104 protein-coding genes, 3 tRNA genes and 1 pseudogene (2 of these 108 cut by a window edge) are annotated in these 112717 nt (G+C 63.5%); 59 read left to right on the top strand and 49 right to left on the bottom strand.

Annotated features, from left to right (window positions below):
- Positions 1 to 1536: the 5' portion of a type I secretion system permease/ATPase gene (locus GHT07_RS14075; RefSeq protein ID WP_153585721.1), read on the bottom strand. Its footprint begins 660 nt before the window's first position; only the first 1536 of its 2196 coding nucleotides appear in the window; it begins with the start codon at positions 1534 to 1536; its stop codon lies beyond the left edge, outside the window.
- A gap of 236 nt (positions 1537 to 1772) precedes the next feature.
- Between GHT07_RS14075 and GHT07_RS14070 the strand changes: the two genes are divergently transcribed.
- Both GHT07_RS14070 and GHT07_RS14065 read left to right on the top strand, forming a co-directional pair.
- Complete coding sequence (locus tag GHT07_RS14070) at positions 1773 to 2747, top strand: tripartite tricarboxylate transporter substrate-binding protein (protein ID WP_153585720.1); 975 nt, start codon at positions 1773 to 1775, stop codon at positions 2745 to 2747.
- A gap of 19 nt (positions 2748 to 2766) precedes the next feature.
- Positions 2767 to 3684, top strand: a complete 918-nt coding sequence (locus GHT07_RS14065) for an NAD(P)-dependent oxidoreductase (RefSeq protein WP_228488346.1) — start codon at positions 2767 to 2769, stop codon at positions 3682 to 3684.
- Here the strand turns inward: GHT07_RS14065 and GHT07_RS14060 are convergent, their stop codons facing one another.
- Entirely contained in the window at positions 3685 to 4602 is a 918-nt protein-coding gene (locus GHT07_RS14060; RefSeq protein ID WP_153585719.1) for a LysR substrate-binding domain-containing protein, read from the bottom strand.
- A gap of 115 nt (positions 4603 to 4717) precedes the next feature.
- Here GHT07_RS14060 and GHT07_RS14055 point away from each other — a divergent pair, with 115 nt between their 5' ends.
- From GHT07_RS14055 to GHT07_RS14020, 8 genes are all read left to right on the top strand, one after another.
- Positions 4718 to 5407, top strand: coding sequence for a substrate-binding domain-containing protein (locus GHT07_RS14055; RefSeq protein WP_194792941.1), 690 nt, complete (start codon positions 4718 to 4720; stop codon positions 5405 to 5407).
- Between the two features lie 40 nt (positions 5408 to 5447).
- Positions 5448 to 6476 carry an amidohydrolase family protein gene (locus tag GHT07_RS14050; protein ID WP_153585718.1) on the top strand — a complete coding sequence of 343 codons (1029 nt, stop codon included), beginning with the start codon at positions 5448 to 5450 and terminating at the stop codon, positions 6474 to 6476.
- A 10-nt stretch (positions 6477 to 6486) separates the two neighbouring features.
- Positions 6487 to 7170 carry a 4-carboxy-4-hydroxy-2-oxoadipate aldolase/oxaloacetate decarboxylase gene (gene ligK, locus GHT07_RS14045; protein WP_153585717.1) on the top strand — a complete coding sequence of 228 codons (684 nt, stop codon included), beginning with the start codon at positions 6487 to 6489 and terminating at the stop codon, positions 7168 to 7170.
- 8 nt (positions 7171 to 7178) lie between these two features.
- Positions 7179 to 8084 carry an amidohydrolase family protein gene (locus tag GHT07_RS14040; protein WP_153585716.1) on the top strand — a complete coding sequence of 302 codons (906 nt, stop codon included), beginning with the start codon at positions 7179 to 7181 and terminating at the stop codon, positions 8082 to 8084.
- Positions 8085 to 8089: 5 nt separating this feature from the next.
- Complete coding sequence (gene ligA / locus GHT07_RS14035) at positions 8090 to 8530, top strand: protocatechuate 4,5-dioxygenase subunit alpha (protein ID WP_153585715.1); 441 nt, start codon at positions 8090 to 8092, stop codon at positions 8528 to 8530.
- Between the two features lie 81 nt (positions 8531 to 8611).
- A complete protein-coding gene (locus tag GHT07_RS14030) occupies positions 8612 to 9469 on the top strand; it encodes a class III extradiol dioxygenase subunit beta (protein WP_153585714.1) in 858 nt (285 codons plus the stop codon).
- Positions 9466 to 10413: a Gfo/Idh/MocA family oxidoreductase gene (locus GHT07_RS14025; RefSeq protein WP_153585713.1), complete on the top strand. Its 948-nt coding sequence runs from the start codon at positions 9466 to 9468 to the stop codon at positions 10411 to 10413. The genes GHT07_RS14030 and GHT07_RS14025 overlap by 4 nt, the downstream gene beginning before the upstream one ends.
- Before the next feature lie 5 nt (positions 10414 to 10418).
- Positions 10419 to 11432 carry an aldo/keto reductase gene (locus tag GHT07_RS14020; protein ID WP_153585712.1) on the top strand — a complete coding sequence of 338 codons (1014 nt, stop codon included), beginning with the start codon at positions 10419 to 10421 and terminating at the stop codon, positions 11430 to 11432.
- A gap of 28 nt (positions 11433 to 11460) precedes the next feature.
- Here GHT07_RS14020 and GHT07_RS14015 read toward each other — a convergent pair whose 3' ends face one another.
- On the bottom strand, positions 11461 to 12714 hold the full coding sequence (locus GHT07_RS14015) for a D-amino acid dehydrogenase (protein ID WP_153585711.1): 1254 nt from the start codon (positions 12712 to 12714) through the stop codon (positions 11461 to 11463).
- A gap of 244 nt (positions 12715 to 12958) precedes the next feature.
- Here GHT07_RS14015 and GHT07_RS14010 point away from each other — a divergent pair, with 244 nt between their 5' ends.
- Positions 12959 to 13459: a hypothetical protein gene (locus tag GHT07_RS14010; RefSeq protein WP_153585710.1), complete on the top strand. Its 501-nt coding sequence runs from the start codon at positions 12959 to 12961 to the stop codon at positions 13457 to 13459.
- Positions 13460 to 13562: 103 nt separating this feature from the next.
- Positions 13563 to 14387 (top strand): oxygen-binding di-iron domain-containing protein, encoded by an 825-nt coding sequence (locus tag GHT07_RS14005; protein WP_194792940.1) that lies wholly within the window; start codon positions 13563 to 13565, stop codon positions 14385 to 14387.
- 35 nt (positions 14388 to 14422) lie between these two features.
- Here GHT07_RS14005 and GHT07_RS14000 read toward each other — a convergent pair.
- Together GHT07_RS14000 and hrcA are read right to left on the bottom strand one after the other, a co-directional pair.
- Positions 14423 to 14499, bottom strand: a tRNA-Ile gene (locus GHT07_RS14000).
- A 24-nt stretch (positions 14500 to 14523) separates the two neighbouring features.
- Positions 14524 to 15525, bottom strand: coding sequence for a heat-inducible transcriptional repressor HrcA (gene hrcA / locus GHT07_RS13995; protein ID WP_153585709.1), 1002 nt, complete (start codon positions 15523 to 15525; stop codon positions 14524 to 14526).
- Positions 15526 to 15609: 84 nt separating this feature from the next.
- Here hrcA and GHT07_RS13990 point away from each other — a divergent pair, with 84 nt between their 5' ends.
- From GHT07_RS13990 to rapZ, 3 genes are read left to right on the top strand one after another with little or no spacing between them, the layout of a single operon-like run.
- Entirely contained in the window at positions 15610 to 16503 is an 894-nt protein-coding gene (locus GHT07_RS13990; RefSeq protein WP_153585708.1) for an NAD kinase, read from the top strand.
- Positions 16504 to 16506: 3 nt separating this feature from the next.
- Positions 16507 to 18156 (top strand): DNA repair protein RecN, encoded by a 1650-nt coding sequence (recN, locus tag GHT07_RS13985; RefSeq protein WP_153585707.1) that lies wholly within the window; start codon positions 16507 to 16509, stop codon positions 18154 to 18156.
- Between the two features lie 2 nt (positions 18157 to 18158).
- Complete coding sequence (gene rapZ, locus GHT07_RS13980) at positions 18159 to 19040, top strand: RNase adapter RapZ (RefSeq protein WP_194792939.1); 882 nt, start codon at positions 18159 to 18161, stop codon at positions 19038 to 19040.
- 5 nt (positions 19041 to 19045) lie between these two features.
- Here rapZ and mutY read toward each other — a convergent pair whose 3' ends face one another.
- The 3 genes from mutY to mutM form a co-directional block, all read right to left on the bottom strand.
- Positions 19046 to 20089 carry an A/G-specific adenine glycosylase gene (gene mutY, locus GHT07_RS13975; protein ID WP_153585706.1) on the bottom strand — a complete coding sequence of 348 codons (1044 nt, stop codon included), beginning with the start codon at positions 20087 to 20089 and terminating at the stop codon, positions 19046 to 19048.
- Positions 20086 to 22008, bottom strand: coding sequence for a dynamin family protein (locus GHT07_RS13970; RefSeq protein ID WP_153585705.1), 1923 nt, complete (start codon positions 22006 to 22008; stop codon positions 20086 to 20088). The genes mutY and GHT07_RS13970 overlap by 4 nt, the downstream gene beginning before the upstream one ends.
- Positions 22009 to 22100: 92 nt before the next feature.
- Entirely contained in the window at positions 22101 to 22916 is an 816-nt protein-coding gene (gene mutM / locus GHT07_RS13965; RefSeq protein WP_153585704.1) for a bifunctional DNA-formamidopyrimidine glycosylase/DNA-(apurinic or apyrimidinic site) lyase, read from the bottom strand.
- 57 nt (positions 22917 to 22973) lie between these two features.
- Between mutM and GHT07_RS13960 the strand changes: the two genes are divergently transcribed.
- The 8 genes from GHT07_RS13960 to GHT07_RS13925 all read left to right on the top strand — a co-directional run bounded on the left by GHT07_RS13960 (position 22974) and on the right by GHT07_RS13925 (position 29281).
- Complete coding sequence (locus GHT07_RS13960) at positions 22974 to 24704, top strand: tetratricopeptide repeat protein (protein ID WP_153585703.1); 1731 nt, start codon at positions 22974 to 22976, stop codon at positions 24702 to 24704.
- Positions 24701 to 25198 carry an outer membrane lipoprotein LolB gene (locus GHT07_RS13955; protein WP_323740939.1) on the top strand — a complete coding sequence of 166 codons (498 nt, stop codon included), beginning with the start codon at positions 24701 to 24703 and terminating at the stop codon, positions 25196 to 25198. Before GHT07_RS13960 ends, GHT07_RS13955 begins: the two co-directional genes overlap by 4 nt.
- A 7-nt stretch (positions 25199 to 25205) precedes the next feature.
- Positions 25206 to 26072: a 4-(cytidine 5'-diphospho)-2-C-methyl-D-erythritol kinase gene (gene ispE, locus GHT07_RS13950; RefSeq protein ID WP_153585702.1), complete on the top strand. Its 867-nt coding sequence runs from the start codon at positions 25206 to 25208 to the stop codon at positions 26070 to 26072.
- A 45-nt stretch (positions 26073 to 26117) separates the two neighbouring features.
- Positions 26118 to 26194 (top strand) — tRNA-Gln (locus GHT07_RS13945).
- Between the two features lie 93 nt (positions 26195 to 26287).
- The gene (locus GHT07_RS13940; protein WP_153585701.1) at positions 26288 to 27265 is read left to right on the top strand and encodes a ribose-phosphate pyrophosphokinase; all 978 of its coding nucleotides are present in this window, start codon (positions 26288 to 26290) and stop codon (positions 27263 to 27265) included.
- Positions 27266 to 27438: 173 nt separating this feature from the next.
- On the top strand, positions 27439 to 28140 hold the full coding sequence (locus tag GHT07_RS13935; protein WP_153585700.1) for a 50S ribosomal protein L25/general stress protein Ctc: 702 nt from the start codon (positions 27439 to 27441) through the stop codon (positions 28138 to 28140).
- An 80-nt stretch (positions 28141 to 28220) separates the two neighbouring features.
- Positions 28221 to 28880, top strand: coding sequence for an aminoacyl-tRNA hydrolase (gene pth / locus GHT07_RS13930; protein WP_153585699.1), 660 nt, complete (start codon positions 28221 to 28223; stop codon positions 28878 to 28880).
- Positions 28877 to 29281: a hypothetical protein gene (locus GHT07_RS13925; RefSeq protein ID WP_153585698.1), complete on the top strand. Its 405-nt coding sequence runs from the start codon at positions 28877 to 28879 to the stop codon at positions 29279 to 29281. Before pth ends, GHT07_RS13925 begins: the two co-directional genes overlap by 4 nt.
- A gap of 50 nt (positions 29282 to 29331) precedes the next feature.
- Here the strand turns inward: GHT07_RS13925 and GHT07_RS13920 are convergent, their stop codons facing one another.
- The gene (locus GHT07_RS13920) at positions 29332 to 29586 is read right to left on the bottom strand and encodes a YfhL family 4Fe-4S dicluster ferredoxin (protein ID WP_323740938.1); all 255 of its coding nucleotides are present in this window, start codon (positions 29584 to 29586) and stop codon (positions 29332 to 29334) included.
- A 60-nt stretch (positions 29587 to 29646) separates the two neighbouring features.
- Here GHT07_RS13920 and GHT07_RS13915 point away from each other — a divergent pair, with 60 nt between their 5' ends.
- The 9 genes and pseudogenes from GHT07_RS13915 to GHT07_RS21640 all read left to right on the top strand — a co-directional run bounded on the left by GHT07_RS13915 (position 29647) and on the right by GHT07_RS21640 (position 38219).
- Positions 29647 to 30597: an ABC transporter permease gene (locus GHT07_RS13915; RefSeq protein ID WP_153585697.1), complete on the top strand. Its 951-nt coding sequence runs from the start codon at positions 29647 to 29649 to the stop codon at positions 30595 to 30597.
- Positions 30594 to 31439, top strand: coding sequence for an ABC transporter permease (locus GHT07_RS13910; protein WP_153585696.1), 846 nt, complete (start codon positions 30594 to 30596; stop codon positions 31437 to 31439). The genes GHT07_RS13915 and GHT07_RS13910 overlap by 4 nt, the downstream gene beginning before the upstream one ends.
- Positions 31440 to 32435 (top strand): ABC transporter ATP-binding protein, encoded by a 996-nt coding sequence (locus GHT07_RS13905; protein ID WP_153585695.1) that lies wholly within the window; start codon positions 31440 to 31442, stop codon positions 32433 to 32435.
- On the top strand, positions 32432 to 33226 hold the full coding sequence (locus GHT07_RS13900; RefSeq protein WP_153585694.1) for an ATP-binding cassette domain-containing protein: 795 nt from the start codon (positions 32432 to 32434) through the stop codon (positions 33224 to 33226). The genes GHT07_RS13905 and GHT07_RS13900 overlap by 4 nt, the downstream gene beginning before the upstream one ends.
- 77 nt (positions 33227 to 33303) lie before the next feature.
- Positions 33304 to 34797, top strand: coding sequence for an ABC transporter substrate-binding protein (locus GHT07_RS13895; protein WP_153585693.1), 1494 nt, complete (start codon positions 33304 to 33306; stop codon positions 34795 to 34797).
- 7 nt (positions 34798 to 34804) lie between these two features.
- Positions 34805 to 36241 carry an amidase gene (locus tag GHT07_RS13890; RefSeq protein ID WP_153585692.1) on the top strand — a complete coding sequence of 479 codons (1437 nt, stop codon included), beginning with the start codon at positions 34805 to 34807 and terminating at the stop codon, positions 36239 to 36241.
- Complete coding sequence (locus tag GHT07_RS13885; protein ID WP_228488345.1) at positions 36231 to 37556, top strand: tetratricopeptide repeat protein; 1326 nt, start codon at positions 36231 to 36233, stop codon at positions 37554 to 37556. The genes GHT07_RS13890 and GHT07_RS13885 overlap by 11 nt, the downstream gene beginning before the upstream one ends.
- A pseudogene (locus GHT07_RS21750) lies at positions 37553 to 37789 on the top strand (alpha/beta fold hydrolase); the annotation flags it as partial. The gene GHT07_RS13885 and the pseudogene GHT07_RS21750, both read left to right, overlap by 4 nt.
- Positions 37790 to 37907: 118 nt before the next feature.
- Entirely contained in the window at positions 37908 to 38219 is a 312-nt protein-coding gene (locus GHT07_RS21640) for an alpha/beta fold hydrolase (RefSeq protein WP_323740937.1), read from the top strand.
- A gap of 16 nt (positions 38220 to 38235) precedes the next feature.
- Here the strand turns inward: GHT07_RS21640 and coaD are convergent, their stop codons facing one another.
- The 4 genes from coaD to GHT07_RS13860 all read right to left on the bottom strand — a co-directional run bounded on the left by coaD (position 38236) and on the right by GHT07_RS13860 (position 42395).
- Entirely contained in the window at positions 38236 to 38736 is a 501-nt protein-coding gene (coaD, locus tag GHT07_RS13875; protein ID WP_153585690.1) for a pantetheine-phosphate adenylyltransferase, read from the bottom strand.
- A 40-nt stretch (positions 38737 to 38776) separates the two neighbouring features.
- Complete coding sequence (gene rsmD / locus GHT07_RS13870) at positions 38777 to 39349, bottom strand: 16S rRNA (guanine(966)-N(2))-methyltransferase RsmD (protein WP_153585689.1); 573 nt, start codon at positions 39347 to 39349, stop codon at positions 38777 to 38779.
- A gap of 265 nt (positions 39350 to 39614) precedes the next feature.
- The gene (locus GHT07_RS13865; protein WP_153585688.1) at positions 39615 to 40952 is read right to left on the bottom strand and encodes a M16 family metallopeptidase; all 1338 of its coding nucleotides are present in this window, start codon (positions 40950 to 40952) and stop codon (positions 39615 to 39617) included.
- Positions 40953 to 40970: 18 nt separating this feature from the next.
- The gene (locus GHT07_RS13860) at positions 40971 to 42395 is read right to left on the bottom strand and encodes a M16 family metallopeptidase (protein ID WP_228488344.1); all 1425 of its coding nucleotides are present in this window, start codon (positions 42393 to 42395) and stop codon (positions 40971 to 40973) included.
- Between the two features lie 29 nt (positions 42396 to 42424).
- Between GHT07_RS13860 and ftsY the strand changes: the two genes are divergently transcribed.
- The 4 genes from ftsY to GHT07_RS13840 all read left to right on the top strand — a co-directional run bounded on the left by ftsY (position 42425) and on the right by GHT07_RS13840 (position 47511).
- Positions 42425 to 43471, top strand: a complete 1047-nt coding sequence (gene ftsY / locus GHT07_RS13855) for a signal recognition particle-docking protein FtsY (protein ID WP_153585687.1) — start codon at positions 42425 to 42427, stop codon at positions 43469 to 43471.
- 182 nt (positions 43472 to 43653) lie between these two features.
- Positions 43654 to 44586, top strand: coding sequence for an RNA polymerase sigma factor RpoH (rpoH, locus tag GHT07_RS13850; RefSeq protein ID WP_153585686.1), 933 nt, complete (start codon positions 43654 to 43656; stop codon positions 44584 to 44586).
- Between the two features lie 90 nt (positions 44587 to 44676).
- Positions 44677 to 46428 (top strand): sensor domain-containing diguanylate cyclase, encoded by a 1752-nt coding sequence (locus tag GHT07_RS13845; protein ID WP_153585685.1) that lies wholly within the window; start codon positions 44677 to 44679, stop codon positions 46426 to 46428.
- Between the two features lie 84 nt (positions 46429 to 46512).
- Entirely contained in the window at positions 46513 to 47511 is a 999-nt protein-coding gene (locus GHT07_RS13840; RefSeq protein WP_153585684.1) for a Bug family tripartite tricarboxylate transporter substrate binding protein, read from the top strand.
- Between the two features lie 6 nt (positions 47512 to 47517).
- Here GHT07_RS13840 and GHT07_RS13835 read toward each other — a convergent pair whose 3' ends face one another.
- Genes GHT07_RS13835 through GHT07_RS13815 form a run of 5 tightly spaced genes read right to left on the bottom strand, consistent with a single transcriptional unit; the run spans position 47518 to position 51609 of the window.
- Positions 47518 to 48111, bottom strand: a complete 594-nt coding sequence (locus tag GHT07_RS13835) for an SCO family protein (RefSeq protein ID WP_153585683.1) — start codon at positions 48109 to 48111, stop codon at positions 47518 to 47520.
- A gap of 4 nt (positions 48112 to 48115) precedes the next feature.
- On the bottom strand, positions 48116 to 49024 hold the full coding sequence (cyoE, locus tag GHT07_RS13830) for a heme o synthase (RefSeq protein WP_153585682.1): 909 nt from the start codon (positions 49022 to 49024) through the stop codon (positions 48116 to 48118).
- The gene (locus GHT07_RS13825; protein ID WP_153585681.1) at positions 49021 to 50178 is read right to left on the bottom strand and encodes a COX15/CtaA family protein; all 1158 of its coding nucleotides are present in this window, start codon (positions 50176 to 50178) and stop codon (positions 49021 to 49023) included. Before GHT07_RS13825 ends, cyoE begins: the two co-directional genes overlap by 4 nt.
- A 2-nt stretch (positions 50179 to 50180) precedes the next feature.
- A complete protein-coding gene (locus GHT07_RS13820; RefSeq protein WP_407646637.1) occupies positions 50181 to 50930 on the bottom strand; it encodes a hypothetical protein in 750 nt (249 codons plus the stop codon).
- Positions 50866 to 51609, bottom strand: coding sequence for an SURF1 family protein (locus GHT07_RS13815; RefSeq protein ID WP_323740936.1), 744 nt, complete (start codon positions 51607 to 51609; stop codon positions 50866 to 50868). Before GHT07_RS13815 ends, GHT07_RS13820 begins: the two co-directional genes overlap by 65 nt.
- 15 nt (positions 51610 to 51624) lie before the next feature.
- Between GHT07_RS13815 and GHT07_RS13810 the strand changes: the two genes are divergently transcribed.
- On the top strand, positions 51625 to 51846 hold the full coding sequence (locus tag GHT07_RS13810; RefSeq protein ID WP_153585679.1) for a twin transmembrane helix small protein: 222 nt from the start codon (positions 51625 to 51627) through the stop codon (positions 51844 to 51846).
- Positions 51847 to 51953: 107 nt separating this feature from the next.
- Here the strand turns inward: GHT07_RS13810 and GHT07_RS13805 are convergent, their stop codons facing one another.
- The 8 genes from GHT07_RS13805 to GHT07_RS13775 all read right to left on the bottom strand — a co-directional run bounded on the left by GHT07_RS13805 (position 51954) and on the right by GHT07_RS13775 (position 58178).
- On the bottom strand, positions 51954 to 52835 hold the full coding sequence (locus tag GHT07_RS13805) for a cytochrome c oxidase subunit 3 (protein WP_153585678.1): 882 nt from the start codon (positions 52833 to 52835) through the stop codon (positions 51954 to 51956).
- Positions 52836 to 52875: 40 nt separating this feature from the next.
- On the bottom strand, positions 52876 to 53055 hold the full coding sequence (locus GHT07_RS13800; protein WP_153585677.1) for a DUF2970 domain-containing protein: 180 nt from the start codon (positions 53053 to 53055) through the stop codon (positions 52876 to 52878).
- Positions 53056 to 53063: 8 nt separating this feature from the next.
- The gene (locus tag GHT07_RS13795; RefSeq protein ID WP_153585676.1) at positions 53064 to 53636 is read right to left on the bottom strand and encodes a cytochrome c oxidase assembly protein; all 573 of its coding nucleotides are present in this window, start codon (positions 53634 to 53636) and stop codon (positions 53064 to 53066) included.
- Positions 53637 to 53643: 7 nt separating this feature from the next.
- A complete protein-coding gene (locus tag GHT07_RS21515) occupies positions 53644 to 53757 on the bottom strand; it encodes a cytochrome oxidase small assembly protein (RefSeq protein WP_228488343.1) in 114 nt (37 codons plus the stop codon).
- Positions 53758 to 53778: 21 nt separating this feature from the next.
- Positions 53779 to 55473 (bottom strand): cytochrome c oxidase subunit I, encoded by a 1695-nt coding sequence (gene ctaD / locus GHT07_RS13790; RefSeq protein WP_153585675.1) that lies wholly within the window; start codon positions 55471 to 55473, stop codon positions 53779 to 53781.
- A gap of 39 nt (positions 55474 to 55512) precedes the next feature.
- Positions 55513 to 56673, bottom strand: a complete 1161-nt coding sequence (gene coxB, locus GHT07_RS13785; protein ID WP_153585674.1) for a cytochrome c oxidase subunit II — start codon at positions 56671 to 56673, stop codon at positions 55513 to 55515.
- 77 nt (positions 56674 to 56750) lie between these two features.
- Positions 56751 to 57227 carry a DUF2244 domain-containing protein gene (locus GHT07_RS13780; protein ID WP_323740935.1) on the bottom strand — a complete coding sequence of 159 codons (477 nt, stop codon included), beginning with the start codon at positions 57225 to 57227 and terminating at the stop codon, positions 56751 to 56753.
- Positions 57228 to 57266: 39 nt separating this feature from the next.
- The gene (locus GHT07_RS13775; RefSeq protein WP_153585673.1) at positions 57267 to 58178 is read right to left on the bottom strand and encodes a methyltransferase domain-containing protein; all 912 of its coding nucleotides are present in this window, start codon (positions 58176 to 58178) and stop codon (positions 57267 to 57269) included.
- A gap of 189 nt (positions 58179 to 58367) precedes the next feature.
- Here GHT07_RS13775 and GHT07_RS13770 point away from each other — a divergent pair, with 189 nt between their 5' ends.
- Together GHT07_RS13770 and GHT07_RS13765 are read left to right on the top strand one after the other, a co-directional pair.
- The gene (locus GHT07_RS13770; protein WP_323740934.1) at positions 58368 to 58907 is read left to right on the top strand and encodes a ComF family protein; all 540 of its coding nucleotides are present in this window, start codon (positions 58368 to 58370) and stop codon (positions 58905 to 58907) included.
- On the top strand, positions 58907 to 59383 hold the full coding sequence (locus GHT07_RS13765) for a tRNA (cytidine(34)-2'-O)-methyltransferase (RefSeq protein ID WP_153585671.1): 477 nt from the start codon (positions 58907 to 58909) through the stop codon (positions 59381 to 59383). The genes GHT07_RS13770 and GHT07_RS13765 overlap by 1 nt, the downstream gene beginning before the upstream one ends.
- Here the strand turns inward: GHT07_RS13765 and GHT07_RS13760 are convergent.
- Both GHT07_RS13760 and GHT07_RS13755 read right to left on the bottom strand, forming a co-directional pair.
- A complete protein-coding gene (locus GHT07_RS13760; RefSeq protein ID WP_153585670.1) occupies positions 59364 to 59819 on the bottom strand; it encodes a MaoC family dehydratase in 456 nt (151 codons plus the stop codon). The two genes, GHT07_RS13765 and GHT07_RS13760, sit on opposite strands and share 20 nt — an antisense overlap.
- Before the next feature lie 28 nt (positions 59820 to 59847).
- On the bottom strand, positions 59848 to 60465 hold the full coding sequence (locus GHT07_RS13755; RefSeq protein ID WP_153585669.1) for a ParA family protein: 618 nt from the start codon (positions 60463 to 60465) through the stop codon (positions 59848 to 59850).
- 18 nt (positions 60466 to 60483) lie between these two features.
- Here GHT07_RS13755 and kefF point away from each other — a divergent pair, with 18 nt between their 5' ends.
- From kefF to GHT07_RS13740, 3 genes are all read left to right on the top strand, one after another.
- Positions 60484 to 61140, top strand: a complete 657-nt coding sequence (gene kefF / locus GHT07_RS13750) for a glutathione-regulated potassium-efflux system oxidoreductase KefF (protein WP_228488342.1) — start codon at positions 60484 to 60486, stop codon at positions 61138 to 61140.
- Complete coding sequence (kefC, locus tag GHT07_RS13745; protein WP_153585668.1) at positions 61140 to 62978, top strand: glutathione-regulated potassium-efflux system protein KefC; 1839 nt, start codon at positions 61140 to 61142, stop codon at positions 62976 to 62978. Before kefF ends, kefC begins: the two co-directional genes overlap by 1 nt.
- Before the next feature lie 102 nt (positions 62979 to 63080).
- A complete protein-coding gene (locus GHT07_RS13740) occupies positions 63081 to 66296 on the top strand; it encodes a PAS domain-containing hybrid sensor histidine kinase/response regulator (RefSeq protein WP_153585667.1) in 3216 nt (1071 codons plus the stop codon).
- 12 nt (positions 66297 to 66308) lie between these two features.
- Here GHT07_RS13740 and pcaF read toward each other — a convergent pair whose 3' ends face one another.
- On the bottom strand, positions 66309 to 67514 hold the full coding sequence (pcaF, locus tag GHT07_RS13735; protein WP_153585666.1) for a 3-oxoadipyl-CoA thiolase: 1206 nt from the start codon (positions 67512 to 67514) through the stop codon (positions 66309 to 66311).
- Positions 67515 to 67566: 52 nt separating this feature from the next.
- Between pcaF and GHT07_RS13730 the strand changes: the two genes are divergently transcribed.
- Positions 67567 to 68001 carry a DUF1841 family protein gene (locus GHT07_RS13730; RefSeq protein ID WP_153585665.1) on the top strand — a complete coding sequence of 145 codons (435 nt, stop codon included), beginning with the start codon at positions 67567 to 67569 and terminating at the stop codon, positions 67999 to 68001.
- Positions 68002 to 68063: 62 nt separating this feature from the next.
- On the opposite strand, the gene GHT07_RS13725 is transcribed toward GHT07_RS13730, so the two are convergent.
- The gene (locus tag GHT07_RS13725; protein ID WP_153585664.1) at positions 68064 to 68774 is read right to left on the bottom strand and encodes a c-type cytochrome; all 711 of its coding nucleotides are present in this window, start codon (positions 68772 to 68774) and stop codon (positions 68064 to 68066) included.
- Between the two features lie 96 nt (positions 68775 to 68870).
- Here GHT07_RS13725 and GHT07_RS13720 point away from each other — a divergent pair, with 96 nt between their 5' ends.
- The 4 genes from GHT07_RS13720 to GHT07_RS13705 are packed head-to-tail and all read left to right on the top strand — an operon-like array spanning position 68871 to position 72462.
- On the top strand, positions 68871 to 69725 hold the full coding sequence (locus tag GHT07_RS13720; protein WP_153585663.1) for an AAA family ATPase: 855 nt from the start codon (positions 68871 to 68873) through the stop codon (positions 69723 to 69725).
- A gap of 24 nt (positions 69726 to 69749) precedes the next feature.
- On the top strand, positions 69750 to 70343 hold the full coding sequence (locus GHT07_RS13715) for a GNAT family N-acetyltransferase (RefSeq protein WP_153585662.1): 594 nt from the start codon (positions 69750 to 69752) through the stop codon (positions 70341 to 70343).
- On the top strand, positions 70340 to 71260 hold the full coding sequence (locus GHT07_RS13710) for a CPBP family intramembrane glutamic endopeptidase (protein ID WP_153585661.1): 921 nt from the start codon (positions 70340 to 70342) through the stop codon (positions 71258 to 71260). Before GHT07_RS13715 ends, GHT07_RS13710 begins: the two co-directional genes overlap by 4 nt.
- 11 nt (positions 71261 to 71271) lie before the next feature.
- Positions 71272 to 72462: a vWA domain-containing protein gene (locus GHT07_RS13705; RefSeq protein WP_153585660.1), complete on the top strand. Its 1191-nt coding sequence runs from the start codon at positions 71272 to 71274 to the stop codon at positions 72460 to 72462.
- 25 nt (positions 72463 to 72487) lie between these two features.
- On the opposite strand, the gene GHT07_RS13700 is transcribed toward GHT07_RS13705, so the two are convergent.
- Positions 72488 to 72562: transfer RNA gene (locus GHT07_RS13700), tRNA-Arg, on the bottom strand.
- Between the two features lie 129 nt (positions 72563 to 72691).
- On the opposite strand from GHT07_RS13700, the gene GHT07_RS13695 reads away from it, so the two are divergent.
- Positions 72692 to 72925 carry a hypothetical protein gene (locus GHT07_RS13695; RefSeq protein ID WP_153585659.1) on the top strand — a complete coding sequence of 78 codons (234 nt, stop codon included), beginning with the start codon at positions 72692 to 72694 and terminating at the stop codon, positions 72923 to 72925.
- Positions 72926 to 73000: 75 nt separating this feature from the next.
- Here GHT07_RS13695 and GHT07_RS13690 read toward each other — a convergent pair whose 3' ends face one another.
- The 6 genes from GHT07_RS13690 to GHT07_RS13665 all read right to left on the bottom strand — a co-directional run bounded on the left by GHT07_RS13690 (position 73001) and on the right by GHT07_RS13665 (position 77704).
- The gene (locus GHT07_RS13690; RefSeq protein WP_153585658.1) at positions 73001 to 73738 is read right to left on the bottom strand and encodes a lysophospholipid acyltransferase family protein; all 738 of its coding nucleotides are present in this window, start codon (positions 73736 to 73738) and stop codon (positions 73001 to 73003) included.
- Entirely contained in the window at positions 73735 to 75039 is a 1305-nt protein-coding gene (locus tag GHT07_RS13685) for a dihydroorotase (protein WP_153585657.1), read from the bottom strand. The genes GHT07_RS13690 and GHT07_RS13685 overlap by 4 nt, the downstream gene beginning before the upstream one ends.
- Entirely contained in the window at positions 75036 to 75998 is a 963-nt protein-coding gene (locus GHT07_RS13680; protein WP_153585656.1) for an aspartate carbamoyltransferase catalytic subunit, read from the bottom strand. Before GHT07_RS13680 ends, GHT07_RS13685 begins: the two co-directional genes overlap by 4 nt.
- Positions 75999 to 76001: 3 nt before the next feature.
- Complete coding sequence (gene pyrR / locus GHT07_RS13675; RefSeq protein ID WP_153585731.1) at positions 76002 to 76490, bottom strand: bifunctional pyr operon transcriptional regulator/uracil phosphoribosyltransferase PyrR; 489 nt, start codon at positions 76488 to 76490, stop codon at positions 76002 to 76004.
- Between the two features lie 22 nt (positions 76491 to 76512).
- Positions 76513 to 76926 (bottom strand): Holliday junction resolvase RuvX, encoded by a 414-nt coding sequence (gene ruvX, locus GHT07_RS13670; RefSeq protein ID WP_153585655.1) that lies wholly within the window; start codon positions 76924 to 76926, stop codon positions 76513 to 76515.
- A 175-nt stretch (positions 76927 to 77101) separates the two neighbouring features.
- On the bottom strand, positions 77102 to 77704 hold the full coding sequence (locus tag GHT07_RS13665) for a YqgE/AlgH family protein (RefSeq protein ID WP_153585654.1): 603 nt from the start codon (positions 77702 to 77704) through the stop codon (positions 77102 to 77104).
- Positions 77705 to 77755: 51 nt separating this feature from the next.
- Between GHT07_RS13665 and GHT07_RS13660 the strand changes: the two genes are divergently transcribed.
- Positions 77756 to 79180 (top strand): cryptochrome/photolyase family protein, encoded by a 1425-nt coding sequence (locus tag GHT07_RS13660; RefSeq protein WP_153585653.1) that lies wholly within the window; start codon positions 77756 to 77758, stop codon positions 79178 to 79180.
- Positions 79181 to 79216: 36 nt separating this feature from the next.
- Here the strand turns inward: GHT07_RS13660 and GHT07_RS13655 are convergent, their stop codons facing one another.
- The 6 genes from GHT07_RS13655 to GHT07_RS13630 form a co-directional block, all read right to left on the bottom strand.
- A complete protein-coding gene (locus GHT07_RS13655) occupies positions 79217 to 85561 on the bottom strand; it encodes a hybrid sensor histidine kinase/response regulator (protein ID WP_153585652.1) in 6345 nt (2114 codons plus the stop codon).
- 110 nt (positions 85562 to 85671) lie between these two features.
- Positions 85672 to 87960, bottom strand: coding sequence for a methyl-accepting chemotaxis protein (locus tag GHT07_RS13650; protein WP_153585651.1), 2289 nt, complete (start codon positions 87958 to 87960; stop codon positions 85672 to 85674).
- 30 nt (positions 87961 to 87990) lie between these two features.
- Positions 87991 to 88521 (bottom strand): chemotaxis protein CheW, encoded by a 531-nt coding sequence (locus GHT07_RS13645; RefSeq protein ID WP_153585650.1) that lies wholly within the window; start codon positions 88519 to 88521, stop codon positions 87991 to 87993.
- Between the two features lie 28 nt (positions 88522 to 88549).
- Entirely contained in the window at positions 88550 to 88915 is a 366-nt protein-coding gene (locus GHT07_RS13640; protein WP_153585649.1) for a response regulator transcription factor, read from the bottom strand.
- Position 88916: 1 nt separating this feature from the next.
- Entirely contained in the window at positions 88917 to 89309 is a 393-nt protein-coding gene (locus GHT07_RS13635) for a response regulator (protein ID WP_323740933.1), read from the bottom strand.
- A gap of 73 nt (positions 89310 to 89382) precedes the next feature.
- Entirely contained in the window at positions 89383 to 89535 is a 153-nt protein-coding gene (locus GHT07_RS13630; RefSeq protein ID WP_153585729.1) for a rubredoxin, read from the bottom strand.
- Between the two features lie 115 nt (positions 89536 to 89650).
- Here GHT07_RS13630 and thiD point away from each other — a divergent pair, with 115 nt between their 5' ends.
- The gene (gene thiD / locus GHT07_RS13625) at positions 89651 to 90580 is read left to right on the top strand and encodes a bifunctional hydroxymethylpyrimidine kinase/phosphomethylpyrimidine kinase (protein WP_153585648.1); all 930 of its coding nucleotides are present in this window, start codon (positions 89651 to 89653) and stop codon (positions 90578 to 90580) included.
- Positions 90564 to 91892 carry a glutamate-1-semialdehyde 2,1-aminomutase gene (gene hemL / locus GHT07_RS13620; protein WP_153585647.1) on the top strand — a complete coding sequence of 443 codons (1329 nt, stop codon included), beginning with the start codon at positions 90564 to 90566 and terminating at the stop codon, positions 91890 to 91892. Before thiD ends, hemL begins: the two co-directional genes overlap by 17 nt.
- Before the next feature lie 65 nt (positions 91893 to 91957).
- Here hemL and GHT07_RS21635 read toward each other — a convergent pair whose 3' ends face one another.
- Positions 91958 to 102433: a cadherin domain-containing protein gene (locus GHT07_RS21635; protein WP_194792938.1), complete on the bottom strand. Its 10476-nt coding sequence runs from the start codon at positions 102431 to 102433 to the stop codon at positions 91958 to 91960.
- 251 nt (positions 102434 to 102684) lie between these two features.
- Here GHT07_RS21635 and GHT07_RS13610 point away from each other — a divergent pair, with 251 nt between their 5' ends.
- Genes GHT07_RS13610 through GHT07_RS13595 form a run of 4 tightly spaced genes read left to right on the top strand, consistent with a single transcriptional unit; the run spans position 102685 to position 104914 of the window.
- Entirely contained in the window at positions 102685 to 103206 is a 522-nt protein-coding gene (locus tag GHT07_RS13610; RefSeq protein WP_153585645.1) for a phage tail protein, read from the top strand.
- A 38-nt stretch (positions 103207 to 103244) separates the two neighbouring features.
- Positions 103245 to 103790: a phage tail protein gene (locus tag GHT07_RS13605; protein ID WP_153585644.1), complete on the top strand. Its 546-nt coding sequence runs from the start codon at positions 103245 to 103247 to the stop codon at positions 103788 to 103790.
- Between the two features lie 20 nt (positions 103791 to 103810).
- Positions 103811 to 104353 carry a phage tail protein gene (locus GHT07_RS13600; RefSeq protein ID WP_153585643.1) on the top strand — a complete coding sequence of 181 codons (543 nt, stop codon included), beginning with the start codon at positions 103811 to 103813 and terminating at the stop codon, positions 104351 to 104353.
- Positions 104354 to 104356: 3 nt separating this feature from the next.
- On the top strand, positions 104357 to 104914 hold the full coding sequence (locus GHT07_RS13595; RefSeq protein WP_153585642.1) for a GNAT family N-acetyltransferase: 558 nt from the start codon (positions 104357 to 104359) through the stop codon (positions 104912 to 104914).
- Here GHT07_RS13595 and GHT07_RS13590 read toward each other — a convergent pair.
- Positions 104907 to 105197 carry a DUF6916 family protein gene (locus tag GHT07_RS13590; protein ID WP_153585641.1) on the bottom strand — a complete coding sequence of 97 codons (291 nt, stop codon included), beginning with the start codon at positions 105195 to 105197 and terminating at the stop codon, positions 104907 to 104909. The genes GHT07_RS13595 and GHT07_RS13590 overlap by 8 nt on opposite strands.
- A gap of 77 nt (positions 105198 to 105274) precedes the next feature.
- Here GHT07_RS13590 and GHT07_RS13585 point away from each other — a divergent pair, with 77 nt between their 5' ends.
- The gene (locus GHT07_RS13585) at positions 105275 to 106063 is read left to right on the top strand and encodes an NHL repeat-containing protein (RefSeq protein WP_153585640.1); all 789 of its coding nucleotides are present in this window, start codon (positions 105275 to 105277) and stop codon (positions 106061 to 106063) included.
- Positions 106064 to 106118: 55 nt separating this feature from the next.
- Here the strand turns inward: GHT07_RS13585 and purH are convergent, their stop codons facing one another.
- Genes purH through dusB form a run of 3 tightly spaced genes read right to left on the bottom strand, consistent with a single transcriptional unit; the run spans position 106119 to position 108972 of the window.
- On the bottom strand, positions 106119 to 107696 hold the full coding sequence (purH, locus tag GHT07_RS13580) for a bifunctional phosphoribosylaminoimidazolecarboxamide formyltransferase/IMP cyclohydrolase (RefSeq protein ID WP_194792937.1): 1578 nt from the start codon (positions 107694 to 107696) through the stop codon (positions 106119 to 106121).
- Positions 107693 to 107929: a Fis family transcriptional regulator gene (locus GHT07_RS13575; protein WP_153585638.1), complete on the bottom strand. Its 237-nt coding sequence runs from the start codon at positions 107927 to 107929 to the stop codon at positions 107693 to 107695. Before GHT07_RS13575 ends, purH begins: the two co-directional genes overlap by 4 nt.
- The gene (gene dusB / locus GHT07_RS13570; protein WP_153585637.1) at positions 107926 to 108972 is read right to left on the bottom strand and encodes a tRNA dihydrouridine synthase DusB; all 1047 of its coding nucleotides are present in this window, start codon (positions 108970 to 108972) and stop codon (positions 107926 to 107928) included. Before dusB ends, GHT07_RS13575 begins: the two co-directional genes overlap by 4 nt.
- 145 nt (positions 108973 to 109117) lie before the next feature.
- Between dusB and GHT07_RS13565 the strand changes: the two genes are divergently transcribed.
- Both GHT07_RS13565 and GHT07_RS13560 read left to right on the top strand, forming a co-directional pair.
- Positions 109118 to 109588, top strand: coding sequence for a YqaA family protein (locus tag GHT07_RS13565; protein WP_153585636.1), 471 nt, complete (start codon positions 109118 to 109120; stop codon positions 109586 to 109588).
- 52 nt (positions 109589 to 109640) lie between these two features.
- Positions 109641 to 109901 carry a hypothetical protein gene (locus GHT07_RS13560; protein WP_153585635.1) on the top strand — a complete coding sequence of 87 codons (261 nt, stop codon included), beginning with the start codon at positions 109641 to 109643 and terminating at the stop codon, positions 109899 to 109901.
- Here the strand turns inward: GHT07_RS13560 and ychF are convergent.
- On the bottom strand, positions 109898 to 110992 hold the full coding sequence (ychF, locus tag GHT07_RS13555) for a redox-regulated ATPase YchF (protein ID WP_153585634.1): 1095 nt from the start codon (positions 110990 to 110992) through the stop codon (positions 109898 to 109900). The two genes, GHT07_RS13560 and ychF, sit on opposite strands and share 4 nt — an antisense overlap.
- A 31-nt stretch (positions 110993 to 111023) precedes the next feature.
- Here ychF and GHT07_RS13550 point away from each other — a divergent pair, with 31 nt between their 5' ends.
- On the top strand, positions 111024 to 112717 hold the 5' portion of the coding sequence (locus tag GHT07_RS13550) for a sensor domain-containing diguanylate cyclase (protein WP_194792936.1). 223 nt of this gene lie beyond the right edge of the window; only the first 1694 of its 1917 coding nucleotides appear in the window; it begins with the start codon at positions 111024 to 111026; its stop codon lies beyond the right edge, outside the window.

Below are 112717 nucleotides of genomic sequence, written 5' to 3'. Positions count from 1 at the left end.
TGCGGATTCCTTGCGACCCGGATAGCTGAAGTGCACGTCGTCGAAAGTGATGTCGCCCTTCAGGTCGGGGCGATGCAGGTACGTCGCGGTGGCCGGGCGCTCGCTTTCCTTGCTCATGGTCGCTTCGAGCGACACCATCGCCATGCTGGCGTTCTCGTACTGCATCATCAACGCCACGACCTGGCTCAATGGCTGCAACGCACGGCCCGCCAGCATCGTGATGGCGATCATGCCGCCCATCGTCAGCCAGCCGTCGTGAATCAGGTAAACGCCGGCGACGATGAGGATCAGGTTCATCGCCTGCTGCAGCGTGGCCGCACCATTGGTCACCGACGAAGAAAGCAGCCTGAGCTTTGACGTCACGCTCGACAGGAAGGCGGCCGTTGACTCCAGCTTGGTCTGCATGACGCGCTCGGAGCCGTGGGCCTTGATGGTTTCCAGGGCCGTCAGCGCTTCGACGATGGTGGCGTTGCGCATGGCTCCCGCGCGAAACGTCGTCTCGGAGAGTTCACGCATGCGGCCGGCAACTGACTTGGCGTAGAACACCATCACCGTCAGGCCGATGATCGGCACAAAAACGAGCGGCCAGCAGATCCACGCGATGACGATCAGGAACAGCAGCGCGAACGGCAGGTCGATGATGGCCGTGACAGTCGCAGATGCGACGAAGTCGCGCAGCGATTCAAACGAGCGCAGCGTGGCCGCGTAGGCGCCGACGGAAGCGGGCCGGTGCTCCAGCTTCATGCCGAGCACGCGCTCCATGATGAGGGCGGACAGCCGCAGGTCGATGCGCGCGCCGGCCATGTCCACGAAGTGGCCGCGCATCAGCCGCAGCGTGTAATCCGCGCCGAGCATCAGGGCCAGGCCCACAGCGAGCATCCACAGCGTTTCCGTCGCGAAGTTCGGCACCACGCGGTCGTAGATGTTCATCGAGAACAACGGGAATGCGAGCGCGAAGATATTGATCAGCAGCGCGGCAATGAGCACGTCGCGATAGAGCGGCAGCTGGTCGCGAAAGGCGCCCCAGAACCAATGGCGGTTGCGCGTGAGCAACTCGGGCGTGCGGCGGTCGAAGCGGAATTGCGGGTGGGCAAAGATGGCGATGCCGGCGTAACGCGCCTCCAAGTCGGCACGTGGCATGGTGATCACGCCCTGGCCGGTTTCGGGAAACAGCAAGCGGGCCGTGGCACCGTCGTCTTCCCAGCCAATCAGCAGGCAGGCTGAGTCGCCGTTGAGCAGCAGCACCACCGGCAGCAGTGCCACGTCGATGCCATCGATCGTGCGGCGGACGACCTTGGCCGACAGGCCTGCACGCCCGGCAGCGCGAACAAACAGGCTGGGCGTGAGGCCTTCCTTGTTCAGTGGCAAGCCAGCCGAAAGTCCCGCCCGGGTTTCCGAGCGGCCATGGATACGGGCCAGCTCAACCAGGCAGTCCAGCAGGGGATCGCTTTGCAGGTTGGCGTCGCTCAGGCCGATCTTGCGGCGATCCCAACCCGTGTGAGCCTTGATATCGAAAGGAACTTTTACATCACCCATTCTGGTCCGCAGGCCTGCTCGGCCATCGGCTCGCTCCTACTTCTGTATGTGACAAAAATGATACCCACGCGCTTGCAAAACCAAAGATTCACAGGCACCCCATTTTGCCGTGTAGGACAAATTGCACAGGCAAATCGTTCCTGCCTAGCCGCAAAAGCGGTACGGTGTGTCTTATTCACGCATGAAATTGCACAATTTTTGCGTGATCTGTAACCAGTTCCCCAGGAGTACGCAGCATGCCCAGCCGCAGATTCGCCTTGTCGATGCTTGCCGGGGCAGCCTTGTGGCCGGGTGCCAGCCAGGCTGCCGTTTTCGGCACCAGGGCCGTGCGAATCGTGGTGCCGAACGGTGCCGGTGGCGCCGCCGACCTCACCGCCCGGCTGGTCGCCGAACGGCTCGCGGGCCCGCTGGGCCAGGCCGTCATCATCGACAACAAGCCCAGCGCTGGCGGCGTTGTCGCGGCCGAGCAGGTGGCGCGCGCGGAGCCGGACGGCCACACGCTGCTGCTGGTTTCCAGCGGCACAGCCGTGAGCGCAGCCCTGTTCAAGACGCTTGCGTTCGACACGCTGAAGGATTTCGCGCCGATCTCGCTGCTTGCGACCTTTGACCTGGCCATCGTCGTGAAGGCGGCAGGCCGCTTCGACACCCTGGGCGCCCTGCTCGCCTATGCACACGCCAACCCGGGCAAGCTGAACATCGGCACACCCCAAATCGGGACGACGCAGAACCTGGCCGCTGAATTGCTGAAGGTCACTGCGGGCATAGACGCCCAGGTCATCCCCTTCAACGGAACACCGGCCATGGTCTCGGCGCTGCGCGGCGGCGAGATCGACGCAGGGATCGACATCCTCGGGCCGCTCATGCCGCAAGTTGCAGCCCGCGCGCTGGTGCCGCTGGCCGTGCTGGGCGAGCAGCGCGCCGCTCAGTTGCCGGATGTGCCGACCGTGCGCAGTTCAGGCGGCGCATTGGCACGTTTCGCCGTGTCGTCGTGGAACGGCCTGGCAGCGCCCGCGCGCACGCCCGCGGCGGTAATCGCCCGGCTGAACAGCGAAGTGCAGGCCGTGCTGGCGCAGCCTGACGTCATCCGGCGACTGGCCGAATTGAACCTCGTCGCGCAGGGCAGCACGCCGGCCCAACTGGGCCAGCGTATGGAAAGCGACATCCGCCGATGGAGCGACGTGATCGCGCGTGCAAAAATCCCGCGGCAATGACGCGCCAGGAGCACCTTGAATGAACGCAACCCCCTCTATGGGCAGCATCGGCCTGATCGGCTACGGAGAAGTCGGCAAGATCTTCAGCGCGGGCCTCAGAACGAAAGCAGGCGTGCAGGGTGTGGCCGCCTGGGACCTGAAGTTTGCCGACCCGGCCCAGCGCACGAAGGAACTGGCCCACGCACACGATGCAGGCGTGACAGCCCAGCCGTCGATGCAAGCGCTGTGCGAAGGCTGCAACCTCGTGATCTCTGCAGTGACCGCCTCCAACACGCTCGCCGTCGCGCGCGAGGCCGCGCCTTTCATGCAGCCGGGCGCCACTTTTCTCGACCTCAACTCCGCCTCACCTGGCACCAAGCAGCAAGCCGCAGCGCTGATCGATGCGAGCGGCGCGCACTATGTCGAAGCTGGCGTGATGACGTCCGTGCCGCCCTACGGCATCAAGGTGCCGATGCTGCTTGGCGGCGCGAAGGCGCATGAGCTCGCGGCGTTGCTCGCGCAATGGGGCCTGGACGCCAAGGCCGTCTCCAGCGAACTGGGCGTGGCCTCGGCCATCAAGATGTGCCGCAGCATCATGATCAAAGGGCTGGAGGCGCTGGTGATCGAGAGCTACACCACGGCGCGCGAGTACGGCGTTGAAGACCACGTGCTGCCAACGCTTGCCGAAACGTTTCCGTCCATCGACTGGCACAAGCAAGGCGCGTACTTTTTCAGCCGCGTCGTGCAGCACGGCAAGCGGCGGGCTGAGGAAATGCGCGAAGCGGCCAACACGGTGAACGAAGCAGGGTTCGAGCCGTTCATGGGTCGCGCGATTGCCGACAAGCAGCAATGGGTGGCCGACCAGACCGCTGGCGGCGTGTTCAAGGATTTGCCCAAGGACGCGCGCTGGCAGGACTACGCCGACCGGCTGATCGCCACACGCAGCCCGCGCGGGTAGCTACCGCGCCGCGAGCATCTGCGGCGCCATCTGCTGGATCAGCTGCAGCATCGCCTTTTGCGTGAGCGTGGCGGGCCGCTGCGAGCTCATGGCAATCATGAGGCGGCTGCGAATGGCCGGGCCCTTGATGGGCCGGCAGGTGAATGCATCAGGCCGCGCCGACGTCGCCACGGCGTTGCGCGACAGGATGGCACTGCCCGCGCCATCTTCGACAAGATCGAGGATTGCAGCGACGCCATCGATCTCAAGAACAACATCAGGCTTGCAGCCCACCGCCGCCATCTCCGACTCGACCTGCATGCGGATCGCATTTGGGCGGCTGGGGATGATCAGCGGCACGCTGGCCAGGTCGCGCAACTGCACAGCGCTCGTCGCGGCCTTGGCTGATGCAGGCGACTTCGCGTTGCGCCGCTCCACGAGAAACAGCGCCTCTTCCAGCAAGGGCGTGAGTTCCACCCCCGGCGATGCCGTCGCGTTGTAGAGCAACGCGATGTCGAGGCGGCCTGTTGTCAGCGACTCGTGCATTGCTGTTGAAAGCCCCTCAGTGATCGAGATCGAAGCCTCGGGCATCGCCTTGCGGAACTCACGAATGAGCGGCACCGCCATCATCTTCGCGACGCTCGGTGGCAGGCCGACTGCCACACGCCCTGCCAGCGCACCACGCACGCGCCCAAGCTCCTCCTTCGCGCGCGAGACCTGGTGCAGGATGCCGCGCCCGTGCTCCAGCAGGAGCTTGCCTGCCTCGGTGGGCGAGGCACCGCGGCCATTGCGCGTGAGCAGGTTCTGGCGCAGCTCCACTTCGAGCAGCCGCACCTGGCGGCTGAGCGCGGGCTGCGCAATGTCGAGCGCAATGGCAGCGCGGGTGAAACTGCCCAGCTCCGCAACGCGGACGAAGTATTCAAGCTGTTTCAGGTCCATGTCTGGCTCCAAGTCTAGAGACATAGCACAGGGGCGGATATAAGGGCTTGTTCTAGCTGCTAGCGGATGCCCGCGCTTTCCGTATTGGTATCGCCCTCGCAGAATCCGCTCATTCATGACAGCAGCTCTCAAGGGAATCTCATCTATGGCCACGCGTCAGCTGCTGGCTGACCTGGCTGCGGGCTGGCAAAGCGAAGCGGGCATGGCCGTCGAGGTTGAGTCCGTCGGCGGTGTGGACGCGGCCAAGCGCGTGCAGGCCGGCGAGGCCTTCGACTTCGTCGTGCTCGCAGCAGACGCCATCGACAAACTCATCGCCGCCGGCAAGGTGGTGGCCGGCACGCGCTGCGATCTCGTTCGCTCCGGCGTTGCAGTGGCCGTGAAAGCGGGCGACGCGCATCCTGATATTTCGAGCGAAGCCGCCGTCAAGGCGGCCGTTCAATCGGCGCGATCCATCGGCTATTCCACCGGCCCGAGCGGCGTGGCGCTGACCAAGCTCTTCGAGCGCTGGGGCATCGCCGACGAGATCAAGGACCGCATCGTGCAGGCATCGCCCGGTGTGCCGGTGGGCACGCTGGTCGCGCGAGGCGATGTCGCACTTGGCTTCCAGCAGCTGAGCGAGCTGATGCATCTTGAAGGCATCGACGTCGTTGGCCCGCTGCCCGATGACATCCAGATCACGACCACTTTCTCTGCCGGCATCTGCACGGCGTCAGAACACGCAGACGCGGTGCGTGCGATGTTTGCCTTCATGACGTCACAGCGTGCCGACGCGGCCAAGCGCCGACAGGGTATGGACCCGGCCTGAACCCAGTCCCCCAGGCGGCAACATTCAAAACGAGGAAAACATGATCATCGACTGCCACGGCCACTACACCACCGCGCCCAAGGCGCTGGAAGACTGGCGCAACAAGCAGATCGCCGGCATCAAGGACCCGTCGGTGATGCCCAAGGCATCCGAGCTGAAGATCAGCGATGACGAACTGCGCGAATCCATTGCCGCCAACCAGCTGCGGCTGATGAAAGAGCGCGGCAGCGACCTCACCCTCTTCTCGCCACGCGCGAGCTTCATGGCGCATCACATCGGCGACTTCAATGTGTCGTCCACATGGGCCGCCATCTGCAACGAGCTTTGCTATCGCGTGGGCCAGCTCTTTCCCGACAACTTTGTGCCGGTGGCGATGCTGCCGCAGTCACCCGGCGTCGATCCGAAGACATGCATTCCCGAACTCGAAAAATGCGTGAAGGAATACGGCAACGTCGGCATCAACCTCAACCCCGATCCATCGGGCGGCCACTGGACCTCGCCGCCGCTCACCGACCGCATGTGGTACCCCATCTACGAGAAGATGGTGGAGTACGAACTGCCCGCGATGATCCACGTGAGCACGAGCTGCAATCCGGCTTTCCACACGACGGGCGCGCACTACCTGAACGCTGACACCACTGCGTTCATGCAGCTGATCCAGGGCGACCTGTTCAAGGATTTCCCGACGCTGAAATTCATCATTCCGCACGGCGGCGGCGCAGTGCCCTACCACTGGGGGCGCTTCCGTGGCCTGGCGCAAGAGATGAAAAAGCCGCTGCTCAAAGACCACCTGCTCAACAACATCTTCTTCGACACCTGCGTGTATCACCAACCGGGCATCGACCTGCTCAACACCGTGATCCCGGTGAAGAACGTGCTGTTTGCCTCCGAGATGATTGGCGCCGTGCGCGGCATCGACCCCGAGACGGGCAACTACTACGACGACACCAAGCGCTACATCGAAGCATCGAAGCTTTTGTCGGCGGAGGAAAAGCAGCAGATTTATGAAGGCAACGCGCGCCGCGTGTTCCCGCGCCTGGATGCGCAACTGAAGGCCAAGGGCCACTGAGGAGAAGACGATGTACGAACTCGGCGTTGTGTACCGGAATATCAAGCGTGCCGACCGCGCTGCTGCTGATGGCCTCGCAAAATTCGGCTCGGCCACTGTGCACGAAGCGATGGGGCGCGTGGGCCTGCTCAAGCCTTACATGCGGCCGATTTATGCGGGCGCGCAAGTCTCGGGCACGGCAGTCACCGTGCTGCTGCAGCCCGGCGACAACTGGATGCTGCACGTCGTGGCAGAGCAGATCCAGCCCGGCGACATCGTGATCGCCGCGTGCACCGCCGACAACACCGACGGCTTCTTCGGCGACTTGCTCGCCACGAGCTTCCAGGCACGCGGCGCACGCGCGCTCGTCATCGACGCAGGTGTTCGCGACGTGAAGACGCTGGGCGAAATGCGCTTTCCGGTGTGGAGCAAGGCGATCAGTTCCAAGGGCACGATCAAGGCCACGCTCGGCTCGGTGAACATTCCGCTGGTATGTGCGGGTGCGCTGGTTCATCCGGGTGACGTTGTGGTGGCGGACGACGACGGCGTCGTCATCGTGCCCGCCGCGCTCGCACAAAAGACGCTGGACGCTGCGGCAGCGCGCGAAGCGCTTGAAGGCGAAAAGCGCGCCAAGCTTGCCTCCGGTGTGCTGGGCCTGGACATGTACAAGATGCGCGAGCCGCTGGAGAAGGCGGGCTTGAAGTACATCGACTGAACGCGAGAATGAAATACGACAAAACCCCCGGCTGGCTCGACTGGTACGACGGCCCCTCCAAGCCGCGATTCAAGTTGCCGCCCGGCAGCGTGGACGCGCACTGCCACGTGTTCGGCCCTGGCGAGCAATTCCCGTTTGCGCCCGAGCGCAAATACACACCGTGCGATGCAAGCCGTGACCAGCTCTTTGCGCTGCGCGACCACCTGGGTTTCGACAAGAACGTGATCGTGCAGGCCACCTGCCACGGCGCGGACAACAGCGCGCTGCTCGATGCGCTCGCTCACTCGAATAGCCGCGCTCGCGGCGTCGTCACGGTCAAGCGGAATGTCACCGACGAACAACTTCACGCGATGAATGCTGCGGGTGTGCGGGGCGTGCGCTTCAACTTCGTCAAGCGGCTGGTGGACTTCACGCCCAAAGACGAGTTGATGGAAATTGCAGCGCGCATTGCGCCGCTGGGCTGGCATGTGGTGATCTATTTCGAGGCTGTCGACCTGCCCGAGCTGTGGGACTTCTTCACGGCCTTGCCGACTACCGTCGTCGTCGATCACATGGGGCGGCCTGACGTGACCAAGCCTGTCGATGGCCCCGAGTTCGCCCTGTTCATGCGCTTCATGCGCGAATACCCCAACGTGTGGTCGAAGGTGAGCTGCCCCGAGCGCTTGAGCGTGGGCGGCCCGCCCGCCTTGAACGGCGAGCAGAATGCTTATCGCGACGTGATTCCCTTCGCGCGGCAGATCGTCGAGACCTTTCCCGATCGCGTGCTGTGGGGCACCGACTGGCCACACCCGAACCTCAAGAACCACATGCCCGACGATGGCCTGCTCGTGGATTTCATTCCGCACATCGCAACAACGAGCGAGCTGCAACGCAAGCTGCTCGTGGACAACCCGACCCGCCTCTATTGGGGATAAGCGCCATGCCACTCGACAAGCCCTATCTCGACGTGCCCGGCACGACGATCTTCGATGCGGAGCAGTCGCGCCGCGGCTATCACCTCAACCAGTTCTGCATGTCGCTGATGAAGGCGGAAAACCGCGAGCGCTTCAAGGCGAACGAACGCGCCTATCTTGATGAATGGCCGATGACTGAAGCGCAGAAAGAGGCCGTGCTCGCGCGCGACCTCAATGCGTGCATTGGCCTGGGCGGCAACATTTACTTCCTCGCGAAACTGGGTGCCACGCACGGCAAGAGCTTCCAGCAGATGGCCGGCAGCATGACGGGCATGACCGAAGAGGAATACCGCGACATGATGATCGCCGGTGGCCGCTCGCCTGAAGGCAATCGCCGTACGGGTGAAGACGGCACGGCCCAGCCACATCGCCAGCCGCAAGGTACGTCAACAAAGCGGGGACTCTAGTCCATGAGCCCCCACGTTCACTTCATTCACTGCCCCCCGAGGGGGCCCAAGCCTCGTCGAGGCGGCTCTTCGGAGGCTTGAATGGCACGCATCACCGCCAGCGTTTACACATCGCACGTCCCCGCCATCGGCGCGGCGCTCGACCTGGGCAAGTCGAGCGAGCCGTACTGGCAGAAGGTTTTCAGCGGCTACCACTTCTCCAAGCAGTGGGCCAAGGAGCACAAGCCGGACGTGATCTTCCTGGTCTACAACGACCATGCGACGGCCTTCAGCCTCGACATGATTCCCACCTTCGCCATTGGCACGGCCGCTGAGTACCAGCCGGCCGATGAGGGCTGGGGACCAAGGCCGGTGCCGAAAGTCGTCGGCCACCCGCAGCTGTCTGCACACATCGCGCAGTCGGTGATCCAGCAGGACTTCGACCTGACCATCATCAACAAGATGGATGTGGACCACGGCCTGACGGTGCCGCTCTCGCTGATGTACGGGCAGGTCGATCAATGGCCCTGCCCCGTCATCCCGTTTGCCGTGAACGTGGTGCAGTACCCCGTGCCTTCGGGCCGCCGGTGCCTGAACCTGGGCAAGGCCATCCGCAAGGCGATCGAGAGCTACGACGAAGACATCAACGTGCACATCTGGGGCACGGGCGGCATGAGCCACCAGTTGCAAGGCCCGCGCGCAGGGCTCATCAACAAGGAATTCGACAACGCGTTTCTCGACCGGCTGATCGCCGACCCGGACGGCCTGGCGGGCATGCCGCACATCGACTATGTTCGCGAGGCGGGCAGCGAAGGCATCGAGCTGGTGATGTGGCTGATTGCGCGCGGCGCGATGGGCGACCTTGCCGGTGGCCCTGCGCCGCGCGTCGCGCATCGCTTCTATCACGTGCCCGCGTCGAACACGGCAGTGGGCCACCTCATCCTGGAAGAATCCAAATGACGATCAGAGTTGCACTGGCAGGCGCCGGCGCTTTCGGCATCAAGCACATCGACGGCATCAAGAACATCGACGGCGTTGAAGTCGTGTCCGTCATCGGGCGCGAGCTCGACAAGACGAAGGAAGTTGCAGCCAAGTACGGCATTGGCCACGTGACGACGGATCTTGCAGAAAGCCTCGCGCTGCCTGAAGTTGATGCCGTCATTCTTTGCACGCCCACACAGATGCATGCATCGCAGGCGCTGCAATGCATGCGCGCGGGCAAGCATGTGCAGGTGGAGATTCCGCTGGCCGACAGCCTGAAGGACGCGCAAGAAGTCGTTGCCATGCAGAAGGCAACCGGACTGGTCGCCATGTGCGGCCACACGCGCCGCTTCAACCCCAGCCACCAGTTTGTGCACCAGCGCATCAAGGCGGGCGAATTCAACATCCAGCAGATGGATGTGCAGACGTATTTCTTCAGGCGCACCAACATGAATGCGCTGGGCCAGCCGCGCAGCTGGACGGACCATCTGCTGTGGCACCACGCTGCGCACACGGTGGACTTGTTCGCCTATCAATGCGGCAGCCCCATCGTGAAAGCGAACGCGGTGCAAGGCCCGATCCATCCGCAGCTGGGCATTGCGATGGACATGAGCATCCAGCTGAAGGCGGCCAACGGCGCGATCTGCACCTTGTCGCTGAGCTTCAACAACGAAGGCCCGCTCGGCACGTTCTTCCGCTACATCGGCGACACGGCAACGTACATCGCGCGCTATGACGACCTGTTCAATGGCAAGGAAGAGAAGATCGACGTGTCGAAGGTCGATGTGTCGATGAACGGCATCGAGCTGCAAGACCGTGAGTTCTTCGCTGCGATCAAGGCGGGTCGTGAGCCGAACTCCAGCGTCGCGCAAGTGCTGCCCTGCTACGAAGTGCTGCACGCGCTTGAGCAGCAGCTCGCCTGACCGACATGCAAACCCGCGCGCTCGGCCCGTTCGAAGTCACCGCCATCGGCCTCGGGTGCATGAACCTGAGCCACGCCTATGGCAAGCCGCCGCCGCCCGAGCAGGGCGAGCGCGTGTTGCTGGCGGCGCTCGATGCTGGCGTGACGCTTTTCGACACTGCAGCCCTCTACGGGTTCGGCGCGAATGAAACGCTGGTTGGCAAAGTGATGAAGCCGCATCGCCGCCAGTTCACGCTCGCCAGCAAAGGCGGCATGGCGGGTGTGCCCGGTGACGACGGCATGCTGCGCCGCGTGATCGACGGCCGGCCGGACACCGTTCGCAAGAATTGCGAGGACAGCCTGCGCCGTCTGCAGACGGACGTGATCGACCTGTATTACCTGCACCGCTGGGACAAGCAGGTGCCCATTGAAGACAGCGTGGGCGCGATGAGTGACCTGGTGCGCGCAGGCAAGGTGCGCAGCATTGGCTTGTCTGAAGTTTCAGCCGCGACGCTGCGCAAAGCGCATGCCGTTCACCCGATCAGCGCGGTGCAGACGGAATACTCGCTGTGGACGCGCAACCCCGAGATCGCTGTGCTCGATGCATGCCGCGAAATTGGCGCGGCATTCGTGGCGTTCAGCCCCGTGGCGCGTGGCTTCCTGGCCGATGCATTGCACGATGTTTCGACACTCGACGCGAAAGACATCCGACGCTCGATGCCGCGCTTCACGCCGGAGAACTACGCGGCGAACCTGAAATTGCTGCCGGGCTTCAAGTCGCTCGCACAAGAGGCGGGCTGCACGCCTGCGCAACTCGCGATTGCATGGCTGCTGCACAAAGCGCCGCACATCATAGTGATCCCCGGCACGACCAGCGTCGAGCACTTGCAAGACGACGTAGGCGCTGCCAGCGTCAAGCTCGACGCAACGCTGATCGCGCGCCTTGACGCACTGATCAACGAGAAGACGGTCAAGGGCCAGCGCTACAGCGCGCAGTCCGCGAGCGAAGTCGATACCGAGGAATTCGCGTCGGTGGCTTGACGGCTCGTTGAGCTGCGCGTTGGGCAGCTCACGCGTAGCGGGCCATCGACAGGCCCTCGGTATCAATTGCCGGCGCCTTGCCGCCGATCCAGTCGGCCAGCAACTGGCCGCTGCCCGCCGCCATCGTCCAGCCCAGCGTGCCATGGCCGGTGGACAGCCACAGGTCCTGCAGCGGCGTCGGCCCAATCACAGGTGTGCCATCCGGCGTCATGGGCCGCAGCCCTGCCCAGAACGTCGCCTTGCCCACATTGCCTGCACGCGGGAACAAATCAGTCACCACATGGTTGAGCGTGTCGCGCCGCGCTTCGCGCAGCTTCACGCTGTAGCCAGCAAGTTCGGCCGTGCCGCCCACGCGGATGCGGTCGCCCAAGCGAGTGACCGCGACTTTGTGCGTCTCGTCCATGATCGTGGACTCGGGCGCGTGCGCTGCGTCGTCGATGGGCAGCGTGATGGAGTAACCCTTGACCGGATACACCGGGATGTGCAGGCCCAGCGGCTTGAGCATCAACGGTGAATAGCTGCCCAGCGCGAGCACATAGCGGTCGGCCTGCAGCAGCCCCTTGTCGGTCTGCACGCCGGTGATGCGATTGCCCTGGCGCACCAGGGACTGCACATTCACGCCCCACTGGAACTTCACGCCCAGCGCCTGGGCCATCTGCGCGAGCTTTTGCGTGAAGATGAAGCAGTCGCCCGTCTCGTCGCCGGGCAGGCGCAGTGCGCCTACGAACTTCTCTTTCACAAGCGCCAGTGCAGGTTCGTATTGCAGGTAGCCCGGCGTGTCGAGCAGCTGGTAGGGCACACCGTATTGCTGCAGGATTTCAATATCCTTGGCCGTGCCGTCCAGCTGCTTTTGCGTGCGGAACAGCTGCAGCGTGCCCTGCGTGCGTTCGTCATACGCAATGCCGGTTTCTGCACGCAGCGCAACGAGGCAGTCGCGGCTGTATTCGGCCAGCCGCACCATGCGCGCCTTGTTGACCTTGTAGCGCGCCTCGGTGCAGTTGCGCAGCATCGACAAGCCCCAGCGCCACATCGCCATGTCGAGCATCGGCCAGATCACAAGCGGGCTGTGGTGCATCAGCATCCACTTCACCGCCTTGGCCGGCACACCCGGCCCGGCCCACGGCGCGGAGTAGCCCGGTGAGACTTCGCCCGCATTTGCAAAGCTGGTCTCCAAAGCCGGGCCGCTCTGGCGGTCAACGACGGTCACGTCGTGCCCGTCGCGCGCCAGGTAGTAGGCCGCTGTAGTGCCGATGACGCCGCTGCCAAGAATGATGATCTTCATGATTGCCGAATCTAGCAGCGAACTGCCTTGCCTGGCCATGGATGAGCAGCAGGGGCGCCGGCTTGTAGGACGCACGCACATGGCTCACCTGACCCATGGCGACAGAGCCTGTAGGAACTCGTCGGCAAGGCGATTGACGGGCCCGGTGCCGCCGCAGAATCAAACCATCGGGTTCGCGATCGCTGTTCGGGTCACCAGGCAATGACCCAGTTCATACACAGCGATGCGCACGAAAGCAACCCAGATGTCATTGTTCCGATCGATCTTTACAGCACGCAGGGCAGACCCCGCCAGCGATGCGGGCCAGACCCTTCCGCAGAAGATGAACCTCGAAGAGCGCATGGCCTTCCGCCGCGAGATGCTGTTCGAGGCCATTGCGCTCGCGATGAAGAAGTGCGGCATGGTCGAAAAGTCGTATCGCCTGCGCGTCTCGCGCATGGACAAGCGCGGCCATGTGTACGCCGTGATGATCGAGCTTTCCGGTGAATTCATGGATGACCCGCGCTACAGCCATGCGGCGCTTTGCACGATTGGCAAGACGATCGTGGCGACGGCTGGCGCGTCCGGGTTGCTGCAGGTCCATGGTGTGTACTGGAATGTGTCGGACCTCTCCAGCGGCTTCGAGTCATCGCGTGCCGAAGCGCCTGCCGCCGGGCTGGCGAGCACGCTGCAGGACAACTGGCCCGAGCCGTTCGAGGTGGAGCAACGCCTTTACGCATCGGACATTGCGCCGCTTTCATCCTGAAGTCTCGGTAGGTGCGGTGCGAGCGCTCGACAGGAGCGCTATTGATCTATCTCAAGGGCAAGGCTGGGCTCTACTACTAGAGTGCTAACAGGAGACCCAACGAATGACACCCGTCGAACTTTTCCGCAATAAAGATCACGTCTGCCTGATGTTCACCGACATGGTCGAAGAAGCTGGCGTTGCAGTTCAGTCCAACCAGTTCCTTGTCGTCGACCATGACCAGGCCGCCGTGCTGGACCCGGGCGGCAACCTTGGCTTCAACGAGTTGCTGCTGGGCATCGGGCGCCACTATCCACCACAGGACCTGACGTACCTGATCGCCTCGCACGCGGACCCGGACATCATCGCCTCGCTCGACAGGTGGATGACCGCCACCAAGGCACAGCTTGTGATCTCAAAGGTGTGGGAGCGCTTTGCGCCGCACTTCACCAAGAACGGCAAGACCGATGGCCGCGTGATCGGCGTGCCTGATGCAGGCGGGCGCCTGCCCCTGGGCGATACCGAGTTGTGGCTGCTGCCCGCGCACTTTCTTCACTCGGAAGGCAACTTCCATTTCTACGACCCTGTGAGCAAGATCCTGTTCACGGGCGACCTGGGCGTCTCGATCGTGAGCGGCGAAATGGCGCGCACACCTGTGCGCGACATTGCAAAACACATACCGCGCATGGTGGGCTTTCACGAGCGCTACATGGTGTCGAACAAGATCCTGCGGCTGTGGGTGAACATGGCGCGACAACTCGAAATCTCGATGCTCGTGCCGCAGCACGGCGCGCCGATCGTCGGCACTGCGGCAATCAACGGCTTCTTCGACTGGATTGAAAAGCTGATGTGCGGCGTCGACCTGTTCGACCAGCGCGGCTACATGATTCCGACGTCGCAAGTCGCCGGGCTGACCGGACGGGTGCTGGCTTCGAGGAAGACTGTCTAGCAGGTGGGCGATCACGCCCGCCTCGATGCGGAATCTGGTAGGCCGTGTTGGACTTGAACCAACGACCAAAGGATTATGAGTCCTCTGCTCTAACCAACTGAGCTAACGGCCCGCCAGCCGTGGATTGTAGGCACCCTCACTTGTTGTGACTGAGCGCATTGCTGACAAGCTTGCTCGTGATGTCCACGATCTGGATCATCCGCTCGTATGGCATGCGCGTCGGCCCGATCACGCCAAGCGTGCCGACCACCTTGCCATCTACCTCGTAGGGTGCTGTCACGATCGACAGTTCCTCGAACGGGACAACCTGGCTTTCGCCCCCGATAAAGATGCGCACGCCTTCGGCCTGGCTCGATATGTCGAGCAGGCGCATAAGCTGCGTCTTCTGCTCGAACAGCTCGAAGGCGCGGCGCAAGTGCGTCATGTCGCTTGAAAAATCGCTCACGGCCAGCAGGTTGCGCTCGCCGGAGATCACGACTTCATCCTGCTCCTGCATCGCCTCGGAGCTGGCTTGCACGGCCGTCTGCATCAGCTGGCCGATCTCGCCGCGCAGGGTGTCCACTTCCACCTTCAGCCGCTCGCGCACCTGCTCGATGGCCATGCCGGCGTAGTGGCTGTTGAGGAAGTTCGCCGCTTCAATCAGCTGCGTCTGGGTGTAGTCGGTCTCGGTGTGTACCACGCGGTTTTGCACGTCGCCGTCGGGCGAGACGATGATCACCAGGAAGCGCCGCTCGGACAACCGCAGGAATTCGATGTGGCGAAAGACTGACGTGCGGCGCGGCGCCATCACCACCCCCACAAACTGCGACAGGTTCGACAGCAGGTTCGCCGCGTTGGTGATCACTTTTTGCGGCTGGTCGCCCGCCAGCGTGGGTGTTGCAAACTGTTCGCGCTGCGCGGTGAGCATCGTGTCCACGAACAGGCGGTAGCCGCGCGCCGTGGGGATGCGGCCCGCAGAGGTGTGGGGGCTGGCGATGAGCCCCAGCGCCTCCAGGTCTGACATGACGTTGCGGATCGTCGCTGGCGACAGCTCCAGCCCCGACGCGCGCGACAGGGTGCGCGAGCCCACAGGCTGGCCGTCGGCGATGTATCGCTCGACCAGCGACTTCAACAACAACTTGGCACGATCGTCGAGCATGATGGGTGTCTTTTGAGGGATTCTAGCTAGAGCACTGTGCGCGTTATCTGCGATGGTGTGTGCTTTTAATGATGTAATTTCCACATGAAATCCCGTTTCCACCACGTTGCGCTGATCGGCAAATACAACGCCTCAGTTGCGGGTGCGCAAGCGGGCTCGTCGCGCGCGGCGCTCGAAGAGATCGCGCACTTCCTGCACGACGAAGGCTGCGACGTCTCGTTCGAGCGCGACACGGCGCAAGGTGCAGGCATCACCGGCTACAGCACGCTCGATGTACCCGGTATCGGCGCGCAGTGCGACCTGGTCGTGGTGGTGGGCGGCGACGGCACGATGCTCGGCATGGGCCGCCAGCTTGCAAGCTTTGGCGTGCCACTCGTGGGCATCAACCAGGGCCGGCTCGGCTTCATCACCGACATTCCGCTCGATGAATACCACGCCACGCTGTCGCCCATGCTGCGCGGCGACTACGAAGAAGACCACCGCAGCCTGATGCACGCGAGCGTCATGCGCGATGGCCGTTGTGTGTTCGATGCGCTGGCCATGAACGATGTCGTGGTCAATCGCGGGGCAACGGCGGGCATGGTCGAGTTGCGGGTTGAGGTGGACGGGCACTTCGTGGCGAACCAGCGGGCAGACGGCCTGATCGTCGCCACGCCCACCGGATCGACGGCTTATGCGCTGTCGGCCGGCGGGCCGCTGCTGCACCCGTCCGTTCCTGGCTGGGTGCTGGTGCCGATTGCGCCGCACACGCTGTCCAACCGGCCTATCGTGCTGCCCGATGCTTCTGAGATCGCGATCGAGCTGGTGTCAGGGCGGGACGCGAGCGCGAATTTCGACATGCAATCGCTGGCGTCGCTGCTCAAGGGCGACCGCATCATGGTGAAGCGGTCGCAGCACCGGGTGCGATTCCTGCATCCACGCGGCTGGTCGTACTTCGATACGCTGCGCAAGAAGATGCACTGGAATGAGGGAGTCTGATCAATGGCTTTGAAACGGATCGCACTGCGCGACTTCGTCATCGTGCGCGAGCTCGAGCTGGACTTGTCCGGCGGCTTCTCCGTGCTCACGGGTGAGACAGGCGCAGGCAAGTCGATCCTTATTGATGCGCTGCAACTCGCGCTGGGCTCGCGCGCTGAAAGCTCGGTGGTGCGCGAAGGCGCGGCTCGCGCGGAGATCACGGCGGAGTTCGACCGGCCCGCAGCCCTTGCCGCATGGCTGGAGGAAGCGGGCTTCGAAGATGGCGACACCTTGCTGGTTCGCCGCAGCATCGACGCACAGGGCAAGAGCCGTGCGTGGATCAATGGCAGCGCCGCCACCGCAACGCAGCTGCGCGAACTGGCTGACCAGCTGGTGGACATCCACGGCCAGCATGCCTGGCAAAGCCTGACGCGGCCCGATGCCGTGCGCGGCCTGCTTGATGGCTATGCGGGCATTACCACTCGCGCGCTGCAAGAGGCATGGCAAAGCTGGCGCGCAGCGCAGAAGTCGCTCGCTGATGCGCGCGCCGCGCAGGATTCGCTGCAGCGCGAACGTGAGCGCCTGGCCTGGCAGATCGGCGAGGTCGACAAGCTGGCGCCGGGCGCGGACGAGTGGGACGAGCTCAATGCCTCCCACACGCGGCTTTCCAACGCGCAGGCGCTGCTCGATGCAGCTGAAGGCACGCTGCAGGCGCTGGAAGGCGATGAGGGCGGCGCGACGCGCAACCTGTCGCAGGCGGTGTCTTTGCTGCAGGCGCAGCAGCACGTCGAGCCCGCTTTCAACGAGCTGGCGCAAGTGCTTGCGTCCAGCCTCGCGCAAGCCGAAGACGCTGCGCATTCGCTGCACGCTTACCTGCGCAAGACCGAACTCGATCCGCAGCGGCTGGCACAGCTCGATGAGCGCATGGCCATGTGGCTCTCGCTGGCGCGCCGCTACAAACGCGCACCCGCAGAGCTTGCTGCCCTGCACGCCTCGTGGAAAGACGAGCTGCTCAAGCTCGACGCTGCGGCTGATCTCGCCGCCCTGGAGGCCGCGGAGAAAAAAGAAGCCGCCCAGTACATGGAGCAGGCGCGCCTGCTCACCCAGGCGCGCACCAAAGCAGCGCCGCAACTCGCCAAAGCCGTGTCGCTGGCGATGCAAGGGCTGGGCATGCAGGGCGGGCGGTTCGAAGTGGCGCTCACCAAGTCGGCAGAGCCGTCGATGAGCGGCATGGAAGACATTGCGTTTCTTGTGGCGGGCCATGCAGGCAGCACGCCGCGGCCGGTGGGCAAGGTGGCGTCGGGCGGTGAGCTGTCGCGCATTGCGCTGGCCATCGCCGTCACCACGAGCCAGCTGGGCACGGCGCAGACACTGATCTTCGACGAGGTGGATTCCGGTGTCGGCGGCGCTGTGGCAGAGACGGTCGGGCGGCTGATGAAGCAGCTCGGCCGTGACAGGCAGGTGCTGGCCGTCACGCACTTGCCGCAAGTGGCGGCGTGTGCCGACCATCACCTGGTCGTGTCGAAAGCATCCGGCAAGGATGGCCCCGCGAGCAGCGTGGCCAGCGTGCACGGCGAGCAGCGCGTGGCCGAGGTCGCGCGCATGCTGGGTGGCGAGCGCCTGTCGGGCACGACGCTCGCGCACGCCAAGGAAATGCTCTCGGGCGAATCCTGACCATGGAAATCATCCTCATCACCGGCATGTCGGGCTCGGGCAAATCCGTGGCCCTGCGCGCGCTGGAAGATGCGGGCTACTACTGCGTCGACAACCTGCCGCCTGAACTGCTGCTGTCTTTCATCGAGCTGGAGCAGCAAAACCACGCTGAGCGGGTTGCGATTGCCATGGATGTGCGCAGCGCGACGTCGCTGCCGCTTGTGCCGGCGCAACTGCGCGAATTGAACAATCGCGGTGTGCAGGTGCGCCCGCTGTTTCTTGACGCGACGACCGAAACGCTAGTCAGGCGCTTCTCGGAAACTCGCCGGCGACATCCGCTTTCGAGCAATCGCCCCGGTGCGCGCGGCGGTGAAGCCGCACACGACCAGCAGCGCGCCCTCGTCGATGCCATCGAGCTCGAACGCGAGCTGCTGGCAGATTTGCGCGAGCAGGCGCATGTGATCGATACAAGCGTGATCCGCTCGTCGCAGTTGCAGGTGCACGTGAAGTCGTTGCTGTCTGCGCCGATGAGCCAGTTGACGCTGGTATTCGAGTCGTTCGCATTCAAGCGCGGCGTGCCGGTGGACGCGGACTACGTGTTCGACGTGCGCATGCTTCCCAACCCGCATTACGACCCGGCGCTTCGCGACCTGACAGGCCGCGACGAGGCGGTCGTCGCGTTCCTGAAGCAACACGCCGATGTGGAGCTGATGTTCAGTCAGATCCATCGATTCATCGACCACTGGCTGGCGCCGCTCGCGCGCGACCATCGCAGCTATGTCACGGTGGCAATCGGCTGCACGGGCGGGCAGCACCGTTCGGTGTATCTCGTCGAGCGGCTCGCCGCCGCCTTCAGCGACCGATGGGTGACGCTCAAGCGCCACCGCGAGCTCGACGCGGTGTAGTGCGTTTAGCCGGCGCTGGCTTCGAGCAATTTGCGGATGGGTGCCGGCAGGCCCAGCGCCGGCCACTGGCCCTCGGCGAACCATTCACCCGGCAGGCCCGCCATGCTGGCCTTTGGCACAGTCACCACCACGGGGTGCAAGTGCAGGTCTTTGTGTGTCAAGACGTGCAGCAGCGGCGCAGCGTCCTGGAGCTTGCTGTGCTGCGCTGGCGGCAGCGCTGAAAGCAATGCCTCGCGCGAGTCGAAGACCGGCAGGCAATACAGTCCCGCCCACACGCCTGTGGGCCGGCGCTTGTCGAGCCACACGTGCCCGGCCTTCGTGCGCAACTGCAGCAACCAGAGCGACTGCGCACTTCGCTTGAGCTTGCGCGTTTTTACCGGATAGTTTTCCTGCTTGCCGGCGGCCGCTGCGCCGCACTGCGAATGCAACGGGCACAGCAGGCAGCTCGGACTGCGGGCAAGGCAGACCGTGGCGCCCAAGTCCATCAGGCCCTGCGTGTAGGCGGGCATGTCGTCCTTGCGCGCAGGCACCAGGGCTTGCGCCTGCGACCACAGCAGCTTTTCATTGGTAGCCGTCGCAAGATCAGCATCGAAGGCCAGCACGCGCGCCAGCACGCGCTTGACGTTGCCATCAAGAATGGCGATGCGCTCGTCAAAGCAGAACGCGGCAATCGCCGCGGCCGTCGAGCGGCCAATACCCGGCAAGGTTTGCAGCTCCTGCGCGCTGCGTGGAAAGGCACCGCCGTGCTTGAGCATGACCTCCTGCGCGCAGCGATGCAGGTTGCGGGCCCGGCTGTAGTAGCCCAGGCCGCTCCACAAGGAAAACACATCGTCGATATCGGCCGCCGAGAGCGCTGTCACATCCGGAAAGCGCTCCAGGAATTTCGCGTAGTAGCCAAGCACCGTGGTGACCTGCGTTTGCTGCAGCATCACTTCGGAGAGCCAGACCCGATACGGGTCGCGCGTTTGCTGCCAGGGCAGGCTGTGGCGGCCATGAGCTCGCTGCCAGCGAACCACACGGCTGGCAAACCCCGGCACCGGCTGCGTCATGCCGTGAGTGCTGCCGTCTCCGTCGGCATTGCGTCGCCACCGGGCGCGCTTACAAGGTGGCTGGTGAGCTCCAGCAACTTCGCATCGAGCTCGTCAACCGCCGCAATTTGCGATTCGATTTCAATGATGCGGTCGTCCAGGCCCGTGGCGGCTTGCTGGATGCGCTCGATCGCCTCGATGCGGCGGCCAAAATTGCGGCGGCGCTCACGCAGTTGTGCGTCGAGTTGCGCAGCGGCGGATTTGTTCCACAGCTCCACTTCCCCCAGCGCCGACTCGTAAACCACGCGCAGCCGGGTAGCCAGCGCGCGCACGAGCCGGTCAGCGAATTCGGGTTGAGCGAGGCGAAACGTGTTGCTCACGCCAAGGTACTGTGTGTGGCTGCGCTCGACCAGGTCAAGGTCACGCTCATAGCGTGCGAGCTCGGGCTCGCGCGGCGCCTGCAGCGAAAAGCCGTACTCGGCGTTGAGCTGGCGGAACGTGCCCGTGAGCATCGACTGGATTTCGGAGCTGGTCTTCTGCGACTTGCGCAGGCCCTCGCGCAAGCGCTCGAACGTTGCCGAATACGCCTTGCGCACGCCGAGCTTGATGCCCGGCTGGCGCAGCGCCGACGTGAGCTCCGCCATCTCGGCTTTCAGCGTGCTGGTACCCAGCATGGTGAACACGTCACGCAGCAGTTTCAGGTGGACGGACCGCACCGCATGGATGCGCGCGCCGCTCACGTCGAAATCGACCTGCTCCTGCTCGATGCGCGAGCGCATATGCTTGATGACTGATGTGTTCTTGCCGCGCAGGCCCTTGAGTTCGAGCATTTGCTCGGCAAGGTCGCGGCGGCGGATGTTGATCGCGCGCCCGGCTTCGGCTCGCAGGTCAGTGATGCCGGACGACACAGCCGTGCGCAGGATCTTGCGGCGCTGGCCCATCACGCCCTGGCTGAGTGCGCGTTCGAGCTGCGGCAGCTGGCTGGCTTCGAGCAGTTCTGCGTCGTCGTTCACTTTGGCGACGAGGCCCTTTTGTGCCGATACCGGAATGACCTGCTCGCGCGGCAGACCGAGGATTTCTGCGGAGACGGCACGCTGCCTGTCGATCTGCGCCTGGATCTGCACGGGCGTGGAAAGCGAGTCCCACATCGTGTCGATCTTGTTGAGCACCACCAGCCGCGACTCGGTGTTGTCGGTTTCGGTGATCAGGTGCTCGCGCCAGATGGCGAGATCGGATTTGGTGACGCCGGTGTCCGCAGCGAGGATGAATACAACGGCATGCGCCTGCGGTATCAGGTTGACGGTGAGCTCAGGCTCGGCGCCGATCGCATTCAGGCCCGGCGTGTCGAGGATGACCAGGCCCTGCTTGAGCAGCGGATGCGCAATGTTGATGAGCGCGTGGCGCCAGCGCGGCACTTCGACGCGGCCATCCGCGTCAGTCATCGGGTTGTCATTGGGAGTGTCTTCATGCCAGAAGCCGAGCGCACGGGCTTCTTCCTTGGACACATGGCGCACTTCGGCGACTTTCTCGAATGCTTTCGCAAGCTGCGCCGGATCGTTCACGTCAAGATCGACGCGCGTCCATTTCTCGGGCACTGCACGCCACTCCATCAGGGCCTGCGGCTGCAGTCGCGTTTCAATAGGCAGCAGGCGCAGGCATGGCGGCACGTCGCTGTCGTAACCGAGTTCGGTCGGGCACATCGTGGTGCGCCCGGCGCTTGCCGGCATGATGCGGCGCTTGTAACCCGCAAAGAAGATCGCGTTGATGAGCTCGGACTTGCCACGCGAGAACTCTGCGACGAAGGCGACCATGACCTTGTCGGAGCGCATCTGCGTCTCCAGCCGGCGCAGCCGTTCTTCGACGGCGGCGTCGAGCAGGTCGTGGTCCTTGAGCCATTCGGCCAGCAGTTTCAGGCGCAGCGCGAACTCCCGGCGCCACATGCCATGCTGGTCAAATTGATCGTTGAAGGAAGTGCCCACTATTGCCCCGAAGCTTGATTTTGAAATATAGCACCCTGCCTTTGGCGCGCCACTCAGGATTTCTGGCAGTGCGGACAGAAAAAGGTAGCGCGCTGGCCTTGGCGGATGGCCCTGATTGTCGTGCCACAAACCCTGCAGGGCTGGCCCTCTCGACCATAGACCATGGCCTCAAGCTGGAAGTAACCCGTCTGGCCGTCGGCATTTGAAAAATCGCGCAGCGTGCTGCCGCCTTTGGCGACGGCACGTGCGAGCACCTCGCGAATCGCGATGCGCAGCTTCTCGGCGCGGGGCCGGCTGACTTTTGCCGCGCGAAGCGTTGGCCGGATCCCCGCGAGGAACAGCGCCTCTGACGCATAGATGTTGCCCACGCCGACCACCACATCGCCTGCAAGCAGGACTTGCTTGATCGGCGCGGAGCGGCGCTTCAAGCCTGCGTGGAAAGCTTCGAGCGTGAACTCATCCGTGAGGGGCTCGACGCCTAGGCCGCCCAGCAGCTTCAAGGCCGGCTCGTGCCGCTCGGACGAAGAATGCACCACGGCACCAAAGCGCCGCGGGTCATTCAGGCGCAGCACGCCACGCGTCGTGAACAGCTCGAAGTGATCATGGGCCCCCGCTTCGGGATGCGATGCCGCGAAGCTCAGGCTGCCGGACATGCCCAGGTGCAGCAGCAGCACGCTCTGGTCGAGGTCGAAGAGCAGGTACTTGCCTCGCCGGCGCACGCGCTGTACGACCTGGCCGACCAGGCGCTGGCTGTCGATGCCCAGAGGCCAGCGCAGGGGCTTGCCCATCCGAACCGACTCGATGCGCGCACCCGCGATCCGGTCTGCCAGGCTCAGGCGGGTGACTTCAACTTCTGGCAGCTCTGGCATCAGGGGCAGTGAGGAGGGTGGAGGCGCTGCAACAGCACCTTGGATTATTATGAGTCGATGAAGCGATTCACTCTTGCCGGCTTGTTGTTGCTGGCCCTTGCCGGGGGCGCGCTGGCCCAGGCAATCGACGACGATGAGCGGCCAGGTCCCGTCGTTCCCACAGCCCTTGATGCCGAGCTTTTCTACCAGCTGATCCTGGGCGAGCTCACCGCGCGCGGGGACGAGCCTGCAGCCGGTTATTCACTGATTCTCGACGCAGCGCGCAAGACCAATGATCCCGCGCTGTATCAACGTGCCGTTGATGTCGCATTCCAGGCGCGCTCCGGCGATGGCGCGCTGCAGGCTGCACGCGCATGGAAGCACGCGATCCCGGATTCGCGCGATGCCAATCGCTACGTGTTGCAAATACTGGTGGCGCTCAATCGCGTTGCCGAAAGCGCGGAACCATTGAAGGTCGAGATTGGCCTGGTGGACGCCAAAGACCGCAGCGCCGTGATCTCGCAGGTGCCACGCGTTTACGCGCGCGTGACCGACAAGAAGCTCGCCGCGGCGACGGTTGAACAGGCGCTGGGCGCTTACCTGAACGAGCCCGCAACCGGCGCTGCCGCCTGGACAGCCGTCGGACGCGCCCGCCTGGCAGCTGGTGATGCAACAGGCGCTGTCGAGGCTGCGCGGCGCGCGCAAGCGATCAATGCCAACGCGGAGGGTCCGGCGTTGCTGGCGCTGGACCTGATCGACCCGAAACTGCCGCAGGCCGAACAGGTCGTCAAGCGCTACCTCGAAGGCAAACCGCTGCCGGAATTGCGAATGGGCTACGCCCGCGCGCTACTCGATGCGCAGCGCTACCCGGAGGCATCGAAGCAGCTGCAAGTGATTACCACCGAGAAGCCCGACTATCCGGAAGCGTGGCTGGTTCTGGGCACGCTCGCGCTGCAGGACAACCACGACGCTGACGCAGAAAAGTCGATCAAGCGGTACGTCGAGCTGGCCCAGGCGCAACGCTCGGGCGAAGAGCGCAGCAGAGGTCTGGCTCAGGCGTACCTGTCGCTGTCGCGCATCGCCGAAAAGCGCAAGGATTTTGCGCTGGCTGGCGCATGGCTCGACAAGATCGAGAACCCACAAGACCTGGTGGCTGCGCAGCATCGCCGGGCCTCGATCCTGGCTCGCCAGGGGCGCATGGACGAAGCGCGCAAGCTGCTACGGTCGCTGCCCGAACGCTCGCCCGAGGACGCGCGCGCAAAGATGATGGCTGAAGTGCAGCTGTTGCGCGATGCCAAGCAATACAAGGCCGCGTACGACGTGCTGGCGCAAGCCAGTGCAAAGCCGCCCTTCGATCCGGACCTCGCCTATGACCAGGCCATGCTGGCCGAAAAGATCGGCAACATGCCCGAGATGGAACGGCTGCTGCGGCAAGTGATCGCGGCCAAACCGGACTACCACCACGCCTACAACGCGCTCGGCTATTCGCTGGCAGAGCGCAACCTGCGCCTGCCGGAAGCCAGAGAGCTGATCCAGAAGGCCTTGAGCTACGCCCCGGATGATCCGTTCATCACCGACAGCCTGGCCTGGGTTGAATTCCGCATGGGCAACAAGGCCGAGGCGCTGCGCTTGCTCGATGCCGCGTACAAGGCGCGGCCCGACCCGGACATCGCCGCTCATCTGGGCGAAGTGCTCTGGAGCTCTGGGCAGCGCGAGCGTGCCATCCAGATCTGGAAAGAAGGCCTGCTGCAAGGCAGCGACAACGAAACCCTGCAGGAAACTCTCAAGCGCCTGCGGGTCAAGCCGTGACGACCTGGGCCCAGGCGCCCGCCGCCTGGCTGGTGGCGGCTTGCATGCTGGTCGCAGGGTGCGCGTCCGCGCCCAAACCTGCCACTACCGGTGGCGCTGCCAATGTGTGGGCTGGCCGCATGGCATTGCAGGTGCAGGACAAACCCGCCGAGTCGTTTTCTGCCGGGTTCGAGCTGCGCGGCACAGCGCGGGCCGGCGAGCTCACGCTATACACACCATTGGGCGGCTCACTCGCCGTGCTCTCATGGCAGCCGGGCCAGGCCACGATGCGTTCGGGCGGCCAGGTCAGACAGTTCGACTCGGCAGATGCCCTGATAGCACAGGCCACCGGCTCACCTGTTCCGCTTGCTGCACTGTTCGATTGGCTGAGCGGCCGGGACACGAACGTGCCGGGCTGGCGTGCCGACCTGTCGAGATTGAATGATGGGCGAGTGGCGGCGCAACGGTTCAATCCGCTGCCGCAAGCCGACCTGCGCATCGTGCTGGAGCGTTAGGCCACCGATGAAGGCGCTGTACGACGTACCCGCACCGGCCAAGCTGAACCTGTTCCTGCATGTGACGGGCCGGCGTGCCGACGGCATGCATCTGCTGCAGTCTGCGTTCATGCTGATCGACTGGGCGGACACGCTGCATTTCGAGCTGCGTGCAGGTGGCGCCATCAGCCGTGAAGACATCGGCGCTGCGCTGCCGGCAGACGACCTGGTTCTGCGAGCCGCGCGCGCCTTGCAGGCGGCGGCGGGCACCGGCCACGGCGCTCACATCACCATCGACAAGCGTGTGCCTGCCCAGGCTGGCATGGGGGGCGGATCGTCCGACGCCGCAAGTTGCCTGCTGGCACTCAACCGGCTGTGGCAGCTGAACCTGCCAGTACAAACACTCGCCAGAATCGGCCTGCAGCTGGGCGCCGATGTGCCTTTCTTCCTGTTCGGCAGAAACGCCTGGGCTGAGGGCGTTGGCGAAAAACTGGCTCCGCTGGCCCTGCCGCCCGCCCGGTTTGCCGTCGTCAAACCCGACGTGGGCCTGGCCACCGCCCAAATCTTCAATGACCCGAAGCTCAAGCGTGACACGCCCACTGCTATAATCTCAGGCTTTGCTGCAAACCCGTATGGTTTTGGAACCAACGACTTGCAGGCCGTGGCACAAGGGCTTTGCCCCGCTGTCGGCGATGCGCTGGAATGGCTGGCATCGCAAGGTCTGCAAGGGCGAATGACTGGTTCTGGCAGCGCGGTTTTCGCGCAAATGCCAGTTCAACCGTCAGGTGGGCCAGCAGGCAAGCCGCTCAAGGCGGCGCCTGAAGGCTGGCAAGTGCGGGAATGCAGTAATTTGGTCGCCCATCCTCTGGCTGGATGGGCTCCCAGCGACGATTGATGGATAGTTATTGGTAGGCGGCTGGTTGCAGCCGTCGACCGGTGTAGGGGAGTCGCCAAGTTGGTTAAGGCACCGGATTTTGATTCCGGCATTCGAAGGTTCGAATCCTTCCTCCCCTGCCAGATATGGCGGCGCCCACAGGACAAGGCCCTGGCGCGTTTTTTGCGCGATGTTTCGCTTTTTTTTCGCTGGCTCTCTCTTCGCTGGACTAGCACATGCAGGTCGTTCCGCATCCCGATTTCATGGTGTTCACCGGCAACGCCAATCCCGCACTTGCTGCGGAGATAGCCGGCCATCTGGGCATCGGCCTGGGCGCTGCGACTGTCGGGCGCTTCTCCGATGGCGAAGTCACCGTTGAGATCAACACCAACGTTCGCGCCCGCGACGTGTTCGTCGTCCAGTCCACCTGCGCGCCCACCAACGAAAACCTGATGGAACTGCTGATCATGGTCGATGCGCTCAAGCGTGCGTCGGCCGAGCGGATCAGCGCTGTCATCCCCTATTTCGGCTATGCCCGGCAAGACCGCCGCCCGCGTTCGTCGCGTGTGCCGATTTCTGCCAAGGTCGTGGCCAACCTGCTGCAGACAGTGGGCGTCTCCCGTGTCCTGACGATGGACTTGCACGCCGACCAGATCCAGGGCTTTTTCGATATCCCGGTGGACAACATTTATGCATCACCGGTGCTGCTGGCCGATGTGCGCAAGCAGAACTACGAAAACCTGATCGTCGTCTCACCAGACGTCGGCGGCGTCGTCCGTGCCCGGGCGCTGGCCAAGCAGCTGGACACCGACCTGGCGATCATCGACAAGCGCCGGCCGAAGGCCAACGTGAGTGAAGTGATGCACGTCATCGGCGAGATCGATGGCCGCAACTGCGTGATCATGGACGACATGATCGACACGGCTGGCACGCTGGTCAAAGCCGCCGAGGTGCTCAAGGAGCGCGGCGCCAAAAACGTTTACGCCTATTGCACGCACCCGATCTTCTCGGGCCCGGCCATCGAGCGTATTGCCAAGGGCGGCGCCCTCGACGAGGTGGTGGTGACCAACACCATTCCCCTGTCGCAGGAAGCCATTGCCTGCAAGAAAATCCGCCAACTCACCGTAGCACCGCTGGTCGCAGAGACGATCCAGCGCATTGCCAAGGGCGAGTCGGTGATGAGTCTGTTCTCGGATCAAGTCAACTTGTTCTGAGCTTAGTAGGACCCCCAGGTCTGGGCGAATGCCCAGCCCGCCCCCCCGAGGGGGATCAAGCAAACCGGCAAAGCCGGATTCGCTTGAAGTGGGCAGCGTCAATTCGGGCGCGGCCCTTTTTTGAAACCCGAATCACACTGGTCGCGGTGGATTCGGCTGACTGGAGTTGAACTATGAAATTCGTCGCTTTTGAGCGCGCAAAGCAGGGTACGGGTGCGAGCCGCCGTCTCCGCAATACGGGTCGCACCCCGGGCATCGTCTATGGCGGCAGCGGCGAGCCGCTGTTGATCGAACTCGATCACAACGCCTTGTGGCATGCCCTGAAGAAGGAAGCCTTCCACTCGACGATTCTCGACATGGAAATCGGCGGCAAGGAAGGCAAGGTCCTGCTGCGCGACGTGCAGATGCACCCGTACAAGCAGCAAGTCACGCACATCGACTTCCAGCGCGTGGACGCCACCACCAAGCTGCACATGAAGGTGCCGCTGCACTACACGAAGTCCGAAGAATCGCAGGCCGTGAAGTTCGACAACTGCGTCGTCAACCACGTCATGTCTGAACTCGACATCTCGTGCCTGCCGGCCGACCTGCCCGAATTCATCGAAGTGGACCTGTCGGGCCTGAAGAAGGGCATGTCGCTCCACCTGAACGACGTGACGCTGCCCAAGGGCGTGACCGCCGTGACGCGCGGCAAGCCGAACCCGGTGATCGTCTCCGTGGTGATGATTGGCGGCGAAGAGCCGGCTGCCGCTGGTGCAGCTGACGCCGCTGCAGCACCCGCTGCCGATGCGAAGCCCGCTGGCAAGGATGCCAAGGCTGCTGCAGGCAAAGACGCCAAGGCACCTGCTGCCAAGGCGCCCGCCGCGAAGAAGTAACTTCTTCACAGCTTCCAAGCAAAAACGGCCCGCCTTCGCGGGCCGTTTTTCTTTTGGGGGCCCACTGATAATCCCACCCCATGATCAAGCTGTTTGTTGGATTGGGAAACCCCGGCACCGAATACGAAGCCACGCGGCACAACGCGGGTTTCTGGTGGGTGGATGCGCTCTCGCGCGAGTTGAAAGCGCCGCTTGTCACTGACAAGTCGTACCACGGTGTCGTCGCCCGCACGACCGTGCAAGGCCAGACCATCTGGCTGCTCGAGCCGCGCACCTTCATGAACCTCTCGGGCAAGTCCGTCGCGGCACTGGCGCGCTTCTACAAGATCAAGCCGGAAGAAATCCTCGTCGTTCACGACGAGCTCGACGTCGTGCCCGGCGAGGCCAAGCTCAAGTTCGGCGGCAGCCACGCGGGCCACAACGGCCTGCGCGACATCCATGCGCAACTGGGTACGGGTGACTACTGGCGCTTGCGGCTGGGCATCGGCCACCCCGGCGTGAAATCCGAAGTGGTGAACTGGGTCCTGCAAAAGCCTTCTGCCGACCAGCGCAAGGCAATTGAAGAGTCGATAGACCGCACGCTCAAGGCCGTGCCGGCACTCATCGCCGGCGAAATGGAAAAGGCAACGCTGGTTGTGCACACCAGCAAGCCACCTCGACCCAAGCCGCCACGACCGCAGCCGACACCTGCACCTACACCCACACAAGAACCAGGCAACCAGGGAGATAAAAGACCATGAACAGGAAACTCGTCGCACTTGCATGCTGCGCAGCGCTGGCTACGTCGCTTTCGACCACCGCCGCGGCGCAGGCGATCTACAAATGCGGCAGCAGCTACAGCCAGTCACCCTGCGAAGGCGGCACGACACTGCATACAGATGCGTCGCGGCGTGAAACGGCAAGAGCGCCAGACGACATGGCGAAGCGCCAGGCCAGGCTTGCCGACGCGATGGAAAAGGCCCGCCTGCAGGAAGAGGCCAAGCCCGCCTCCGTGTACATACCGGCGCCCAAGCCTGTGAGCACGGAAGAGACGAAGAAGATTCAAATGACCCAGCCCGGCAAGGTCAAGTACTTCACGGCCATTGCACCGGGCGAGCCGGGTGACTCGAAGAAGAAAAAGAAGGGGAAGAAGAAAGCCTGAGAAGGCCTTCGCCAGAGCGGGCCAACGCCGCATCGGCCACGCTTGACGCCCTACTGCACCTGCGACGTCAGGCGTCGGTACTTCTGCCACAGCGTCTCGTTGCTCTCGACGTGCTGCGGGTTGATCGGGATACAGGCCACCGGGCACACCTGCACGCATTGCGGCTCATCGAAATGGCCCACGCATTCAGTGCACTTGGCAGGGTCGATCTGGTAGATCTCAGGCCCCAGGAAGATCGCTTCATTGGGGCACTCGGGTTCGCACACATCGCAGTTGATGCACTCGTCGGTAATCATCAATGCCACGGGACGCTTTCCTCCACACGAGGCAACACGCCCCGCACTTCTGGCATTATCGGTTCACTCATGAGTGTGTTCCTGTTCAAGCGCCTGATCACCCTGATAGCGACGCTGGCAGGAGCGTCGATTGTCGTGTTCCTCGTGCTGGAAATCCTGCCGGGCAACGCGGCCCAGATCCTCATGGGGCCGGATGCTTCACCCGAAGCGGTGCAAGCCCTCGCCGTCAAGCTCGGCATTGACCAGCCACCTTTGCAGCGCTACTGGCACTGGATCACCGGCATGATGCACGGCGACCTGGGCATCAGCTACGCCTACAGCACGCCGGTGTCGGAGCTGGTCGTGGAACGCCTGGCGCTCACGGTCCCTCTCGCGCTGATGGCCATGACGCTCACCACCGTGATCGCACTGGCAGCCGGCCTGTATGCAGCTTCGCGCCATAACAAGCTGGGCGATGTCGGCGTGATGGGCCTGTCGCAGATCGGCATTGCCATTCCGAACTTCTGGTTCGCGATCCTGCTGATCCTGCTTTTCTCGGTGCACTTGAAATGGTTCTCAGCCGGCGGGTTCTCGGGCTGGGACGAAGGCATCCTGCAAGGAATCAAATCACTGATGCTCCCGGCGATTTCCCTGGCTGTTGTGCAGGCGGCGATTCTCGCGCGCATCACGCGGTCTTCCGTGCTCGAAGTCATGCGCGAAGACTTCGTTCGCACAGCGCGGGCCAAGGGTGTGTCGCGCCGCGGCACCTTGTGGGGCCACGTGCTGCGCAACGCAATGATTCCAGTCATCACCATCATGGGCCTGCAGTTTGCCGAACTGCTTGCGGGCACGATCGTGGTGGAGAGCGTGTTCTACCTGCCCGGGCTCGGCCGGCTGATTTTCCAGTCGATCTCCAATCGCGATCTCATCGTCGTGCGCAATTGCGTGATGCTGCTGGCGGCGATGGTGGTCATCGTGAACTTCGTCGTCGATGTGCTGTACGCAGTGATCGACCCTCGCGTGAAGGCCAGCGACATATGAGCGCGGGGCCACGCCTGTGGCAGCGTGCGCTGCAGCACCGCAGCTTCACGTTCGGCGCAATCCTGAGCGTGCTGCTGGTCATCGCTGCTGGCGTGTCGTTCGTGTGGACGCCGTTCAACCCCTACGAAATCGACATGGCCAAACGCCTGCTTCCGGCGGGCCAAGGGCATCTGCTGGGCACGGACCCCTACGGCCGCGACATCGTCTCGCTGCTGCTGGTCGGCGCGCGCGCATCGATCGCGGTCGGCGTCATCGCGGTGGGCATTGGCCTCGTCGTGGGCACGGCGTTCGGCCTGCTCGCTGCCGCCAAACGCGGCTGGGTCGAAGAGCTGATCATGCGGCTGGCCGACTTCGGCTTTGCCTTCCCCGCCATCCTGTCGGCGATCATGCTCACGGCCGTGTTCGGCCCCGGCATGGTCAACGCGATCATCGCCATCGGCATCTACAACATACCGACATTCGCACGCATCACGCGCGCTTCGGCCAATGCGGTGTGGTCGCGCGAATTCGTGATGGCCGCGCGCGCCTGCGGCAAGGGGCCGCTGAGCATCACCATCGAGCACGTCCTGCCGAACATCATGTCGGTGCTGATCGTGCAGGCGACGATTCGATTCGCCATTGCCATCCTGGCTGAAGCAGCGCTGTCGTACCTCGGCCTGGGCACGCAGCCGCCGCAGCCCTCGTGGGGCCGCATGCTCAGTGAAGCGCAAACACTGATGTTCCAGGCGCCGATGCTCGCGGTGTATCCGGGCGTCGCGATCGCGCTCGCCGTGCTCGGCCTCAACCTGCTCGGCGACGGCCTGCGCGACATCTTCGATCCGCGCCTGGCCAGAAAAAGATAAATGCCGCTGCTCGAAGTCACCAACCTCCACGTCAAGCTGCAAACGCATCGCGGCCCGGCCTATGCCGTGCGCGACGTGAGCTTCACGCTCGACCGCGGTGAAACTCTAGGGCTCGTCGGCGAATCGGGGTGCGGCAAGTCCATGACAGTGATGGCGTTGATGGGCCTGCTGCCTGAGAACGCCGAGGTCACCGGCAGCATCAAGTTCGACGGCCAGGAGCTCACGACCCAATCCGATGCGCAGATGTGCGAGATCCGCGGCGATCGCATCGGCATGATCTTCCAGGAGCCGATGACGGCGCTGAACCCGGTTCACAGCGTCGGGCGGCAAGTGGCCGAGCCGCTGCGGCTGCATCGCGGCATGTCGCCGCGTGATGCGCACAAGGAGGCAATCGCCCTGCTCGACCGTGTCGGCATCCCCGACGCAGCGCGGCGCATCGATGCGTACCCGCACCAGTTCTCCGGCGGCCAGCGGCAGCGCATCACGATTGCCATGGCGCTCGCGTGCGGCCCGCAACTGCTGATCGCCGACGAGCCGACCACCGCGCTCGACGTGACGATCCAACGGCAGATCCTCGACCTGATTCGCGATCTGGTGGCTGAGCGCGGCATGGGCCTGATGCTGATTTCCCACGACCTTGGCGTGATCGCGCAGAACGTCTCGCGCATGCTCGTGATGTATGGCGGCAGCGTCGTTGAAAGCGGCGCGACGCGCGATGTGTTCGCACGCAAGACCCATCCGTACACGCTGGGCCTGTTCTCGGCGCGGCCCGGTTTGCGCTCACAGGAAAAAGGCCAGCGTTTGATGACGATCGCAGGCAGCGTGCCCGAACTGGTGGACCTGCCAGCAGGCTGCCCGTTCGCAGGGCGATGCACATTCACCGCGCCCGAGTGCCAGACCACCGTGCCGCCTGCTATCGAAATCACCCCGGGGCACATGGCCAGGTGCTTGCGCCTGGATGCCGTGTGCGAATCCATCGCGAAGGCGGCAACATGAGCGAGCCGCTGCTGCAGGTCGACAACCTGGTGCGCGAGTATTCGATGCCGCGCGAATCGCTGTTCGCCGCGCCGCCCAAGGTGCACGCGCTCAATGGAGTGAGCTTCACGATTGAAGCGGGGCGCAGCCTGGGCATCGTCGGTGAATCGGGCTCGGGCAAATCCACGCTGGCGCGGCTGGTGATGGCGCTGGACAAACCCACGTCGGGCTCGGTGCGAATGATAGGCCGCGACTTGAACGCCCTCTCACGCAAGGATTTGCGCGAGGCGCGGCGTGACTTCCAGATGGTCTTCCAGGACCCCTACGGCTCGCTCGATCCGCGCCAGACCATCGAGCGAATCGTGGCCGAGCCGCTGGCCGCGCAAGGCGCCTCGCGCAGCGAGCAGCACAAGCGCGCTGCCGAAGCGATCACCGCTGTCGGCCTTCGCGCCAACGACCTTGCCAAGTACCCGCACGAATTCTCAGGCGGCCAGCGCCAGCGCATCGCCATTGCACGCGCCCTGATCACGCGGCCCCGCCTGATCGTCGCCGACGAACCGGTGAGCGCGCTCGATGTGTCCGTGCAAGCGCAAGTGCTCAACCTCATGCAGGACTTGCAGGCCGAGTTCGGCATCACCTACATGTTGATCAGCCACGACCTGGCCGTGGTGCACCATCTGTGCGATGACGTGGCCGTGCTCTGGCAGGGCCGCATCGTCGAACAGGGCCCGCCCGAGAAGCTGTTTCACGCAGCAGAACACCCGTACACACAAGCCCTGCTCGACGCCGTGCCACGAGCCGAGCCGTTATAAACAAATGCCTATTGCCATTCGCGCGCAAACTCGTGGATGATGACAATCCAGTTTCTTTCACGTTGGAGCTTCCCACCATGTTGAACCGCCGCACCGTGCTCACTACCGCAGCGCTCGCCACCGTGCCGCTGGCCGTGCCGTCCGCCTTTGCACAAAGCAAGAAGGATTCGATCGTGCTCGCCATGGCGCTCGAGCCGAGCCCCGGGCTTGACCCCACGGGCGGCGCCGCGTCGTCGATCTCGGAGGTCACGCTCTACAACATCTACGAGACGCTCACGAAGGTGAATTCCGACGGCAGCGTGACGCCCCTGCTGGCCGAAAGCTGGGAGGTCTCGCCTGACCTGAAGACGTACACGTTCCGCCTGCGCAAGGGCGTGAAGTTCCAGAACGGCGAGCCGTTCAACGCCCAAGCCGTGAAGTTCTCGTTCGACCGCGCGGGCGGCGAGAAGAGCACCAACAAGGACAAGCGCACATTCGCCGCCATCACCACGCAAGTCGTGGACGACCTGACGGTCGTGCTGCTCACCAAGGAAATCGACCCCGACTTCCCGTTCCTGATGGGTCAGGGCACGGCAATCATCGTGGAGCCCAAGAGCGCCGACACCAACATGACCAAGCCTGTGGGCACGGGCCCGTACAAGCTCGAAGCGTGGGTCAAAGGCTCGTCGATCACGCTCACCAAGTGGGACGGCTATCGCAATGCCAACGCCGCGAAGATCAAGAAGGCCACCTTCCGCTTCATCCCCGACCCGGCAGCGCAAGTCGCCTCATTGCTGGCCGGTGACGTGGACGCCTTCCCGCGTGTCACGGCGCGTGGCGTTCCGCAGTTCAAGGACAACGCCAAGTTCCAGGTGGTGGTGAGCGGCTCGCGCGCCAAGACCATCCTGGCCATCAACAACAAGAAGAAGCCACTCGATGACGTGCGCGTGCGCCGCGCCATCGCCATGGCGATTGATCGCAAGGCGGTGATCCAGGGCGCAGCCGACGGCTATGGCGCGCCTATCGGCAGCCACTATGTGCCAGGGGGTTTCGGCTACGTCGATACAACAGGCGTGAATGCCTACAACCCCGACAAGGCCAAGGCACTGCTGAAAGAAGCAGGCATCACCGGCCCGCTCGAGCTCACCATGACGCTGCCACCGCCGCCGTATGCGCGCCAGGGCGGTGAAGTGATTGCTGCGCAGCTCGCCAAGGTCGGTATCACGGCCAAGCTGCAGAACGTTGAATGGGCGCAGTGGTTGTCGAACACCTACGGTGGCGGCCACAACTACGACCTGACGATCATTTCGCACGTCGAGCCGTTCGACCTCGGCAACTTCGCCAAGCCCGACTACTACTGGGGCTACCAGTCCGCGAAGTTCAACGACATCTACAACCGCATCAAGACGTCGCCCCGCGCCGCTGACCGCGCCAAGCTTCTTGGCGACGCCCAGCGCCTGCTGGCCGAAGACAGTGTGCATGCGTTCCTGTACCAGCCGCAATGGGTGACCATCGCGAACAAGAACGTCAAGGGCCTGTGGAAAGACATGCCGATTTTCGTCAACGACCTGTCTGCCCTTTCGTGGTCCTGAGCGCCTGATGCAAGCGCAGTCCCCCAGCGCCTTGCACGAGCTGGGCGCAGCGCAGCTCGTGCAAGGCTTTCGCGAGCGCACGTTCTCGCCAGTTGAAGTCATGCAGGCAGTGCTCGGCCATGTCGAGCGCTGGGAACAACACCTGAATGCGCTGTACCTCCTGCGGCCCGACGTCGCGCTGGAGGAGGCGCGCCGCAGTGAAGCGCGCTGGATGAAGGGCGCGCCACTCGGGGTGCTCGACGGCGTGCCCGTCACGATCAAGGACAACATCGCAACCCGCGGCGACCCCACGCCGCTGGGCACGCGCGCCGTCGATCTGGTGTCTGCAGCGGCTGACGCACCGCCATCTGCCCGCGTGCGCGAAGCAGGTGGCGTGATGTTCGCCAAGACGACCATGCCCGACTACGGAATGCTCTCGTCGGGCCTGTCGAGCTTTCACAAGCTCGCGCGCAATCCGTGGGACTTCACGCGCACACCCGGTGGGTCGAGCTCTGGCGCCGGCGCAGCTGCGGCGGCGGGTTATGGTCCGCTGCACATCGGCACTGACATAGGAGGGTCGCTGCGCTTGCCTGCAGGCTGGTGCGGCATCTTCACGCTCAAGCCCAGCCTGGGCCGTGTGCCGATCGATCCTCCGTACATGGGCCGCGCCGCCGGGCCCATGACTCGCACCGTTGCTGACGCAGCGTGGTTCATGCAAGTGCTGTCGCGCCCCGACGCTCGCGACAGCATGAACTTGCCACCGCAAGACATTGACTGGCTCTCGTTCGACCAGGGCGCCGACAAGCTCAAGGGCCTGCGCATCGGCTTGCTGATGGAAGCGGGCTGCGGCCTGCCGGTCGAGCCCGAAGTGCATGCAGCCATCGAGAAGGCGGCACGCTTGTTCGAGCAGGCCGGTGCGACCGTCACGCCGATGAAGCCCTTCATGACGCAGGCGATGCTCGAAGGCATGGATCACTTCTGGCGCATGCGCTCGTACATCGACATGAAGGCGCTGCCTGCGCAAAAGAAGGCGGCCGTGCTGCCGTACATCCAGCAGTGGGGCGACAGCGCGGCAGGCATGGACGGGGAAGCCGTTTTCCGCGCCTTCAGCCAGTTCCACGCGACGCGTGTCGCGGCCGTGGCCGCGTGCAGCCAGTTCGACTACGTCATCTCGCCTGTATCGCCCATGCCGGCATTTCCGGCCGAGTTGCCGTCACCCACCAACGACCCGCTGCACGGGCTCGAACACATCGGCTTCACGGTGCCGTTCAACATGTCGGAACAGCCGGCTGCCTCGATCAACTGCGGCTACACGAGCGGCGGATTGCCCATTGGCCTGCAGATCGCGGGCCAGCGATTCGACGATTTGGGCGTGCTGCAAGTCTCGCGCGCTTTCGAGCTGATCCGCGAAGGCCAGCGCGCGTGGCCGCAGCCGCCCTCGCATGCCGTGCGCGATGTTGACTGACGCGTTCGGCAACGCCGTCACGCTGCACGACGAGTCGGCGCTGGGCGGGCTGAACGACTTCGCCCTGGGCTTTCTCGCGAGCGAAGCACGCGCCGTCAACATCATTGCCACTGCTGCGAATGACTCGAGCCCGCTCGTGCAGGCGTACGCAGCGGCGGTGTACATGTTTGCCGAGTCACCCGACGGGCCGAAGAACGCACAACCATTTCTTGACCGTGCGCTTGCGGCTGCCCACAGCGCCAACGACCGCGAACAACGATTCATCCACGCCGTCAAGGCATGGGTTGAGGGCGACATCCCGCGCGCCATCCAGCTGCATGAAGAACAGGCGCGCCTGTATCCCCGCGACCTGGTCTCGCTCAAGCTTGGGGACTATCACCTCTTCAACATTGGCGATGCGCCGGGCATGCTCAGGTTGCTGCTCGGCACCACCACCGCAGCAGGCGACATCTGCTACCTGCACGGCATGCTGGCATTCGCGCTCGAACAATGCCTCATGCTCGAACCCGCCGAGGCAGCTGCGCGCAAAGCGATCGCCATGCAACGGCGCGAGCCGTGGGCGCACCACGCACTGGCGCACGTGATGCTCACGCAAGGCCGCATTCATGAAGGTCATGCTTTCATGCAGGACGTGAGCGACACCTGGACCGGCCTGAACTCGTTCATGGTCACGCACAACTGGTGGCACCAGGCGTTGTTTGCGCTGGAACTTGATCGCCACGCTGAAGTGCTCGATCTCTACGACTCACAGGTGTGGGGCGTAGCCAAGGATTACTCGCAAGACCAGGTCAATGCGGTCTCGCTTCTCGCACGTCTGGAGATGGCGGGTGTCGATGTGGGTGACCGCTGGCACGATGTCGCCAACTACCTGGAAGCGCGCGTGAACGATCACGTGCTGCCCTTCCTCGATATGCAGTACCTCTACGCGCTGGCACGCGCGGATCGTCCGCAGGCCGATGTGCTGATGCGCAATATCGAGGCCTACGCCCGCACAGCCCCTGCCCACATGCAGGCGGCGTGGCAACGCGTGTGCGTGCCCGCCAGCCGCGGGCTGCTCGCACATGCGCGCGGCGACTTCACACAGGCCATTGAGGCGATGGGCGCTGCCACGCCCCGCCTGGCCGAGATTGGCGGCAGCCACGCGCAGCGCGACCTCTTCATGCAGGTCTATGTCGATTCGCTCGTGCGTGGCGGCCAGCTCGCCGGCGCGCAGCACATGCTGCAGCAACAGGCGCGCCTGTCTCCGGAGTCGGCGCGGCTTGCTCGCCAGGCTGCATCCATCAATACAGCGCTCGGTATTGCGCAGGCCGCATGACGCAACTCATCTTCCTGCCGGGGCTGGCAGGCGACAGCCAGATGTGGCACGCGCAACTCACAGGGCTCGCGTCGTGGCGGCCAGTGGTGACCGATGTGCATGCCCGTCACGCCACTGTCGAATCCATGGCGGCTGCGCTGCTTGCGCAGCATGAGGGCGATCTCATCCTGTGTGGCGCGTCGATGGGCGGCATGATCGCGATGGAAGTCGCGCGGCAGGCACATGAGCGCGTGAAGGGCCTCGCGCTGCTGGGCACCAGCGCGCACCCTGAAACCGAAGACATGCGCGTGCTGCGCGAAGCCGCGATCGTGCAGTTCGAGATGGGCCAGCTCGCGCGTGTCATCGAGCCGAATGTGGCGCTGGCCTTTCATCCGGCAAATGCGCGCGATGGGCGGCTCACACGCGCGTATCTTGAATTTGTGTATCGCGCAGGTGCAGCGCAACTGGTCAACCAGAATCGCGCAGTCATCGCGCGGCCCGATGCTGGTGATGTGCGGCGAGGACGACCTGCTGGCACCGCCGGCCAAGTCACGTGAGATTGCATCGCTCGTGCCGCATGCGCAGCTGGTGATGGTGCCGCAATGCGGCCATATGCTCACGATGGAGCAGCCAGACTTCGTGAACGAAACGCTGGCCGCGTGGCTGGCAGGCCTGCCGCTGTAGCCCGCCAGAGCAGGCGCTATTCGCGCCCGAGGCTTCGCACCTTTTCGGCAAGCCGCTGCTGCACGCTGGCAGACACGAACTTGTCAACTTCACCGCCGAGCACCGCGATCTCGCGCACGAACGTGCTGCTGATGAACTGGAACTTGTCGCTGGGCGTGAGGAACACCGTCTCCACATCCGGCATCAGGCTGCGGTTCATGCCTGCCAGCTGGAATTCGTAGTCGAAGTCGGTGACGGCGCGCAGGCCGCGCACCATTGCCTTGCCGCCGCGTGCCACGACGAAATCGCGCAGCAGGCCCGAGAAGCTTGCGACCTCGACCTGCGGGTAGGGCTTGGCGATGTCCTTGGCCATCTCGATGCGCTCTTGCAGCGTGAACATCGCCTTCTTGTGGTGACCGGCCGCGACTGCAACGATGACCCGGTCGAACAGTTGCACGGCACGCTTGATCACGTCCTCATGGCCGAGCGTCATCGGGTCGAACGTCCCCGGGTAAACGGCGATCACGTTGTTGGCCATGGATCAGTCTCCTCGCGGACGTCAGCTTGTGTGCGGTGGATTATGCAGCCCGACGCAGCAAGTGAGCATGCACGGCGCCAGCCTTCATGTGCCGCTCCACCGCAAGGCCAAAGGGCGCAAGCTGTTCGTCGCTCCAGGCCACCGGCGCCTCCAGGTAAATGCGCCCTTGCGCCTGCAGCAGTGCTGCCGCAGATGCGAGCGCCTTGTTCCACAGGTTCGCGTCGAATGGTGGATCGAGAAAGACCAGGTCGCAGGTGCCGGGCAACGTGCGTGCCAGTACCGTGAGGCCATTGGCGCGCTCGACCTTGACGGCCGTGGCCTGCAGCTTTTGCTGGGTGGTGCGCAGCAAGGCGACGAGCGCGGCATCCTGCTCGACCAGCAGCACGTCGGTGGCGCCACGCGAGGCCGCCTCAAAGCCCAGCGCCCCTGATCCGGAGAATGCATCGATACAACGCCATCCCGTCAGGTCCTGGCCCAGCCAGTTGAAAAGGGTTTCGCGCACGCGGTCGGGCGTGGGGCGCAGACCCGGTTTGTCGGGCACTGGCAGGCGGGTGCGCTTCCAGAGTCCGCCGATGATGCGCACTTCGTTCGGCGGGCGCGTGTGGGGTTTCATGTGGCCCCAAGCTTAATCAATCGCACACCGCCCCAACAAAGGCGCCGCCCAAAAGAAAAATGCCGGAACCAGCGAGTGGTTCCGGCATTTCCTTGGGGTGCCCTGCGAGTCTTTCGATTCGCAGATCGTGTGACAGCGATGGGCCATTCTGAAGGTCACGCAATGGGCCTGTGGCCCGACCCCTGTCAACCTTGACAGGGGTCGGGAGCGAATTTGTTCACGATCGATACCATCGTCGCGAGCCCCTTGCATGCAGGCTGAAGCATCAGCTGCCCGCGCCAACGGTCACGACAACCATCCGCTGCGGCTGCAGCTTGCGCGCCATGGCCGCCTTGATGTCGGCTGGCGTCAGGCGCTGTACACGGGCCGTCCAGGTGTCGAGGTAATCGAGCGGCAAGTCATACCAGGCGATGTTTGCCACGTTGTCGAGCAACTTGCGGTTGCTGTCGAGCAGCAGCGGAAAACCGCCGATCAAATAGTCTTTGGCCGCTTTCAATTCGGCGTCGCTCGGGCCGCTGGCAACAAACGCCGCCATCGTCTCGCGCGCAATCTTCACGGCCTGCGCAGTCTGGTCGGGGCGCGTCTGCAGGCCGATCGTGAATGCGCCTGCGTGCATGCCCGGCGCGAAGTAGCTGTACACGCTGTAGCTGAGGCCGCGCTTCTCGCGCACTTCATCAGACAGGCGCGAGACGAGTCCGCCGCCGCCCAGGATGTAGTTGCCCACCATCAGCGCAAAGTGGTCGGGGTCGTTGCGCTTGTAGCCCGGCTGGCCGATCAGCACGTGTGCTTGCGCTGACGCGAATGGAATCGATGTCGCCACCGGCGCGGCGAGCGCAGCCACCTCCGGCACCTCTGGCAATGCCTCGCAACGGGCAGCTGACGGCAGCCGCGACAGCAGCGTCGTCACCATGGCGTCCGCCTGGGCGCGATTGACCGCGCCCACGATCGTCACCTTGGCGCGGCATGGCTGGACCAGCTTGTAGGCATCGCGCATGTCCTGCACGGAAATGCGCGCGATGGACGCTTCGGTGGTCTCGTAGCCATAAGGGTGCTTGCCAAACACTGCCGCCTCGAAGGCGCGCGACGCCAGTGTCGCGGGCTTGGTATTGGCCTCGCGGATCGACGCTGCCATGCGCTGGCGGTCACGCTGCCAGATGGCATCCGGAAACGCCGGCTCGCCCAGCTGGCGCGCGGCAAGGTCGATCGCCTTGGGCAACACGTCAGGGTAGGTCAACGAGCGCATCGTGAAATTCATCCGGTCAGCGGTAGCGCCACCGCCGAACGACGCGCCGAGGTCAGCCCATGCTTCGCTGAGCTGGTTCTCGTCGAGCGCAGGACGGCCATCGCGCGCTTCGACGCCCTTCGATGTCATGGAGGCCGCAATGCTTGCCCTGCCCGCTTTGTCTGCCGGGTCGCGGCGGCCGCCGGCATCAAACTCGAGCCGTACGTCAACCATTGGAAGTGTCTGGCTCTCGACCAGGTACACAGCAGCCCCACTGGGCTGTAACCATTTCTGGATCGGGATGGCGGCATAGGCCTGGCCGCAGGCAAGCGCCAGAGCAGCGAGCGCGATGCGCGCCACGCTCTTGTGAAGTTGTGTCATGTGCATGCTGCCCGCTTCCTAGTGACGCAGGCCGGCAGGAGCCGCGCGCGGTTTACGGTTGGGGTCGACGGGTTGCGGCCGCAGCACGCCCACGGTGAGCTGGTCATCGCCAAAGTACTTGGCAGCCACTGCCTTGACGTCGTCCGACGTGACGCGGCGCAGCTTCTCGATGATGCGCTCGCTCGTGTCCAGCGGCAGCCCCTCGATCCAGTAGCTGCCCAGCTCGCGCGCCTGGTTCATGATCGAGTCGAGCTTGTAGACCTCGCTGGCAATCCACTGCGTCTTCACGCGATTGAGCTCGGCCTCGCTCACGCCGTCACGTGCGATCTTCGTGATCTCTGCGCGCAATGCCGCTTCGAGCTGCTCCGTGGTCTTGCCTTGCGCCGGCACGCCTTCGAGCGTGAACAGCTGCGGGCCACGGCCGGAAAAGCCGTTGCCCGCACCGACGCTGTCTGCGAGGCGGTCAGGCCCCTGCGTCAGCGCCCTGTCAAGCCGCGCACCCGGATAGCCGTCGAGCACGAACGAGAGCACCGTGAGCGCCAGTGTGTCGTTGTTGTCCGGCGTTGACTCGAGTGAGGTGAACTGCGGCACCTTGAACGCCAGCGCCACGTAGGCCTGTTCAGCAGGCGCCTTCACTTCCAGCCGGCGCATGCCCACTTGCGGCGGTTCATCGCGCGGCTTGCGGCCCGGCACTGCCCGCGCCGGAATCCGGCCGTAGTACTTCTCGGCAAGCTGCTTCACCTTGAACGGATCGACGTCACCGACCACGAGCACGACCGCATTCGCCGGCACGTACCAGTGCTTGTAGAAGTCGCGTGCGTCGTTGGGCGTCATGGAGTCGAGGTCGCCCATCCAGCCGATCACGGGTCGCCGGTATGGCGAGGCCTGGTAGATCGTCGCGTTGAGCGCTTCCCACAGCAGCGAACGCGGCTCGTCGTCGGTGCGCATGCGGCGCTCTTCCTTCACGACTTCGAGCTCACGCTTGAATTCGTCGTCGGGCCACTGGTTGTTCGCGAAGCGGTCAGCCTCCAGCTTCATCACGTCTTCGAGGCGGTTCGCGGGTATCTGCTGGAAGTAGCCTGTTGCATCGCGCATCGTGTAGGCGTTCTCGCGGCCACCGAGGGCCGCGACGCGACGCGAGAACTCGCCCGCCTTCAGCGTCCTGGAGCCCTTGAACAGCATGTGTTCGAGGATGTGCGCGATACCCGTGTTGCCATCGACCTCATCCATCGACCCCACACGCACCATGACCATGTGGACGGCGGTGGGGGCGCGCTTGTCGGCCTGCACAACAACGGTAAAGCCGTTCTTGAGCTTGAAGACGTCAGTCTTCGGCACGGGGGCCGTCGTCTGGGCAAGCGCCATTGGAGCGAGGACGGGGGGTATGAAAAGGGCGAACAGCAGCGAGAAGCCGCGTAGCCGGTGCATGATGGTCTGTTTCATAGAATCCTCTGATTCTAGAAACCCTCCCAATGTTCAGTTTCTTCAGGAAAAAGCCGGCGGCTGCGCCGGCACCTGCATCCAGCCCCGCACCCGTGCCTGCCTCATCGGGCGGCAGTCTCATCGGCACCGCCCTCGTGCAGCCGATGGAGATTCCTGTGCCCGAGGCTGTCGCGCCCGAGCGGCAGCGCTGGCTTGATCGACTCAGTGCCGGGCTGCGCAAGACCAGCACGGGCATTTCGCAGGTGTTCACGGGCGCGCAGATCGACGACAACCTCTACGAAGAGCTCGAAAGTGCGCTGCTGATGGCGGACACCGGCGTCAAGGCGACCCAGCAGCTGCTCGGTGAAGTCAAGCGCCGGGTGCAAGCCAGCGGCGCGACGCGGCCCGTCCAGGTCAAGAACATCCTGATCGACTCACTCACCCAGTTGCTCAAGCCGCTGGAAAAACCGCTGGTGATCGGCGAGTTCAAGCCGACGATCATCATGGTGGCGGGCGTGAACGGCGCCGGCAAGACGACCTCGATCGGCAAGCTCACGAAGCATCTCGCCGACGAAGGCGCAACGGTGTTGCTGGCCGCTGCCGACACGTTCCGTGCGGCGGCACGCGAACAGCTCGCCGTCTGGGCGGATCGCAATACGGTGGAGATCGTGAGCCAGGCCGGTGGCGATCCGGCCGCCGTGACATTCGACGCCGTGACCGCGGGCAAGGCGCGCGGCAAGGACGTAGTGCTGGTCGATACCGCCGGCCGCCTGCCCACGCAGATGCACCTGATGGAAGAGCTGCGCAAGATCAAGCGCGTCGTGCAAAAGGCCGATGCCACGGCCCCGCACGAGGTACTGCTGGTGATTGACGGCAACACGGGCCAGAACGCGCTGGCGCAGGTGCGTGCTTTCGACGATGCGCTGGGCCTGACGGGCTTGATCATCACCAAGCTGGACGGCACGGCCAAGGGCGGCGTGATCGCGGCCATTGCCACGGAAAAGCCGGTGCCTGTTTACTTCGTCGGGGTCGGCGAAAAGCTGGAAGACCTCGAAACCTTCAACGCCCGGGAATTTGCGCTGGCGTTGCTGCAGTAGCCGACCATCCGGCTGTAACCCATAAGTAGTCTTAGTGAGGCGGGGGTTAGCCGGCCCGCAAAATGACCTTTTGGTTGCCGGGATAACCCTTAATTTCGTTATGCTTCGGGTGAACTTGCTGGTTAGCACTCCGTCTAACCGAGTGCTAATATCCCATTCCCTATATGAAAGGAACTCCCCGCATGTCGACACCTTTGGCATCCCAGGGTACCGCGCTGGCTGTAGCCAATCCGTGGGCAGTTGTTCCGTCGCTGGGCAATCTGGACGCGTATATCTCCGCCGTGAACCGCCTGCCCATGCTGACGCTGGCACAGGAGCAGGAATTCGCGCGCAAGCTGCGTGATGAAAACGATCTCGAAGCGGCCGGGAAGCTGGTGCTGTCGCACCTTCGCCTCGTAGTGTCGGTCTCGCGCAAGTACCTGGGTTACGGCTTGCCGCACGGCGACCTGATCCAGGAAGGCAACATCGGCCTGATGAAGGCGGTGAAGCGTTTCGACCCTGACCAGGGTGTGCGCCTCGTGAGCTATGCGCTGCACTGGATCAAGGCCGAAATCCACGAATACATCCTGAAGAACTGGCGCATGGTCAAGGTCGCGACGACCAAGGCGCAGCGCAAGCTGTTTTTCAACCTGCGCTCGATGAAGCAGGGATTCAAGGACGACGAAGGCGTGCAGACGCATCGCGACAGCCTGACCGACTCGCAGATCGAGACGATGGCGCGCGAGCTGAACGTCAAGCGCGAAGAAGTCATCGAGATGGAAGCGCGCATGGCCGGTGGCGATGTGCTGCTCGACCCCTCGCCCAGCGATGAGGGTGATGAAGCCTTCGGCCCGATCGCCTATCTCGCAGACGTGGGGCATGAGCCCACGCAGATGATCGAATCGCGCCAGCGCGACGAACTGGCCACCGACGGCATCACCGCCGCACTGGCAACACTCGACGACCGCAGCCGCCGCATCGTGGAAGAGCGCTGGCTGAAGGTCAATGACGACGGCTCGGGCGGCCTGACGCTGCATGACTTGGCTGCCGAATACGGCGTGAGCGCAGAGCGCATCCGCCAGATCGAATCGGCAGCAATGAAGAAAATGAAGAAGGCTCTTGCGGCCTACGCCTGAGCGCCTGGGCCATCAGGCCTTCAACATTAAGCCCGGCGCCGCCGGGCTTTTTTATTTCCCGCGGCATCGCGATGCTGTGACAATGGCCGGGTGGGACGAACAACGACAACCATCTCCTGCTGGATAGGAGTGTTGTGGTGGCTGTGCTCGATGGGCATGGCGGGCGCCCAGGGGACGCCATCCACCGCCACGCCCGCTCCGGCTGCCATCGTGCTCGGCGCGGGCGAGCGCGTGATCTCCCTGGACTCGCGCAGCCGTTTCTGGATCGACGACACCGGCAAGCGGCCCGTCGAACAAGTCGAGGCGGCCGCCCTCGCCGACACGCTGCCGTGGCAACTGCGTGTTCCCGGCAGCTCATACAACCTCGACGGCAATAAAGCGATGTGGATCGTCTTTGACACGGTGCTGCCCACACGCAAGCGCTGGTTCATCGAGCTGCAGTCGTCGGGCCTGGATCGCGCACAACTGTTTTACCGGGGCGCAGATGGCCAGTGGGTCGAGCAGGAGGCGGGCGATGTGAAGGCCGTGTCCGACTGGCCCGTGCCAGGGCGCTTCCCGACGTTCGAGCTCTCCAGTGCGGGCACGGAACCTGTGCGCCATTTCCTGCGCGTGGAGCACGCACGCGTCGATTTCGCGACACCTGTGGCGCTCTATGACCAGGCAGCACTCGTCGCGTCGCGCGAGCGCGAGCAGTTCCTGCTGGGCGCGTACTTCGGCCTCGCCTTGCTGATCACGCTGGTGGCTGCAGCCAATGCGATTGCCTATCGCGACCGCAATTTCGCTGTGTATGCCGTGTACGTCGGCTCCCTGGCCATCGGGCAGCTCGCCTACCTCGGTGTCGGGGCGCAGCACATCTGGAATGAGATGCTGAAGTGGAACGAGGTCGCGACATTCGTGCTGCCCGGCATATCGGGCGCAGCCGCGCTGTGGTTCGCCCGGACGGTGACGGAGCCGGGCCGCTTCTCGAAGGTGCTCGACATGTTCGTGTGGCTGCTGATCCTTGCGCTGCTGGCCGCCGTCGCGCTCGACACGTGGCTGCTCACACGCACGTCGTTTGCAGTGGTGATGGTGCTTGCGGTCCTGTCGCTGGTGACGGTGGCCGGACTCATCGCAATGGTCTGGATCAAGGGCGACGACCCGTACATCCGGCTCATTGCGCTCGGCTTCGTTCCTGTCGTCGTGATGGCGCTCTTCCCGGTGGCCCGCGGCCTCAACCTGATGCCGGCCAGTGGCCTGACGCGCTATGCGCTCGCGATCGGTGCTGCCGTGGAGATGCCGATCCTGTTCTATGCGCTCACGCTGCGCGGCAACCGCCGCCGCGAGTCGCGCGTGCGCGCGGCCGCCCTGTCGCACAACGACGCCCTCACCGGCATAGCCCATCAGCGCACGCTGCTGCAGCGGCTCGACGACGCCATCGCGCGTGCGCGCACCCTGAAACGCCCGTGCGCGCTGCTGGCTGCCCGCATCTCGAATTTCGACGCGATCATCGAGGAGTTCGGTCGCGAGACCGGTGAGCGCATGCTGGTGGTCGCCGCCTCGCATCTGCGGCATGCGATCACCGATATCGACCTGGCGGCGCGCGTCGGCAGTCACGACTTCGCGCTGCTGCTCGAAGGGCCTACAACCGCCGAAATTGCCATGAGCCGCGCGCAGCAGCTCGTTGCGAGCGGGCTGCGACCCAACGACGCACTACCGCCTGCGGCGACTTTGAAATTCCATATCACTGTCGCGATGCTTCCCGATGGCGAACGGGATGCGCCAGGGAGTTTGCAATGGCTGGTGGACGGGCTCGATTCGATGCGCCCCGATGCCCGCAAACTCATACGCCCACTGAACTTCTGACCCGCCGCAGTGGACCACACGCGCTAGGATGTCGTTCGCAGCCGCCATGACGGCCGCACTGACCACACCAAGGAAGTCCGATCCATGACCACTCACCTCATGCGCCGCACTGTGCTGGCGCTCGCACTGGCCGCCGTCGGCACCACCGCACTCGCCCAGAAGGCCGCCAAGGCAGACGCCGACGCAGCGTGGCCCACGCGCACAGTCCGCATCCTCGTCGGCTTTCCCGGCGGCTCCACACCCGACCTCGTGGCGCGCACCATTGCCGAGCCACTGTCCAAGGCACTTGGACAGCCGGTGATCGTGGAAAACAAGCCCGGTGCCGGCGGCAACATCGCCGCCGACATGGTGGCCAAGGCCACGGACAACCACACGATCGGCGTGATGATCAACGGCAACATGACGATCGCGAAGCTGCTCAACCCGGCAACGCCATTCGATCCCCTCAAAGACCTGGCACCGCTCAGCCTAATCGGCACGGCGCCGCTTTTGCTCACGGCACCGGCCAATGCGCCGGGCAACACCGCGCAGGAATTCATTGCGGCTGCGCGCACTGCCGGCAACACGTGGAGCTACGGCACGCCCGGCGTCGGCACGGTGGGACACATCGGCATGGAGCTGCTCAAGACCAAGACCGGCATCGATCCCGTGCATGTGCCCTACCCCGGCAACCCGCAGGTGATCAACGCGATGATCAGCGGGCAACTGCAGCTCGCGCTGCTGCCGCCGGGCCTTGCCTCACCGCAGATCAAGGCGGGCAAACTCAAGGCGATTGGCGTCACGTCAACAGGACGCAGCACGCTGGTGCCTGAGTACCCGAGCCTTGACGAAGGCGGCGTGCGCGGCTTTCAGCTGGAGATCTGGACGGCCGCTGCAGCGCCCGCCACCATGCCCAAGCCCATCGCTGCAAAGCTGTCGCGCCTGATCGGTGAAATTGCACGCTCGCCGGAAGTGCGCGCCAAGCTGTTCCAGCAAGGCTGGCAGACGGCAGGCACATCGGCGGAAGGTCTGGCCAATCGCATCAAGGCAGACACTGCGTTGCTCGGCGGCGTGATCGCCCAGCGCAACATCAAGGTCGAATAGGTCTGCCTAGCTCTTGAGCAGCAGCTGCAGGTCTGACGCGAGGGCCTGCGCTCCGCTGCCGTAGCGCGTGTACAGCCGCAGGTTGCCCCGCGTGTCGTACACGTAACTCGCCGCGGAGTGGTCCATGGTGTAACTCGTGGCCGTCTTGCCATCGACCTTCTTGTAGAAGACCTTGTAGTCCTTCGCCACGCCGGCGAGTTCTTCGGGCGCGGGGCGCAGCGCAACAAACGTCGGGTCGAAGTTGCCCATGTACGCCTTGAGCACCTGGGGCGTATCGCGCTCAGGGTCGACCGTCACGAAAATGCCCTGCACCTTCTCGCCATCCTTGCCCATGATGCGTTTGGCCTCGGCCAGCTCGGCCATCGTGGTGGGGCAGACATCGGGGCACTGCGTATAGCCGAAGAAGATCACGACGAGCTTGCCGTTGAACTCCTTGAGCGTGCGCACCGCGCCATTCGCATCGGTGAGCTTGAAGTCCTTCGCGTAGTCGGCGCCGGTCAGGTCGATGCTCTTGAATTGCGGCTTGGCCTCGGTGCACGCGGACAGCGCGGCGAGCCAGGCAACGCCGGCAAATGAGGCAATGACGTGACGGCGTTTCATAAGGTCAGAACAGGTAGTGATCCACCAGCAGCGCTGCAAACAGCAGGCTCAGGTGGATGAGGGAGAAGCGGAATGTCTTGCGTGCCAGCGCGTCGGAATACTCGCGCAGCAGGCGCCAGCCGTACCAGGAAAAGCCCACGCTCAGCGCCACCGCCGCGACCAGGTACAGCCATGAGCTCATGCCGTAAGCAAAGGGCATGAGGCAGGCGGCAAACAGCACGAGCGTGTAGAGAAAAATCTGCAGCCGCGTGAACTCATTGCCATGCGTCACCGGCAGCATCGGCAGGCCGGACTTGCGATAGTCCTCCACGCGATACAGCGCCAGCGCCCAGAAGTGCGGCGGCGTCCACAAAAAGATGATGAGGAACAGGATAAAGGCTTCGGGGCCGACATCGCCCGTCATGGCGGCCCAGCCGAGCACCGGCGGCATCGCGCCTGACGCACCGCCAATCACGATGTTCTGCGGCGTGAGCGGCTTGAGGATCACGGTGTAGATCACCGCATAGCCGACAAACGTGGCGAAGGTGAGCCACATCGTGAGCGGGTTCACCCAGCGATAGAGCATGTACGAGCCGATGGCGCACAGTACCGCGGCAAACAGCAGCGTCTGCCAGTCGCTCATCTCGCCCTTGGCCGTTGCGCGCCACGAGGTGCGGCGCATCTTCGCGTCGATGCTCTTTTCGACCAGGCAGTTGAAGACGGCCGCAGCGCCGGCGACGAGCCAGATGCCAGCGCAGGCAATCAGCGCCACACGCAGGTTGTCGAGTGAAGGAATACCGGGCACGGCCAGCACCATGCCGATCAGTGCGCAAAACACGATCAGCTGGATCACGCGCGGCTTCATCAGCGAATAGAACTGCCGCCACCGCGGCACGTGCAGCGGCTGCACTTGGGGCTGGCTGGCGGCGCTCATGCGATCGACCTCCGCGCGTTGGACGCCGCAGTTGCCAGCGCGCCCGCGGCAACCCTGCTCTCACAGAGAGTCCATGTCAGCACAACCACCAGGGCCGCAGCACCGCCCGTGTGGAGCACGGCAGCGACGAGCGGCCAGTCGAGCACGACATTCGACAAGCCCGTGACCAGCTGCATCAACGCCAGCGCGACGAGCCATCGCGTCTGCAGCGGCAGCACTTTGGCCTTGTTCAGCTGGATGGCCAGCGCGACGATGAAAGCGAAGGCCACATAGGCAAACAGCCGGTGCACATAGTGGATCGCCGATAAGGCAGCGAAGCTGATGTGGTCACCCGCTGACGTGAGCCCGAGCGCACGCCACACTTCGAAGCCCTGCGAGAAGTCCATCGCAGGCCACCAGCTGCCCTGGCACTTCGGGAATTCGGTGCAGGCGAGCACGGCGTAGTTGGTGCTGACCCAGCCGCCCAATGCAATTTGCAGCCAGAGCACAGCGGTCGTCGCGATGAGCAATCCCTTCAAGCCCGCGCTGACGGATGTTGCCGGTGTGCCCCGCTCAGCCTGCGCGTAGGCAACCGCCTGCTTGCACAGCAACGCGAGCAACACAACACCGCCCAGCAGATGCAGGGTGACGATGGCCGGGAAGAGCTTCATCGTCACAGTCAAAGCGCCGAACGCACCCTGAACGCAGACCCATGCCAGCGTGACAGTCGGCCACCACGGATGGATCGTGCCGCCACTGCGGCGGCGCTCCAGCCACGTAGTCAGCGCGAGCGTGGCGATCAGCACACCAACGCCGGTCGCGAGGTAGCGGTGAATCATTTCGATCCACGCCTTGGCGTGCGTCACGGGTCCTGTCGGCATCACAGCTTGCGCGCGGCTGATTTCCTCATGCGCGCCCGTGGGGCTGGCGTTGCCGTAGCAGCCGGGCCAGTCGGGGCAGCCCAGGCCCGAGTCAGTCAGGCGCGTGAATGAGCCGAAGAGCACGAGATCGAACGTGAGAAAGAGTGTGATCAGCGTGAGCGCTTGCAGGCGTCGTGTGGCGACTGCCTTCGGGTTGCGCACCCACACCCATGCGATGGGCCCGAGCGCCACCACCAGGCCCATCAGCATGACGTGCAGCACGGGCGAGAGATCAAGCAAAGGTTGCGTCGCCATGATCACTTGGGGCTGCGGCCCGGTTGGTCCCATGAGGCGGATGCGCGCAGCAGCCGTTCGACATCGCGCTTCATGTTCCTGGCGGCTGTGACGTCCACAGAGGCGCCTTGCAAAGCGGGAAAGCGCATCATCCAGTTACCCATCGGATCCACCATGAAGAGGTGGTCTTCCAGCGTGTGGCCCGCTGCTGGTGAGAGCCATTGCCTCAGCTGCGCGCCATCGACACGCAGCACAGTGGCCTGTGCGAGGGCGGGCGTCAGCTCGGGCCTGACCGGCGCGTCGTCTGGCACGAGCCACACCCAATCAACACGGTCTTTTTCTTTGCCCAGCCCCTCCCGCAGCTGCCGCTGCAGATAGAGGTTGCGCTCGCAAAGCGAATTGCATGCACCACCCGCCACGCTGACCAGCAGCCATTGGCCGCGCAGTGACGGCAACGCGATCTGCCGGCCATCGAGCGTCGTGCCCGTCAGTGCAGGCAGTGGCCGCTGCGGCTCCACCAGCTCGCCATAGTTGCTCTTGGTGTTGGGCCGCACGACGTAGTACGTGAAATAGGACGCGATGACCGGCGCGGCGCACACGGCAAGCACCAGCAGCATCTTCAGCCGCCCCACTGCCGTGCGTTTGCTATCGGCAGTAGCTGCCTCCTGCGGAGCAGGCAGCGTATGCACCGTCAGGCCGAGCGGCTCGTCAAGCATGGTGGCGCGCTTGGCGGCGGGAGCGCTGTCGCGGGACGATGAACTGGAACCAGGCATAGAGGAATGCAATCACGAAGGCGATGGCCCACCACTGGAACGCATAGCCGTAGTTTCTTTCGGAGCCGCTGCCCGGCTGGGGCCAGTCACGCAGCAGACCCTGCGAGGCATCGCCTGTTTGCTGGACGGCCAGGCTGGGCAGCGCCAGGCCGGTCTCGGCGCGGAACTGCGCCAGATCGAGATTTTGCCGGATCGCCCCCTGCGCTGCGCCGGCGAATTCATAAAGCTTGGCAGGCGGCGGGGCTACCCGGCCGCGCAGCTCGACCACGCCAGCCGGCGTCTCGATGGCCGGCAGCTTTTCGCGATCGACAAAGTTGCGCTGCACCCAGCCGCGCTCGACCAGCACAGGTATGCCGCTGCCTTCGAGCTGGAGTGGCGTGACGACATAAAAGCCAGGGTGGCCCTGCATTTGCCGGTTGTCGAGAAACACCGTGTAGCGAGCCAGCCAGGTGCCACGCAGCAGCACCGGGCGATGAACGATGTCGGCCAGCGACTTCGCACCCAGCAATGCCTTGCTGTCGATCGCAGGCATGCTCCTGCGCTCGTCGATGCTCACCTGCAGCGCAACTTTTTGCGCAGCGCGGCCCCACTGCCAGAAGCCGAGCGCGATCGTGATGGCGATCCCCCCTAATGAGGCAATGGTCGCCAGCCAGAACCGCCCGGTGCGCTTCGTGCTCACGGGATAATCGCTTCCATGAAATACATCGTGCTGCTTGCCTTCCTGGCCATTGTCGCAAGCCTCGGCTCAGCGCTGTTCTTCATGATGCGCGGCGGCAAGGGCGACAAGGCGAAGTCGAACAACATGGTCCGGGCGCTGACGTTTCGCATCGGGCTGTCTGTGCTGCTGTTCATCTGCATTCTGGTGGCATGGAAGCTCGGGTACATCCAGCCGACAGGTATTCCATTGAGCAGGTGACGCAGCGATGGTTCCACGTTGAGTGCAATGGGGTGGAATCTCGCAGGGTGAATGAATGACAAAGGGCCGCTATCGCGGCCCTTGTTGTTGGCATTGCAGCGGATCGCCTACAGCCAGTACACCAGCGTGTACAGGCCCAGCCACACCACGTCGACGAAGTGCCAGTACCAGGCAGCGCCTTCAAAGCCGAAGTGGTTATCTGCCGTGAAGTGGCCCTTCATCAGGCGCAGCGTGATGAAGAACAGCATCAGCATGCCGACCAGCACATGGAAGCCATGGAAGCCCGTCAGCATGTAGAAGGTCGAGCCATAGGCGCCTGACGTGAGCTTGAGATTCAGCTCATGGTAGGCGTGGAAATATTCGTAGCCTTGCACGCACACGAACGTCAGGCCGAGCAGGACGGTGACCCACATGAACGCAATGGTGCGGCCGCGCTTGTTCTCGCGCAGCGCATGGTGGGCAATGGTGATTGTCACGCCGGACGACAGCAGCAGTGCCGTATTGATTGTTGGCAGCCAGAACGGCGTCATGGTCTGGAACGGCTCGATGATGTTCGCGGGCGAAGCCGTCGTGCCAGGCGCAATACTCGGCCATGCCGCCTTGAAGTCTGGCCAGATCAGGGAATTCTCAAGACCGCCGAGTGCAGGCACCGAGTGCGAACGCATCCACCACAACGCTGTGAAGAACGCACCGAAGAACATCACTTCCGAGAAGATGAACCAGCTCATGCTCCAGCGGAACGACATGTCCACCTTGTGGCCGTACTGGTTGCTCTGGCTTTCTCCGATGGCCTCGCTGAACCACTGGAACAGCACCGTGAACAGCCACAGGAAGCCGAACAGCATCACGTACATGGCCCAGCCTGCGCCGTTGATCCATTGCCCTGCACCGAAGATGATGGCCAGCAAACCAACTGACGCCATGAACGGGTGGCGCGACGGCTGGGGAACGAAGTAGTGGGGCGTGGTGCCCGGTGTAGTGGTACTCATCTCGACTCCTGATATCCGTAATTGCTTTCGATTGCTTCGCTCACTTCGCCACCCAGCCGACCAGCGCGATCAATCCGCCGACGAACAGGGCCACACCCACCAGGGCCACGGCGATGATCGCAAAGGGGTTGAGGTTGCCCATGTCCTGCTGGGACTCGCTGCCTTTGCGGATGCCGATGAAAGACCAGGCAACCGCTTTGATCGTGCGTCCGATGTTCATGGTCGCGGTCACGATTGCGGAGCCGGTGGCGTCTTGCCGCCGACCTCGAAGAATGTGTACGACAGGGTGATCGTCTTCACGTCTTTCGACAGCTTGGGGTCGATCACGAATGCGACGGGCCACTCTTTCTTCTCGCCGGGCTCAAGCGTGTACTGCTGGAAGCAGAAGCATTCGACCTTGTTGAAGTACGCTGCCGCCTGATGCGGCGCGTAGCTCGGGATTGCCTGCGCAGACATGCGGCGGTCCTGCACGTTCTGGAACTGGTACATCACCGTTGTGAGCGCGCCAGGATGAACGTCCACTGAGCGCGTCGCCGGTTTGAACTCCCACGGGCCCCGCGCATTTGCGTCGAACTCGACCGTGATCGTGCGGCTCGTGTCCACCTGCGTGTTGAGATTGACGCTGGCGCCAGCAGTCCCGCCACCGGGCACCTGCCGCTCTGACAGCGAGAGGATGTTGATCCCCGTTGCTTCGCAGATGTGCTTGTAGAGCGGCACCAGCAGGTAGCCGAAGGCGAACATGCCAGCCGTGACCACGGCGAGTTTGCCCACCATCTTGGCGTTTTCTGCGCGCAGGGTCATTGCGGGTTCAATGCCCCAACAGGTACATCTTGGCGATGAACCCGAAGAAGAACACGGCAACGATCGAGCCGAGAATCAGCGCGAGCCGGGCATTGGCCTTCTTCTGTTGCTCTTGCGTCATGGCGTCAGGCACTCTTGCTGGTCAGTGAGCGTGATTCGCACCAAGCACGACGGCTTCGTGACGCTCGGGCATGACGCGCGCGTCGAGCACGCGGGTAGCCGTCGGGTCGAGCACAGGCGGCGTCTCGAACGTGTGGAACGGTGCCGGCGAAGGCACTTCCCATTCGAGGCCTTCCGCACCCTTGCCATCCGGATCGTTCCAGGGGCGTTGCGGCGCCTTCTCACCCTTGCCGCGCATGCAGGGCAGGACGACGAAGAAGAAGAAATACACCTGTGCCAGACCGAACGCGAAGCCACCGATCGACGCGATCATGTTGAAGTCAGCGAACTGCATCGGGTAGTCGGCATAGCGGCGCGGCATGCCGGCCAGACCCAGGAAGTGCATCGGGAAGAAGGTGATGTTGAACGCAATCAGCGACCACCAGAAGTGGATCTTGCCGCGTGTTTCGTTGTACATCACGCCAGTCCACTTGGGGACCCAGAAGTAAAAGCCGGCGAACATGGCGTACAGCGAGCCCGCCACCAGCACGTAGTGGAAGTGCGCCACCACGTAGTACGTGTCCTGCAGCAGCAAGTCGATCGGCGCCATTGCGAGGATCAGGCCGGTGAACCCGCCCATCGTGAACACGAAGATGAAGCCAACCGCGAACAGCATGGGCGTCTCGAATGTCATCGAGCCCTGCCACATCGTGGCGATCCAGTTGAAGATCTTCACGGCTGTCGGCACCGCAATCAGCATCGTGGCGTACATGAAGAACAACTGGCCCGTCACCGGCATGCCGGTGGTGAACATGTGGTGCGCCCACACGATGAACGAAAGGATGGCGATGGACGAGGTGGCGTACACCATCGAGGCATAGCCGAAGAGGCGCTTGCGGGCGAATGCTGGCACGACGTGGCTGATGATGCCGAAGGCCGGCAAGATCATGATGTACACCTCGGGGTGGCCGAAGAACCAGAAGATGTGCTGGTACATCACCGGGTCGCCGCCGCCGGCGGGGTTGAAGAACACGGTGCCGAAGTGGCGGTCCGTCAGCGTCATCGTGATGGCGCCGGCCAGCACAGGCATCACGGCGATCAGCAGGTAAGCGGTGATCAGCCACGTCCAGCAGAACATGGGCATTTTCATCAGCGTCATGCCGGGTGCGCGCATGTTCAGGATGGTCACGATGATGTTGATCGAGCCCATGATCGACGACGCGCCCAGGATGTGCATCGCGAAAATACCGGCGTCCATCGACGGCCCCATCTGCAGCGTCAACGGCGCGTAGAGCGTCCAGCCGGCGGCGGGTGCACCGCCGGGCATGAAGAACGAGCCCACGAGCATCAGGCCAGCAGGAATCAGCAGCCAGAAGCTGAAGTTGTTCATGCGCGCGAACGCCATGTCAGGCGCGCCAATCTGCAGCGGCACCATCCAGTTCGCGAAGCCGACGAAGGCCGGCATGATCGCGCCGAACACCATGATCAGCCCGTGCATCGTCGTCAGCTGGTTGAACAGCTCCGGATTCACGAACTGCAGACCGGGCTGGAACAGCTCGAGGCGGATCAACATGGCCAGCAGGCCACCGAACATCAGCATGGCGAACGAAAACAGCAGGTACAGCGTGCCAATGTCTTTGTGGTTCGTCGCATAGACCCAGCGGCGCCAGCCCGTGGGGGCATGGTGGTGGTCATCGTGGGCGTGATCGTGGTTGTGATGGTCTAGAACGGCGCTCATCTGGATATCCTTGGAATACGTTTGCAGCGGCTGGGCTGATTACTTGCCGCGCTGGGCCAGCACTTCCGACGGCTGCACGAGCTGGCCGGTGCTGTTCGACCAGTGATTCTTGGTGTAGCTGATCACAGCGGCGATCTCGGTGTCGGACAGCTGCTTCCATGCCGGCATCGCATTGCGCCCATTCAGCAGCACGTTGATCTGCTTGGATTTGTCGGCGTCGAGCACGAGTGCCGAGCCGTCGAGCGGCATGATCGGCCCTGCGCCCTTGCCGTTGGCCTGGTGGCAGGCCGCGCAATTGGCCGCATAGACCTTTTCGCCACGCTGCGTGATGTCAGCAAGTGTCCAGACCTTGGCCGGGTCATCCTGCTTGGCCGCCATGGCCTTCTTCTGGCCATCGACCCACGCCGTGTATTCAGCAGCCGAGACGACCTTCACGTGGATAGGCATGTAGGCATGCTCTTTGCCGCACAGCTCATAGCACTGGCCGTAAAAGTCGCCCGTCTTCTGGGCACGGAACCAGGTGTCGCGCACGAAACCGGGAATCGCGTCCTGCTTCACGCCGAAAGCGGGAACACCCCAGGAGTGGATCACGTCGTTCGCGGTGGTGATGATGCGAATCTTCTTGTCGACTGGCACGACGAGCGGATTGTCGACCTTGAGCAGGTAGTTGTCCGGCATGACGCCGTGGGCGCCTTCGTTGGAGAGTTCGCGATGCGTGCTGTCCAGCGTAGCCAGGAACGAGACGCCTTCGCCTTCACCCTTGAGGTAGTCGTAGCCCCATTTCCACTGGGAACCAGTGGCCTTGATCGTCAGGTCTGCGTTGGTGGTGTCCTTCGACGCGACCAGCACCTTGGTGGCCGGCAGTGCCATGCCGATGACGATGAGGAAGGGAATGACGGTCCAGATAATTTCAACCGTCACCGACTCATGGAAGTTGGCCGGTTTGTGGCCCACCGATTTGCGGTGCTTCCAGATGGAATAGAACATGACGCTGAAGACCGCCACGAAGATCACAACGCAGGTGATCAGCATGAACCAGTGAAGCCATGCCTGCTCTTCGGCAATTCGCGTGACTGCGGGATGCAGGTTCAGCTGGCGGACGGCGGGGCCGCCGGGCAGGTCGTTGACGGCGTGAGCCGCCGGGCTGATGGCGCCAAGCGCGAACAACAGCGAGGCCAATTTGGTATTCATGCTCTTCATGGTTTCTTAACTGCTCAAGCCTTCATTCAAACCGGTTCGCGAAGCCCTCAGGGCCTTGCGGTCTTCTGCATACTTCCTCAGGCGCCGCGCAATGCACGACGAATCTCCTGCGCCAATGCGGGACGAAGTTCCGGGCGAACATAACGCCCCACATTCACCCGCCGGCCCTGCCCGGACAGCTCGATCAACGATCTGCCGCTGCCGCCTGGCTCCACCCGAACCCAGTCGCGATTGAACTCCGCTCGCTGCAGGTGGCCTGCGCTTTCGAGCTCGACCACCAGTTGCCGACCCTGCAGCGATATTCGCTCTCCGTCACTCGCATGCCGCGCATACACCAGGAAGGCAATACCGACAGCCGCAAGTTCAAGCCAGGCAAACGGCAGGACCAGCACCGCACCATGAAACCAGAAAAAGACACCAATCGACAACGACACGACGCACAGCGAGGCATAGAGCCAGCCCAACTGGGCAGGCGTGACCGAGCAATTGCGCTTCAGGAACCAGTGAATGCTCTGGTCCTGGACGGTGGCGAATCGAAAGACGGGGTTCGGCACGGATCAGGCTCGAAAATCAACCCGACATTGTAGCGCGGGTTATTCCCGACTCCTCTCGCGAACACGGTCAAGTCCACCCGAGCGAAGCAGTGCGCGCATGTCCTGCAGCGACACGGCGCTCTCCTCGCTCATTCGAACGCGAGGCGCAGGCTTGAAAGCATGGCCATAAATGATCTCGAAGGTCAGGGCAAGCCGGCCGTCCCCGCCGCTGAGCGCGCCTGTCAGCGCCTGTTCAAGCGCGGCCCGCCACGTGCGCCCACGCAAGCCCGGGAACCGCGCCGGATGCAGGTTCGTCCCCAGCTGCGCCAGCTCGCCGAGCAGTTTGTCGGCAGAAGCCCAGGTGAGCGTAATACGCTCCATGTCCATCACGGGTTCGGCAAAGCCAGCATGCACAAGCATGTCGCCCCAGTCGTGCATGTCGGTGAAGTCATGCGCGGGGGGCGGCCAGCCCTGCGACGCGTAGAGCGCACGCAACTCGCGCAAGGTGTCCGGCCCAAAACAGGAAAACATCAGGAAGCCGTCGGTCGCCAGCGCCCGGTGCCACTGTGCAATCAGGGCTTGCGGATCCGCCGACATATGCAGCGCCATATTCGCCCAGAGCAGTTGCACCCCGCCGTCGGGAACCGGGCCCGCCAGCAGGCCCGGTGCGCCCATGCGCCGCCACCACGGCCCGGCCAGGGCGCGTCGGGCCAGGTCCGCACGCGAATCGTCGGCTTCGACCACCCGGCATTGCGCGTTCTTGTAGCGCTTTCGCACCAGGTCATGCGCTTGCAAGCCACCGCGCAGTGGATGCCAGTCGGCCCACGCAGCGGGCTGCATCCTGATCCATTGGAGCCGCTCTTCCATGCGTCGGCCGACCTCTTCGTGCAGCCATGGCGAGTTCGCCAGCTGCGCATGCTCCCAACGCGCTGCGGCAACGGGATCGATGGTGGGCGGACGCGCAGAGGTCATGGGTCGAACGAGTATATTGACCCGATGCTCGGTCGAACGTTAGAAGGGATTTCCTCACGCCTTCCGGGCCACTGCGCGGTGTGCCATCGCTTTCCTGCCCATCCCGTTTGCGAGCCCTGTGTGGGCCGGTTTGCCCAACCACTTCGCAGATGCAGCCGATGCGCTTTGCCACTCGGATCGAGCCACACAGTGTGTGCCCGATGCACAGCGTCGCCGCCGCCGCTGGACGCGTGTCACGCCGCAGTCTCCTACGACTACCCGTGGTCCGAACTCATCACGCAATTCAAGTTTCGTGGCCAGGCTGGCTGGGCACGCGCATTCGCGATGCTGATGCGCAGCGCGCCCTGGACCGAGCCAGCGCTCGACGCAGCGCAGTTGCTCGTGCCGATGCCGCTTTCTGCACCCCGCCTCGCGCAGCGCGGCTTCAACCAGGCGTTCGAGCTGGCGAAGCAACTGGATGCGCGCAAGGCCGTCTCGTCACTCCTGCTGCGCCTGCGCGAAACGCCTGCGCAGGCAGCCCTTGACCTTCAGGCGCGGCTGGCCAACGTCAGGGGCGCATTCGCGGTCGATCCGCTGCGCGTCGCGGCAGTCAAAGGCAAGCGCATCGTGCTCGTTGACGACGTGATGACCAGCGGCGCCTCACTTCATGCGGCAGCGCAGGCACTGCGGCAGGCGGGCGCCGCCAGCGTCACGGGCCTGGTCTTCGCGCGCACCGACGAGCCCCACTGATGTTCCATATCGTCCTGGTCCAGCCCGAGATTCCACCGAACACGGGCAACGTCATTCGCCTGGCGGCCAACACAGGCTGCACGCTCGACCTGATCGAGCCGCTCGGCTTTTCGATGGAAGACCGCCTGATGCGCCGCGCAGGGCTGGACTATCACGAATACGCACAAGTGCGCAGACACGCCAACTGGGATGCCTTCATCGCGTCGATGAACCCGGACACGTCGCGCATCTTCGCGATGACAACGCGCGGGTCACAGCCCGTGCACGACGTCGCGTTCAGGCCCGGCGACTGGTTCGTCTTCGGCTGCGAGACCAGCGGTCTTGCACCAGCGCTGCGCGACTCGTTCCCCGAAGGGCAGCGCCTGAAGTTGCCCATGCGCCCGGGCCAGCGCAGCCTGAACCTCTCCAACGCCGTTGCGGTGACAGTCTTCGAAGCGTGGCGCCAGAACGGCTTTGCTATGGATAGCGGCGCGTAAGCGACTCGGCCACGCACACGGGCTTGTCTGCGCCTTCACGCTCGATCGTGACGAGCCAGTTCATCTGCATGCCGTTGTTGTCGATGCCGTCACATGCAAGCAACTTCATCCGCGCACGCAGGCGGCTGCCCACTGGCACAGGTGACATGAAGCGGACTTTGTTCAGGCCGTAATTCACGCCCATGCGCGACTCGGTGATCGCCATCGACGTCTCGAAGAACCTGGGCAGCAGCGACAAGGTCAGGAATCCATGCGCGATGGGCCCGCCGAACGGCCCGGCATTCGCGCGTTCCACATCCACATGGATCCACTGGTGATCGCCCGTGGCCTGCGCGAACAGGTTGACCTGTTCCTGCGTGATGGTGAGCCAGTCGCTTACCGTGACTTCCTGGCCGATCAAGGCGGGCAGCTCGCCCAGCGTCTGGAAAATTTTCATCGGCCCAATGTAGCAAACGTGCCGCGCCCTACTTGTCCAGCCAGCGACAGATGCCCTGCCATTGCTCAAGGTCGCGTTCGACGCGGCCCGGCGCCACGTCGAACAAGGTCAGCCCGCGCGCGGCCAGGTGGATGTAGTTCTGCGTATGGCGCACATAGCCGAGTACCGGCAGGCCGAGCCCTTCGACGAACTCCTTGAGGTGATCGGCGGCGATGGTGCGCGGGTCCACGCGCATGCCGACGATGCCCACCTGCATCTTGCCGGCCTTGCGGTGCTCGGCGAGTTCGTCAAGAAATGCACGCGTGGCATAGATGTCAAAGATGCTCGGCTGCAGCGGCACGACCACTTTGTCGGCCAGCTGCAATGCCTCCTTGAACATCTTGCCGTGCAGGCCCGCCGGCGTGTCGAGTACGACGTGCGTCGTGCCCTTGGGCGGCTTGGCCAGGCGCGAGTCGCTCGCGTCCCAGCCTGAAATCGGCCGCGCTGCAGGCGGACGCAGACCCAGCCACAATCGCGAGGATTGCTGGCGGTCGGCGTCCCCGAGCATCACGGCGTGGCCCTGGCTGGCAAAGTAACCCGCGATGTTGGTGGCCATCGTGGACTTTCCGACTCCGCCCTTGGGATTGGCAACAACCACGACCGGCATGATGAGTCTCCTTGACGAATGGGCTATGTTACCGATATGGAAGAGTTGGTAAAAGGCGGCACACCCGCACAGGTTCTCGTTCTGGCGGCCCACCCCGACTGGCGGGACTCGCGCGTCAACAGGCAGCTCATGGATGCGGCACGCAGCACGCAGGGCGTGAAGGTGCACGACCTGTACTCCCTCTACCCCGACTACGACATCGATGTAGCCGCCGAACAGGGGGCCGCAGCTGCAGCATCGCTCATCGTGCTGCTGCACCCGGTGCAGTGGTATTCGATGCCGGCGCTGCTCAAGCTCTGGATGGACGAAGTGCTTACCTACGGCTGGGCCTACGGCACCAGAGGCACAGCGTTGCGCGGCAAGGACATCTGGCTCGTCGCGACCACGGGCGGCCCCGAATCGTCGTATCACCCTCAAAGCTACAACCGCTACTTCTTCGATGCCTTCCTGCCGCCCTACGAACAGACTGCCGCCTTGTGCGGCATGCGGTTTTTGCCGCCAATGGTGCTGCATGGCGCACATTCGGCCAGCGACGAAGCGGTGACCGACCACGTGAAGACTTTCAGCGAGCGCCTCGCCAGCTGGCCGCAATGGCCTGAGCTGGACGAGCTCGAACAATGCCCGGCCTGTGAAGTGCCGGTATCTGACCGCCCTGCCAGCGAGGCCACCAGCTGATGGAACACGCACCTGCCTGGCTCACCAACAGCCTGATCTACCTGGGCGCAGCCGTCTTTGCCGTGCCGCTTTCGCGCGCGCTCGGCCTGGGGTCGATCATTGGCTATCTCGCTGCCGGCATCGCCATCGGCCCCTGGGGGCTGAGGCTGGTGACCAACGTGCAGGACATCCTCCATTTCGCCGAATTCGGCGTGGTGCTGATGCTGTTCCTGGTCGGCCTGGAGCTGGAAGCCAAGCGCCTCTGGGCCTTGCGCCGGCCAATCTTCGGCTGGGGCACAGCCCAGGTCGCCGCCTGCGCGGTGGTCCTGTGCGCCGTCGCCATCGCGGCTGGCGTGCCGTGGCGAATTGCACTGGTGGCCTCGCTGGGGCTCGCGCTGTCGTCCACGGCAATCGCCCTGCAAGTGATGGGCGAGCGCAACCTGCTGCCGACGTCGAGCGGGCAGGCGGGCTTTTCGATTCTTCTCTTCCAGGACGTGGCAGCCATCCCGATTCTCGCTCTGCTGCCCTTGCTGGGCAGCACGGGCGGCAGCGATGCCGGCAGCAGCGCCTGGCTTGAAGCGCTCAAGGCCATCGGCGTGGTGGCGGGCATCGTCGTGGGTGGCCGTCTTCTGCTGCGCCCGCTGCTGCGCTGGATCGCCAAGAGCAAGACGCCGGAGATCTTCACGGCGGCTTCATTGCTGCTGGTGGTGGCTATTGCGGCGCTGATGCAGCTCGTGGGCATGTCGATGGCGCTTGGCGCCTTCCTGGCCGGTGTGCTGCTTGCCGAGAGCGAGTACCGCCGCGAACTGGAGACCGACATCGAGCCGTTCAAGGGGCTCTTGCTCGGCCTGTTCTTCATCGCCGTCGGCATGAGCATCGACTTTGGCGTGCTGGCGAAGTCCCCCGGCCTCATGGCGATCATCGTGCTGGCTTTCATGGCCGTCAAAGGCGCGGTGATCTACGGCATTTCGCGCGGCATGAACCTGCCCATGCAGGAAAGGCCGGTGTTCACGCTGCTGCTCGCGCAAGGCGGTGAATTCGCCTTCGTGGTGTTCCAGGCGGCAACGGGCGCAAACATCCTGCAGCCTGAAACATCGTCGTTGCTGATCGGCGCGGTCGCAGTCTCCATGCTGCTGAGTCCGCTGGTGCTCGTGGCGATCGACAAGCTGCTGTTGCCGCGATGGGCCTACTGCAACGTGGCGCAGCTCGACGAAATCAGCGAGCAGCAGCACGCGCCGGTGATCATCGCGGGCTTCGGCCGCTACGGGCAGATCATCGGCCGCCTGCTGGGGGCGCAGGGCATTTCGGCCACGGTGCTCGACCACGATGCCGACATGATCGAGGCGGCCCGCTCGTTCGGCTACAAGGTGTTCTACGGGGACGCGACCCGGCTCGACTTGCTGCGCACCGCAGGCGCCGACACCGCGAAGATCATGGTGATCGCGGTGGACGATACCGAGCAATCGCTCGAAATTGCCGATCTCGCGCGCGAACATTTCCCGCACCTCGAACTCATTGCCCGTGCGCGCGACGTGACGCACTGGAACCGCCTTCGCGACCGCGGCATCACGCGGGTGGAGCGCGAAGTGTTTGAAGCGAGCCTGCGCAGCGCGCGCACGGTGCTCGAAGTGCTGGGCTACCCACCGCACGAAGCGCGCAACCTGGCCGTGCGCTTTCGCCGCCACAACGTCGAGCTGTTCGAGAAGATGTATCCGCACTACAAGGACCGCGCCAAGCTCATCGCCGTCGTCAAGCAGGGCCGCCAGCAACTCGAAGAGCAGATGGCGCAGGAGCGCGCCGAGAGCGACAAGCGCCGCCGCGAACGCAGCGATCAGCCCCGAGGCTGGGGCGGCTCCTGAACCCTGGGGCGCCTGGCGTGGCTTTTGCCGCCCTGCCTTTGCCTTAACCTGACTAGGCAATTTGCTTAAGCGGCCAGCGCCTGGCGATGGTGTCATGGTCCGATGGACAGAACCGTCAACGACCTTGCGCTCGCGCTGGCCGAATCCGAGCAACAGCTGCAAGCTCGCCTTCGAGAACTTGAAGCGCTGCGCGCCTCGCATGACATGCTGGTGTCCACGCTCGATTCCGCAAGCGACGGCATCCTCACCCAGCAATTTTCAGACGGGTCGGTGTACTTCAACATCCGCTTCATCGAGATGTGGCGCATTCCTGAAGAAAAACTGGCCGACCTGAGCGCCGCCGATGTGATTGCGCTGCAGTGCGAGCAGATGGCGAATCCGCAGGAGCTGCTCGACCACATTGCGCAGCGCCGGCTCAACCCCGACAGCGAATCGCTGCATTTCATCGCGTTGAAGGATGGCCGCACACTGGAGCGCCATGTCACGCCGCAGCGCGTGCATGGCCGCACGGTGGGCGGCATCATCACCTTCCGCGATGTGACTGAGCGGCTTCGCTACGAGGGCAAGATGATGTTCAACCATCTGGTCCTTGAAAACTCGGGCCCGATGATCTGGCTCAGCCGGCTCACCTGCAAGGTCACCTACGCCAACCCTGCCGCGTGCTGCCACCTCGGCTACACGCAGGCCGATTTGCTGGGCCGGTGCTTCACGGATTTCGACAGCAAGTTCCAGCTGACGGAACTGCCGGCACTGGATGCGGCGCTCGACAAATTCAAGCGCCCTGTCACATTCGAATCCCAGCATCGCCGCAAGGACGCAAGCCTGCGCGACGTGGAGATCACCGCCTTCCTGACGCAGGGCGCGGGCGAAGCGATGTACATCTGCTCCTTCAGGGATGTCACTGCCCTCAAACGCGCGGAAGAAGGCAAGCGCCGCCAGGAGGCCACGCTCGCCACCCTGATCAACTCGATTTCAGACGTGATCGTCTACAAGGACTGTGACGGGCGGTACATCCGCTGCAACACGGCCTTCGCCTCGATGGTCGGCCGCACCGCCGAATCGATCTGCGGCCTCACTGCGCACGACCTGTTCCCCAGCGACGTTGCACGTGAGATCCAGGCCTGCGAGGACCGCACGAGGGCGCTGCTGCAGGAGCAGTCGTGCGAGCAATGGGTGACATTGTTCGATGGCCGGCGCGTCCTCTACGACACCGTGGTGTCCCCGCTGTGGGATGAAGACGGCCAGGCGCAGGGCGTGCTGAGCATCAGCCGCAACATTACCGAGCGGCGCCGGCAGGAAGAGCAGATTCGCCATGCCAAGGAAATCGCCGAGGAAGCGACGCGCATGAAGTCGAACTTCCTGGCGAACATGAGCCACGAAATCCGCACGCCCATGAACGCGGTCATTGGCCTGTCGCACCTGGTGCTCAAGACAGACCTCACAGAGCGCCAGCGCGACTACATCACCAAAGTCCAGACCTCGGGCCAGCACCTGCTGGGCGTGATCAACGACATCCTGGACTTCTCCAAGGTCGAGGCCGGCAAGATGGACCTGGAGCAGGCCGAGTTCGAAGTCGAGAAGCTGCTGGACACCACGAGCAGCGTCATCAGCGAAAAGTGCCATGCCAAAGGCCTGGAGCTGGTGTTCGAAGTGGCGCCGGATGTGCCGAGCCACCTGATCGGCGATTCGCTGCGCCTCGGGCAGATCCTGCTGAATCTCTCGAACAACGCGGTGAAGTTCACGCAGAGCGGTGAGATCGTCATCTCGGTTCGCGCCAGCGAACGCACGGATGCCGACGTGCTGCTGCACTTTCGCGTGCGCGACACCGGCATCGGCCTGACCGCGGAGCAAAAGTCCCGGCTCTTCCAGAGTTTTTCGCAGGCCGACTCATCCACCACGCGCCGCTTCGGCGGCACGGGCCTGGGCCTGGCGATCTCCAAGCGGCTGGTGGACCTGATGGACGGCGATGTCGGCGTCGAAAGCGAATTCGGCAAGGGCAGCACGTTCTGGTTCAGCGCCCGGGTCGGTATCAGCGCCGCCAGGAAGCGCGAGCTGCTGCCCAATCCCGACCTGCGCGGCCGTCGGGCGCTGGTGGTGGATGACAACGACCAGGCGCGGGCCGTGATCACCGAGATGCTGACGGGCATGACCTTCACGACCGGCGGCTCGGCGAGCGGGCTGGCCGCCATCAATGAAGTGCAGCGCGCCGCCGCCAGCGGGCAAGGCTACGACGTGGTGTACCTGGACTGGCGCATGCCCGACATCGACGGCATGGAGACGGCTCGACGCATTCGCGCACTCGGCCTGAAGTCACCTCCGATGGTTCTGATGGTGACGGCCTATGGCCGCGAAGAGGCGCGCAAGGAAGCGCACGACGCCGGAATCCGCGATGTGCTGGTCAAACCCGTGACGCCTTCGCTGCTCTTTGACACCACGATGAGCGCACTGGGCAGCTCCCGCCCCGCGTCGCGTGGCACCACCACTGTCGCAGTTGCTGACGACCTGCGCGCACCGCACCGTCGCGCCCGCGTGCTGCTCGTGGAAGACAACGACATCAACCAGCAAGTCGCCCGCGAAATGCTGGAAGACGCAGGCGTCACGGTGGACGTCGCGGACAACGGTCTCGTGGCACTGCAGATGGTCCAGAAGACCCGCTACGCCCTGGTCTTCATGGATATGCAGATGCCCGTGATGGATGGCGTTACAGCCACGCGCGCGATACGCGGCCTGCCGGGCATGGCCGATCTCCCCATCGCCGCGATGACAGCCAACGCCATGGAGCAGGATCGTCGCAATTGCATGGAGGCGGGCATGAACGACTTCATCGTCAAGCCGATCGATCCGCAGGCGCTGGCAACAGTGCTGGCGCGCTGGATTGCGCCGGCAGACGATCACATCGCTGCTGCGCAGACGCCTGCACCAGGGGCCCCCTCGCTTGGCGCCGACGGCATTCCACAAAATGTCAGCGGCCTCGACACCAGGCTTGGCCTGTCGCACATGATGAACAAGAAGCCGCTGTATCTGGCCATGCTGCGGCGGTACTGCGCCGGGCAAGCCAGCGTGGTGCAGGAACTGCGCGATGCGCTTGATGCAGGCGACACGGCCACGGCGGAAAGGCTCGCGCACACGTCCAAGGGCGTGGCCGCCAACATAGGCGCGACGCTGGTGCAGACACGCGCAGACGCGCTGGAGCTGGCGCTCAGGCAGCATGAAGACGCCACGCGCGTGTCGGCACTGCTTGCTGAATTCGAAGCGCCACTGGCCGAACTGCTCGACGCCCTCATGCAAGCGCTGGCCATCGAGCCGGTGCCGGCTTAGCCGGCCAGCCGCTCAGACGCGCTCGAGAATCAGCGCGATGCCCTGGCCGACGCCGATACACATCGTGCACAGCGCATAGCGCCCGCCCGTGCGGTGCAACTGATTGACGGCCGTGGTGGCAAGGCGTGCGCCTGACGCACCCAGCGGATGCCCAAGCGCGATGGCACCACCATTCGGGTTGACTCGCGCGTCGTCATCGCGCAGGCCGAGCGTGCGCAACACGGCGAGCCCTTGCGCCGCAAAGGCTTCATTGAGCTCGATCACGTCGAGCTGCTCGAGCGTGAGGCCTGTGAGTGCCAACACCTTCTGCGTGGCAGGCGCAGGGCCGATACCCATGATGCGCGGCGGCACGCCGGCTGTCGCCATGCCCACGATGCGGGCACGCGCAGTCAGGCCGTAGCGGGCCGCCGTCTGCTCGTCGGCAATCAGCAGCGCGCACGATCCATCGTTCACGCCGCTCGCGTTGCCGGCGGTGACGGTGCCATCGGGCCTGACAACGCCCTTGAGCCTGGCCAGCGACTCCATGCTGGTCTCGCGCGGATGCTCGTCTTTTGACACGACGATGGCATCGCCCTTTTTCTGCGCAATGGTGACGGGCGTGATCTCCGCATCAAAGAAGCCGGCCTTCTGCGCGGCCACTGCTTTCATTTGCGAAGCGAGTGCCATGCGGTCTTGCGCCTCGCGCTCGATCTTGTAGTCGCTCGCCACATTTTCAGCAGTCTCGGGCATGGAGTCGACACCGTATTTTTCCTTCATCAGCTTGTTGATGAAGCGCCAGCCGATCGTCGTGTCATACACGGTATTCGTGCGTGAAAAAGCTGACTCGGCTTTGGGCATCACGAACGGCGCGCGGCTCATGCTCTCGACGCCGCCAGCGATCATCAGCGTGGCCTCGCCTGACTTGATGGCACGCGCTGCAATGCCGATCGCATCGAGGCCTGAGCCGCACAGGCGGTTGACCGTGGCGCCGGGCACCTCCAGCGGCAGCCCCGCCAGCAGGCTGGCCATATGCGCCACGTTGCGGTTGTCTTCGCCCGCCTGGTTCGCGCAGCCGTAGATCACGTCTGTCACGGCCTGCCAGTCCACATTCGGGTTGCGCGCCATCAAGGCACGCAGCGGGATGGCGGCCAGGTCGTCCGTACGGACCGATGAAAGTGCGCCGCCATAGCGGCCAAACGGCGTGCGGATCGCATCGCAGATGAAGGCGTGGGTTGTCATGAAAGTCTCCGCGGTTTCCGGGGAGTTTATTCGCGTGCTACGCTGGCCGCCTATGTTCAATCCTTCCCAGGAAGAGGTGCGCCGCTTCTTCTGCGATGTGCATGCAAGACAGCGCAACGCGCAACCCATGGACGCGCTGCAGACGCTGGCGGGCCAGTGGCTGGCGGAACACCCGGAGTACGACGCCGAAATGGCGGATGCAGACGCAGCCGTTGCCAAGTCGTTCGACGGCGCGGATGGCCAGACAAATCCGTTTTTGCATTTGTCGATGCACTTGTCGATCAGCGAGCAATGCTCCATCGACCAGCCTCGCGGCATCCGCCAGGCCGTCGAATTGCTCGCTGCGCGCCGTGGGTCGGTGCATGACGCGCACCATGAAGCGATGGAATGCCTGGGCACGATGCTGTGGGAGAGCCAGCGGTCGGGGCGGCCACCGGACGGGAATGCCTACGTCGCCTGCGTGCAAAGGCGCGCCACCAAGGACTAGAAACCCGCCGCTGAAAATGAAAAAGGCCCCGCGCGGGGCCTTGTCGTTGCGAAGCGCCGGGTTCAGCGCATCCGGCTTTGGGGCTTGGTGACCAGCTCGCCGTCGAGCTTGCCCACATAGTTGGCAAGCTCTTTGAGCTCGGCATTGGTGAACTGCTTGGCGATGGCGCCCATCACGCCGTTGGCGCGGCCCACTTGCGGGTTGCCTTCGGTCTTGTAAGCCTTCAGGGCAACGAACAGGTAGTCAGGGTGCTGGCCCGCGATCTTGGGATAGCTCGGGTCGATCGGCTTGGAGAAGTTGGCACCGTGGCACGAGACGCAAGCTGCTTTTTGCATGAGGCCCGAGACTTGCGCGTTCGGCTCCACGTTGGGCTTGTCGGCCAGCGTCTTCTGTTCGGCCTTGCCTTCGCTCTCGTAGTACGCAGCCAGATCGGTGATGTCCTGCTCGCTCAGGCTGGCGGCAATGGTGCGCATCGTCGGATGCTTGCGGTCACCGTTCTTGTAAGCCGTGAGGGCAGAGGCGATGTACTTCGCGTTCTGTCCCGCGATCATCGGTACGCGATAGACCTCAGGGAATGTGGCGTGGTAGCCCTTGATCGCATGGCAGCCGATGCACATGGCGGCCTTGGCTTCCAGTGACTTGGGGGTGGCTGCCTTCGCCGCGGGCGTTGCAGCTGGGGCCGCCGGTGCAGCAGGCGCTGCGGTTTGTGCTTGGGCCGACACCGTCACGAAAGCGACAGTCAGGGCGAAAAGCGTGGTCAACAACTTGGTCATTTTGCGATCACAATCCGAATCAACCTTCGATTATATGCGGCGTCTGCGCGCCGGCCCATCACCTTTCTCCCCGGTCTGCCCACCCGAGTGTCATCCATGAAGTTTCAAGGCTCCCAGAACTACGTTGCCACGCAAGACCTGATGCTGGCCGTCAACGCTGCCATCACCTTGCAGCGCCCCCTGCTCGTCAAGGGTGAACCCGGCACCGGCAAAACCATGCTGGCCGAAGAAGTCGCCCAGGCGCTCGGCATGCCACTTTTGCAGTGGCACATCAAGTCGACCACCAAGGCGCAGCAGGGCCTGTACGAGTACGACGCCGTGAGCCGCCTGCGCGACTCGCAGCTCAAGGACATCGTCGGCGGCGAGAAGATCAAGGACATCCATAACTACATCGTCCGCGGTGTGTTGTGGCAGGCCTTCACGGCGGAGCAGCCCGTCGCACTGCTGATCGACGAGATCGACAAGGCTGACATCGAATTCCCGAACGACTTGCTGCGCGAGCTCGACCGCATGGAGTTCTATGTGTACGAAACCCGCGAGCTGGTCAAGGCGAAGCACCGCCCGCTCGTGTTCATCACGTCCAACAACGAGAAAGAGCTGCCCGACGCATTCCTGCGCCGCTGCTTCTTCCACTACATCAAGTTCCCGGACGCCGACACGATGAAGCAGATCGTCGACGTGCACTTCCCTGGCCTGAAGAAAGATCTGCTCACGCTCGCGATGAAGACGTTTTACGACGTGCGGAATTTGCCGGGCCTGAAGAAGAAGCCTTCGACGAGCGAGCTGCTCGACTGGCTGAAGTTGCTCGTCGCAGAAGACATCCCCCTCGCGGCGCTGCAAAGCAAGGACGACAAGGTGGTGGTGCCGCCGCTGGTGGGCGCGCTGCTGAAGAACGAACAGGACGTGACCCTGTTCGAAAAGCTCGTGTTCATGCAGCGCCACAACCGGTGATGCCCGCCTGATACGTCACGCACGATGCTCAAGCCAGAACCCTGCACGCTCGAAACGCCGCTGGTGCGGCTGGAGCCGATGAGCGCTGACCACGTCGGCGGCATCGAAGCCGCCGCCCAGGACGGCGAATTGTGGAACCTGCGGATCACCTCCGTGCCCGCCCCCGGGGAAGCGCCGGCCTATGTGGCTTTCGCGCTCAAAGGCTTCGCCGACGGCCACATGCTGCCTTTTGTGGTGCGCGACAAAGCGAGCGGCAAAGTCATCGGCACCACGCGCTATCACGACATCGTGCCCGCCATCGAACGGCTCGAAATCGGCTACACGTGGTACGGCCAGAGCTGGCAGCGCAGCCACGTGAACACATCGTGCAAGCTGTTGCTGCTGACGCATGCCTTTGAAACACTGGGCGCGAAGCTCGTGGGCTGGCGCACGGACAACTTCAACTTTGCGAGCCAGCGCGCGATCGAGCGGCTGGGCGCGAAAAAAGACGGCGTGCTGCGCCACCACGCGCCGCGCCGCGACGGCACTGTGCGCGACACCGTCATGTACAGCATGACCGCCGGCGAATGGCCCGAAGCAAAGGCGCAACTGAACTACCTGATGGCCAAGCCACGATGAACACGATCGCCTATCAGACCCCGGCGGACGCCAGAAAATGGAAGCGGCGGCTGGTCTATTCGCCGCTCGCGCGAATCGTCATCTTCCTGCTGATGGCCGCAGCCGCGCTCGCTATGCTGACCGTGGGTGCGCGCCTGATGGGCCTGGACGTGCGAGGGACGCCGGTCAACCCACAGAGCCTGTCGATCCTGGTGAGGCAGCTGGTTCCGTTTGTTGGCGCGTACTGGATCCTCGTGTACTTCATCGAGAAGCGCACGCCGGTCGAACTCGCGTGGCGCAAAGTCGTGCCGCACGGCCTGGCCGGCATCTTCTTTGGCGCGGCCTTCATCGCAGCGACGATCGGCGTGATGTGGCTGGCTGGCAGTTACGTGGTCACAGGCACGCAAGACGACGTGGATTGGGTCAAGCCGCTGCTGGTGGTTGGCCTGGGCGCTGCTGTCTCCGAGGAAATCGTCTTTCGCGGCGTCATCTTTCGCATCGCCGAAGAAGGCCTGGGCACGTGGCCCGCGCTTGCCATCTCCGCGCTGTTTTTCGGCGGAGTGCACATCATGAATCCGGGCGCCACTGTGTGGAGCTCGTTCGCGATTGCCGTTGAAGCAGGCGTCCTGCTCGGGCTCGTGTATCACCTCACGCGCTCGCTGCCGCTGGTCATGGGCATTCACATGGCGTGGAACTTCGTGCAGGGCACAGTGTTCGGCGTGCCTGTCTCAGGCGGCGCGGCGAAAGGCTGGCTCATCTCGACCCGCCCGGGCAACGAGTGGCTCAGCGGCGGCGCATTTGGCGCGGAAGCATCGGTGGTTGCAGTCGCGCTGAGCCTGGTCGCATCGGCGTGGATGCTCAACTACGCATACCGTCACCGGACGATCTTCGTTCGCAGATGGCGGTCGAACAAGACAATCGAAGCGACCGCCCCCTAGGAGACGACGCCATGATGATCGACTTCTTCTACACGCTTCGCAGCGCGAAGTTGCCGGTGTCGGTGAAGGAGTACCTCGTCCTGCTCGAAGCCGTGCAAAAAGGCGTCGTCGGCCCCGCGAGTGAAGACGGCTGGAGCGTCGACGACTTCTACTATCTCGCTCGTACATCGCTCGTCAAAGACGAGAAGCACTACGACAAATTCGACCGCGCCTTCGCTGCCTACTTCAAGGGCGTGGAGATGGTCGCGGACTTCACCAAGGACTTGCCGCTTGAGTGGCTGCGCAAGAACCTGGAGCTCGAACTCAGCGCCGAAGAGAAGGCGAAGATCGAGGCGATGGGCTGGGACGAGCTGATGGAAACGCTCAAGAAGCGCTTCGAAGAGCAGAAAGAACGCCACGAGGGCGGCAACAAGATGATCGGCACCGGCGGCACGTCGCCGTTCGGCGCGTACGGCTTCAACCCACAGGGCATCCGCATCGGCCAGGACAAGAGCCGCAACAAGAGCGCCGTGAAGGTGTGGGACCAGCGCGCTTACAAAGACTACGACGATACGCAGGAGCTTGGCACGCGCAACATCAAGGTAGCGCTGCGCCGGCTGCGCAAGTTCGCGCGTGAAGGCGCGGCCGACGAACTGGATCTGGACGACACGATCAAGTCCACCGCTGCCAACGCGGGCTGGCTCGACATCAAGATGATTCCCGAGCGCCACAACAACGTGAAGATCCTGTTGTTGATGGATGTGGGCGGCACGATGGACGAGCACATCCACCGCGTCGAGGAAATGTTTTCAGCGGCGAAGGCGGAGTTCAAGCACCTGGAGTTCTATTACTTCCACAACTGCGTGTACGACTTCATGTGGAAGAACAACCGCCGCCGCTTCAGCGAGAAGTTCGCGACGTGGGACATCATCCGCAAATACAACAAGGACTACAAACTGATCTTCGTCGGCGACGCGACGATGAGTCCGTATGAAATCCTGCAGCCGGGCGGCAGCGTCGAATACAACAACGAGGAAGCTGGTGCCGAGTGGCTGCAGCGCCTAACCAACGCCTTCCCGAAATTCGCCTGGATCAACCCCGAGCCACAGGGAGTCTGGCAGTACCGCCAGTCGATCAGCGTGATGCAGCAACTGATGAACCAGCGCATGTACCCGCTGACGATCAAGGGGCTGGAAGAGGCGATGCGGTTGCTGTCGAAGTAGTGAGGGTTCACGTACCCGTGAAAGCTGGTACCACCGACAGGAATCGAACCTGTATCTAGCGCTTAGGAGGCGCTCGTTCTATCCATTGAACTACGGCGGCGTGCGGCGATTGTAAAGGTCCGTCATGTTGCAGCGCAGCGCAGACTTTACGCAGTGTTGTGCGATTTCTTTCATCCATTTGCCACCGGATCGGCGTAACCTGCATCCTGCGAATCACAGGAGAGGCCCCATGACTTCCGCCGATTACCGCATTGAAAGCAACCAGCCCATCATTGGCCGGTTCTGGCCCGCGTCGGGTTCACAGTCTTACGCCGTGAGCGACCACGCGCTCGCCATCAGCATTGCTGCCAAGAGCTTCACCTCGCCAGCGAGCGAGATCCGTGTTGTGCATGTTCCGACGGGTGAAGTGCTTTTTCGAAAGCCGCCACGTGCGGCCCGCGTCGAGGGCCTGGACGAAGCGTGACGGCGGCCCGCGCCGGCCTTGCCGCGCAGCTGGCTGAGTGCGCGGCATGCCTTGCGTGCCGCCGGTGCACTTGCCTCAGGTTTGCCTGAGCGAGCCTACTGCCGTGCGCAGATCAGCCGCCCACGCCCTGCGATCGCGCCCCTGCGATTGCTGCGGTGGGCCGAAGCTGACCACTGCTGTCACAGGCGCACCCGTCAACAGCTTCCACACGGAGCCGACCAGCGTGTCGTCGCCGACGTAGCACGGCGTGAGGCTCGCCCCGCGAGTGGCCGAATCAACGTATTGCAGCGCAACGGGCTGCACGGGTGCATGCGCTGCGATCGCCGCCTGAATGATGTTGGCGTGGAAGGGAAGCAGGCCGAGCCCGTCACTGGTCGTGCCCTCAGGAAACACCCCGACCACTTCGCCGCGCTGCAGGCTCTCGGCGATGTGGTGCACCACACGCAGCGCATCACGCCGTGATTCGCGCTCGATGTAGATCGTGCCAGCGCCCGTTGCCAGCGTGCCGATCAGTGGCCAGTGCTTCACGTCGGCCTTCGACACAAAGCGGCAGTACCGCGCGCCGTGCATCACCAGGATGTCGAGCCACGAAATGTGATTGGCGACCATCATCGTTGGCCCCTGTGCGACGGGTTCGCCGCGCACTTCGAGCGTGATGCCCAGGGCGCCCAACATCCGGTTGGCCCAGGCCTGCACGTGCGCTTCGCGCGCTGGCTGGTCGATGCGCTTGAACTGCGTGAGGATGATGCCCACGCCGGACAATACCTGCGCGATCACGCGCAATGCCGTCCACACCGCTCGCAGAAGTTTCAAGCCTGCGCCCAGCCTTCGTAGGCGACCTGCCCGGCAGCGATCGTGCAGCGCACGCGTGCCGGCACTTCGTAACCCGAGAACGGTGTGTGCTTGCCCTGGCTGCGCAGCGCGGCGTCCGTCACGGTCCAGTGCGCCGCCGCATCGAAGATGCACAAGTCGGCGACACCGCCTTCTACGAGCCGGCCCGCGCTGGACTGCAAAGTGCCCAGTGACGCGCCCAGCACTTTGGCCGGCTCATGCGTCAACACGGCGAGCGCACGACTGAGCGCGACGCCACTGTTGTCGCTCCATTTGACCGCCATGCTCAGCAGCAACTCCAGGCCCGTGGCACCAGGCTCTGCTTCCGCGAACGGCAAGGTCTTTGCGTCTTCATTGACGGGCGTGTGATCGGAGACCAGCGCGTCGATCGTTCCGTCGGCCAGGCCTTCACGCAGCGCGTCGCGGTCGCGCTGCTGGCGCACTGGCGGGTTCAGGCGCAGCCGGCTGTCAAAGTAGCCGATGTCGTTGTCCGTCAGGTGCAGCGAGTTGATGCTGACGTCGGCAGTCACCGGCAGGCCCTGCTTTTTGGCAGCACGCAGCAGGTCGACGCCCGCCGCACTGCTCAGTCGGCAGAGGTGCACGCGCGCCCCGGTCGCGCGCACCAGTTCGAAGATCGTGTGCAGCGCGATGGTTTCGGCCGCCACAGGCACGCCGGAAAGCCCAAGCCGCGTGGCCAGCGCGCCGCTTGCTGCAACGCCGCGGCCCAGGAACTGCTCTTGCGGCCGCAGCCACACCGTGTAGCCGTAAGTGGCCGCGTACTGCAGGGCGCGCAGCATGACTTGCGTGTTCGCCAGCGGAATCTCCGCCTGGCTGAAGCCGACGCAGCCGGCCTCGGTGAGCTCGACCATTTCGGTGAGGATTTCGCCTTCGAGATTTCGTGTGAGGGCGCCGAGCGGGAACACGCGCGCCTGATGCAACTTCTCTGCACGGAACCTCAGCATTTCGACCAGGCCCGGCTCATCGAGCACGGGCTCGGTATCGGGCGCGCACACCAGGCTCGTGATGCCGCCTGCGACGGCGGCTGCCATTTCGCTCTCAAGCATGCGCTCGTGTTCGTGCCCCGGCTCGCGCAGCCGCACCGCGAGATCGACAAGGCCCGGCGCGACGATGCAGCCGGTAGCGTCGATGGTCTTTGCGGGCGAAAAGCCAGCTGGCGCTGCGCCGATCGAAACAATCTGGCCCGCCGCCATCGCGATGTCGCTGACTTTGTCGAACCCCGAGGCCGGGTCGATCACGCGGCCGTTTTTGATCAGTATGTTCATGCGTCGTTCCCTGCAACGATGCTCATCACCGCCATTCGCACCGCGATGCCGAATGTGACCTGCGGCAAGATCACGCTCTGTTTGCCATCGACCACCGCAGAGTCGATCTCGACACCGCGATTGATCGGCCCCGGATGCATCACGATGGCGTCGGGCTTGGCGAGTTGCAGTTTCTCGGGCGTGAGGCCAAAGCTCTTGAAGAACTCCTGCGACGATGGCAGCAGCGCACCGCTCATCCGCTCGTTCTGCAGGCGCAGCATGATGACGACGTCGCAATCGCGAATGCCTTCTTCGAGCGAGTGGCACACACGCACACCCATCTGCGCCATGTCGCCGGGCACGAGCGTCTTGGGGCCGACCACGCGCACTTCAGCGCAGCCGAGCGTCGTGAGCGCATGGATGTCCGAGCGTGCCACGCGTGAGTGAAGCACGTCACCCACGATGGCCACCGTGAGGTTCGAGAAGTCTTTCTTGTAGTGACGGATCGTGTACATGTCGAGCAGCCCCTGCGTGGGGTGCGCGTGCCGGCCGTCGCCCGCATTGATCACATGCACATGCGGCGCGACATGCTGCGCGATGAGGTACGGCGCGCCCGACTCGCTGTGCCGCACGACAAACAGGTCAGCAGCCATCGCTGACAGGTTGGCGATCGTGTCGAGCAGCGACTCGCCCTTGGAGGCCGATGAGCGCGCGATGTCGAGATTGATCACGTCGGCGGACAGGCGTGTGGCCGCGATCTCGAAGGTGGTGCGTGTGCGTGTCGAGTTCTCGAAGAACAGGTTGAACACACTCTTGCCGCGCAGCAGCGGCACCTTCTTGACCTCGCGGTCGCTCACGCTCACGAAGCTTGCAGCCGTGTCGAGGATGTGCGTGACGATGTCGCGCGGCAGGCCCTCGATGGAGAGCAGGTGAACGAGTTCGCCGTTCTTGTTGAGTTGCGGGTTGCGCTTGTACAGCATGGGTCAGTTACCCTCGATGCGAAAGCTGAAGACGCCTGCGTCGTCGCGCGCAAGCGAGAGTGACTGGGCAGAAGGCAACGTGACGCGTGCCGCCGCGTAGTCGGGCTGCACGGGCAACTCGCGCCCGCCGCGGTCAACGAGCACGGCGAGCTTCACGCTTGCCGGCCTGCCGTAGTCGAAGAGTTCGTTGAGCACCGCGCGAATCGTGCGGCCGGTGTAGAGCACATCGTCGAGCAGGATGATGTTGGCGTTGTTCACGTCGAAGTCGAGCACGGTCTGCGTGCCCGCGCCGGACATGCCGCGCTTGGAGAAGTCGTCGCGGTGCATGGCCGACGAGATCGCGCTGGGTGCGCCGGGAAGATTCATGTCCTTGTGCAGGCGCTCGGCCAGCCAGGCGCCGCCGGACGTGATGCCGACCAGGCGTGTGTCGGATGTGGCCAGCTGCCGCACGCCGCGGGCGAGTTCGCGGTACAGGGCTTCGGCATCCAGCATCAGGCTGCTCACAGTGTTGTCCTCATGGCAGGCTCCTCAGGAACTGTTCAAGAATCACGCAGGCGGCGCCGCCGTCCGGGTCGCGCGCGCCGCCCGCAAGGGCTTCGGTGGTGCTGTAGCGCTCATCGACTTCATACACCTGCAGCTTCAGCCGCCCGCGTAACTGGCGCGCGAATTTGCGGGCGCGCAGCGTATTGTCGTGGCTCGCGCCATCGGGGTGGAAAGGCACACCGACGACGAGTGCGTCGGGCTGCCACTCTTTGACTCGCAACTCGGCCTGCGCCAGCCGCGCGTCACCTTCAGCCTTGATGGTGCTTTGCGCCGTGGCTGTGCGCAGCAGGCGATTGCCCACGGCGACGCCTGTGCGCTTCAAGCCGTAATCGAAAGCTAAAAAGGTATTGAAGTGGGGCGGGACGTCGAGCACGGGGGCGCTCATGCCGCCCACCGCCGGGCCGCCCCAAGGCGGGCGGAGCCCCCTTGGGGGGCAGCGCAGCACACGAAGTGGCAAGCGTGGGGGCTCACGCCGCCCGCCGCCGGGCCGCCCCAAGGCGGGCGGGCCCCCCTCGGGGGGCAGCGACCCACACGCAGTGGGGGAGCGTGGGGGCTCAATTTCATGCGTGTCCCGCCTCGGGGGAGAGCATCCAGGCTTCCAAACCCAGCAGCATCAGTGCCTTGGCGTAGCGCTGCTCGACTGGCGTGTCGAAAATGACCGCGAGATCGGCACCGACGGTCAGCCAGCTGTTTTCGGCCAGTTCCGATTCGAGCTGGCCTTCACCCCAGGCCGAATAGCCGAGCGAGATCAGGACTTTGCGTGGGCCTGCTCCGGTGGAAATGGCTTCGAGCACGTCTTTCGACGTGGTCATTTCAAGGCCACCCGGAATGGTCATCGTCGAGGCATAAACGGGATCGGCAGGCGCGGCGCCATCACCGGCGAACACCGCCTCGTGCAGCACGAAACCGCGCTCTGTTTGCACCGGGCCGCCCTGGAAAACCGGCGTGCGCGCGAGGTCGTCGCGGCCCAGCGGCAGCTCGACCTTGTCGAAGAGCTTGCGCAGGTCGATGTCGCTAGGTTTATTGATCACCAGGCCGAGCGCGCCGCGAGCGCTGTGCTCGCAGAGGTAAACGACGCTTTTGGAGAATGCCTCATCCTGCAGACCCGGCATCGCAATAAGAAAGTGATGCGTCAGGTTGATGGGAGGTTCATCGGCGGGCATGATCCACGATTTTAACGCCGACCCATACCAGTGAACTACGCCAAGGGGTTAATGTGGTTTCGACGCGACCTGCGCGCCCACGACAACGCAGCGCTGCACCACGCGCTGCGCTCATGCCGCGCCGTGCAGGCGGCGTTCATCTTCGACACCACCATCCTCGACGCACTGCCGCGCAAAGACCGGCGGGTGGAATTCATCCGCGACTCGGTTGCTTCGCTGGATGACGACCTGAGGCTGCTCGCCGGCAATGAACACGCGGGGCTCATCACACGGCGTTCCAGCGCAGTGGCTGAACTGCCGGCGCTTGCCGTGGAACTCGGCGTGCAGGCAGTGTTTGCAAATCACGATGATGAGCCGCTGGCGCTCGCGCGCGACCAGCTTGTGCGCGAAGCACTGCAGCGCGCGGGCATTGCGTTTCACACGTTCAAGGACCACACGATCTTCGAGCGCCAGGAAGTGCTGACGCAGGCAGGTACGCCCTACACGGTGTTCACGCCCTACAAGCGCGCATGGCTGGCCAAGGCGGCCGATGCGTTCTACCTGAAGTCCTACCCGATTGCGCCTCATGCTGCGGCCCTTGCAGCGCGACCGCAGCCCATGCAACGGGCCGTGCCGACGCTTGCCGAGCTGGGGTTCCAGTCGACGAATCTGCGAGAACTGCAGATCGGCACGGGTAGCGCGGGTGGCCGCGGCCTGCTCAATGCGTTTGCCGATCGCGTGAGTGACTATGCAGCGACACGCGACTTTCCGGCCCTGCAAGGTGCCAGCTATCTCGGGGTGCATTTGCGCTTTGGCACGGTGTCGGTCCGCGAACTGGCGCGGCGCGCCTACGCATCACAGGCCAAAGGCGACGAAGGCGCAGCAACCTGGCTGGGCGAGCTCATCTGGCGCGACTTCTTCTTCCAGATCCTTGCGAACTTTCCGCATGTGGCGGGCACCGACCACGCCGGCGCGAATTTCAGGCCTGCTTACGACGCGGTGCAATGGGAGGAGGGTTCACACGCCGACGCGCTCTTTGCCGCATGGTGCGAAGGCCGCACGGGCTACCCGCTGGTGGACGCCGCGATGGCGCAGATCAACCGTACGGGGTACATGCACAACCGCCTGCGCATGGTCGTCGCGAGCTTTCTCACGAAAGACTTGGGGCTCGACTGGCGCCGTGGCGAGCGCTACTTTGCGCTGCACTTGAATGACTACGAGCTCTCGTCGAACAACGGCAACTGGCAATGGGCAGCGTCAACGGGGTGCGATGCACAGCCGTGGTTTCGCATCTTCAACCCGGTGAGCCAGAGCAGGAAGTTTGATGCGGATGGCACCTTCATCAAGCGCTATTTGCCGCAGCTCGAAGCGTTGGGAGCCAAAGCGATTCACGAGCCGTGGGAGCATGGCATCAAGAACTATCCCTTACCTGTCGTGAAGCACGACGAAGCAAGGGAAAAGACGTTGAAGCGGTATGCGGCAGCGGTGAAGCCGTGAAGTAAGGCCCTGCCTTACCCGCGGCTTCAGCCAGGCCTAGGCCAGCGAAGCAGCCGTGCTGTAGTGCTTGACCAGCGACAGCAGCTCTTCTTCCGAGTACGGCTTGCCCAGGTAGTGATCGACGCCGAGTTCCTTCGCGTGTTCGCGATGCTTTTCCGCGATGCGCGAGGTGATCATGATGATCGGCAGGTCTTTGAGCCGTGCGTCGCCGCGAATGTTGCGAGCCAGGTCGAAGCCATCCATGCGCGGCATTTCGATGTCCGACAAGACCACGGTGGGCTTCTCGTCGGCAAGCCGTTCGAGCGCTTGCAGGCCATCGGCGGCAAGCGCCACACGATAGCCTTCGCGCTGCAGCAGGCGCTGCGTCACGCGGCGCACCGTGATCGAATCGTCCACCACCAGCACGAGCGGAATCTGCGCCACGACCGGCGCCACAGGTGTGCTGGCACCGCCGCTTTCCAGCATGTCGGGCTGTGCACGATCGGCGCTCATCTGGCGCGCCTGCTCGCCATACACAGTGGACAACGCCACCGGGTTGTAGATCAGCACGACAGCACCAGAGGCCAGCACCGTCATGCCGGCAAGACCCGGCAGGCGCGCGAGCTGCGGCCCGAGGTTCTTCACCACGACTTCCTGGTTGCCCAACACTTCATCGACGTGCACGGCAATGCGCTGTGCAGCGCTTCGAAAGATGACGACAGGTAGCGTGCGCGATTGAGGCTCGTCGCTGCGCTGCGATGATTGAAGCAGCGCCCCCGACCAGTAGAACGGCAGCTGCTCGCCGCCAAATTCATACGTGCCCGAGTTGTAGGCCTGCTCGATGTCCTTGGGCGTCGCGCGCCGCACGATTTCGATCAAGTTTGCAGGCACGCCCACGGACTGCTTGCCGCTGCGGATCATCACGACCTGCGTCACGGCCGTCGTCAATGGCAGCACAAGACGGAAACTCGTGCCTTTGCCTGCTTGCGTGGCCGTTTCGATGCGGCCACCCAGGCCATTGACTTCGGCACGGACAACGTCCATGCCAATACCGCGGCCGGAGAGTTCGGTCACCGTGGCAGCCGTCGAGAAGCCCGGCATGAAAATCAGGTTGGCCGCATCCTGGTCGGACAGCTGCGCATCTGGTGCGATCAGGCCCTGCGACAAGGCCTTTTCGCGAATGCGCGCCACGTCAAGGCCGGCGCCATCATCGCGGAACTCGACGGACACGTCGTTGCCTTCGTGCTGCAGGCCAATCAGGATCGTGCCTGCAGCATCCTTGCCGGATGCAATACGCACCTGCGGGTCTTCAATCCCGTGCGCCACGCAGTTGCGCAGCAGGTGCTCGAACGCCGGCGTCATGCGGTCCAGCACACCGCGGTCCATTTCGATGGAACCACCGGTGATGTCCAGCTTGACCTGCTTGCCTGTCTCTTTGGAGGCCAGGCGCACGACGCGATAAAGGCGATCCGAAATGCCTTCGAATTCGACCATGCGAGTGCGCAGCAGGTCGCGCTGCAACTCGCGAGTCTGGCGGGCCTGGGCGATCAGGTCGTCTTCCGTCGATTCAACCGTGCGCTGCAAGTTGCGCTGCACGGTTGCGACGTCGTTCACCGACTCAGCCATCATCCGCGTGAGTTCCTGCACACGCGTGAAGCGGTCGAACTCCAGCGGATCGAAGCCAGCCGCCGAATCCTTGGCTTGTGCCAGGCGCGACTGCATTTGCGATTCGGCCTGCAGCTCGATATCGCGCAGTTGCGCGCGCAGGCGGTCCAGGTTGCCTGTGAGATCGGTGAGCGAGCCGCGCAGCTGCCGCAATTCTGCTTCGAGGCGCGAACGGGTGATGATCACCTCGCCAGCCTGGTTCACCAAGCGGTCGAGAAGCTGCGAGCGCACGCGCACCGCCTGGTTGGAGGCTGCGCGCTGCGGCGCGAGATTCATGGCAGCGGGTTTGGCAACCAGCGACCGGGCGGTGGCCTGCGCCCAATCGACTGCCTGCGTCTGTGCGCCTGGCGACACCGCGGTGGGCGGCGCCGTCTCAGCGTCATCAGCCAGCGGCTGCACGGCAGGCGCATCGACACCCGACAGATCGACTTCTTCCGGCTCGTCATGAGCGGCTTCAACTGCGGCAGCAGGCGGCAGGCCCCCCGTCGCGCGCAGCGCGTCGAAGTTCGCCTGCATGTTGTCGAAGCTTTGCAGGATGGGCTCGATGTCGGAGGTGGTCACCGTCTCGAAGCCGAGGTACTCGATCTCCGATTCCATCCGGTGCGCAAGTTCACCCAGGCGCAAAGCGCCAGCAAGCCGGGCACTGCCCTTGAGGGTGTGCAAGGCGCGCAGCGATTCATCACGCGCGCTGCGGTTTTCGGGGCGCGCCGTCCATTGGCGCAAGGCGCCACCGAGTTGCGGCAGCAGCTCGGTCGCCTCTTCTTCGAAGATCGGGAACAGGTCGGGGTCCACTGCGTCGGCAATGTCGAAGTCGTCCTGGTCCTGCTCGGTCATGACCTGGCGACGCTCAACCAGCGGTGCCATGGTCGAAGCGGAAAACACTGGCGCGAGCGGGGTCGGCTCCTGCGGCGCAGAAACATCCAGCGCCTCGTCGGGAGCTGGTTCCAGCGCTTCATCAGCGACTGCTTCCAGCACGACTTCAGACGCTTCTTCCGGCGCTTCTTCCGGCGCTTCTTCGTGCACCACTTCGGGCAGGAACTCGGCAACGGGCTCGGGCTGCGCTTCCTGCGGCTGCGCCGACAGGTGCACATTGTCCGCATCCGCTGTAACGGGCGTGTCCTGGAAGTCCGGTGGGGCGAACGAGCTCTCTTCCTCAAGATCTTCGGGCTCTTCGGCACGTCGCGGAATTTCGAGTTCGCGCAGGTTCTGCATCGCCTCGATGACACCCGCAGTTGGCTCCTTCAGGAACCCTGCCGCGAACTGGTGGAGGAGCCGGCGGATTTCCTCGGCGGCTTCGCTGAACACGCGGCCGTGTTGCGGCGTGGCCCAAGCCAGGCGCTGGGTGTGCTGCAGCTCTGCTTCAAGGGCGCGCGCGATATCGGACAGCGCATGAAAGCCCACAGTTGCGGAACTGCCTGCAAGCGCGTGGGCCAGACCGACTGTCGAATCCGGCACTGGCTGGTTCAGCTCGAGCGCCCATTCGGCGACCTCGGTCGCAAGACGGCGCGACCATTCGTCGGCTTCGTTCAGGTAAACGTTGTAGAGCGGTATGCCGATGCGCAATGGCCCGATGACCTTGACCTGCTCGTCGATCTCTGAAGCGACCTCAAGGGGCTCGAAGGAGTCTGCGAGCAGATCGGCGTGTTCATCGGCCACCGCAGCGGTGGCCTCGTCGTGCACAGCTTCGTCAGCCTGCACAGGTGTTGCTTCAGGCTGGCTCGCGAGTGGGGAAGCTGGCTCTACAGCCGGCAAGTCGAGCGGCGCGTCGAACTGTGACAGGTCGATTTCCTCGCCCAAGTCCTCAAGCTCGTCAAACGAAACCTCGATGGCAGGCACCTGCGCTGGCTCGGGTGTAGCGGACGCGGGCCCGGCAACCTCAGCCAGGCTGCCAAAGTCAATGCCTTCGATGTCGGCAGTCATCTCCGGCGCCATCGGCTGCGGCGGCGCTTGTTCAGGCTCCGGCGAGCGCAAGATCACGGTGCGCGCCGCATCGAAAGCAAGCTCTTTGGGCAACTCGCCGTGCGGGATCTCCAGCGCTTGCGCCGGCTCACCGCGGATGACGTGTGTCTCGCCGAAATTCATGTCAACCGGCAGCGGGTCAAGGCCTGGCTCCGTGACGGGCGCGTGAAGCGGATCAATGCTGATCGTGGGATCTTCTTGCGCCGGTGGAACGTCGGCATCAGGCAGGTCGATCTCGGGGATCTGGATTTCCGGCTCGGCGGGCGGCTGGCCGGCTGCCTGTACAGGCGCGTCCGGCAAATCGAGCGAAAACTCTTCAGGCAGGTCGAAGGCAAGATCGGTCGCTTGCACGGACGCGACCTGCTCTGTCGCCTGCGGCAATGACAGCGACATCAAGCGGTTCTCGATGCGCAATGCATCGGCCGCAACGCGGAATTGCGAAGCCTTCCACGCTGAATCGTTGTGCGCCGCGATGTCGTCGGTCCAGCGGCCGAATCCCTTCATGGCATCGGTCGAGAGAATCCGCAACTCGTCTGTGGCGGGTTTCTGGTCGGCCAGCCACGTGTTGAGGACCTGCTCCATCGACCACGCTGCTTCGCCGAATTCATTGAGGCCCACCATGCGCGAGCTGCCCTTGAGCGTATGGAATGCGCGGCGCAAGGTGGTGAGCTCGCTCGCGTCGGCCGGATTGGCCGCCAGCGTTTCGATGGCGGCCAGGCCATTGCCAACGACTTCACGCGCTTCTTCCAGGAAGATGTCGAGCAGGTCGTCTTCTTCGATGTCGTCCGAATCGCTCGGCGGCAGGGGCAGCGCTGCCGCCTGCACAGGCGCCGGGGCCGGGGCCGGTGCTGCGTCCAGTGGCGCCATCGCGCTCACGGCATCGTCGAGCCTGCTGAATGCAGATGCGGCCACTTCGGGATCGGCGGACGTCATCGCGAGCACGGCTTCGCGTGCGGCGCGGTCCAGGTCTTCCGGTTCTACGGCGGCCTGCGCAGGCACTTGGCCCGGCGATGCGTCCTCAGTACCGGTGCGACCCATCAACGGGCTCAGTTCGCCAGTTGTGTCGTCGTACACGAAGAGCTTTTTGGCCAGCGCCGGCTGGTAATTCAGCATGTCGATCAAAAAGCCCAGCGCACCGAGGTTGTTGCCGAGCTTGTCGAAGGTACCGGCGGCGCGCGCGCGCGTCTCGTCGATCTCCATGATGATGATTTCTTCGACAGTCTCGCGCATGCGCGAGACGGCCTGCGCCGCCTGGTCCAAACCCAGCACTGACAGCACGCCCCGCATCTGCGCCAGATGCGTCGGCGCGTCGCGCAGCGGTGTTTTGTCCTGCAGGTTGCGGAAATACTGGTCGAGCAACTTTTCGAGCTCGCCAAGGGTGCCGCGCAATTCGCCCACCACACTGCCCATCGTCTGGCGGTCGCTCACGCGGCGATAGAGCTCTTCCATCCACGGCTCGAGCGGCTCGGGCTGGCCGCCCTGGCGCGCCGTGTCCAGCCGCTCTGCCAGCCGGCCCGTGCGCACCGCCAACTGCGGATCGGACGGATCGAGATCCATGAATGCGGCTTCGAGATACAGCACCGCCGTTGCAACTTCCATCGCAAGCTCGGCACCGGGCGGACGCGCCGACCGCACCACGCTCTCGACAACGTTGGTCAATGCCTGTGCCAGGGGCTGGCTTGGCGGATGGAGTTTGACGAGCGAATCACAAACGAGGTTGAACTGCTCCTGCAAGCCCTTGAGCTTGTTCGCATCGCCGCCGGAGAGGGCTGACCAGGTTTCCTTGGCGGCACCGATGCGCTTGCGCGCCTGCGACAGCAGCACCGGATCGAACCGGCCGAATTGCGCCGTGTTGTAGTCGACAGGCTTGAATCGAGCCAGGCCCCATGCTTCGCGCACGGCGTCCAGGCTCGGGCATTGAGCGCCAGCGGGCGGCACAGCCTGCGAGCAAAAGAACACCAGGTCTTGTGCAAGGCGATCCGACACGCCGAGCTCGCCCTTTGCGAGCGATGCGTACTGCAGCAGGATGCGCGACGCGGCACGCTTGACGTAGAGGTCTTGCGGCAACAGGCCCAGCCCAAGTGCCTCGAAGTAACCGGCGCAGATTTTCCAGAAGACCTTGGGCTGGCGCGCGCTTTGGGTCGCCGCAAGGCCAAGGCTGATATGTGCAATCTCGCGGGCAGCCTCCGGCTCGCCCGTCTTGACCAGCTTCAGCACGCCCTGGTCCATGCGCGAGCGCACTGCGGGGTCATACACGAATGCCTCGGTGGCGGCGGGTGTCGCAGGATCGCTCCAGCGCCAGTCCAGCGACCAGAGGTCGGCCGGATGCACTCGCTCGGCACCCGCAAGCGCCTGGGTGTCCTTGTATTGCGGGAACAGGGCGAGGGCGGAAACGCTCTTGCCGTGCAACAGGCCTTCGAGATATTCGGTCAGGGCAAAGCCGGCGCGCTCCACCTTGGCAGCGCCAGCTTCATCGCACAGATCAGGCCGGTCGACAAACTTCTGCACCGCTGCCTCCATCGAGCGCAGCACGTGCGCCGGTGCGCCGAGGCCCACCATCTCGAGGGCACCAACGGCCTGGTGCAATTGCTGCCGCGCAATTCGCAGCTGGCCACCGTCAACCGACGCCATGTCCGTGCCTCGGGCCATGGCGGTATCGCGAACGAAGCGGCGCAGCGCAGCCGAAGCAGAGTCGAGCGACTTTCTCAGCTCGTCCAGCACCCAGGCCAGGGGACCCAGGTCAGTCGTTGCGAGATCGAGATCAGCAGAAGATTCCATCACTCACCCGTGCAGTGCAGTTCGGGAGCCACCACGCGGCCGGCTTCGCCGGGCCGCGGGTGGTGCCCCCTTGAGGGGGAGGCGCCGCAGGCGCTTCGGGGGGGAGCCATTTATGCGATCTTGAACCGTGACACCGACTGGCGAAGCTCTTCGGCCATGCGTGACAGCTCGCGCACCTGCTGCGCCGTCGAGCGTGTACCTTCACCCGTCTGTTCCGTCACCGCAAAAATGTGCTGGATGTTCCCGGCCACCACGTTGGCAGACTCGGCTTCGCTGGCTGCGCGAGTGGAAATCTGCTCAATCAGGTCGGCGAGTTTGCGCGACACCTGGTCAATCTCGGTCAGTGCGGTACCTGCGTTGTCGGAGAGCTTTGCTCCTTCCACCACACCCTGCGTCGAGCGCTCCATAGCGGCTACGGCGTCCTGCGTGTCGGTCTGAATCGCCTTCACCAGCGCCGAGATCTGGCGCGTAGCGTCTGCGGAGCGTTCGGCCAGTCGCTGCACTTCTTCGGCCACCACCGAGAAGCCTCGCCCGGCTTCACCGGCGGACGCCGCCTGGATGGCAGCGTTAAGAGCCAGCACGTTCGTCTGCTCGGTAATGTCTGAAATCAGTTCTGTAATTTCACCAATCTCTTGCGAGGATTCGCCCAGTCGTTTGATCCGCTTCGAGGTTTCCTGGATCTGGTCGCGAATGGAGTTCATACCGCCGATGGCGTTCTGCACAGCCGTCAGGCCCGACTCGGCAGCCATCAGTGATTGGCGCGCCACCTGGGCAGATTCCTGCGCCTGGCCGGACACCTGGTTAATTCGGCCCGCCATGTCGAGCACCGACTGGCCGGTTTCGCGAATCTCGCGCAGCTGCTCGGTTGAAGCGGCGAGCAGCTCTGTGGACGTGCTTTCCACTTGCGCCGTCGTCTGCGCCACCTTGGTAGCCGTGTTCTGCACGTTACCCACCAGCTGGCGAAGTTCTTCCACCGTGTAGTTCACCGAGTCGGCGATGGCGCCGGTGATGTCTTCCGTCACCGTGGCTTCCTGCGTCAAGTCGCCTTCAGCCACTGTCTGCAGTTCGTTCATCAATCGCAAAATGGCCGCCTGGTTCGCGTCGTTCACGCGCTTGGCTTCCTGCTCCTGATGCTCGGCTTCGAGTCGCTGCTGTTCAGCAACTGTCTGGCGTTTGCGTGAGTCTTGCAGCTGCACAAAGGCCAGGCCAACGGCACACAAGATAGCGAAGATCGACGACAGCACCAGGGCCGTCAGTGCACCCACGCCAAGACCGGTTTGTGACGACAGCTTGCCCTGCAGGTCTTCCATCGACCGGCGCAGTGGCTCGCTGTCGGCAATGATCGCTGCCTGTGCTTCACGCGCGGACACCAGGCCCTGCAGGTTGCCAAGAATGGCGCCGGCCTGCGTGCGCGTCTGCTCGTAGAGCTTGAGCAGTGCTTCGAGGCGCTCGCGCGTCTGCGGATCTTTCGAGCCGGCCAGGCGCAACTCAGGGCTGCCGTCCAGCAGGCCTTGCGCAATTTCCTTGAAGGAGTTCAAGTCCTTGCCCAGCAGGAACACGGCTTCTGGCGACACGCCTTCCATCGTCAGGAACTCGTTGGCTGACTTACCGATACGCTGCGTCAACATCACCAGCTGGCCCGCGGCAGAAATTTCGGCAGGCGCCGCGTTCTGCTGCAGCTTCAGCGACGAAACGGTTTCGGCGATTTCAAGCAGGTCGGACGACTGGCGGTTAATGGTGCGAAGGGCGTTGCCCACCTGCGTCAAGATTTTCTGCTGGCCCATCACGGTGGCGGCATTCTTTTCAGCGCGCACCATCAGCGGCTCGATCTTGTCGACGTCTTCCTGGTATTCGGTGGCAACCGGCTTGATGCTCAGTGAGTCGTCGCCGCTCTTCAAACCGCGCACCGTCTTTGCCAGCACGTCAGCAGATTCTTTCACGTCGGGGAAGGCTTGCGGGCTTCCCACCAGCGCCTGCGAAACCGACTTGGCAAGGCGTTGCGACTGCATCAGCGACTGGCCGGTACCGGCCACCTGCTTGGCGACCGTGTCCGCCTGGCGCACCGCGATGATGGCCACGCCGCCCAACACAGCCAGCGACACGGCCAGCAACGTGAACAGGATGCGCTGATGGGTGACGATCGACCGGCGTCCGAGCAGCGGAACCGAAATCAGGTCGGCGTCGTCGACGGACTCCATGGGCGACAGCGAATCTTCGTTGGCGCTGTCAGGGTCCGCAGGGCTCGTCGCCCTGGCGTTGCTCGCCTCGAGCGCGCCGGTCGCCATGGGATCCATTGACGACTCCTGTGGCATTGCCAGGCTCAGCTCCCCGCTGGGGTCGACAGAAGCCTCCGGCTCCTTTTTGGAAAACAGGTTTTTCAGTTGGTCAACGACGGACATGATGCAAGGCCTTTACGGGAATGCTTATCTTTAAGCGCTGATGCTCAGGAACTGCGGCGTTTGTGAAAGCACCTGGAGATTGATTTCCTGCCAGTGCGCTCCGTTTTTATCGGTATACGCAGTGCCGAAAAACTCGGGCGAGCCTGCCGGCGGCTGCGCAGACGACGAGAAAGCCTCCAGATTGCGAAGACCGGCCAGGCGGTCGATCAGCAATGCGCAATTGACTTCGAGCAGCGCATTCAGCGCGACCAGCCGGGATTCAGCCCGCACCGCGTCCGAGCGCATCGCGGGCGATGTGCCCGCCACAAAACTGGAGAGGTCCACGATGCCGTAGAGGCCACCGCGAAGGTTGGCAACGCCCAGAAACCATTCGCGGGTGTACGGAACGGTCTGCGGCGGCGCAAAGGGAAAGATTTCGCCAGACTGAGCCAGCGGAAAGAGGAATTTCCTGCCCGCGGCTTCAACAGCGAGCCACGATGCCTGCACGCCTTCGGTCTTGGCGGCCTGCAGTCGGCTCGCCAGCCGGTTCTGTAATTCTCGGAGTGCTTCGCGGTTGGCCATTGCTTCTATGAAGGTCTGGAACGGCGCTTCAGCTCAGGGCCTTGATCTTGGCCATGAGTTCGTCGGCGTCGACCGGCTTCGTGATGTAGTCACGTGCGCCCTGGCGCATGCCCCACACACGATCGGTCTCCTGGTTCTTGCTCGTGCACATGATGATCGGCACGTCTGCGTAGAGAGGGTCTCGCGTGATGGCGCGCGTGAGCTGGAAACCATTCTGGCCAGGCATGACGACATCCATCAGGATCAGGTCGGGCTTTTCTTCTCCAAGGCGACGAAACGCGTCTTCAGCGTTTTCTGCCGTCTTCACGGCGAAGCCGTTCTTTTGCAGCAGGTCCGTCATGAACATCAATTCAGTCTTGGAATCGTCAACGACAAGTACTTTATGGATAGCCATCTCACAACACTCCTTCTTTTGCGGCACCGAACTGCTGCACTGTCTGCAACAGCTGGTCCTTGGTGAACGGTTTCGTCAGGTAGTCCTGCGAGCCGACCATCCGTCCCCTGGCCTTGTCGAAAACGCCGTCTTTCGAAGACAGCATGACAACCGGCACTGATGCGAATTTGGCGTTGCGCTTGATGATCGCGCACGTCTGATACCCGTCGAGGCGGGGCATGAGGATGTCGCAGAAGATCAGATTCGGTTGATAGTCGTTGACCTTGGCCAACGCATCAAAACCGTCTTCGGCCAAAAGCACATCATGGCCGCCCTGCTTCAGAAATATCTCAGCACTGCGCCGGATGGTATTGCTGTCGTCGATCACCAGCACCTTGAACCCAGTCGTGCTCACGTGACGCTGCTCCTCATTGGTTACTGCTTAAAGGGGCGTCTTTCATCCGAAGATGTAACAGTCGCTACCCGCGTTAAATCTGAACCATTTCAAAATCTTCTTTGCGGGCTCCACACTCCGGGCAAGTCCAGTTCATTGGAACCGCGGACCAAGGAGTACCCGGCGCGATGCCATGATCGGGGGCCCCGGCCTCCTCGTCGTAGATCCACCCGCAAATCAGACACATCCATGTTTTGCTATCAGTCACAGCTTAAAGGGCCTTCGAATAGAATGCAACGATTGTATCTAGGCCCTCTGCTGGCTCACCGCTAAGCGTGCCGACAGCTTGAAAATTCCGGGCTATGACAAACCCCACCCTAGACGAGAGCCTCAGCGCTGAAGACGATGATGAAGGCACTCCGGCCTGCGTGCTTGTCTTCAACGCAAGCGACCCAAGCGGTGCGGGCGGGCTTGCCTCAGACGTGTCTGCCATCGCATCGGTCGGTGCACACGCACTGCCTGTTGTGACCGGCGCCTATGCGCGCGACACGGCCGAAGTCTTCGACCATTTTTCCTTCGACGAAGAAGCCATCGCAGAACAGGCGCGCGCCATCCTAGAGGATGTCCAGGCGCAAGTGTTCAAGGTTGGCTTCGTGGGCTCGCCCGAAGCGGTGAGCACGATTGCGGAGATCGCAGCCGACTACGCGGACGTCCCGCTCGTCGCATACATGCCGAATCTGTCGTGGTGGCAGGAGGCACAGATCGACTTGTACCAGGATGCGTTTCGCGAGCTGATGCTTCCGCAAACAACCGTGTTGGTGGGAAACCACAGCACTTTGTGGCGGTGGCTGTTGCCCGACTGGAGCGCAGATCGCAGCCCCGGGCCGCGCGACATCGCGAAGGCCGCTGCCGAGCTCGGCGTGCCTTACACACTCATCACCGGCATCCCACTGCCCGACCAGTTCATCGACAACGTGCTCGCCACGCCGGAGGCCATCCTCGGCAGCGAAAAATTCGAGCGCTTCGAAGCCGTCTTCTCGGGCGCGGGCGACACGCTGTCAGCCGCACTTGCCGCGCTGATTGCCAGCGGCAGCGACCTGGTTGCCGCCACGACCGAAGCGTTGTCGTACCTCGATCGCTGCCTCGATGCGGGTTTTCGCCCCGGCATGGGGAACGTTGTGCCAGACCGCCTCTTCTGGGCCCAGCCCGAGGGTGAGACCACGCCACTGACCCAAGAGGAAGCGCAGGCCCTGCAGGTTTTTGATATGCCAGCCCATGACACCAAACACTGACAACATCGGCGCGAGCACCGTCGATCTCAACCAGCAACTCTTCGATCGCGCGAAGACGATCATCCCCGGCGGTGTGAACTCGCCGGTGCGTGCATTTCGCGCTGTGGGTGGCACACCGCGATTCGTGCAGCGCGCGCAGGGCGCGCACTTCTGGGACGCCAATGCCAAGCGGTACATCGACTACATCGGATCCTGGGGCCCAATGATTCTGGGTCATGGCCACCCGGCAGTGGTCGATGCCGTGCAGCGCGCTGTCACCGAAGGGTTTTCCTACGGCGCGCCCACCGAGCGCGAGATTGACCTGGCGCAGGCGATCATCGATCTCGTGCCCTCCATCGAGATGGTCCGTCTGGTGAGTTCCGGCACTGAAGCCGCGATGAGCGCGATTCGCCTCGCACGCGGCGCAACAGGGCGCAGCAAGTTCATCAAGTTCGAAGGCTGCTATCACGGCCACGCCGATGCACTGCTCGTGAAGGCCGGCTCCGGCCTTGCAACATTCGGCAATCCGACGAGCGCAGGCGTGCCACCCGAAGTCGTGCAGCACACGCTCGTGCTCGAATACAACAACCTCACACAGCTCGAAGAAGCGTTCGCGCTTCACGGCGCGGAACTCGCATGCGTCATGATCGAGCCGATCGCGGGCAACATGAACTTTGTGCGTGCCAGCGTTCCCTTCATGAAGCGCTGCCGCGAGCTCTGCACGCAACATGGCGCGCTGCTGGTCTTCGACGAAGTGATGACGGGCTTTCGCGTTGCGCTGGGCGGCGCGCAGTCGATCTACGCGAAACACATTCCCGGCTTTGCGCCCGACATCAGCGTGCTTGGCAAAGTGATCGGCGGCGGAATGCCGCTTGCGGCATTTGGCGGCCGGCGCTCAGTGATGGAAATGCTGGCGCCGCTTGGCCCGGTGTACCAGGCTGGCACCTTGAGCGGCAATCCGGTCGCCACGGCATGCGGCCTGGCAACGCTCCAGGAAATCTCCAGGCCCGGCTTCTTTGACACGCTTGCATCGCACACACGCGAACTCGTCGATGGCCTCAAAGCCGCGGCAAACGCTTGCGGGGTGCCTTTCAGCGCCGACAGCGAGGGCGGTATGTTCGGCTTCTTCCTGTTGCCACAGCTGCCGCAAAACTACGCGACTGTGATGACCAGCGATGGCCCTCGCTTCAATCGCCTGTTTCACGGCTTGCTCGATCGCGGTGTGTACATCGCGCCCGCGTTGTACGAAGCCGGGTTTGTGAGCGCGGCACACTCGACCGATGACATCGCGCAAACCGTCGCGGCGGCGCGCGAGGTGTTCGAAGCGCTCTGATTTGGGGCCCCGCTGCCCTCCCCTCGTAAGGGGAGGGAGCAATTCAGGTCCTTGCCACGGCCCGTTCAATACGGGATGTAGTCAATGCCGTGTGCAGTCAGGCCGACGATGTCAACGTTCACCGCGTTCACATCCTGGTGCGCGGCAAGCACGGCCATCGCACCTTGCGTCAAGGTGTGGGAGTCGAGCAGCCCAACCAGCTCCGCCCTGACCGACGCAGTCGGTGCCACGCCATACAGGTTGTGATAGACGTAATTGACGAAGTCGGTGTTGCTGTGTGAGCCCGCCTGCTGCGCAAACGCGTCTGAGGCCACGACCAGGTTTGCCAGCTGCAACTCGGTCATGCCTTCGTCCGCATAACCGATGCCGATACCCACGGCGGTCGCATTGTGCGAGGTCGGCGCACCAAAAAGCGCGCCGATCAGCTTGACGACCATGCCCGCGTTGCCGTCCAGGTCGAATGCCACATTGGCATTGGTGAACTGCAGGCGCTCGACGCTGGTCAGGCCGTCAGTGCCGTCGGGGCCGGTCACTGTCATTTGACCAGGGCTTGTCACGACAACGTTATAGGCGGCCTTGTTGCCGGCAAAGATCGCTGTATCAATGCCTGCACTGCCGTCGATCGTGTCGTTGCCTGCACGGCCATTCATCCTGTCGTTGCCGCCATTGCCGACGAATGTGTCGTCGTAGGTGCTGCCCACCATGTTGTTCGGGCCTGCATCGCCAACCAGGTGCAGGCCCAGGTCGAGCACGTTCACCGTGAGCATCTTGTTACTGCTCTGGATGCCATCGCTCGATGTGACCTGCACGAGGTAGCTGTTGTCGGCGCCTGCGTCATGCGGCGTGTTGAAGTCCTGCGCGACCTTGAACTTCAGCTGGCCGCCCACGATTTCAAAGAATGCAGCGTCGGCACCGCCGGTGATGGAATAGCTCGGCGGCCCGCTCGACACGGAGTCGGCGTCGGTCGAGGTCAGGGTTGCAACCAGCGTCGTGTTTTCGTTCACGCTGATCGGCGACGCGACGGTGAGGACAGGCGCCGTGTCATTGATGTCGTTCACCGTCACGGACAGCATCTTGAGCGTGTAGTTGACGCCGTCGAATGCCTTGACCTGCACCAGGTAGACATTGTTGTGGTCGCTGTCGAGCGGGTTCTCGCGGTCCGGCGCGCTCTTGAAGACAAGGTTGCCGTTCACGACCGAGAAACGCGCCGCGTCCGCACCACCGTTGATGCTGAACACCGCGGGAATGGTCCCCACCGTATCCGGGTCCACCGCCTTCAGCGCAACGACGACCGTCTGGCCCTCGTTGATCGACTGATTCGACGGCGTCTGGATCATCGGCAGCTTGTCGTTCACGTCTTTCACCGTAGCGGTGATCGTCTTGACTGTCGTGTTCGTGCCGTCAAACGCCTGCACCTGGACAACATAAGTATTGTTGAAGCCGTTGTCGACCGGCGACTCATAGTCGGGCGCTGCCGTGAATACCAGGTTGCCACCAACGATGGAGAACAGCGCCTGGTCGGCGCCGCCCACGATCGAGAACGTTGCGGGGTTCGTGCCCACAGAGTCAGGATCGGTCGAGGCCAACGCGGCAACCAGCGTTGAATTCTCGAAGACGTTGTAAGCAGCCGCCGTCGTGATCGTCGGTGCGACGTCGTTCAGGTCACCCAGCGCAATGGTGAATGTCTGGTCGCTGAACGCGCTCGATGCGTCGCTCGCGCGAACCGTGATGTTGTAGGCATGCGCAACTTCGTAGTCGAGCAGCGTGCCGTTGGCCACCGTGACCACGCCCGTTGAAGCGTCGATGGCAAAGCGGCCGCCTGCATTGTCGGCCAGCGAGAACGTCACCGTGCCGCCGTGCGGATCGCTCGACGACGCGGTGATACCCACAGCAGTGCCATTCGCTGCGTTCTCGGCGATGAAATTCGTCGTGGCGTCCACGTCGGCTGCTGCCGACGGCGGTGCATTGGCGACTGCGATCGTGAACGTCTGTTCGCTGTAACCGGTGCCATCCGAAGCGCGCACCGTGATGCTGTGCGAGGTTGCACTTTCGAAATCGAGCTGGCTTGCGTCGGCCACAGTCACGACACCTGTGGACGCATTGATCGCGAAGCGACCGTTGGCGTCGTCTGAGAGGCTGTACGTCACGGTGCCGCCGTGCACATCGGTCGCCGACCCCGTGACGCCCACCAGTGCACCGTTGGCTGCCGCCTCGGACACAGTGTTCGTTGCGGCGTTACCGTCTGTCGGCACGGTCGGGACAACGTTCGTCACCGCGATGGTGAAGGTCTGCTCGGTGTAGGCGCCGCTGGCATCAGCCGCGCGCACAGTGATGTCGTGCGAGGTGGCTGACTCAAAATCCAGCAAGTTGGCGTTGGCCACTGTGACGACGCCAGTCGAGGCATCAATCGTGAAGCGGCCGCCCGCGCTGTTCGACAGCGAATACGTCACCGTGCCGCCGTTGACATCGCTCGACGCACCGGTGATGCCGACGGTTGCACCATTGACAGCGCCTTCCGACACTGTGTTCGTGCCGGCGTCACTGTCGGTGGGCGTGACTGGTGCCACGTCGGTCACGGCAATCGTGAAAGTCTGGTCGGTGGTGTCGGTGCCGTCGGTCGCACGCACGGTAATGGTGTGCGAGGTGGCGGTTTCATAGTCGAGCGCCGAGGCATTCGCGACTGTGACGACGCCGGTGCTCGAATTGATCGCGAAGCGGCCGCCCGCATTGTCGAACAGGCTGAACGTGACCGTGCCGCCATGCACGTCGCTCGACGTTGCCGTGATGCCGACTGCATCGCCGTTGGCAGCACCTTCGGAAATCGAATTCGCGGTGGCATTGCCGTCCGCAGGCGTCGTCGGTGCAACGTTCGTGACAGTCACCGTGAAGGTCGTGTCGCTCGACGATGCACCGCTCGCGTCCACCGCATGCACGGTGATGTTGTGCGAGGTTGCCGACTCGTAGTCGAGCTTGGTGGCATCGGCAACCGTGACGACGCCAGTGCTGCTGTTGATGGCGAACCTGCCACCTGCATCGTCTGCCAGGCTGTAGGTGATCGTTCCGCCATTGACGTCACTCGCCGACGCCGTGACGCCGACGGTCGCGCCGTTGGTGGCACCCTCGCTGACAGTATTGGTGCCCGCGTTGGAATCCACCGCACTGGTCGGCGCCACGTTCGTCACCTGGATGGTGAAGGTCGCGTCAGCCGACGACGAATTACTCGCGTCCACTGCGTGAACGACGATGTCGTGCGACGTCGCCGACTCGTAGTTCAGCAGCGCGGCATTCGCCACCGTCACCACACCCGTTGCGCTGTCGATCGCGAAACGCCCGCCGGCGTTGTTCGCCAGGCTGTAGGTGATCGTGCCGCCGTGCACGTCGCTCGACGATGCCGTCACGCCGACGAGATCGCCATTGGCAGCGCCTTCGCTGATCGTGTTGGTGCCGACATTGCTGTCGACGGCGCTGCTTGGCGCTACGTTCGTTACTGCGATGGCAATGATCGTGTCGGTGGACGAGGCGTTGCTCGAATCGACCGCGTGCACCGTGATGTTGTGCGACGTCGCCGACTCGTAGTTCAGCAGTGTGGCATCGGCGACAGTGACGACACCCGTGCCGCTGTTGATCGCGAAGCGCCCGCCTGCATTGTCGGCCAGGCTGTACGTGATGATTCCGCCGTGCACATCGCTCGACGCCGCCGTGACGCCGACCGCAGCGCCGTTGACGGCACCTTCGCTCACCGTGTTGGTGGCTGCGTCAGAGTCTGTCGGGCTCGACGGCGCAACGTTCGTGACCTGAATGGTGAAAGTCGTGTCGGCAGACGAGCCACCGCTCGGGTCCACCGCATGCACGACGATGTCGTGAGACGTCGCCGTCTCGTAGTTGAGCAAGGTCGCATCCAGCACCGTGACCACACCCGTCGAGCTGTTGATCGCAAAGCGGCCACCCGCGTTGTTCGCCAGGCTGTAGGTGATCGTGCCGCCATTGACGTCGGTGGACGATGCAGTCACACCCACGGCAGCGCCATTGCTGGCGCCTTCGCTGATGCTGCCGCCCGTGGCGCCGTCGCTGTCCACCGCGCTGCTCGGCGCAACGTTCGTCACAGCAATGCTGAAGACGGTGTCGGTCGATGCCGCACCGCTCGAATCCACCGCATGCACGGTGATGTTGTGCGACGTCGCCGATTCGAAATTCAGCTTGGTGCCATCGGCAACGGTAACGACACCTGTGCTGCTGTCGATCGCAAAGCGCCCGCCGGCGTTGTCGGCCAGGCTGTAGGTGATCGTGCCGCCGTGCACATCAGTCGCCGCAGCGGTGATGCCGACCGCGAAGCCGTTGGCGGCGCCCTCCACAACGGAGTTGGTTGCCGCGTTGCTGTCCGTCGCGCTCGATGGCGCGACGTTCGTCACGGCAATCGCGACGATCGTGTCCGATGACGCAGCGCCGCTCGCGTCCTGCGCATGGATCGTGATGTTGTGCGAAGTCGCAGTCTCGAAGTCGAGCAGGGATGCGTCGGCAACGGTGACCACGCCTGTGGCACTGTCGATGGCGAAGCGCCCGCCGGCGTTGTTCACCAGGCTGTAAGTGATCGTGCCGCCGTTGACATCGCTGGACGCCCCAGTCACGCCGACCGTTGCGCCATTGACTGCGCCTTCGCTGACCGTGTTGGTGCCGACGTTGCTGTCAGTCGGGCTCGACGGCGCGACGTTCGTGACGGCGATGGTGAACGTGGTGTCGCTCGACGCAGCGCCGCTCGGGTCTGCTGCGTGCACGATGATGTCGTGCGATGTGGCCGCCTCATAGTTCAGCAAACCGGCGTTCGCCACTGTCACGACGCCGGTCGAACTGTTGATCGCAAAGCGCCCGCCTGCATTGTTCGCCAGGCTATAGGTGATGGTGCCGCCATGGACGTCGGTCGATGAGGCCGTGATGCCGACGGCAGTGCCGTTGGCAGCGCCTTCGGCGACGCTGCCACCCGTGGCGCCGTCACTGTCGACGGCGCTTGTCGCGGCCACGTTGGTCACAGCGATCGACACAATCGTGTCGCTGGACGACAAGCCAGCCGCGTCCTGCGCGTGGATGGTGATGCTGTGCGAGGTCGCCGCTTCGAAATTCAGCAGGCTCGCATCGGCCACCGTGACCACGCCGGTCGAGCTGTTGATCGTGAAGCGGCCGCCAGCGTCGTTCGCCAGGCTGTAGATGGGCGCGCCGCCATTGACGTCCGTCGCGGACGCGGTCACGCCGACGGTGGCGCCGTTCACGGCGCCTTCACTCACCGTGTTGGTCCCGGCATCGCTGTCCGTGGGGCTCGTCGGCGCGACGTTCGTCACGTTGATGACGAACGTCTGCGAGCTGCTGCCATTGAGCACGTCGGTCGCGACGGCCGTGATGCTGTAGCTCGACGCGTTTTCGTAGTCGATCGTGGTCGCGCCCGCGGCTGACACGGTGACGACGCCGGTCGATGAATTGATCTGGAACCGCCCGCCAGCGCTATCGCTGAGCGAGTACACGATGGCGCCGCCCGCTTCCGGGTCCGTCGAAGACGCAGTCACGCCCACCGTCGTGCCAGCAGTGGCACCTTCGGTCACTGAATTGCCTGCGGCGTTCGTGTCCACCGGAACAGTCGGCGGCTGGTTCAGCGTGATCGTCGAGACAGCCGTGTTGCTGTCGACATTGCCGTCGTTGACGGTGATGTTGATCGTGCGCGTGGTCGTATCCGCGCCGGCGCCCAGCGAATTGCTGAACTGCAGCAGCTCGAGCGCGCTTTCGTACTGGGCCAGCGTGGCGGAGCCCGTGAGCGTGAGCGTTCCGACGCCGGCCGCAACGGTGAAGGCCGATGCAACGATGCCGCCCGGCAGCGCCGCGCTGGCAGCGATCAGGTCGGAAGGCTTCGCATTGGTCAGCGTGATGGTGGCGGACTCGATGTTCGTGTCGTCCACGTCGCCAACCGCACTGTCGGTGTCCACGATGGAGGCCGCGCCGCCACCGGGGATGTACAGGCTCTGGTAATTGGCGCCGCTCGCCGTCGAGTTGTTCGCATCCAGATCGAGCGTCGGCGCATCGTTGACCGGCGTGACATGCACGGTGGCAACCGCAGCCGTGCTGGTGGCGGCGAGATCGTCCGTCACAGTGATGCTAATCGTGCGATCGACGGCCGACGGGTTCTGGCTGGTGTTGCTGAACTGGATTTGCGAGAGTGCTGTCTGGTACTGCGCCTTGGTCGCGGTGCCGGACAGCGTCAGAACGCCTGTACCACTGTCGTAGCCCGTTGTCGTGATACCGCCCGGCAGCGCGCCATTGACCGACAGCACGTCGCCGCTCTGGCGGTTCGTCAGCGTGATCGTCGCACTGCCGAGATTGGCGCTATCGATATCGGTGAGTGACACATCTGTGTCGGTGATCGAGACGGCTGCACCTTGTGCGGCGCCGGCGCCTTCCGTGAAAGTTGACGTGAAGCCGGTGCCGCCGCCAGATGCATCAAGATCGACGACCGGCGCGTCGTTCACAGCCGAGACATTCAGCGTGAATGTGTTCGGCGACTGATCCAGATCGACACCGCTGTTGACTGTTCCACCGTTGTCTCGAACCTGGAACGTGAAGCTCGTGTAAGGCGTTCCGTTCGCATCGGCAACGGGCACGAAGATCAGGCGTCCGAGTGCAATGTTGCTGGCCGGCACTTCGGCGCCACTGGTCAGCGCCACCGCCGCCGCGCCGCCAGGGCCGTCGGCGTCGTACATCAGCGAGCCACTGGCCGGCACCGTGGTGAAGACGACCGATTGCAGCGAATTCGCGCCACCATCGGTCGGATCGGAGAAGCCGAAATCGGCGTTCGCGAACGTGTAGGTGTTGTCTTCGAGAATCGTCTTGGCGTTGTCGGTGCCGGCAGGTGCGTCGTTCACTGCGGTCACGTTGACGGTCGTCGTCGCCGTCAATGTGTCCGCGCCGCCATTGGCTACGCCGTCACCGTCCTTGAGGGCGATGGTCACCGTGCGTGCAGCGGTGGACGGATTGCCGGTGTTGGTGTCGGTGTACTGCAGCGCGCGCAGCACTTGCTGCATGGTGGATGCCGTTGCGTTCGCATTCATCGTGATGACGAAGTTCGCCCCCACGGTGCCGCCGGTGTACGTGCCGACGGCAACGCTGCTCACGAGCACGCTGCCACCCGATAGCGTGACGGCGCCGCTGGTATCCACAGAGATCAGGTCTTCGCTCGCCGCCGCATTGCCAGTCACGGACACCGTCAGCGTGCCGCCGTTGAAATCGGCGCTGTCGATGTCTGCGAGCGTCGCATTGCCGCTGGTATCCAGCTTCACGGCCGCGCCACCTTCGATATAGGTCGCCGTGTCACCTTGCAGGTTCGTCGAAGTGGGCGCGTCGTTCACCGGGTTGACGGTTTCACTCAGCGTCACGGTGCCAGACGAGTAGCGCGTCGTGCCACCTGAGGTCGTGAGGTCAACCGTCGCACCGTTGGTGATGCCGGCGCCGGAGCTGTCCACCAGGTGCGCGTCCAGCGTTGGTGCGGTTCCGTTGAAATTCGACGCGGGATTGAAACGGATCGCCGTGGCAGCGCTGATCAGGACGGCCGAGGATGTTGAAGCGGCGCCGATGTTGGTCCACACCGTGCCGTTGAAATACTGCCAGTCGCCATTCGCGCCCGAGCCGTTCGCCGTGACGGCAATGCCGGCCAGCGTATTGGCCGACGAGCCGCCGCTCACCTGGTCGATCGAATCGTCGAAGTGCGATGCGAACAGGCTGCTCACGGTCTCGCCAAGCGCGCTCGGCTGGTCTTCAAAGATCGCTGCTGCAGCTTGTGTGGTGCCACCCGTCACAACAGGTGCGTCATTCACGGCGGTGACATTGATCGTCTTGGTGTCACTGTCCTGCTCGCTGGTGCCCGTGCCGGTGAGTCCTGGATCGGTGCCGTTGAAGCCGCCGTCATTGGTGACGATAGTCAGCGTGTCGGGGCCGTTGAAGTTGCCTGTTGGCGTGTACGTCAGGCCGGAGCTGAGCGTCGCATTGATCTGGTTTTGTGTCGCGGTGATGACCACGGAGGCCGTGCCATTGCCAGTCAGCATGCCCGAGGTGACGCCGCCCGCCACCACCGTGGACATGGTGAGCGCACCGTGTGCAACGGAGAGCGTCACGGTGATGCTCTGCGTCGCCGGGTTGGAGTCAACATCAAAGACTGAAATACCCGTGATCGTCTGGCTCGTGCTGTCTTCAGACACGGTCGCAGCACTGCCGGGGGTGTTCACCGGCGCATCGTTGATGCCGACGACTGTCACTGTGGTCGCGATTTCGTCGCTGAAATTCAAGCCGTCGGTCACCGACCACGCGATGGTGCGGGAGGTGGCGCTGCCAAATGCAGTGACGTCATCGCCGCTCGTGTTGAAGCGCACCAGCGCCACGGCAGCAGCGTAATTGGCGAACGTGTTGGCGCCCGACAGTGACATCACGCCTGTCGCGGCGTTGTAGCTGAATGAAATGCCGCTGCCGAGCGTGCCGCTCGTCACGCCATTGAGCGTCAGCGAGTCGGCATGGGTCGAGCCGGTCTGGAAGTTGCCCGAGATGCGGATCACCGCGCCTGCAAGCTGGTCGGTCAGGCTGGCCGACTCAGCATCGGTCAACGTGGCGCTCACGAATGGCTGGACCAACGTTGTCGCACCGGAACTCGGTGCGTTGTTCGCTTCCGTCGTCGTCGGTGTGGCCTCGACGTGGGCAGTGACCGTCGGCGCGCGATTGAACTCAAGGCTTGCCGCCGTCAGGCCGTTGATGTTGCTGATGCCCTGAACAAAGACAGGGTCGGGCGTGCCATCGGTATCGATGCGCCAGATGCCTTCGTCGCCGGGCGGATTGCTCGCGCCGAGCTGGTCGCCGGTGAAGTCGATGAAATAGAGCTTGCCGGTGACGGGATCGATCTCCAGGTCGTCCAGCAGACCCTGCGGACCGAAGCCGACCTGGATCGTCTGCGAATTCGTGTCGCCGTCGTCCGTGGGTTGGTAGATGTTGGTGTAGACGCCGGTCGGGTTGCCTGTGAGCGCGTAGGAATAGATGCCGCCCATCTTGAGCAGCGGATCCGTGGTGGCCGGATTGCCATCGCCAGGAAAGCCGCCGTCGCCGTTGTCGTCGTAGAGCGTGCTGGCCGTAGCGAAGTAGAGCGTGCTGCCGTTCAACGCCAGGCCCTCGATCGTGCCGAACTGCTGCGGGAAGCCGTTGTTCGGGAAGGTCACGCCGTTGTTGTAGCCAGTCGTGTCGGCGTCGGGGCTGAAAGGCAGGCTGGTGAGGTTGCCGCCTGCGAAACTGAATGCATTTGCGACCGACGATGGCGTGAGCCCGCTGATCTTGTAGATGTAGTTGCGCGAGACGATGTCACCGTCCACCGCAGCTGTCACGCGATGGCTGGAAAAGTAGGCGTTGCCGTTTGCAAAGTCGATAACGAAGTCGTCGATGAAGTTGTTCGACGATCCGTTGGGATTGCCTGTCGAAAAACTTGCCAGCGTCACCGGCGTCTGGTTCGCCGTGTTGTAGACGATCTTCTGGAACGTCTGGCCGTGCGTGAAATACACGATGCCGTTGTTTGGATCGACCTCGATGTTGTCCAGGCGCGCGGCCGTCGTCGTGCCCGTGTCCTCATACAAGGTCGTGAGCGTGGGTGCTGCGGACGGATTGCCGAGCAGGTCGCTGATGTTGCCCTGCAAAATGCGGTTGTGTCCGCCACCGATGTCGCTGTCAACGAGGAAGAACTTGCCGTGGACGCTGTCAAAGATGAGATCCTGCGGATGAAACAGTGACGTACCAGTGATGCCTGGAATTGTCTGCGCCGTATAAAGCTGCGCCACGTTGAAGCCGGCATTGCCGCTGCTCACATTCGCGTCACCCTGGAAGCTGACGACGCCGCCGCCGCCGCTGGCCACTGCGGCCCACATGCTGAAGTCAGAAGCCACGCCAAAAGGGCCGCTGATATCTGGCTGGTCAAGCGGCTTCACGGTCACGGAGTCGGGGTCATCGCCGACCCAGTTGCTGGCATCCGCAATGTTCTGCAGCAGTGATTTGCCGTTGAAAACGAAGGCGGCTGCTTCAGTGGTCGGGCCGCTGTAGGTGGCGCTGTCGAGCGCAATGCCGACTGCCGTCGTGCCGGCGACGAGGCCGGTTCCCGACAGCGATCCTGCAAACGTCGTGTTGCCGTCGGCAATCTCGATGGCGAAGAGGAAGGTGGTGGGCGCGTCTGCCGTGGTGCCTTGGTACACGTAGATCGCGTCCCCGGCCTCTTCAGGGTTGAAGCTGAGACCTATCGGCACATTGATGACGGTACCGGCTGGAAGATCGGCGCCAGCCGTGTAGGACGTGGAGCCATCACTTGCGCCGGCAGTGAATGCCGATCCGTTCCACGTCCGGTCCGACAGGTAAATCGTGGTGCCGGAGCCGATGGCTTTGAGCAGGACGATCTGGATGCTGTCTGCCGTGGTTCCGACCGCATCGGTCTGGCCCGTGTTGTAACTCACAACGGCAACGTCGCCTGCAGTCAATACGGTAGCTGTCATGTCAGACCCCTGAATGTCATTGAAATTTTGAGCGCACGCACGGGCCGCGCGCGCGCAAAAAACACGTCGGGCAATACTAACTCCGCAAGGTGGCAATCCGTCTAGTCGGTTTGCCGGAGGAGGCATGAATTGCCATCAAAAAATCACAAAGAAATTCTGCGGCGCAGGGCACGCAGTAATTGCGCAGCGGTCGCAATCCTGTCAATAATGTTTTCTTCATTGAGACAACTTGTCCGAGGGGGAGCTTCAACATGGGACAACCATATGTCGGCGAAATCCGCATGTTCGGCGGCAACTTCGCACCGCTGGGGTGGATGCTCTGCCAGGGGCAGACGATGTCGATCGCCGAAAACGAAGTACTTTTCAACCTGATCGGCACGACCTATGGCGGCGACGGCCAGGAAACCTTCAATCTGCCGAACCTGGCCAGCCGCGTGCCCATCCACATGGGCACCAACATCAACACCTATGTCATTGGCCAGGCAAGCGGGACTGAACAGGTCACGCTGAATACCAACCAGATTCCTTCGCATACCCACCAGATGGTTGCGAACAACACCGCTGCCTCGGTGTCTTTGCCGTCCGGCAGCATCCTGGCGAGGCCCAGCTCCGCCGTAACGAACACGCTCTACTACAGCACCGATTTGCCGGTGAACATGAGCGCGACCGCCGTATCGAACGCCGGTGGTAACCAGCCGCACGAGAACACGCAGCCGTACCTCGTGATCAACTTCATCATCTCGCTGTACGGCATCTTTCCGACGAGCTCGTAACCGGCCGCCAAGAATCCTCCCGACACAGAAAGCACACTATGGCTGATCCTTTCGTAGCCGAGATTCGAATCTTCCCGTTCAACTTTGCGCCCACGGGCTGGGCATTTTGCGACGGGCAGCTGTTGCCAATTTCGCAGAACACCGCACTGTTCTCGCTGCTGGGCACCTACTACGGCGGTGACGGCAAATCCACCTTTGGGCTGCCCAACATGCAAGGCAACGCTCCCATGCAATCCGGACAGGGGCCTGGCCTGTCGGAACGGTTCCTGGGTGAGACGGGCGGCTCTGCCACCGTCACGCTGTTGCAGTCGGAAATGCCCATCCACAACCACACGGTCAGGGCCGGCAACGATGCACTGGCGCTCTCGCAGGATCCAACTGCCAACCTGGCTGCCCGACCTGGCTGGGACGATGGCAGCAATTCAGGCGTTGGCGGCGCTTACTCGAGCGCCGCGCCGAATCAGCCGATGCACGCACAGATGCTGGCTCTCGCCGGCGGGGACCAGCCGCACAACAACATGCAGCCGTACCTCACGCTGAATTTCTGCATCGCGATGCAAGGCGTCTTTCCGCCGCGGTCCTGAAACTCCTGAAGGAATAAGAAATGTCCGAACCATTCTTGAGCGAAATCAGAGCCGTCTCATTCGGTTTTGCGCCAAAAGGCTGGGCGCTTTGCAACGGCCAGCTACTTGCTATCAACCAAAACCAGGCGCTGTTCTCGTTACTCGGAACGACGTATGGCGGCAACGGCCAGACTACCTTCGGACTGCCCAATCTGCAGGGGCGCGTGCCGATTCACATGGGCGCGGGCTTCACCCTCGGCGAAAGGGCGGGCGAGACCGCCCACACGATCACCTCACTAGAGATGCCCACGCACAACCACGTGGTGTCCGGGCGAGGCGATACCATGCCCGCAACGGCCGCCAACAGCGTTCCGACTGGCAAGACCTTCGCTGGCGGACAGGTTGCGCAGCAGGGTGGGCAGAGTGCGGCGCTGAATCTCTATGGGCCGTACGCGTCATTGGTGAGCATGTCGCCAACTGCGGTCACGAACATAGGGGGCAGCCAGCCGCACGAAAACATGATGCCGTACCTGACGCTGAACTACATCATCGCGCTACAGGGCATCTTCCCGTCCCAGTCCTGACCCGTGCAGCAAGCGAGCCATGCCGTGACACCTGGCACGGCCAGCGCGGGCATGGTGGCCGCTCTCGCTGCGAACCTTTCTGCGCGATGGACCATCAGGCACCGCGTCGACGCCGACATGGCTTTTCTCTCGACGCTGTACGCATCCACGCGCGAAGATGAGATGCGGATCGTGCCGTGGCCACCCGAAGTCAAGCAGGCATTCCTGCAAGACCAGTTCAACAAGCAGCACACGCACTATCTCTCGGGCTACCCGGACGCCCTGTGGCTGATTCTTGAACAAGCTGGTGAGCCGGCCGGCCGGATCTATGTCGAGCAGACAAACAGCGAAATCCGCCTGATGGAAATATCGCTCTTACCGGCGCATCGAAACGCTGGTCTCGGCACTTCGCTGATGAGTGCGCTGCTGGATTTCGCGGATCTGCAAGGCCTGCCAGTGACGCTCCACGTCGAGCCGTACAACCCGGCCAAGCGCCTCTACCAGCGTTGCGGCTTCCTCGACGTTGAAACACACGGCTACTACGTTTTGATGCAACGCATGCCGCACGGCAAGGCTAGTTAAAAATTAGTTCGTACAGTGTCTTTTGCGCGTCCCGCGCGATCGGCACCGCAAAGACGTCACAGCGCCCATGCACAGGATGCAGCAGCGGCACGATGCCCTGCGCATATGCCGGATTGGCTGGGCCTTGCAGCACCACGGCAAAAGGCTCTTTGCGCGATGAGATTGGCGGCAGGTCCCGCAGTTCAGCAACAGCCAAGGCAAGCCTGCCGCCGTCGGGCAACTCGAACGCGAGCCCCGCAACTGCATCTGCCATGAAATCCTGCCGTTTCAGCTCCACTGTCATGTTTGACTCCCGCATGTTTGCCACAGTTTATCCACTCAACCTGTAGACACGCCGAACTGGAACCTTAGAATCTCCCAATGAGCTCCATCGACCGCCGTACATTCCTCTCCTATGGCACAAGCGCTATTGCCACAGGAGCCCTGACTTTGGCCGGTTGCGGTGGGGGCGGCGCTTCCTTCCCTGCTGTCTCGACCCTTTCTGGCGGCCCGCTCGCAACAGCGAAGGACGGCAGCAAGTTCCAGGTCGTCGGCAAGGATCACGCCCTTGTGATCACCGCACCAGCCGGCACGCAAAAACGCGTTGGCGGCTTGGGCACAGCGGCAGGCAAACTCAATTTCCCGGGCGGCGTTGCCGTATTGAATGGCCTGGCCTATGTGGTGGAAGTCGGCAATCACCGCGTGCAGGTGTTCGATGCCCTTGGCAAATCGGTCGGAATCATTGGCGAGGGCCAGCTGCTCTACCCGGGTGGCATTGCCGCAGGCGCCACTGAAATTTTTGTATCCGATTCGCGCAATGGGCGCATCGTTGCTTTTTCGCCGTCGGGCCAGGTCACGCGCATTCTCGGCGCCGGCATTTTGAGCGCGCCTCGTGGGCTCACCGTGGTCGAAGACGGTGTGATCGTCGCCGATCCCGGCCTGCACAAAGTGCTGAAGCTCTCTTTCAATGGCGGCGTCGTTTCGACGTATCGCAACGACCTGTTCCTGCCCTACGACGTGGCCACTGATGGCTCTGCCGTTTACATCGCCGAAGTGTCTGGCACGGAATTGAAAGTCGCGGGCAGCGCCGGTGAAAGCATCGGCTCCATCGCACTCAAGGCTGCCCCCTACAGTGTGGCGTATCGCAACGGCTCGCTCTACGTTTCCTGATAGAGCGAAGGCCGGCCCGAACAACCGGCCTCAACGGCCCGCCTTCAGTGCCGGTTCAGTGGCGGAAGTGCCGCACACCTGAGAACACCATCGCCACGCCGCGCTCGTCGGCAGCGGCAATCACTTCGTCATCACGCATGCTGCCGCCGGGCTGAATCACGCAGGTCGCGCCTGCGTCGATCACCACATCGAGCCCGTCACGGAACGGGAAGAACGCATCGCTCGCGACAACAGTGCCCTTCATGTCGAGCCCTGCGTTGTGCGCCTTGATGCTCGCAATGCGCGCGGAGTCGACGCGGCTCATCTGGCCCGCGCCCACGCCAATCGTCATTCCGCCTTTGCAGAACACGATCGCGTTCGACTTCACGTACTTCGCCACCTTCCATGCAAAGAGCAAGTCTTGCAGCTCTTGCTGCGTCGGCTGCTTTTTCGTGACGATCTTCAGGTCGGCCAGCGCGAGTTCGTGGTTGTCGGCCGTCTGCATCAGCAGGCCCGAGCCCACTCGCTTGATGTCGATGGCGTTGCGGCCGTTGTCCCACGCTGTATTGCCACCGGGCGGCAACGCCAGCTGCAGCACGCGCACATTGACTTTGCTCTTGAACAGCTCGATGGCTTCAGGCGAGAACGAAGGCGCCATCAGCACCTCGACGAACTGCTTGCTCACCGCCTGCGCGGCAGCCAGGTCAACTTCGCGGTTGAAAGCGATGATGCCGCCGAAGGCAGACGTCGAATCGGTCTTGAATGCCTTCGCGTAGGCTTCGAGCGCATCGGCACCGACTGCCACGCCACACGGGTTCGCGTGCTTGACGATCACGCAGGCGCATTCGTCAAAACTCTTGACGCATTCCCAAGCCGCGTCGGCATCAGCAATGTTGTTGTACGAGAGCTCTTTGCCTTGGAGCTGTTTTGCCGTGACGAGTGAGCCCGGTGCCGGATGCAAATCGCGATACCACGCAGCCTGCTGGTGCGAGTTCTCGCCGTAACGCAGATCCTGCAGCTTCACGAAGCGGCTGTTCGCCTGCGCGGGGAACTGCGAGCGCGACCCGTCTTCCTGCAGGCTTGAGAGATAGTCGCTGATCGCGCCGTCGTAGTTGCTGATGCGATTGAACGCGGCAACGCTCAATGCAAAGCGCGTCTTGTCCGAGAGCTTGCCAGCAGACTTCAGTTCGGCCAGCACGGCGTCGTACTGCGATGCGTCGGTGAGCACACCGACGTCCTTCCAGTTCTTGGCTGCGGACCGCACCATCGCCGGCCCGCCGATGTCGATATTTTCGATCGCATCTTCGAGTGTGCAACCGGGCTTGGCCACGGTGGCTTCAAACGGATAGAGGTTGACCACGAGCAGGTCGATCGTGTCGATGCCGTGCGCCTTCAATGCGCTCATGTGCTCAGGCATGTCGCGCCGTGCGAGCAAGCCGCCATGCACCTTCGGGTGCAGCGTCTTGACGCGGCCGTCGAGCATCTCGGGGAACTCGGTCACCTGCGCCACTTCGGTCACCGGCAGCTTCGCATCGGCAAGCAGCTTGGCAGTGCCGCCGGTGGAAATCAGTTTGATGCCCAGTTCGTGCAGGGCGCGGGCGAATTCGACGATGCCGGTTTTATCCGACACCGAAATCAATGCGTTCATATTCATTTGAGTAGCCGATGTTCGACCAGTTTTTTACGCAGTGTGTTGCGGTTCAGGCCCAGCCATTCGGCGGCGCGCGACTGGTTCTGGTCAGCCTTTGACATCACCACTTCGAGCAACGGTTTTTCAACCGCCTTGACCAGCATTTCATACATGCCATCAGGCTCGGTGCCGCGCAGGTCCCTGAAATATCCCTCCAGGCTGGCGCGCACGCATTCTTCTATGTGCTTCTTGCTCATGCGTTCAATTCCACTGCTTCTTCTTCGATGTGATGCTCCGCCTTGTGGGCAGGCATGCGGTCGGTGTGCAACTGCAGCTCCTCGAAGAATGTCGCAACTGCGCGCAACTGTTCCCCGCTCTCCTCTATGCCGTTCATTGTCGCGCGAAACTGCACCCCTCCGGGCAGCCTGTTCACGTACCAGCCTATGTGTTTTCGTGCAGTGCGCACGCCTGTGTATTCGCCATACAGGGCGTAGTGATCCTGCAGGTGCTCAAGCAAAAGTTTGCGTACCTCGGCCACGAGCGGCGGCGCCAGGTGGGTGCCTGTGTCGAGAAAGTGCGCGATCTCGCGAAAAATCCATGGCCGGCCCTGCGCCGCACGCCCGATCATCACTGCATCAGCGTGTGTGTAGGCAAGCACTTCGCGTGCTTTCTCGGGGGTGGTGATGTCGCCGTTCGCGACAACCGGAATGCGCACGGCATTCTTGACTTCACGAATTGTTTCGTATTCCGCAAAGCCCCCGTAGCCCTGCTCGCGCGTGCGGCCGTGCACCGTGAGCATCTGGATGCCGCATGACTCGAATGCACGAGCCAGCGCCACAGCGTTCTTGTGCGTCTGCGCCCAACCGGTACGCATCTTGAGCGTGACAGGCACGCCATGCGGCTCGCAAGCCTGCACCACCGCCTGGGCGATGGCGATGGCGAGCGGCTCGTCCTGCATCAGCGCGGAGCCGGCCCACTTCGAGCACACCTTCTTGGCGGGGCAGCCCATATTGATGTCGATGATCTGCGCGCCGCGATCCACGTTGTAGGCCGCGGCCTCGGCCATCATCGCTGCGTCGGTGCCCGCGATTTGCACAGCGATGGGGCCGGGCTCACCGTCGTGGTTGGCGCGCCGGGATGTCTTGAGCGTGTTCCACAAATCGCGGCGCGATGTGACCATCTCGCTCACAGCATAGCCCGCGCCGAGCTGCCTGCACAACTGGCGAAACGGACGGTCCGTGACGCCGGCCATCGGCGCCACGAACACGGGGTTCGCAAGTGTGTGTGGACCGATCTTCATGGGGAGTTGAGCGAGGCGACGGCAACTGCGGCTGCTGAAAAATGAGGCACGATTGTATGCCCGCACCGTTTCGCGAGTTGAAATAAAAAACTGGGTGCGTGCGCCTACAGGCCGGCGGGCCGCGTATCCGTAAACTCTGCAACACATGGAAGCTTGGCTCGCGTCTGTTCTTGCACTCTTTGCGTTGCCGCGCTTTGGCCTGACAACGCTCTTCGTGGCCGCGTTCATTTCGGCGACGTTGCTTCCGGTGGGATCAGAGCCCGTGCTCTACGGGCTGCTTCGGCTGAACCCCGACATTTTCTGGCAAGCCATCCTGGTGGCCACGGCAGGCAACACCCTGGGCGGCATGCTCGACTGGTGGATCGGCTATGGCGCGCACGAAGCCGTCGACAAATATTCTCATTCGAAGCATCACACGCGCGCGCTGGAATGGCTTGAGCGCCTGGGGCCCAAGGCATGCCTGCTCTCGTGGTTGCCACTCGTGGGCGATCCGCTCTGCGCCGTGGCGGGCTGGCTCAAACTGCCCTTTTGGCCATGCACGGCTTACATGCTGATCGGCAAGTTCCTGAGGTACGTGACGATGACCACGATCTTGTTGTCAGCTTTCCCGGGGTAATCGGCTAAACGATTTGCGAAATCGTCGGATGTATGGGTTGAAGGATCAACCCATGCACCATCAAAAGAAACCACCCCGCCGCGCACGCAGCACGGCCAACACGCCCTTGAAGGACGTGCTCGCGTCGTGCGAGGTCACGCCCGGCTGGGGCCGTGTCATTTCCAGATTGACTGAGGGAACACCCCTCGAGCAGACACCGAGTCTGCTGCAGCAGCTCGGCAGCGAACGCGCGCTGGCAGGAAAGAGGCTTGTGCCAGACGAGACCACCGGGCCAGGCACCGGCGCAGCAACCAGCGAGACGGCGCAGCCCTAGACGTTGAACAGGAAGTTCAGCACGTCGCCATCTTTGACGACGTATTCCTTGCCTTCGCTGCGCATCTTGCCCGCGTCCTTGGCGGCCTGCTCGCCTTTGAAGGCGATGAAGTCGTCGAAGGCGATCGTCTGCGCGCGGATGAAGCCACGCTCGAAGTCGGTGTGGATCACGCCTGCTGCCTGGGGAGCCGTGTCGCCGATGTGGATGGTCCATGCGCGCACTTCCTTCACGCCGGCCGTGAAGTACGTCTGCAAGCCAAGGAGCGTGAACGCAGAGCGGATCAGCCGGTTCAAGCCCGGCTCGTCCTGGCCGATTTCCGCGAGGAACATCTTCTTGTCCTCGTCGCTCATGTCAGCCATCTCGGCTTCGATCTTGGCGCAGATCGCCACGACGGGCGCGCCCTGCTTCTTCGCGTATTCGCGCAGCGCGTCAAGGTGAGCGTTGTTCTCAAAGCCGGCTTCATCCACGTTGCCGACAAACATCGCGGGCTTGGCGGTAATGAGGCACAGCGGCTTGAGCATTTCACGCTCTTCATCGGTGAACTTCATGGCGCGCACCGGCACGGCTTCATTCAGGCCCGCCTGCACACGCGGCAGCAGCTTCGCGAGCTTTTCTGCTTCCTTGTCGTTGCCCGAGCGCGCATTTTTCGCGGCGCGATGAAGCGTCTTGTCCACCGTGCCCAGGTCGGCCAGGCACAGCTCGGTCTGGATCACTTCAATATCGGCAATGGGGTCGATCTTGTTGTTCACGTGGATCACGTTCGCGTCATCGAAGCAACGCACCACGTTCACGATCGCATCGGTTTCGCGGATATGCGCCAGGAACTGGTTGCCCAGGCCCTCGCCCTTGCTCGCGCCCGCCACCAGCCCGGCAATATCGACAAACTCAACAATGGCTGGCACGATGCGCTCTGGTTTGACGATCTCCGCGAGCTGGTCGAGGCGCGGGTCCGGCAGTTCGACGATGCCCACGTTGGGCTCGATGGTGCAGAAGGGATAGTTTTCCGCGGCGATGCCCGCCTTCGTCAACGCGTTAAACAAGGTGGATTTACCCACGTTGGGCAATCCGACAATCCCGCACTTCAAACTCATGGTCGTTTCCGAAAATCGAACCCGTCAGTGTATGCCAAGCGCTGGATGCTCCCGCGCGGCGCGCCTGCTGTTGCGCGCCAAGCAACTCTTGGCGTCGTCGATCGCCGCCCTGCTGCTTGCCACGGGCAGCTGCGCAACAGCGGCGGCAGCGCCAGTGTCGCCGCCGGCTGCCGCGTCAATACCGGCTGCGCTCCAGCTCAATGATTCCCTAGCGCCGCTCGACGCGCAGGAGTTCGGCCGTGGCTGGATCGATGCCACCAGCAACTCGACACTCGAGCAGGTGATGCAGCCCGGTGTTGCTTCCTTCCAGCCCACGCGCCCCGACCTGATCTACGCGCTGGGCGAGCCTTGTGCACTGTGGCTTCACTACCGGCTGCAGCGCGGCCGCACGGACCGTGTGGGATGGCTGCTCACCGTACCGATGCCGGCCATCGACTCGGTCACCGTGTACCAGCAGGACGTGAACAACCGGTGGGTCGGCCATTCTGCTGGTGACACCCTGGCGGTTGCCTCCTGGCCCGAGGCCGGGCGGTACCCGGCGTTCCGCCTTGACCTGCCCGCCGGCCAGCCGCGCGATGTGTACGTTCGCATCAAGCACTACACCGCCGCGAATTTCCCGGTGCAGCTGATGTCGGCCACTGCTTACGACCAGCATGTGCAAATCGAATATCTGGGCCTGGGCCTGGTGTTCGGTGCGCTGGTCCTGCTGATCGCGGCTTGCCTGGCGCAAAGCCTGGCGTATCGCGACACCGTCTATGCATGGTATGCGCTGTACGCATTTCTCACGACACTGTGCGTCGCGGCCTACACAGGCGTTGCAGGTCACTTGCTGTGGCCCAGCTTTGGCGCACTGGGCGACGCGATCCAGCCCATTCTTGCGTTGCTGGCCTCAGCATCCGCACTGCTTTTTGTTCGCAACCTCACAGGCATTTCCGCGCGCTACCCGCTGATCGACAAAGGCGTGTACTGGTTCGGGCTGGCCGGCATCGTCGCGGCGGCTGCTTACCCGGTGCTGCCCCGGGGCGTTGCCCTTGCGATGATGGCGGCCTATTCCATCAGCGTGACGCTCACGGCAATGGGCGTCGCATGGGCGGCGTGGCGTCGCGGCGATGTTGTGGGTGTGTGGGTGCTCTGCGCCTATGTGCCCATCACGATTGCCGTGGTAATGGCCATGCTGCGGCCGCTGGGCTACCTGGCGCAGTCGTTTGCCACGCAGTACGCCATTGCCGTGGCGATGGCCATCGAAGTTCCGCTGCTGCTCGTCGCACTCAACATCCGCTCCCGCGAGCGGCACGGCGCGCAGATCCGCGAGCTGGCGCTGTCCACGCAGGATGCGCTCACGGGCCTGCTCGCGCCCCACCTCTTTCATGACCGGTTGCGCCAGGTCGTCACGCGCTTCAGGCGCGACCGCGAAAGTGCTGCCGTTGTCTTTATTGACCTGGTGAATTACCAGCGCATCAAGGAGCATTACGGCTCGGCCGTGGCGGAGCAAAGCCTGTTGCGCAGTGTGATCAAGCTGCGGCGCCTGTTGCGCGATGTGGATACCGTCAGCCGCGTGGGGGAAGCGCGATTCGGCCTCATCCTTGAAGGCGTGCGCTCGCGCGTGGCCGTGACCGACCGCGCCGCACGCCTGATCGCAGCGGGCCTGATGCCGCTGGCCGGCCTCAAGCCAGACGTGACGCTGCAATTTCACATTGGCGCTGTGCTGCTCGAAGAGCGCGTGAG

This window comes from Caenimonas koreensis DSM 17982, assembly GCF_009646335.1.
Taxonomy (GTDB): Bacteria; Pseudomonadota; Gammaproteobacteria; order Burkholderiales; family Burkholderiaceae_C; genus Ramlibacter; species Ramlibacter koreensis.
Note: the sequence above shows the minus strand (reverse complement) of the source record. Positions and strands in the feature narration are given on the sequence as shown.

What these genes read in the sequence shown, in the direction of transcription:
- GHT07_RS14070 (WP_153585720.1), top strand. Translation starts at nt 1,773, where the DNA reads ATGCCCAGCCGCAGATTCGCCTTGTCGATGCTTGCCGGGGCAGCCTTG.
- GHT07_RS14065 (WP_228488346.1), top strand. Translation starts at nt 2,767, where the DNA reads ATGAACGCAACCCCCTCTATGGGCAGCATCGGCCTGATCGGCTACGGA.
- GHT07_RS14060 (WP_153585719.1), bottom strand. Translation starts at nt 4,602, where the DNA reads ATGGACCTGAAACAGCTTGAATACTTCGTCCGCGTTGCGGAGCTGGGC.
- GHT07_RS14055 (WP_194792941.1), top strand. Translation starts at nt 4,718, where the DNA reads ATGACAGCAGCTCTCAAGGGAATCTCATCTATGGCCACGCGTCAGCTG.
- GHT07_RS14050 (WP_153585718.1), top strand. Translation starts at nt 5,448, where the DNA reads ATGATCATCGACTGCCACGGCCACTACACCACCGCGCCCAAGGCGCTG.
- ligK (WP_153585717.1), top strand. Translation starts at nt 6,487, where the DNA reads ATGTACGAACTCGGCGTTGTGTACCGGAATATCAAGCGTGCCGACCGC.
- GHT07_RS14040 (WP_153585716.1), top strand. Translation starts at nt 7,179, where the DNA reads ATGAAATACGACAAAACCCCCGGCTGGCTCGACTGGTACGACGGCCCC.
- ligA (WP_153585715.1), top strand. Translation starts at nt 8,090, where the DNA reads ATGCCACTCGACAAGCCCTATCTCGACGTGCCCGGCACGACGATCTTC.
- GHT07_RS14030 (WP_153585714.1), top strand. Translation starts at nt 8,612, where the DNA reads ATGGCACGCATCACCGCCAGCGTTTACACATCGCACGTCCCCGCCATC.
- GHT07_RS14025 (WP_153585713.1), top strand. Translation starts at nt 9,466, where the DNA reads ATGACGATCAGAGTTGCACTGGCAGGCGCCGGCGCTTTCGGCATCAAG.
- GHT07_RS14020 (WP_153585712.1), top strand. Translation starts at nt 10,419, where the DNA reads ATGCAAACCCGCGCGCTCGGCCCGTTCGAAGTCACCGCCATCGGCCTC.
- GHT07_RS14015 (WP_153585711.1), bottom strand. Translation starts at nt 12,714, where the DNA reads ATGAAGATCATCATTCTTGGCAGCGGCGTCATCGGCACTACAGCGGCC.
- GHT07_RS14010 (WP_153585710.1), top strand. Translation starts at nt 12,959, where the DNA reads ATGTCATTGTTCCGATCGATCTTTACAGCACGCAGGGCAGACCCCGCC.
- GHT07_RS14005 (WP_194792940.1), top strand. Translation starts at nt 13,563, where the DNA reads ATGACACCCGTCGAACTTTTCCGCAATAAAGATCACGTCTGCCTGATG.
- hrcA (WP_153585709.1), bottom strand. Translation starts at nt 15,525, where the DNA reads ATGCTCGACGATCGTGCCAAGTTGTTGTTGAAGTCGCTGGTCGAGCGA.
- GHT07_RS13990 (WP_153585708.1), top strand. Translation starts at nt 15,610, where the DNA reads ATGAAATCCCGTTTCCACCACGTTGCGCTGATCGGCAAATACAACGCC.
- recN (WP_153585707.1), top strand. Translation starts at nt 16,507, where the DNA reads ATGGCTTTGAAACGGATCGCACTGCGCGACTTCGTCATCGTGCGCGAG.
- rapZ (WP_194792939.1), top strand. Translation starts at nt 18,159, where the DNA reads ATGGAAATCATCCTCATCACCGGCATGTCGGGCTCGGGCAAATCCGTG.
- mutY (WP_153585706.1), bottom strand. Translation starts at nt 20,089, where the DNA reads ATGACGCAGCCGGTGCCGGGGTTTGCCAGCCGTGTGGTTCGCTGGCAG.
- GHT07_RS13970 (WP_153585705.1), bottom strand. Translation starts at nt 22,008, where the DNA reads ATGTGGCGCCGGGAGTTCGCGCTGCGCCTGAAACTGCTGGCCGAATGG.
- mutM (WP_153585704.1), bottom strand. Translation starts at nt 22,916, where the DNA reads ATGCCAGAGCTGCCAGAAGTTGAAGTCACCCGCCTGAGCCTGGCAGAC.
- GHT07_RS13960 (WP_153585703.1), top strand. Translation starts at nt 22,974, where the DNA reads ATGAAGCGATTCACTCTTGCCGGCTTGTTGTTGCTGGCCCTTGCCGGG.
- ispE (WP_153585702.1), top strand. Translation starts at nt 25,206, where the DNA reads ATGAAGGCGCTGTACGACGTACCCGCACCGGCCAAGCTGAACCTGTTC.
- GHT07_RS13940 (WP_153585701.1), top strand. Translation starts at nt 26,288, where the DNA reads ATGCAGGTCGTTCCGCATCCCGATTTCATGGTGTTCACCGGCAACGCC.
- GHT07_RS13935 (WP_153585700.1), top strand. Translation starts at nt 27,439, where the DNA reads ATGAAATTCGTCGCTTTTGAGCGCGCAAAGCAGGGTACGGGTGCGAGC.
- pth (WP_153585699.1), top strand. Translation starts at nt 28,221, where the DNA reads ATGATCAAGCTGTTTGTTGGATTGGGAAACCCCGGCACCGAATACGAA.
- GHT07_RS13925 (WP_153585698.1), top strand. Translation starts at nt 28,877, where the DNA reads ATGAACAGGAAACTCGTCGCACTTGCATGCTGCGCAGCGCTGGCTACG.
- GHT07_RS13915 (WP_153585697.1), top strand. Translation starts at nt 29,647, where the DNA reads ATGAGTGTGTTCCTGTTCAAGCGCCTGATCACCCTGATAGCGACGCTG.
- GHT07_RS13910 (WP_153585696.1), top strand. Translation starts at nt 30,594, where the DNA reads ATGAGCGCGGGGCCACGCCTGTGGCAGCGTGCGCTGCAGCACCGCAGC.
- GHT07_RS13905 (WP_153585695.1), top strand. Translation starts at nt 31,440, where the DNA reads ATGCCGCTGCTCGAAGTCACCAACCTCCACGTCAAGCTGCAAACGCAT.
- GHT07_RS13900 (WP_153585694.1), top strand. Translation starts at nt 32,432, where the DNA reads ATGAGCGAGCCGCTGCTGCAGGTCGACAACCTGGTGCGCGAGTATTCG.
- GHT07_RS13895 (WP_153585693.1), top strand. Translation starts at nt 33,304, where the DNA reads ATGTTGAACCGCCGCACCGTGCTCACTACCGCAGCGCTCGCCACCGTG.
- GHT07_RS13890 (WP_153585692.1), top strand. Translation starts at nt 34,805, where the DNA reads ATGCAAGCGCAGTCCCCCAGCGCCTTGCACGAGCTGGGCGCAGCGCAG.
- GHT07_RS13885 (WP_228488345.1), top strand. Translation starts at nt 36,231, where the DNA reads ATGTTGACTGACGCGTTCGGCAACGCCGTCACGCTGCACGACGAGTCG.
- GHT07_RS21640 (WP_323740937.1), top strand. Translation starts at nt 37,908, where the DNA reads ATGTGGCGCTGGCCTTTCATCCGGCAAATGCGCGCGATGGGCGGCTCA.
- coaD (WP_153585690.1), bottom strand. Translation starts at nt 38,736, where the DNA reads ATGGCCAACAACGTGATCGCCGTTTACCCGGGGACGTTCGACCCGATG.
- rsmD (WP_153585689.1), bottom strand. Translation starts at nt 39,349, where the DNA reads ATGAAACCCCACACGCGCCCGCCGAACGAAGTGCGCATCATCGGCGGA.
- GHT07_RS13865 (WP_153585688.1), bottom strand. Translation starts at nt 40,952, where the DNA reads ATGACACAACTTCACAAGAGCGTGGCGCGCATCGCGCTCGCTGCTCTG.
- GHT07_RS13860 (WP_228488344.1), bottom strand. Translation starts at nt 42,395, where the DNA reads ATGAAACAGACCATCATGCACCGGCTACGCGGCTTCTCGCTGCTGTTC.
- ftsY (WP_153585687.1), top strand. Translation starts at nt 42,425, where the DNA reads ATGTTCAGTTTCTTCAGGAAAAAGCCGGCGGCTGCGCCGGCACCTGCA.
- rpoH (WP_153585686.1), top strand. Translation starts at nt 43,654, where the DNA reads ATGTCGACACCTTTGGCATCCCAGGGTACCGCGCTGGCTGTAGCCAAT.
- GHT07_RS13840 (WP_153585684.1), top strand. Translation starts at nt 46,513, where the DNA reads ATGACCACTCACCTCATGCGCCGCACTGTGCTGGCGCTCGCACTGGCC.
- GHT07_RS13835 (WP_153585683.1), bottom strand. Translation starts at nt 48,111, where the DNA reads ATGAAACGCCGTCACGTCATTGCCTCATTTGCCGGCGTTGCCTGGCTC.
- cyoE (WP_153585682.1), bottom strand. Translation starts at nt 49,024, where the DNA reads ATGAGCGCCGCCAGCCAGCCCCAAGTGCAGCCGCTGCACGTGCCGCGG.
- GHT07_RS13825 (WP_153585681.1), bottom strand. Translation starts at nt 50,178, where the DNA reads ATGGCGACGCAACCTTTGCTTGATCTCTCGCCCGTGCTGCACGTCATG.
- GHT07_RS13820 (WP_407646637.1), bottom strand. Translation starts at nt 50,930, where the DNA reads ATGCCTGGTTCCAGTTCATCGTCCCGCGACAGCGCTCCCGCCGCCAAG.
- GHT07_RS13810 (WP_153585679.1), top strand. Translation starts at nt 51,625, where the DNA reads ATGAAATACATCGTGCTGCTTGCCTTCCTGGCCATTGTCGCAAGCCTC.
- GHT07_RS13805 (WP_153585678.1), bottom strand. Translation starts at nt 52,835, where the DNA reads ATGAGTACCACTACACCGGGCACCACGCCCCACTACTTCGTTCCCCAG.
- GHT07_RS13800 (WP_153585677.1), bottom strand. Translation starts at nt 53,055, where the DNA reads ATGAACATCGGACGCACGATCAAAGCGGTTGCCTGGTCTTTCATCGGC.
- GHT07_RS13795 (WP_153585676.1), bottom strand. Translation starts at nt 53,636, where the DNA reads ATGACCCTGCGCGCAGAAAACGCCAAGATGGTGGGCAAACTCGCCGTG.
- GHT07_RS21515 (WP_228488343.1), bottom strand. Translation starts at nt 53,757, where the DNA reads ATGACGCAAGAGCAACAGAAGAAGGCCAATGCCCGGCTCGCGCTGATT.
- ctaD (WP_153585675.1), bottom strand. Translation starts at nt 55,473, where the DNA reads ATGAGCGCCGTTCTAGACCATCACAACCACGATCACGCCCACGATGAC.
- coxB (WP_153585674.1), bottom strand. Translation starts at nt 56,673, where the DNA reads ATGAAGAGCATGAATACCAAATTGGCCTCGCTGTTGTTCGCGCTTGGC.
- GHT07_RS13775 (WP_153585673.1), bottom strand. Translation starts at nt 58,178, where the DNA reads ATGACCTCTGCGCGTCCGCCCACCATCGATCCCGTTGCCGCAGCGCGT.
- GHT07_RS13765 (WP_153585671.1), top strand. Translation starts at nt 58,907, where the DNA reads ATGTTCCATATCGTCCTGGTCCAGCCCGAGATTCCACCGAACACGGGC.
- GHT07_RS13760 (WP_153585670.1), bottom strand. Translation starts at nt 59,819, where the DNA reads ATGAAAATTTTCCAGACGCTGGGCGAGCTGCCCGCCTTGATCGGCCAG.
- GHT07_RS13755 (WP_153585669.1), bottom strand. Translation starts at nt 60,465, where the DNA reads ATGCCGGTCGTGGTTGTTGCCAATCCCAAGGGCGGAGTCGGAAAGTCC.
- kefF (WP_228488342.1), top strand. Translation starts at nt 60,484, where the DNA reads ATGGGCTATGTTACCGATATGGAAGAGTTGGTAAAAGGCGGCACACCC.
- kefC (WP_153585668.1), top strand. Translation starts at nt 61,140, where the DNA reads ATGGAACACGCACCTGCCTGGCTCACCAACAGCCTGATCTACCTGGGC.
- GHT07_RS13740 (WP_153585667.1), top strand. Translation starts at nt 63,081, where the DNA reads ATGGACAGAACCGTCAACGACCTTGCGCTCGCGCTGGCCGAATCCGAG.
- pcaF (WP_153585666.1), bottom strand. Translation starts at nt 67,514, where the DNA reads ATGACAACCCACGCCTTCATCTGCGATGCGATCCGCACGCCGTTTGGC.
- GHT07_RS13730 (WP_153585665.1), top strand. Translation starts at nt 67,567, where the DNA reads ATGTTCAATCCTTCCCAGGAAGAGGTGCGCCGCTTCTTCTGCGATGTG.
- GHT07_RS13725 (WP_153585664.1), bottom strand. Translation starts at nt 68,774, where the DNA reads ATGACCAAGTTGTTGACCACGCTTTTCGCCCTGACTGTCGCTTTCGTG.
- GHT07_RS13720 (WP_153585663.1), top strand. Translation starts at nt 68,871, where the DNA reads ATGAAGTTTCAAGGCTCCCAGAACTACGTTGCCACGCAAGACCTGATG.
- GHT07_RS13715 (WP_153585662.1), top strand. Translation starts at nt 69,750, where the DNA reads ATGCTCAAGCCAGAACCCTGCACGCTCGAAACGCCGCTGGTGCGGCTG.
- GHT07_RS13710 (WP_153585661.1), top strand. Translation starts at nt 70,340, where the DNA reads ATGAACACGATCGCCTATCAGACCCCGGCGGACGCCAGAAAATGGAAG.
- GHT07_RS13705 (WP_153585660.1), top strand. Translation starts at nt 71,272, where the DNA reads ATGATGATCGACTTCTTCTACACGCTTCGCAGCGCGAAGTTGCCGGTG.
- GHT07_RS13695 (WP_153585659.1), top strand. Translation starts at nt 72,692, where the DNA reads ATGACTTCCGCCGATTACCGCATTGAAAGCAACCAGCCCATCATTGGC.
- GHT07_RS13685 (WP_153585657.1), bottom strand. Translation starts at nt 75,039, where the DNA reads ATGAACATACTGATCAAAAACGGCCGCGTGATCGACCCGGCCTCGGGG.
- GHT07_RS13680 (WP_153585656.1), bottom strand. Translation starts at nt 75,998, where the DNA reads ATGCTGTACAAGCGCAACCCGCAACTCAACAAGAACGGCGAACTCGTT.
- pyrR (WP_153585731.1), bottom strand. Translation starts at nt 76,490, where the DNA reads ATGCTGGATGCCGAAGCCCTGTACCGCGAACTCGCCCGCGGCGTGCGG.
- ruvX (WP_153585655.1), bottom strand. Translation starts at nt 76,926, where the DNA reads ATGAGCGCCCCCGTGCTCGACGTCCCGCCCCACTTCAATACCTTTTTA.
- GHT07_RS13665 (WP_153585654.1), bottom strand. Translation starts at nt 77,704, where the DNA reads ATGCCCGCCGATGAACCTCCCATCAACCTGACGCATCACTTTCTTATT.
- GHT07_RS13660 (WP_153585653.1), top strand. Translation starts at nt 77,756, where the DNA reads ATGTGGTTTCGACGCGACCTGCGCGCCCACGACAACGCAGCGCTGCAC.
- GHT07_RS13655 (WP_153585652.1), bottom strand. Translation starts at nt 85,561, where the DNA reads ATGGAATCTTCTGCTGATCTCGATCTCGCAACGACTGACCTGGGTCCC.
- GHT07_RS13650 (WP_153585651.1), bottom strand. Translation starts at nt 87,960, where the DNA reads ATGTCCGTCGTTGACCAACTGAAAAACCTGTTTTCCAAAAAGGAGCCG.
- GHT07_RS13645 (WP_153585650.1), bottom strand. Translation starts at nt 88,521, where the DNA reads ATGGCCAACCGCGAAGCACTCCGAGAATTACAGAACCGGCTGGCGAGC.
- GHT07_RS13640 (WP_153585649.1), bottom strand. Translation starts at nt 88,915, where the DNA reads ATGGCTATCCATAAAGTACTTGTCGTTGACGATTCCAAGACTGAATTG.
- GHT07_RS13630 (WP_153585729.1), bottom strand. Translation starts at nt 89,535, where the DNA reads ATGTGTCTGATTTGCGGGTGGATCTACGACGAGGAGGCCGGGGCCCCC.
- thiD (WP_153585648.1), top strand. Translation starts at nt 89,651, where the DNA reads ATGACAAACCCCACCCTAGACGAGAGCCTCAGCGCTGAAGACGATGAT.
- hemL (WP_153585647.1), top strand. Translation starts at nt 90,564, where the DNA reads ATGACACCAAACACTGACAACATCGGCGCGAGCACCGTCGATCTCAAC.
- GHT07_RS21635 (WP_194792938.1), bottom strand. Translation starts at nt 102,433, where the DNA reads ATGACAGCTACCGTATTGACTGCAGGCGACGTTGCCGTTGTGAGTTAC.
- GHT07_RS13610 (WP_153585645.1), top strand. Translation starts at nt 102,685, where the DNA reads ATGGGACAACCATATGTCGGCGAAATCCGCATGTTCGGCGGCAACTTC.
- GHT07_RS13605 (WP_153585644.1), top strand. Translation starts at nt 103,245, where the DNA reads ATGGCTGATCCTTTCGTAGCCGAGATTCGAATCTTCCCGTTCAACTTT.
- GHT07_RS13600 (WP_153585643.1), top strand. Translation starts at nt 103,811, where the DNA reads ATGTCCGAACCATTCTTGAGCGAAATCAGAGCCGTCTCATTCGGTTTT.
- GHT07_RS13590 (WP_153585641.1), bottom strand. Translation starts at nt 105,197, where the DNA reads ATGACAGTGGAGCTGAAACGGCAGGATTTCATGGCAGATGCAGTTGCG.
- GHT07_RS13585 (WP_153585640.1), top strand. Translation starts at nt 105,275, where the DNA reads ATGAGCTCCATCGACCGCCGTACATTCCTCTCCTATGGCACAAGCGCT.
- purH (WP_194792937.1), bottom strand. Translation starts at nt 107,696, where the DNA reads ATGAATATGAACGCATTGATTTCGGTGTCGGATAAAACCGGCATCGTC.
- GHT07_RS13575 (WP_153585638.1), bottom strand. Translation starts at nt 107,929, where the DNA reads ATGAGCAAGAAGCACATAGAAGAATGCGTGCGCGCCAGCCTGGAGGGA.
- dusB (WP_153585637.1), bottom strand. Translation starts at nt 108,972, where the DNA reads ATGAAGATCGGTCCACACACACTTGCGAACCCCGTGTTCGTGGCGCCG.
- GHT07_RS13565 (WP_153585636.1), top strand. Translation starts at nt 109,118, where the DNA reads ATGGAAGCTTGGCTCGCGTCTGTTCTTGCACTCTTTGCGTTGCCGCGC.
- GHT07_RS13560 (WP_153585635.1), top strand. Translation starts at nt 109,641, where the DNA reads ATGCACCATCAAAAGAAACCACCCCGCCGCGCACGCAGCACGGCCAAC.
- ychF (WP_153585634.1), bottom strand. Translation starts at nt 110,992, where the DNA reads ATGAGTTTGAAGTGCGGGATTGTCGGATTGCCCAACGTGGGTAAATCC.